This is a genomic window from Paenibacillus polysaccharolyticus (assembly GCF_023714295.1).
Lineage (GTDB): Bacteria > Bacillota > Bacilli > Paenibacillales > Paenibacillaceae > Paenibacillus > Paenibacillus polysaccharolyticus_A.
On sequence record NZ_JAMAUN010000014.1, the window covers coordinates 57672 to 173014 of the forward strand.

The following is a 115343-nucleotide window of genomic DNA, read 5'->3' on the forward strand; positions in this document are numbered from 1 at the left end:
AGTTGAGCAGATCCCCGAATCGTATATATGAACCCATTTGCCGGAAGTGTATAAGAACTCCGTTGTGCACCTGCCTCCATAACGATTCGGCGGATATCCAGAACCTTAACAGCGGCTTGATTCCAGCATTTCATCTGTTCGTCTAATTGCATCAAATACTCTCCAATCTTGTCTCACTCTATAGACCTTACAAGGGTTATCATTCTGCAAAAAATTGATAAAGCATATGCGTAGCAACGGTTCACTACAGTATACTAATTATAAGTGATAATAATTTTCATTATCAACCGAAATTTAGAGTGGAATTAATGCCTACCTAGAGGCGGAGACAAGGCTTGATTGAATCGTATTCAATAACGATACGGGAAATGATTTTGGAAAGTCCATGATGTTACAAAATGCTGAAACAACCGTATTTAAAATGAAACTGGAGATCGCCCATATTCATGCTAATATTAAAATAATCAATCAGATACTTAATCTTATCCGAATTTCATATCGTTTATTTTTTTTCCGAAATCTCTGTAAACCAATTAGCCAGCTCCTCTGTTTGATCTAATGTTGCGATCGGGTCAAAGTACCATGAACGATCCTGGCTCCAGATAAATACACGATCATTCTTAACTGCATTCAGAGAACTCCAGACTGCTTTGCTTTTTAACTCTTCCAGCGTTAGATTATCTGCCGTTAGAATAATGTAGTCTCCCGCAAATTCTGGGATCGCCTCTGATGAAACTTCTATCAGTTGCTCCTTCATTAAAATCTCTTATTTATCTGAAGGAGGATTCAAACCAAGTGCGCTATAAACGGCCTGACCTCCGCGACCAAAATTATCACCAAAAGCTAATGGAGCTTTTTCATTGAACTGCATCACCGACACCTCGGCAGATGCATCAATTGCTTCACTGACACGCTTCTTGGCATCTGCAATTCTAGCATCATAATCAGCTAACCAGGCTTCGGATTCTTCTTTTTTATTCAGCACTTCACCGAAATAGGTGATTTCTTCGTGAGTGTTTTTGAATTCCATAAGGAATAACAAGGGTAGGTGCTATTTTGCTAAACGAGTCATATAATTCAGGATTGCCTGTCACAATCAAATCGGGTTCAAGCTCTAACACTTTTTCAAGAGAAATCGTTTCATATTCCCCAATATTTTGAACACCTTCTAGTGAGTCAATAAAATAAGGATTCTTGAGGTTTAATTCGGGTGTACCCACTGGCTTGATTCCCAAAGCAATAAGGCTTCCCAAATATAGGTCGACCACAATGCGTTTAGGTTCATCCGGAATAGTGATGCTTCCCTTCACCGTTGAAATCGTTCGTACTTTAGATGGTTTGCTTTCGTTCCCCGCTGTTACTTTGGTCTGGGAACTATTGCTTCCTGATGCTTCTCCCCCGTTACTATTGGCACCGCTCGCAGAGCAGGCACTTACCAATAAAGTAAGAATCAGGAGCATACTAAGCAACATTCCGGTTCTTGTTTGTCTGTTCATATGAATTAATCCTCCACGTTTATATTGATAATGATTATCATCATCGCTATAAACATACCTCCTACATCCGCCTCTGGAAATATCACTTCGAGACACGTTTGATGTCATATCAGGCCAATGTAGAGGCATGGAGGATTTTTTCTTGAATTGCATAGGGGAAAGACCCGTATGTTTCTTGAATATACGTCCTAAATAATAGCCATCCGGATAACCAATCCCTGCCGCAATTTCATCCAGTGTGGCTTCGGTTTCCAGTAGCATCTCTTTGGCTTTGAATAAACGAAACTGGATAAGGTAATCGATGGGACTGGTACCGACCGATTGCTTAAACTTGCGTGACAAACTTCTTGGACTGGTGTTTACCATTTCTGCCAAAGTATGAAGCGTAAGAGGCTGTGCGTAAGAAGATTCTATAATTTTAATAATTTTGTTAACCTGTTCCTTAACACTCCGATTGTGTTTCGATCCGAGAGAAACTTGTGATAATATCTGCTCCACAAAGGAATAGAACAAGCTTTTGGCCAGAAAATGTTGATCCAATTTTTTGGAATCCCACAAAATATGCATCTGTTTCAAATGTTCATATACCATGGTTGGCTTGTCTGGTGAAAGGCCAAAATTCATCTGAAACGGATTGGTACGATCCATTATTTCTTTCAGATAATCTCTTCTCGCTCTAGGCAATTCGGCTCTATACATTAAGTAATACAATCGTAAGCCGGCTTCTCCTGCTTGAATAACCAACTCACTCCCCTTTCCCCCATGGAGAACATAAATCCGACTAACTTCATAATTCACATTATCAATTGTCACTCCAGCTTCACCCTGAAAAGTGAGAATAAAGGTGTGTGACGGAAATTTATATTTCATCTCTTCATACGCTCTGAATTCCACATAACGAATATCTGCTATATTCACTGCAGCATAATTCCAGAGTAAATAATATTCATCCCACATGAGACTAACCCTACTCCTTTTATATAGATTATATCTTTGCTTCCTTTTGTTGATAACCATTATCAATTATACGGATGAAGTTCGCAATACTTTACGTAAAGTATATTTGTTCTGAGCAGAAAGAAGCTTAATTTCTCGCCTATATCAACCGATATATGTATAAAAGACCCTGACCATACTAAAGAGGGAGAAGGTAAAATGAATCCAATCTCATCTGCAACCAAAAACAGCTTCACACCAGCCAACCCCACCTCAAACCGAGATAAAGAAATTCAAGGACTAATGCAGCAAAAAGTAAAATTGAATGAACAAATTCAGGTTGTTCAATCTAATGATGAGCTTGATATCAAAACAAAGGCAGAACGCATAAAATCTCTAACCAGTTCTATTGGGCAGGTTGATAGTCGTATTGCCCAGATCAAAGCAGAAGAAATGGAAGAGAAAAACAAAGTAAAACAGAATCAGCAAGCGTCGCAACAACAATCCAAGCCGGAAGAACAGCCACAAACGCCGTCGATGAATCATCTTATCAAGCATAGTCAGACGTACGATCAGTTGGGAAAGTTAGTTGGTTTACGAGAAAAAATGCAAAATTCTATACATACGATTGAGGGGGAAACCCGGTTTGACCGGATTGTGCTGGAGAACGATACACACAGCGATCTTGGCAAAACGCAAATGCTGGAAAACGCTGAACGTACCGTTTTTCAGAAAAAAAGAGAAGTGGTGCAGGATTTAGAGTCCCACATAAGTAAAACAAATCATAAGCTCGGAGAGTTGGCAGACGAAATTTATAAGCCTGGACGTCACAATGCTGGACAACTTCCCTCATCTATAGCTTCGTCCAAGGAAGATTCTCAAGAGATTGACCGTGGGAAATCGGCTGTATCTAAGCTGAAAGACGGTACGGCCGATAACGAAACTGCAGGACAGGGACGAGTAAGCAACTCTGTACCAAGCAACGCAAGTGCATCTGCTTCTTCGGCTTATTTTTCAGTAGACATTCGTATCTAAGGGAGAAAGAATACGTTTGGCCATATCCGGATGTAGAATGAATGCAATTATACATATTCTAAGCCAGTTTAATATTATCTTTTATATCACGAAACGATCCTTTATAACTTAACACCTGTGACTATGAATCATCTATAAAGTTCTAATTAGACAACCGCTGTTTTTTGGGACGTGTTCTCCCAAATCTCGGCGTTTTTTGTCATTCACCATTGAACGTGACTCAGGCTCTTTTGGTTTGCATGTATTTAAGCTTCAATTCAAGATAGTTAATTTTCCCCTAAACTAAACATTAGTTTATGTAATATCTAATTTTTGTCAAGCTAACTCCGCACAGCCTCCCCCTCCATGTCATTCGAACAAATGATGCTGCCATTGATGGATTTGCAGCTTTTTTTCACACGTGTAGCTTCATCAATAATCTGATTAATATTTTCATATCGTTGATATAGATTGGTTACAACAGCAATGGATACGGAGACCAACGGAATAGGTCGATTCAAGCCCGAGCGGCCTTCACCCATCACATACTGATTGTTCCAGTCCTGTTCATTGTAGAAATTTTTCTTCAACTCTTCAAACTGGGAAATGACTTCTTCACAGACCCGCTTATACTGATGGTGGTTCAGGATTGCGATAAAATCATCCCCGCCGATATGTCCAAGAAAAGCCTCTGCTACCCCAAAATGCTCACGGAGTAAAGTGGCCGTTGCTTGGATAAGCTCGTCCCCCATTTTGAAACCATAACTATCGTTATACGATTTGAACTGATCCAGATCAATATAAAGAACACTGAACTGATCCTGTTTAAGCACCTGAACTAATCGGTCATCTATAATTCGATTGCCGGGAAGCCCCGTTAACGGGTTCATAAAAATAGCCATTTCTGCTCGAACATCCGCAACCGCCAGCAACAACCGCCGAATACTCACTGCCCCATGGAATCGATCTCCTGATGTCACTAGAACCAGATCATACAGATCCGCATCTTCACGCTTCATCGCCGCCACGCTGACATCTGTAATTTGTTCCGAATAATCTACGACCAGTGCGTTTACGTTCATAAGCAGCTTCACAGGACGCCCCATGTAGAGATTGTAACCATATTGTGAGCCGATCTGTTGAAAAAAACGTGTTCGCATCATCAATGAAATTCCTTTTTTCCCTTCAACCGCTACACCCTCCAGATTTGGATTGGATTTAAACAGTTGATATAAGGCATCACACTTGGTTTCTGGCAGTACGACTGGAATCGGTTCAGCAATTTCACCTATCTGAGTAAACACATAAATCAACCCCTCGCCATATCGTCAACCATGTCACTTTTGATCTATCCGTGGTCACATCGTACCACTTTTTACCTAAAAAAGCGTTAACTTCAGGTAAATTTTTTCGAAAAGACACCCATCCTTGGCTCACAACTGCATTATTTTAGGTAAAAAGTCGCATGTCGACCTTTGCAAGCTGAGTAGATAACACAGCACATTCTGTTTCAAAATAAAACACACCCCTCCGACATTCGCTTGGAAGCGATTGTACGAAGAGGTGTACGTTATTTTTATTCCGAAGTTTTTCAGCTAACCTTATGCTCAATTCTCAGCTTGTCAGCAATCATCGCGATGAACTCGGAGTTCGTCGGTTTCGACTTGCTGATGCTCTCGTAATAAGGATGTAGCATTGTTAGTTTGTAATGTCTATTAAATCAAATATAGAAATACATTAAAAATTCGGATATTTATTGGGCTTTAGCAAAACATCCAGGTGGCTAATGCTGTCACTGATGCCCTCAGGTCCATGCCAGATCAATGGCGTGACGGATCGCAAGTTCAATTTGTACTGCATCATTTGAATTTTTTCGGCAATAGCTGGGTAGCAGTTTATACACTTCTATATAACTTAACGTTGGTCAATATATTCATGTGGAAAAAATCATTTTAATGAAAAATAATAGGTTGACTCTTATTACTTCCAAGAGATTAGTTATATTTACAAATATATGTTGAATATACTATTCCAATTGGATATTATTAGTACATAATATTAAAAGGAGGACTAAAAAATTGAAGCAGAAATTATCTCTGGTCCTCGCTTCTTCAGTCTTGGCTTTATCTGCTACTTTTTACAGTCTAGCCAGTGCTTCCGAAAAAGAGCTGATCCCCGTAAATTCTGGTGAAATTTCTGGCTATGTTTACCTAAATGGGGAACCAATTAAAGAAAACACCACTGTTTACGCTACAGAAAATAATCAGGAAGAACTTATTGAGAAATACGGACTTGAAAAGCCTTCCGAAAGCGCAAAGTTGGTTTCAATTCAAATAGTAAACAATGAATTTGATAACCCTCGAGATCCTGTAAAAGAGCAAGATGACTCTATTAGTCCACAGAACATTTGGGGTTTCAAACTTGTAAACAGTCCAACCCAAAGTGTTGATGGTTGGACTGAAATTGCGAGAGGCAAATACTTTTGCAATAAACCGAAAACTCAGTCATGCAATGGTGTAGAAATTTCGATAGCTGCAAACGAAAGTGTATCAGTAGAGGTACAAACTTCTCTCAGCATCGGAGTTAAAGAGTTTGTTGCGGCAGAGTTTGGTCGTACTCTTAATGAACAAATGGGCGTATCCACATCCGTAATGGTTCCTATGAATGTCCCCGGAGGTAAAACAGGTATAGGAGTTGGCTATCCAATTTATAAATCAACGTATGGTCAAGTTTATCAAAAAGGGCTCTTCGTTGATACGCTTTTGGGTGGAGCAACATACCTTGAACCAAAGCCATCATCCATTGCTGTTACATCATGGATACAAGGATAAAAAGAAAAGAACATCTCATTGAATTCTGATTTTAATATCTTAATTCAAAACATTGTAAAACATTATGTCTCGAACTGACGTCGTTAATCTTACGGTGTCAGTTTTATTTAATTTACGTTGAGAATTTCCTCTTTTTTTGAAATAAATATAGACTTGATTTGGCTTGACCTTCGCCAGATTTCGAAAATCATACACCAAACAAAGGAAGCCGAGGTCTTGCGGAAAAGATTTTTCGAACTGATACAAAGCATAAATTTGTCGATAAGAAATACCACTTGTTTATGTGATTGTAGAAATCCCATAAACAAGTGGTTTTTGTTGTATTATTTATTCGATATTATCGGCTCAAAACGTCCTTATTTTTTATAGCCGCAACTAAACTGTAATCCTTAATACCCTCAAAATCTTACAGCTCATCAGTTCAGCTAACCTTATGCTCGATTCTCAGCTTGTCAGCGACCATCGCGATGAATTCCGAGTTCGTCGGTTTCGACTTGCTGATGTTGATCGTGTAACCAAACAGGTGGCTAATGCTGTCGATGTTGCCGCGTGTCCACGCCACTTCGATGGCGTGACGGATCGCACGTTCGACGCGGGACGGCGTCGTTTTGAATTTTTCGGCAATCGCTGGGTACAATGTTTTGGTGATCGCACCCAAGATTTCGATATTGTTGTATACCATCGTGATGGCTTCCCGCAAATACTGATATCCTTTAATATGCGCAGGAACTCCGATTTCATGTATGATTGACGTAATGCTGGCATCCAGATTTTTGTGTTTGCCCATCGGTACTACATTAGATTTATTGATATACATGGAGGAAGAAGAAGAACCGCTGCTTGTAGGCATTGTCGTTTGTGTGCCCACTAGCTGACGCACCCGATTAGCCAGTACTTCCATGTCAAATGGCTTGAGAATGTAATAGGAAGCTCCGAGTTGCACAGCACGCTGTGTGATGTTTTCCTGGCCGAATGCAGTGAGCATGATTACTTTGGGCTGCGGAGACAGGTTCAAGCCGCGTAGACGTTCTAACACGCCGAGTCCATCCAGATGAGGCATGATAATATCCAGAATTAATACATCCGGTACATCCCGAGTTTGTTCCAGCAGTTGCAGTACTTCTTCACCGTTGTATGCAATACCAGTTACTTCCATATCTTCCTGTTCGGATATATATTCGGCGAGCAAATTCGTAAATTCACGGTTATCATCGGCCAGCAATACCTCAATTTTTTGCAAAACGGTATCCTCCTTTTATTTAAAACCTCGTATTTTACAATTTCGTACATTTCCTTACACGTTAAATTTTCGACACACCAAGTGAAATTCCTTCTGTCGAAAATTATTTTTCTTTATTTTTTTTTCTTGATCCTTTATAATAAATATTTTATTTCAGCATATGATATAATATGTTTACTTTCGACAAAAAAAACCTTAAAGCTGTTTAACCAGCCTTAAGGTTTTTCGCTTGATCTTTTTTCATCATCACGCCTGCATCTTGAAGCATCCATTCAATGAAGCACCCATAACCGGATTTCGGATCATTCACAAAGACATGAGTCACTGCGCCAATAAGCTTGCCATCTTGAACGATCGGGCTACCACTCATACCTTGAACGATGCCACCCGTCTTATCGATCAATTTAGGGTCTGTAATACGCAATACCAGCCCTTTTGTAGCTGGCTCAGATTGATCGGCCACATGCACAATATCGATACTGAATCGTTCAACCTGTTGACCATCCACAACAGTCAAAATTTCAGCCGGCCCCTCCTTCACTTCATGTGAAAAAGCGACAGGAATTCCTTGCGAATACAGACTATGTTCCGGATTCTGAGACATCTTACCGAAGATACCAAAAGCCGTATTTCGCTCAATGTTTCCTAAAATTTTGCTTTCTTTGAGAAAATGGGCTCTTTTCTCACCCGGATCACCGGTTTCACTTTTGGAGATGGACGTTACATTAGACTGCACAATTTGTCCACTGCCTACAACGATGGAGGTCTGAGTATTCATGTCCGTAATGACATGACCTAATGCCCCATAAACGCCTTGATCAGGTGCATAGAAGGTAAGCGTACCTACACCAGCTGCCGAGTCTCGAATGTACAATCCCAGCCTCCACGCTTTATCTTCTGCATCATACGCCGGGGTTAACTTGGTTTTAATGGTTTCATTACCCCGTTTTAATACAACATCAATACCTTGATTACGTTTACCAGCAAGCTCTACGGCCTCGGATACACCCGCTACACCATCCAGACGTTTGCCATCCATATGCGTAATCAAGTCACCTAATTTGATCCCTGCCGCTTCACCTGGTGATTTTTGTTCATCCTGATTAGAACGAACGAGATGATGCCCAACAACCAGAATCCCTGCAGATTTAACTTTGACGCCAATCGTTTGACCCCCTGGAACAACACGCAGATCAGGAATTACGTTTACATTAACCGTTTTGACGGGAATTTTCCCCCATAGCTTCAAGGTTAGTTTAGCATGTCCCGTCTGCTGGGGATGAAGATGTAAAGGTTCCTGACGAGTAACCTTGAGCGCAGACTGATGATCCAGTCCCACAATATCAGGCCGATCTACGACAGCGCTTGAAGTGGCCGGTACTGCCAGCCTGACGTCTGCTTGCCTGCCCGCGAAGACCTGCACTTCATCAGGGAGGGAAGCATAACTTTGCATCGGCTGTACAACCTGGCTAAGTACACATAGAAAGAAGGCAAATAAAAGACCTAGCAATTTTTTCCTGAGGGGGGAATTCAATGGCTGTCACACTCCCTTTGCTTCTTTCGCTTGACGAAAGGTGGTCGCCAATTGCGTACCTATAAGATAACCCTGCCCCCAGGCTTTTATTACTGTCAATCATTACGCCAGCCGTTCGTTTCACCCTTTTTTGGCTTCCGCCAAATTCAACATTTCTTGCGCATGATGCAATGTTTTTTCTGTAATTTCCACACCACCGAGCATACGCGCCAATTCCTTCACTCGGCCTTCCTCGGAGAGCGATTCCACTTGAGTCATCGTACGACCGTCGTAAACATGTTTCTCGATCAAATACTGATGATCCGCCATACATGCTACTTGTGGCAAGTGTGTAATGGAGAATACTTGACACGTCGAAGACAGACGATGAAGCTTCTCCGCGATGGATTGCGCCGCCCGGCCGCTGACTCCTGTATCCACCTCGTCAAAAATCAAAACCGGAATGCGGTCATGACGAGCAAAAATGCTCTTCATCGCCAGCATGATTCTGGATAATTCTCCGCCCGAAGCGATTTTACCTAATGGTCTAAGAGGCTCACCCGGGTTAGGAGAGATCAGGAATTCCGCATTGTCCGCACCTTGGCGACTCAACCGGATACGGCGTCCATTCCATTCGATGCCCTTCGGATCTTCAGCAGGCACGATCTGAACACGCAATGACGTTCGTTCCATCTGTAGATCCTTGAGCTCACTCTCTACCTGAGCGGCCAGTTCCTCTGCACATTGCTTGCGCACTTTGCTTAGTTCCTCAGCCGATTCCATAACGTGCACAAGCAATTTGTCACGCTCCGTCCGAAGCTTCTCCAAACGCTCATCCTTATTCTCAAGCTGGTCAGTCTCATGGCTGATCTGTTCATAATAATTTAAAATAAGTTCTACACTGTCTCCATATTTACGTCTTAGTCCCGAGATTAGATTTAATCGTTGCTCGACTTCTTCCAGTCTGCCAGGATTAAATTCAATTCGTTCCCGGTAATCTCGCAGTTGAAAGGTGACGTCTTCCAATTGATAAAAAGCAGACTGCAGTTGCTCCACAATTGGCTGCAATTTTTTGCTGTCATATCCAGAGATATCCTCAATTTGGGATAACGCTATGCTTATCGCTTCTAATCCGCGTTGTCCACTCAGTAAATCGTATGCACCTGAGACACTGTCCATCATTTTCTCGCTATGGGATAGTTTGACCCGTTCTTCGCCAAGTAATTCATCTTCTCCTTGGGTAAGGCTAGCCGCAGCGATCTCTTCCAGTTGAAAACGGTACATATCCAGAAGTTGGTAAGCCCGCTGGCTTGACTCCTGTAGTGCCCGCAATTCCTTCTCTGCCGCGATAAACTTGCCGTATCGTTCCTGATATTTAGCTTTGACGGGGCCGATTATATCGGAGCCATACGTATCCAGCAATCCGAGATGACTTTCTGCACGAAGCAGACTCTGATGCTCATGCTGACCATGAATGTTGATCAGCTTCTCGCCCACTTCGCGTAGCATCGTCAAATTCACAAGCTGTCCGTTAATCCGCGATGTACTTTTACCCTGCGTGTTCAATTCACGCCGAATCACCAGATGTTCCTCCGGCTCACAATGTATACCCAGCTGCTCAAGCGTATTCCACACCGGATGACTGGGTTCCATCTCAAACAGCGCTTCCATCTCTGCTTTGTCACATCCGTACCGAATTAGATCGGCGGAGCTCCGTCCTCCCGCGATCAAACCGAGAGCATCAATGATAATGGATTTACCTGCACCGGTTTCCCCAGACAACACATGAAATCCCGGATGAAAGACCACATCAACTTCTTCCACCACGGCGAGATTGCGAATCGATAATGTAACTAACATCTGCAAAAACACCTCCGGCTGATTTAAGCAATATATCCCATGATGCGCTCGATGACAGTGACACTGTTGTCTTCTGTACGACAGATAATAAGGATCGTGTCATCTCCACAGATCGTGCCCATTACTTCAGTCCACTCAATATTGTCGAGCAATGCTGCAATGGAGTTCGCTGTTCCCGGCAAACATTTCATCACCACAAGATTGTTGGTGTGATCAATGTGCAGGAAGTTATCCACGAGAGCACGCTTGAGCTTTTGAATTGGATTGTAGCGCTGATCGGTTGGCAGAGAATATTTATATCGTCCATCATCCATTGGAATTTTGATTAAAAGCAGCTCTTTAATATCCCGCGATACCGTTGCTTGTGTCACTTGAAAACCCGCTTGTCGCAATGCTTCAACCAGATCATCCTGGGTCTCTATTTCATTTTGGCTAATTATTTCACGAATCTTGATATGTCGTTGTCCTTTCATACATGCCTCCAATTAAAAATGTATTGCAAAGATGCGGCTTTGACCTCAGCCGTAATGCTTTATCATGCCGTATTTCAAACTTATTATATATTAATCCAGATCCTCTCCATCATACACGTCTTCTTGATAATCCATAAGTCTGATTACCATTATATCGGAATCCTCCAGATCTACATAAAGCAATCCTTCACATCCAGGGTACAATAATAAATAAGGAAGAAAACGATCCCTAATGGCAGGTCCGCTTCGTTCAAGCGGTTGCCTGCGACGGGAAGTTTTGACCAAATACCTTGCATCCTCCCGCTCCGCAACATAATCAATAAACAACCTGCTGTATAACACTGAATTATCTGCCTCGAAGGCTAGAGGTACTTTCATTTTCCCGCCAATCACGTCATATCCATTGGTCTCAAGTAAAGTCAGTGCAGGAGAATCTTGAATGTTTTCATTAAGTCTCAACTCCGCAAAGCTTACCGGAATCGGTCGATTCAGCCAGCTACGCAGTCCCAGGAACAACCATACGATTAAACAGACAGCAAACACACCAATAACGATTGTGTCATATTGACCATCCATTACCGCTCACCTCAAGTGATATATTCGAGATCGAACACCCGTTTTCCTTTATGCCAAAACATCTTTCCAGCGAAAAGAAACCCATCTTATGATGAGTTCCCCGTAAAAGTATGAGCGGCTTCTTTGGCTACCTGCTCTGCAAGTGCATCAAGTGAAACCTCGTCGTTCTCTGGTTGTGCGGCTTCTGGTGCTTCCAGACGCCAGTGTGCGAGAAATTCGATATTCCCTTCACCACCCGTAATCGGTGAGAAGGTCAGACCTTTCAGATGTAAGCCAAGCTGACTTGCAAAATGAAGCATGGTCTGCAATACATCTTTGTGCACTTTCGGGTCTCGGACAACGCCGGATTTCCCCACTTTATCCCGCCCCGCCTCAAACTGTGGTTTAATTAGAGCCACAATATCCGCAGGCCGCTGCAACAAAGCGAGGAGCGGTGGAAGTATAATCCGCAAGGAAATAAAGGATACGTCAATGCTTGCAAAGTTTGGCACAGGACCACTCAGATCCTCAGGTGTCACATAACGGAAATTCGTACGTTCCATTACAGTGACCCGCTCATCATTACGCAGTGACCAGTCCAGTTGATTATACCCTACATCAATGGCATATACGTGGGATGCACCATGTTGAAGAGCACAATCCGTAAAACCACCAGTGGATGAACCGATATCCAACATGACAAGATCATTCATATTCAGGTTGAAATGACGAATCGCTTTTTCAAGCTTTAGTCCGCCTCTGCCTACATAAGGATGCACTGAACCTTTTACCTTCAGCTGAGCATCCCTTGGAATTTTCATGCCTGCTTTTTCAATCGGTTCATTATTGGCATACACAAGTCCAGCCATAATCGCAGCTTTTGCCTTCTCACGGCTTTCGTAATAGCCCTGTTCCACCAGCAGCACATCGATTCGTTCTTTCGGGAGTGACATGTCTTTCTCCTATCCGCTAATCATTCTAATTTAGGAAGGGAAACGTGTTTTGGACATTCCGTATGAAGATTGAACGGCCATTTTGCGTAATTCGGCACTTACATTCTCCACCGTCAGGCCAACTTCTTCACGTTGTTCCTTGATGCTGCCATGTTCGATAAACCGATCAGGGATGCCCATCAGATGCACATGAACATCATGTATACCTTGTTCAGCATAGAACTCCAATACCGCACTTCCCATGCTGCCTGCCTGAGAGGTTTCTTCAAGCACAATTAGCTTTGTCCCCCGGACAGCCAAATCACGTAGCATCTGTTCGTCCAATGGTTTGAGGAAACGAGCATTGATGACTCCAGTATTTATTCCTTCCCGTTTCACCGTATCTGCAACTTCCTCAGCCAGCTGAACCATGGAACCCGAAGCGATAATCGCGTATCCTTCAGCTGGACGTAACTGTTCCCAGGATCCGATTGGAATCGGAACTAACACATCATCCAATGGTACGCCGACCACATTGTTACGCGGGTAACGATACGCGATTGGACCTTCATTATAATCCAGCGCCGTTTTCATCATATGGCGCAGTTCGTTCTCATCTTTTGGCATCATAAGTACGATATTCGGAATGTGACGCATAAACGCAACATCGTATACCCCCTGATGGGTCTCGCCGTCAGGTCCAACAAAACCTGCGCGGTCAATTGCAAATATAACATTTGCATTATGACGACAGATGTCATGAACGATCTGATCATATGCACGTTGCATGAACGTAGAGTATACCGCATAAACCGGTTTTAACCCTTCCATGGCCAGTGCCGCACACATCGTAGCAGCATGCTGTTCTGCGATCCCCACATCAATCATGCGATCCGGAAACTCTTTGCTGAAAGGAATTAGACCTGAACCTGTAGGCATTGCAGGGGTAACCGCAACGATACGTTTATCCTCTTTCGCTAGTTCAACGAGCGTCTGACCAAACACTTCGGTGTACATCGGTTTTCCAACGGCTTTGAGCACTTGACCTGATTCAATTTTATATGGCGAAATTCCGTGCCACTTATGCGAATCCGCCTCGGCAGGCTGATAACCTTTGCCTTTGGTTGTGAGCACATGGACCATTACAGGACCATCCACATTGTCAGCCTGTTTGAAAGCCTCAATCAGTTGCGGGATGTCATGCCCATCGATCGGGCCCAAATACGTGAAACCCAGTTCTTCAAAAAGAACACCAGGAACCATCATATATTTGACACTATCCTTAATCCAGCTCGCCGATTTCGCCAGACGATCACCAATGGCCGGAATTTTTTTGAGAATACCTTCCACATCATCTTTGGCTTTCAAGTAATGACGATCTGAACGAATTTTACTCAAGTATTTATGCATGGCTCCCACATTGGGTGCGATAGACATCTCATTATCATTGAGAATAACCATCAGCTTACGCTGTTCATGTCCGATATGGTTCAGTGCTTCAAACGCCATACCGCCTGTAAGCGCTCCGTCTCCAATGATGGCGATAACCTGATTATCCTCACCTTTCAGATCACGAGCCATAGCCATACCCATGGCAGCAGACAATGAAGTGCTACTGTGTCCGGCTTCCCATACATCATGTTCACTTTCATTCCGTTTGACAAATCCGCATAATCCGTTCTGTTGACGCAACGTATCAAAGCGATCCATCCGCCCCGTCAAAACTTTATGCACATAAGCCTGGTGTCCCACATCAAAAATCATTTTATCCGTTGGACTGTTGTAGCAGTAGTGCAGGGCCACGGTGAGCTCAACCACTCCTAAGTTCGGTGCAAGATGCCCGCCTGTAGCAGACAGCTTCTCAATCAGAAACTGGCGGATCTCTGCCGACAAAAGGACAAGATCATCCTGGGACATCACCTTTAGATCACTGGGTTGTTTAATTTGTGGAAGCAGCACGAGAATCTCCCCGCTTTCCTAGAATGTTGTTGTTTATTAGATATATATCATTTATTGAGTGTAATGGATGGAATAACATTGAATCATTATACCATAAATGAACAAGAATCATAATTTACAGCCCGCTTCAGCCAATCAGGAGTCGTTCGCTTCGATTCATATCCGAAGCTCTCTAATTATGTATTCTCCAATCATGGAAGAAGCTTTCGTTTATTGGCATAAAGAAGCCATTACTATCATTACACTGTTCATTTCACATTGAATCAGCTGCCTAAGTTAAATGTTAATGGTCACGGCTCATCAGATAATCGGCAATCTCCATTAACCTTGAAGCATCCGGCAATTGCGCTCGTTCAAGTGCATCTTTAGCGGATTGTGTGAGGGATTTCACTTCTGCAAGGGAAGCTTCCATTCCGATAAAGTACGGATAAGTTACCTTCTGCTGATTCACGTCACTTTGCGTTTTTTTTCCCATCTTTTGCTCGTCACCCGTCAGGTCTAAAATGTCATCCTGAATCTGGAATGCAAGTCCTAAATCCCGCCCAAATACACTTAGCGCCTCCAACTGTCCTTCTGTAGCCCCGCCGATGCGAGCACCTGCAAGGAGGGAGAAGACAATCAGATCACCTGTTTTATGCAGATGAATATATTGAAGCTGAGACAAATCGGTCAACCCTTGCTCGCCTTCCATATCAGCAACCTGGCCACCAACCATGCCTCTGGCTCCTGCAAGTTCAGCTAAATCCTGGACAATAGCTAACAGAGCATCAGCATTCACTCCGCTTTGACGTCCTGTCTGAACAATGCTGTAGAAAGCGTGGGTCAGCAGTGCATCTCCCGCAAGAATGGCTGTCGCTTCGCCATATACTTTGTGATTCGTTAATTTTCCCCTACGATAATCATCATTATCCATCGCAGGCAAGTCGTCGTGGATCAACGAATACGTATGAACCATCTCCACGGCGCAGGCTACCGGCATCGCAGCTGTACGCTCCGCGCCGAAGGCTTCCGCCGCAGCAACGACCAGAAGTGGACGAAGGCGTTTACCTCCAGCCATTAATGAATACTGCATCGATTCCGTGAGCGAACGAGGTACATCCCAATGCTCGGGAAGGTTGTGTTTCAGCGCTTCCGTAACATCTCCAGTTACTTCCTGAAGATACGCTTCGAATGAAAGACGGTTACTCATTGATCTCACCGCTCTCCTCGTCAGCCGTGCCAAAAGGCTTCTTGCGAAGCTCCCCATCTTCTTCTACGATCATCTCGATCTTACGTTCCACTTGTTCCAGCTTCAGGCCACATAACTGGGAAAGTTTCATTCCGCGCTGAAACAAATCAATCGCTTGCTCCAGAGGAACATCCCCATGCTCCAGCTGACCCACGATGTCTTCTAATGCCGCCATTGCCTCTTCAAAATTCAGTTCCGGTTCATTCGCCATGGATGTTGTTGTCCTCCTTCATTCCCCAGACCTGACAGTCCAGCTGTCCGTCCGCTAATTTGATCTTCACCGAGTCGCCCGGCTGTACATCATTTATGGATTTAATCAATTGCTGTTCCTGCTCATCGTAGACAAGACTATAACCACGTGACATTACCTTCAGCGGACTAAGTGCATCGAGATGCCTTACCAGTGACTTCCACTGTTGTTGCTTGCTACGTGTAATTGATCTCATCGCAAGTTCAAGTTGCTTACGAGCAGCTGCATTATCCCGGCGTGCTGTATTCACTTGTTCCCGAGGATTAAACCGCTGTAAAGCTGTCCGCAACCGTTCTTGTTTTTCTCCCGTCCATTTCATTCGTGTATCCACACTTCGATGCAAGCGTTGATGTAACATATCCAGACGTTCTGTATGCTGCATCAACGTTCTGCGCGGATGCACCAGCACCGGGGAGCGCTGAAGACGAGTTAGGCGTTCACGATGATATACAGCACGTTGCTTCAGACTGTTTTGTAACTGGCGCTGTCTTCGTGCAATTTGTTCCATCAGCTCTGCACGATTCGGCACAGCAAGTTCCGCTGCCGCTGTTGGTGTCGCAGCACGTAAATCGGAAGCAAAGTCTGCAATCGTAAAGTCCGTTTCATGCCCAACCGCAGATATTACTGGAATGGTTGAAGCTGCGATGGCTCGAGCTACAATTTCTTCATTAAAAGCCCACAGTTCTTCGAGTGATCCACCGCCCCGTCCTACAATAAGCACATCTGCTTCAGCCATATGATTAAAGTTGTTTATTGCCTTGACGATGGATGGTGCAGCCCCTTTGCCTTGAACAAGCACCGGGTACAATACAACTTTAGCCGATGGATACCTTCGTTGCAGTGTGATTATAATGTCACGAACTGCCGCTCCTGTAGGAGATGTTACAACACCAATCGTTTCTGGATAACTTGGGATAGGTCTTTTGCGAGCAGGAGAGAACAATCCTTCGTCTTCCAGTTTCTTTTTTAGCTGCTCATAGGCCAGATACAGACTGCCTATACCATCTGGTTGCATATGTGTCGCATAAAATTGATACTGCCCGTCACGTTCATATACCGAAACGTTGCCACGCGCAATAACCCTTGCCCCCTCCTTTGGTACAAAGGGCAAACGCTGGTTATGCGAAGCAAACATGATGGATTTGATCCGACTATCCTTGTCCTTTAACGTAAAATACATATGGCCGCTGGAGTGATGCGTGAAATTGGATATTTCTCCGCGCAGCCAGACGTCCGACAGAACCTGATCCGATTCCAGTTTCATCCGGATATATCGGTTCAGGTCTTTAATAGAATAGATTTTCTGTTCTGCCACAGACCGTTACCTAGGCCAATCCGTGAGCGCGTTTTGCCGCGATCAGAGTGTTCTGCATCAGCATGGTGATCGTCATTGGACCCACGCCGCCGGGAACAGGAGTAATTGGGCCAGAGACTTCTTTTACACTTTCAAAATCTACATCCCCTGCGAGTTTTCCGTTATCCAAACGATTCATGCCGACATCGATCACAACAGCGCCTGGTTTAACATAATCAGCATCCACAAAATTGGCACGACCGATCGCTACGACCAGAATATCCGCTTGACGTGTAATTTCTTTCATATTAGCCGTACGGGAATGACACATCGTTACGGTTGCATTTTCACGTTGCAATAACAAGGACACCGGTTTACCTACAATGTTACTACGACCGATAACGACAGCGTGTTTACCGGACATTTCCAGACCCGTGCGTTTAATTAATTCAATGACACCTGCAGGTGTACATGGGAGCAAGCTGTCATCACCGATAACCAGATTCCCCACATTCACTGGGTGGAATCCATCTACGTCTTTATCTACAGCAATCGCATCGATTACCGCTTTCTCTTCAATGTGGCTAGGCAGTGGAAGCTGCACAAGAATACCATTGATGGACTTCTGATTGTTCAGCTTGTCCACGAGCGCTAGCAAATCCGCTTGCGATGTACTTGCATCCAACCGATGTACTTCAGAGTAAAAGCCGAGGTCATGACATGCTTTTTCCTTATTACGCACATAAACTTGAGAAGCCGGATCTTCCCCCACGAGCACAACAGCCAAACCCGGTACGACTCCCTGTTCGCTTAGTTGTTTTACTTCTGCGGTCATGCTTGCGCGGAGCTCTTGGGATACTTCTTTACCGTTAATAATAGATGCTGTCATTGTAGTCTCTCTCCCTTATATGAACATATATTAGATAAAACGATCTAGATACATCCTTACAGAAAAGCTGGCTTGTCTACTTTACTCCAATCAAGATGTTCCTCAGGACATTTTTTGCTTGATGCTATCCACTTCCTGAATCATGCGTCCAAGAACACCATTAACGAACTTTCCTGATTCATCTGTACCAAAATACTTCGACAGTTCGATCGCTTCGTTGACCGAAACTTTAGCTGGAACATCATCACGGAATACCATCTCATAGGTGGACAAGCGCAAAATTTGGCGATCTACACGAGACAATCGGCTCAGCTGCCAGCCTTTCAAATAATCCACAAGCAAACCATCAATCGCTTCCTTATGAGACCACGCACCTTGCACCATTTCGGTAACATAGCTGCGCATTTTTTCTTCATCACGGATTTCGACTTCCGTTTCATTCTCCTCAGCCGCTTCATTAATCAGCATATTTACCGCTTCAGACGCGCTCACTTCATTCATTTCCATCTGATACAGACTCTGTACTGCAATTTCCCTTGCCAAACGTCTTTTCATGTCCTGCCTCCTGCAGCGCTCAATCCGAGCGTCATCATGCTTATTTTAAATTCAAGAAACCACTTCATTACCCTATACAGGATACCCATGGCTCCTCTCTGATATTGCGTTCTCTTTTCATAAAAAAACCTGCAACACGTTTCCTCCAAAAATCGGGCAACTCAAACTACAGTTCTATTTTCGGAAGAAACATATTGCAGGGTTCTGATAGGTTTATTTAAACGGACGCCAGCGATCCCCAAGCCATTGTCGTAACTCTCCCCAAGGAATGAACGAGCCTAGCTTCTCATCGCTTCGTCTGCCAAATGTATACCCGATGAACACCAAAAGTGCAAAGAACAACATATCCCAAAAACCGATCCAAACATAAAGAAACCCTAATAAGATTCCAAAGGCAACGCCAAGAATACGCCCCTTGTAGCTATCCCAAATCTCTTTCCACAACATCAGTGAAACTCACCTCATTCCACGCGACTCTTGTAGTTAGGCGACTGGGTCACATTAGCAATATATACGGTTACAAAAGAAACCGGAATCCCAGTAATCTCCTGCACATGATCATGTATCGCTTTTTGCAGATCGTTAGTCAGCGCCGGAATAGGTGTCTCCCCATCCACAACAGCCCGAATCTTGATCTCCAGTCCAGACTCCACCACGCGAATGCGTGCTTTGACGTCACGTACTCCGCGAAAACGGGAGGTAGCCTTCAAACAGAGATTTTCAATTGTCTCCATTGAAATCTGAACATCCCCGAACTCGGTACGTTGATCCACAGACGGCAACGAGCCACGCTCACGGCGAATCGAGATGTAGAAAAAACGTAAACTCAGGACAAACAAAACTGCTGCCGCGACAATTGACGCAACAATGACATTTTGTTCCTGCTGGTAATTCAATTCGTATGGCAGCACACCGCTAATCAGTAAGATGACTGCTGCCGATATTGCTCCCACGCTTATGCTGTATATAAACAACAGAAGCCGATCCAGTATTTTAGCCACGAACTGCACAGCCTCCCTTGCTCACTCACATTGCTTAACTGCTGAAAAGCTTACGTTGATCACCTTGTCCATCTCAAGTGCATAACGAAAGACCCGTCCAAGACGGGATAACCCCCGACAGAAGTGCCGGGGGAAATCTGTCTTTTTATTTTACACGTTGCGTGTTCAGGTCGATCTCTTCCACTTTTTCAGCACTCTTGAACTGAACATCATGAATGTGAACATTCACTTCATTCACGTTCAATCCTGTCATGTTTTCAATGGAGCGCTTCACGTTTTGTTGGATTTCAGTAGCAACCTGCGGCAAACGGTATCCATATTCAATAATAACGGAAACATCCACAGCTGCTTCGCGTTGACCTACTTCAACCTTAACTCCTTTTGAAAGGTTTTTGCGGCCGAGCAATTCCGCGAATCCACCTGCGAATCCACCGCTCATCCCAGCTACTCCTTTAACTTCCACAGTTGCAAGTCCAGCAATCACTTCGATAACTTCAGGTGCGATCTGGATTTCACCGATATCCGTGCGTTCAAATTCTGTCGGTAGTGTACTCATAAATGTTCAACACACCTTTCGCGAGATAAGTTTGCGGCCATCCGTCAGGGTGCCGGTTCATTTTCACAACACTCAGAACCCTTCCGGTCCGGCTTTACCGGAGCTCCTGCAACCATCCGCTAGAAGGCGGGCTTATCCGATGCAGGAGACATGCGCTCTTATTATTACATACTATATCATTTGGGCTAGATTATGACAAACAAGTCCAATATGACTGTTAAATCTCGTTTTCCTCGAGAAATTTAATATCAAAATCTCCGCGAATAAACGTTGGATGCTCCAGAAGTTTCTGATGGAAAGGAATCGTTGTTGAGATGCCTTCAATCGCAAATTCTGCCAAAGCACGCTTCATTTTGGCGATCGCTTCATCACGAGTTGCGCCCCAAACGATCAATTTTGCAATCATGGAGTCATAAAATGGTGAGATTGTGTAACCAGGGTACGCCGCACTGTCCACCCGAACTCCAGGGCCACCCGGTGCAAGGTAAAAACCAATCTTGCCTGGTGCAGGCATAAAGTTACGGTCAGGATCTTCAGCGTTGATCCGGCATTCAATGGACCATCCGTTAATAACCACATCTTCTTGACGGAATGATAACGGATTACCTTCGGCAACAGAGATCATTTCACGGATCAGATCGACACCCGTTACCATCTCGGTAACCGGATGTTCAACCTGAATACGAGTATTCATCTCCATAAAGTAGAACTCCCCGTTTGGACTAAGAAGGAATTCCAGTGTACCGGCTCCTGAGTAATTCACCGCAAGCGCAGCACGCACAGCTGCTTCTCCCATGAGCGTACGGACTTCCTCGTTGATCACAGGACACGGTGCTTCCTCAACAAGCTTCTGACGACGGCGCTGAACCGAACAATCACGCTCGCCAAGATGTACGGCATTGCCGTGTTTGTCAGCCATGATCTGAATTTCAACGTGCTTCATGCCTGTCAGGAATTTCTCCAGATACACACCGGCGTTCCCGAATGCTTTCTGAGCTTCCTGCTGTGCAGCCGTGATTTGTTTAACCAGCTGCTCTTCGTCTTCAGCGATCCGAATCCCTTTACCCCCACCGCCAGCGGTAGCTTTGATAATGACAGGATACCCGATATCACGTCCAATCATGATCGCTTCTTCGGTTGTTTCTACAAGGCCGTCTGATCCAGGAATAACAGGTACGCCCGCATCCTTCATCGTCTGCTTTGCCACAGCCTTGTCACCCATCTTAGTGATGGCTTCCGGTGAAGGGCCAATAAATGTAATGTTGCAGGAATCACAAATTTCCGCAAAATCAGCATTCTCGGCCAAAAAGCCGTATCCAGGGTGGATGGCGTCACATTCCGTCAAAGTGGCTACACTCATCAGGTTTGTAAAGTTAAGGTAACTGTCCTTAGACAGTGTTGGTCCGATACAGTAAGCCTCGTCTGCAAGACGGACATGTAATGAGTCCTTGTCCGCTTCTGAGTATACAGCCACTGTCGATATACCAAGTTCGCGGCAGGCGCGAATAATGCGCACAGCAATCTCACCACGATTGGCAATCAATATTTTTTGAAATTTCATTTCGTCATTGTCCTCCTTCGAAGCTCATGCGGCTGCAGTGGAACAGTTAACCGTTATTCCGGTTTTACCAGGAACAGGGGCTGTCCGTATTCGACAAGCTGTCCGTTTTCAACCAGCACTTCAACGATTTCTCCCTTGATGTCCGCGTCAAGCTCGTTCATCAGTTTCATGGCTTCGATGATGCATACCGTTGTTTTCTCAACGACTTTATCACCCACGCTCACAAAAGGACCCGCTTCCGGTGAGGAAGCTCTGTAAAATGTACCCACCATCGGAGATACAATTTTATGTAAATGACTTGTTGTATCGGCTTGCGGGGCAGCCTCGCTAACCACTGCGGTAGCAGCAGGTTGCACCTGAGGAGCAGCAATCACTTGCGGTTGTACGGCAGCAGCCTGTACAAACTCCGTTTTACCTGGTTTGCGAATCGACAAACGCGATCCTTCATTTTCAATTTCCAATTCCTGAACAGAACTTTCATCAACCAATTTGATCAGTTCTTTAATTTCGCTTAATTTAAACATTTCCATTATTCACTCCTTCGGCATCATGCCAGTCTCACGAGGACGGTCATATGGCTTTTAGTATTATATCATAATCATTAAAAATGGAAAGAGCCCGAGAGTCGAACAAGCTCCCGGGGCTTCCTTATCACATTTCTGATTACTGTTCTGTGACATATTGCACGCTGATTTTGTTCTGTGATACAGACAATTCTTTCATAACCAGATCAACAATAGAAACTGCCTGTTTAACGTCAAGTTTGTCACTCAAAACCACCACTTTATACTTGTCAGCCTCTTCTTGAACGACTGCATTCGCGAATTGTTGGGAAAGTGTCTCTTCAATTCCTGTAATTTTGGCTTCTTTATCTTCAAGTACCCGGAGCTGTTCTGTTGCTTTTGCATTTTCTTCCGGTGTTTTACTAAGATCTCCTGCAATAGTCATCAATTCCTCGTACTTGCGGTTGTTACTCTCTTCACGTTGCCACTGGTAATTTTGGAACTGACTGCTTGCCGAAACAGCCGTATTTTGCTGTTCCATCTCTTTTAGCACTTCTTCATCCGTTTTAGCAGCAGTCCCCTCTGTTTTTCCTTCCGTTTCCGGGGTAGCCGCCGCTCCTTTTTCCGCGCTACTTTCTGACTTTTGATCCGTTTCTCCTTCTTTGCTGCCCGGTTCAGTAGCTGGTGTTTTTTCTGTGCTTCCCGTTTCCTTACCTTCTGAGCCAGTAGTGTTTTCAGCCGGGGCCGCCGCACCGGAATCACCCTTAATCTCTCCGCTGTTCACGACCTCGTTGATCACCAGACCTTCTGTTGGATCAAGAATACCCGTGGTTTCCTTTGCCTCGCCTTGTTTCATCGCATCTACTTGCTGGCTGTCAGCTACAGGGGGATTAACGGGCCCGGAATCTTCAGTAAAGAGATAATAGGCGGACAAGATAACCATTAGACTCAGCATGGAAACGAGCCATATTGTTTGACGTTTGTTATTCATTTAGAAGTTCCTCCTCAAAAATAGGGTTGATTCTGACAACACATCTCTTCTACATCATCATTCAGAGCTTAATCCTGCTTGCGCGGAACAACCGAGATCCGGTAAGCTGCAACGTTCAAACCTTTTTCAACAGCATCTGTAATCAGATCTTTCACAACCTTGTTCTCTGCGCCTTTGGCCACAACGAGGACTCCGCGGATCTGCGGTTTCAGTTTTTTCGTGACAATGGGTGTCTGATCCCCCGATAATTCATACGTAATGATCTCACCGTCACGCGTATATTGCGTCATATGCCGTTTGCCACCATTGGCGTCCGTCTCTTCGGTGAGCTGCTGTGAGTCTTTGACATTCCGCTGTACCACCAGTTCTTCCGTAGAATCTACGGTAACCATCACATCGACGGTACCTACACCAACGATATTTTCCAGCACGCCTTTAATCTTGTCTTCAAATGCCATTTCGATGGCCTGGAAAGGGTTCTCTTCCAGCAAATCATTTTGGATCGCCGACATGGAGGTGGCGTGTTCTGGCGGTTCACGACCGATGTTCTCGGAATCAATTTTTTTGACGTTGACAAAGGAATTAAACAGCATAATGCCCACGCCGATCAGTCCCAAAATGATTAGCCAACGTAAGGTTTGACTGCGCTTCGCACCACCTTCACCGCCACCCATCCAGCTTTCCAGCTTTTTGAACCAGTGCTTCATCGGACCGCCTCCTTTTCAGAGCACTTCTGCATTTTCTCTCTCCGTCACTCGCACCTGGCTCGCATCAACTTCCCACTTCTCCTTGAGCAATGTGATAATTTGTACTGCGTGTTCAGACCGTGAAACACTGGTCTGCTGTGCGTTGGAATCCTTACCATCGCTGCGATTAACAGGGCTTTCAGATGCTTCATCAGAAGCGACTTGATCTCTCTTTGCTTGCTCAGATCGTTGGAGGTTTGACTCAATCTGTATATTTTTAATTTCAATTGAATCAATCTGAACAGATGGAATACCTGGGCTATTTTCATCAGGCTCAACCAAATCTTTGGTTTCTGTCATCGGGATGCTACTCACAGGTTCAGCCACATCCGAATCCTGTCTCGAATCAGCCTTTCCCCTTCTAAGTTGCACCTCTACATGCTGAATGACGGGTAGTTCAACAGAAGTGTCTGGCTGGGTATCCAAATTTGTTTTCTTCATCGCCAGTTGCACCTCAACCGACTGAACCTTTGCCCCCGTTGTCTCTTCGATCTGAACTTTCATAACGTTAGCAAGTTCCTTCGCCGTCCACTTTAGAGACTGCTGTTGTTCACTCACCTGCATTCGCTTCCCTTGAGCCAGAATCTGCTCCAGTGTGGCTTGCCCGTCAGGAGGGGCATCCATTGCGGTCATGGCGCGTTTTAGTTCCCCTACCGGATCACTTTTCAACAGTTTCGTGATGGGGGATAACAAGGTCAGTAGGATGAGAAGGCTCAGCACAAGCTTGACATACCGTTCCATGGAACGATTCGGGAGTAGCATATCTACAAACGTTGCCAGTAAAACGATCATGATCAGATCCTGCAGCCAGTTGCTCAGCCACCCCATCCTATCCAGCCCCTTTCCTGCAGACAGATATTTAACGCATCATCACTGTCAGATTCCCTGCGGTCAGCAGAATCGTAATTGCCAGGAAAAACATGAGTCCAACGGCGGCCAGTGCCGCGAACACATAAATCATGCTTTTACCAATCGCTTGCAAGCAATCTACGATCGGCGTCTCTCCCAAAGGTTGCATGATCGCTCCGGTCACGTTGTAGATCAAGGCCAGCGCCAGAATTTTAATGGCCGGAAATGCACAGAGGAACAAGATAATAATGACACCTGTCAGTCCGATCGCATTTTTGACAAGCAACGATGCCGTGATCACGGTATCCGTTGCATCTGCAAATGTCCTCCCTACAACGGGTACAAAGTTTCCTGCAATATATTTGGCTGCCTTCAAACTGACACCATCCGCAACCGATCCCGAAGCTCCCTGTACCGAAATAACCCCCAGAAACATCGTCAGCAGAATGCCCAGCAAGGCTACACTGATGTTTCGCAACAGGTCAGCCATTTGTGTCAATTTGTATTTATCCGAAAGCGAGCTCACCAGATGCAGCACAGCCGAGAAGAAGAGAAGTGGGAACACCAGCAGATGGATCAGCGTACTTACGAGATGAATCATGAAAATAATCAGTGGGTGCGTCACGGAAACCGTAACGACATTACCCATCGAAGCGAGCAGTGTGAACAGAAGTGGAACCATCGCCATCATAAAGTTGATCATGCTGGATATAGCCTCTTTTGCATAACCAATCGCTACGCTAAAGCTGTTGATTGCGATGATAATGATGACCAGATAACAGATGGCATATGCAATTTTACTAATATTGTTCTTCTCAAAAGCAGTCTGAAGTGTCTCCAAAATCATGCTCAGCACTGTCAACATCACGATCGTGACCAAAAGTTTGCCGTTGTATAAAATTTCATGCAACATAAACGTGCCAATTGCCGAAAATACCGATTTCAGACTGAATCCTTCATTCCCGGGAATTAACATATCCATGAACGATGGCGTTTTGCCTTCTGGAAAAAAACCACCGTATTGTTGCATCAGTTGATCCCAATATTTCTCCACCTGATCCTTCGGAAGCTGATCAGCCTGCTGCTCGATCCACTCGTTTGAAGGTGTAGTGGCTACAACCTGTCCAATTACACCGAACATGAAACATATCATCAGCACAATGATGAGGTGCCAGCGCGGCTTGTTATGCATCAATCTCATCAGTTATCCGCCCGCCTTTCTACACTGGCATCAGTTTCATCACGGTTTCGATAATGATGCTAATGATCGGAATCGCGAGTACAAGAATCAGCACTTTGCCAGCCAGTTCAATCTTGGATGCGATGCTCTCTTGCCCGGAATCTCTGACAATCTGTGCACCGAATTCGGCGATGTAAGCAATGCCGATAATCTTCAATACCGTTTTCAGATAGATGCTCTCCATACCGGAATTTTCAGCAAGTCGCTTCAGGACTTCGATAACTGAGCCAATTTTGCCAATCAACAGCATAAAGATCACTACACCAGTGGCTGCCGCAATCAGAAAGGCAAACATCGGCTTCTGTTCCTTAATGACTAAAATCAATACGGTTGCAATGAGTGCCAATCCAACAACTTGAATAATCTCCACGGGTCACCACCATCCGGCTTCATGACCGTTTTTCATTGAAAAAGAAATATGGATTTAATCTCTTGCAGCAGGCTGTCCAGCATTCGAACAACCATGAACAGTACAACGACAAATCCGATTACGGTCACCCAGTGAGCCATATCTTCCTTTCCCATTTGTTTCAGCACGGTATGAATCATCGCTATAATGATTCCAATGCCCGCAATTTGAAAGATTGCGTTCACTTCTAAATTCATGACCTTGGCACCTCGCTATCCCGGCTATTTCAGAAGATCAGTATGACGATTAACGCTCCGACAAGCATCCCCAGGCTGCGGCTCATTCGTTCGTACTTCAATTGATCGGCCTGTGCGCGGGATTCCTCATGCATAAGTTGCTGAATGGCTAACGAAATATGTTTGGTCTGATCTTGACGATCACTGGTGCCAAGGCTGAAACTCAACTGCAGCATAACTTCCCGTTCGTCTGACTTCATCGCAGATCTCCCCCACGCCTCTTCGACACCGGCTTGCAGGCTCTCCCTGGCTGTATGACCGTGTGGGGGTTCCATCTGTTTGGATGCATGTAAGAAAAGAGTTCTTACCGGCTCTTTGGTCTGAGCCCCCATCTTGCTCATCGCATCAGGCAGCGGCGTTAAACCGTAATTAATCTCTGTCATCAGCCGCTGTAGTGCTGCAATCAACTCACGTAGTTGCCTTGGCCGCAATGCATATTGCCTCGCCTTGTAAAAACCAGCGAGAGTACTTGCGAGCAGGATCAGCACCGCGCCAAGCATATTAAGCAAAGGCTTCACCTCCTGCCCCGGTCTGTTGCATCCCTCTCATCTTGCCATCGGACAGTTGAAAGCTCATGCCTCTGCCCGTTCGCTTTAGCTGCACATAACGCTGAAACATCTGCTCTGCAATCAGTGTTTTCAAGGCAGGTCTTGCAGCTAGTTCAGACAGATCCCTTGCGTGAGCCGTGGCAATAACAGAAACTCCTGCATGCAGAGCCTCCATAACTGCCTCCGCATCCTCTGGCCGACCAATCTCGTCCACAATTAGAACGTCCGGTGACATGGAACGAAGCATCATCATCATGCCTTCAGCCTTGGGGCATCCATCCATTACGTCTGTGCGCGGCCCTACATCGAAGCTAGGGACACCTTTGTAACTTCCTGCTATTTCAGAACGTTCATCTACAATGCCTACTTTTAATCGTGGACGTATCCCCTGCCGCAGTTCACCACCGGCTGTCAGTTTCGTGCCGTTGCTGATCTGCCTTGCCAAATCTCGCAGTAACGTTGTTTTGCCTTGCTGAGGTGGAGATAGAATTAGGGTATGCAGCACCTGTCCGTTTTTCATATCTAGCAGGTATGGAAGAACCGGGTCAGCCACGCCTTGCACTTCCCGGGCAACACGGACATTAAATCCGTTGATATCCCGTAAATATTCTACACGCCCTCCACTGAGCACCGTCCGGCCAGCAAGTCCGATTCGATGTCCTCCCGGGATGGTGATGAATCCTTTTCGCAATTCTTCTTCCAAGGTATAGAGCGAATGATTGCTTATGAGATCAAGCAGTCTGTGCGTTATTTCTTTCAGAGGAACATAAGCTTCCTCTGGTTTTCCCGTTGGTACACCTTCTGGAGTGAGGAAGTGATAATTGTTTCCAGCATTAATTTCCAGTGGCCTGCCTTCTCGAATACGAATTTCTTCTACTTGTTCCAATAAGGCGGGCGGCATTCTGCCCAAAATGGTTCGGATGGGTTCCGGAAAAAGATCCCTCCATTTCACTTTCATGAGTAGGCTCCTCCAACTTGATTAATTTCATCTCTGATGCTTGTTCATATCTCAAGTGTATGCCTGTACATTCATTTTATGACGCTGAAATCTATCAATTCTTTAAGGATGATGAATAAGTGCCAAACTCATAGACATCTCTTGATCTAGGCACCTGTCTAGACATTCATGCATATATTGCTTGCAGACAGAATGGACTGTTCCTCTGAGAAATCCATGCTCAATCCCGAGGAACAGAAAGGAGTTGTGGGGTGTGCGTGTCGACGTTGTAGGTAATGTTAATGAAGTACGTACAATAGACATTGAAGGGCGAAGTGTGGTCGTCATTGACGTTTTGCGAACAACAAGCACAATTGTGACCGCGCTTGCTCATCATGCTGCGGGGGTTATTGCTACGGAGACTGTTCCGCAAGCCAAACAGATGTTGGTAGGAAACAGTATTCGGGGTGGGGAACGTTTTGACAAACAAATAACCGGATTCGATGCGGGTAATTCTCCCTATGAATATATGAGTGGTGACATTGCGGAAAAAGTCATTATTCTCACCACAACAGATGGTACAAGAGCTCTGATTAAAGCATCCAGAGCCAGACATATACTTGCGGGAGCATTCTTAAATGTTAGAGCTGTTGCTTCCGTTCTACTGGAATTACAACGGGATATTTTGTTGTTATGTGCCGGAGAGCAGGATGAGTTTGCTCTGGAGGACGGTCTGTGTGCCGGATGTATTATTGAAGAGTTGTATCGTCAGACCCGTTCGCCACTGCAACTGAACGATCTTGGTATTATTCTGCATCAGGCTGCGTCTCAGTGTCATGACCAGATTACAGATCTGGTTCGCACATCATCCAGTGCACGCAGACTGGATAAACTAGGGAAAATGCATGATGTTGCCTATTGTTCACAATTGAATCTGCTGGATTGTGTACCAGAGATGAGGGAAGGGAACGAGCTAAAACCTTACCGTAAATTACGAGGAGGCAGCATGTGCAGATGACTATAGTCACAACTAAAAGAGGTGTACTTCTGCCTAGTGGCAACGGTACACCTCTTCCTAATTATACGTTTATTTTACGCATCATTTGCAATCTTATCTGCGAACTTGCGGTCCACCGATTACGGCTTGCTCAGCCGTATCCAGATCGTAAGCCGTGTGCAGAGCTTTAATCACGTCATGAAGCTTCTCTCCATCGATAACGCAGGAGACCTTGATCTCGGAAGTGCTGACCATCTTGATGCTTACGCCTTCACCTGAGATCACTTTGAACATTTTAGCAGCTACACCTGGATGGCTCACCATACCTGCACCAACAATCGAGATTTTAACCAGGTTCTCTTCGGAGGTAACTTCACGGTAAGGCAACCGGCTGTGCAGACCTTCAATGACACGAAGTGCTTTCTCACGATCAGACAGTGCAACCGAGAAGGAGAAGTCTGCTTTGCCGTCCTGTACCCCGCTCTGCACGATAATATCGACGTCCAGTTGCTCACTAGCCAGTTCGCCAAATACTTCGGCAAGGACGCCCGGGACATCCGGAACACCCAAAATGCTGATGCGAGCTACGTTTTTGTCATACGCGATTCCACTTACCACTACTCCTTGTTCCATTGCCGCTTCCTCCTTCACAACCGTTCCTTCATTATGGTTAAAGCTTGATCTTACAATCAAAGGTACACCGGAATGCTTCGCGTACTCAACAGCACGTGGATGCAATACCGCCGCTCCCAGATTCGCAAGCTCCAGCATTTCGTCGTAGGATATTTCTTTCAGTTTGCGCGCTACCTTGACGATCCTCGGATCTGTGGAATAAATTCCGTCCACATCCGTATAGATCTCGCAAGCGTCCGCTTGAATGGCTGCTGCGAGCGCAACAGCTGTTGTATCCGAACCGCCGCGGCCCAGTGTAGTGATCTCGCCGTCTTCCGTCATGCCTTGGAAACCAGCGACAATAACGATATTGCCTTCAGCAAGCGCAGATTTGACACGTTCAGGACGGATATCCTGAATCCGGGCTTTACCGTGAACCGGTTCTGTTCGGAAACCGGCTTGCCATCCTGTAAAGGATACGGCCTTGCGTCCAAGTGCCTGAATGGCCATGGATAATAAGGAGATCGAAATTTGTTCCCCTGTTGTCAACAACATATCCATTTCACGAGCAGGCAAATCACTGTTTAGCAGCTTCGCCTGATCAATCAAATCATCTGTAGTATCTCCCATGGCCGAAACCACGACGACACATTGATGTCCTTCATCCGCTTTTTCTACAACACGTCCGGCTACACGCTTCATGCGTTCTGTATCTCCGACCGAGCTGCCCCCAAATTTCATGACGTACAATGACAACGCAAATCCACTCCCTACCTTGTGCAGTATGCATCAATTGATATCTTTCGTCATTATTCTCTACGAGAAATGACTTTAACCCAGTATATTACGAAAGCGTCTGATAGGCTAATCTTTTTTCAAAAAAACCCTCTGCCATATTCATGGCAAAGGGTTTTCATTCTTGCATTAAAGCTTACAGCAAGTGAAAGTTACGCACGGGAAGAGTATTTACCTTCACGTGTATCAATCAGAAGCACGTCGCCTTCATTGATGAACAAAGGAACTTGTACATTCAGACCTGTTTCCACTTTTGCGTTCTTCGTAGCGCCTTGTGCTGTGTTACCTTTAACGCTTGGCTCTGTTTCAATAACTTTCAGCTCAACGCTTGTAGGCAAGTCGATACCCAGGATTTCACCTTGGTAACTAACGATCTTCACGTTCATGTTTTCTTTAAGGAAGTTCAGTTCCCACTCCAGTTGATCACTAGTCAGTGTGAATTGATCGTATGTTTCATTGTCCATAAACGTATGCTCAGAACCACTTGCATACAGGTAAGATACTCCACGGTTTTCGATAATTGCACGCCCAATCGTTTCACCTGCACGAAATGTTTTTTCAACCGTATTACCATTACGAAGGTTTTTTAACTTGGAACGTACAAAAGCTGCGCCTTTACCTGGTTTTACGTGTTGGAAATCAAGCACGGTATAGATATCGTTGTCTACTTGCACGGTCAAACCTGTTTTAAAATCGTTAACTGAAATCACAAAAGATCCCTCCTGATATAAGTAAAAAGTGTTTGGGTATGTTAGCCAATAACGGTGAACTTTTTGTCCGATTTCGTAAGAATATGAATACCTGACTCGGTAATCACAACGTCATCCTCAATTCGTACGCCGCCAAGTCCATCAATATAAATTCCCGGCTCAACTGTAACCACCATTCCCGGTTTCAACACATCATCGCTAAGCTTGGACAGACGCGGAGCTTCATGAACCTCCATACCCAGACCATGGCCCGTGCTGTGTCCAAACTGTTCTCCATATCCATAGCCTGCAATGATATCCCGAGCAAGTGCATCCGCTTCCCGTCCGGTCATACCTGGTTTCAGGTTCTCCAGCGTATGTAATTGTGCTTCCAGTACGATGTCGTAAATCTTGCGCAGTTCAGGTACAGGATTACCTGTTGCAATCGTACGTGTCAGATCTGAACAGTATCCGTCCAACAACGCACCAAAGTCAAACGTAATCAGTTCGTCCTGTCCAATTACTTTGCTACTTGCAACACCGTGAGGCATAGCAGAACGTTCGCCTGAAGCGACAATGGTGTCAAAGGAGGAGCTGGTCGCCCCATGCTTGCGCATGAAGAACTCCATTTCAAGATCCACTTCACGTTCAGTCATACCCGGTTTTGCAAATTGCAAAACGTGGCTGAATGTGGCATCTGCCAAATCTGCAGCACGCTGCATCACTGCAATTTCGTCAGCATCCTTGAACATCCGAAGCTGCTCAACAATGCCGGATACTGCTGTAAGTTTAACCGATTGCAACGATTCCGCATAAGAAGCGTGCGTACCAAATGTAACCGAATCCTGTTCGAAGCCAACTTCGTTGATGTTCGCTGCAACCAGCAAATCACGTACAGAATCCATCGGTTTTACACCGTGCTCCACCACGTTGAAGCCTTGCGCTTGCGTGGATGCCTGTGCCATATAACGGAAATCAGTAAGCAAATAAGCTTCCTGTTCAGTAATAAGCACATATCCTGCCGAACCCGTAAATCCCGTCATATAACGGCGGTTAATCGGATTCGTAATCAGCATTGCTTTGAGTTCACCCTCGGCCATGGCCTCACGTAACTTGTGTACTCGTTTGTTTTCCATCGGTAACCCTTCTTTCTCTCACATTCCCGGGTTCCCGGCTCAGGTTTGTTTGTCCAGATGACGCACGAGAGCCAGCAATCCCAGTTCATAGCTTACTTCGCCAAATCCGGCAATCTGCCCGATCGTTTCTGCTGCTAGCACTGAATGATGTCTGAACGCTTCGCGTGCATGAATGTTGGATAGATGAACCTCCACGGTAGGAACTTTCACGGCATTGATTGCATCACGTATCGCATAGCTGTAATGAGTAAAAGCTCCGGCATTCAGCATGATCCCGTCTGCCTCACCCATTGCGGCATGAATGCGGTCAATAATGTCCCCTTCATGGTTGGATTGATAAAAAGCGATGGAGACGCCCAATTGTTCAGCTTGTCTGCGAATTTTGTCTTCAATATCCTTCAGACTAAGCGTTCCATAAATACCTGGTTCACGAACACCAAGCATGTTTAGGTTCGGGCCATTGATTACAATAATTCGTTTCATCGCTGCTCCACCCTCTCTGCAAATAACCATCTGCTATTTTAACACAGCCGTTACCGGATTGAGAAGCTTTTTTGCGTCTAGGCTCCTGCGTGCTCTGGCTCCCGTTTCCTTTCGTCTGTATACTCCATCGCTACGGTATACCCGATAAACAGCCCCCAAAGAAGGAAGAAACAAATTTCTGTGAAAATTGAATCCCATGTTAAACGATTTAACGGTTTCATCATGCCGAGTTTAGGTCCAAGCAGGATAAAGAGGATCACCCACCAGACGATCCCATACACCATACCGGGAAACGGCCCTTTTAATTTGCGGATGGTAAAGGTATATAACAGTGACGCAAAGATGGAAAACACGATAAAACACAACCAACCTGTCAAGTGACCTGCCGGCGTATAAATATATTTATGCTTGAAAAAAGGCTCCGCCAGAAAACCCACGGGTACAACGGTAAAATGCAGAAAATGAAATAGCCAGTGGATTCCTCCCCAGATTAGCCCGGCAAAGAACCCCAACTCCAGTGCAAAAGAAAACGGATTTGTGAAATAGTGCGCATCTCCTTGCTTTGGCATGGAGCGCCTATTCATCACATTATCATCATGTTCTAGCGGACGTTGCCGCTTTGTCCGCTGATCCGTTTTTTCTTCCTGATTATGATTCACTAATACGTTCTCATGAGTATGATCTGTCATCATAAATGTCCCCTTCTTCGCAAGATGATCTCGCAAGCATGCTAGATATTTTCTCACAGTTCTAGGGCGTAGTATGTTCAAAACAGGACAATCTTAACAGCGGCACTTGCCTTTTCTCTCGTAAACTAGAAATTGCTCTCAAAATTCGATACAATAAGGATATTAAACTGCCTTTGATTGTAAAGGCTTAGAACAGAATAGGAAGGTGAATAATTTGCCTCAACAATCCAAGCCTGTCAGCTACGGGGGGCAAGCTGTCATCGAGGGTGTAATGTTTGGCGGTAAACACGTCAATGTTACGGCCGTTCGTAGAAAAGACGGCGAAATTACGTATCTGGAAGTTCCCAAGCAAGACAAGACCTGGGTCATGAAATTGCGGCGGATTCCTTTATTACGCGGAATTGTCAGCATTATAGATTCAAGTGTCAAAGGCAGTAAACATCTTAATTATTCTGCTGACGCTTATGCTGATGATGAACTCGAACCTGAAGAAAAAGCCAAACAACAAGAGAAACAAGGAACTGGCTGGAGCCTTAGCATGATAATCGGTGTTACTGCGGTAGCCATACTTTCCTTCCTTTTCGGCAAAATTGTACTGACGCTGCTTCCTGTCGTGATCGAGGACTTCTTATTTAAAAACGTATTCGACAACCAATTTCTGCATAATGTATTGGAAGGTGTCATCAAACTGATCCTTTTACTCGCTTATCTGTGGTTAATCTCACAGACACCGATGATTAAACGGCTGTTTCAATACCACGGAGCAGAGCATAAAGTCATAAGTGCATATGAAGCTGGCGAAGAACTTACACCGGAAAACGTTCAAAAGTACAGCAGACTGCACTATCGTTGTGGAAGTAGCTTTATTATGTTGACCGTTATCATCGGTATATTCCTGTATTCCGTGTTCACTTACGATAATTTATGGGAACGGATGGGTCAGCGCTTGCTCTTGTTGCCGGTTGTGCTAGGTATTTCGTTCGAGCTACTCAAGATTACGAATTCGCTTCGTGATATTCCTGTTCTGCGTTATCTCGGATACCCTGGCCTGTGGCTGCAATTGCTTACGACTAAAGAACCTACAAACGCTCAAGTGGAAGTATCCATTGCGTCTTTCAATCGCATGCTAGAACTGGACGCAAAACTTGCCAACGTTTCGACTGCAACGGAAGTTCCTGTAGCCACATTTGATCCTGTGAAAGGGTGAATGAAATGAATAAGCAGGCTATTGTATTTTGGGCATTCATTGTACTGGCTGCTCTCGGGGTTGTCAGTTTTATGACTAGAGCCTCATTGTCCAGTATTCTTATCCCTCTGATCGTGTTCGGAGTTGTGTTCCTGTTGTACAAATTTCCGCCTGCCCGTTGGTCACGAAAACCAAAGACACCAAAGATTAAACCTTCGGCTAAAACGATGGCTAAAGTGAATGCGCAGAATAATGTCAATGCCAGAAGAAGCAGTTCATCCAAGAAACGCAAGGACTATCCTTTCCAGGTCATTCAAGGCCAAAAAGGGAAAAACAACGACGAGGACATCCCCAAGTATCACTAAATTGTCATCGTGCCGGAGGGCTCTGTTCCAGTTATACGGTAAAAATAAAACCCGAAAAGCAATTCTCCATCATCCGGAGAATTGCTTTTTTTAGTCTTCATACCGGAATCAGCGGCGGTGCATCCGCCTGTTTCTTACGCATTTCTTTTCGCTGCTTTTCCAATTGCTCGTTGTACATCTTCGTATTCCATGTGGTGAAAAATTCCAGGCCGGAGGTCATGCCTGAGCGATATAAGTTCGTACTGTCCTGGACGGAGAGATTAAATTGGGTCGGTTTAATACCAAGCGTAGGAATTTTGACCGTACGGAATCGATTAATCTGCTCAATGTAACGCTCATCGTGAGCCGTTAACATGGTTTCGACAAGCGCCTGTAACATGGTCAAAGGTCCTTTAATGCGTGTAGGCTCCACTTCGGTCTTCCCTACCATTTTAAAACCGACTACTGGAATGATCTGTGCTCCTGATTCGGAGCGCTCTCCATCAAAGAGCCAAAGTGGAAAGTTACTAAGTAGCCCTCCGTCCACGACATACACAAACTGATCTTGGAAAGGTAGTCCTTTAGACATGATGGGTGATTTCCGGATTATAACCGGATCGAAAAAATAGGGAATGCTACAACTCATACGTACAGCTTTGGCAACCTCAAGTTTGGACGGTTCAATTCCAAAGCGCCGGATATCATCAGGCAAGACAAGAATGTTGCCGTTAGAAATATCCGATGCTGTGATAAGTAGCTTTCCAGGTGGCAAATCAGCGAAGGTTCGTATACCTTTTTGAGCAAGCATTTTTCGTATCCATGATTCCAGCGCTTCCCCTGAATATAATCCTTTTTTCAAAAACAACCTTGTTGCCGGACCAATCCAGCGTGTATTAAATATAGGTGACCGTTGCAGAAGCGAAGCAAACGGCGTATCTTCAATAATTACTTTCATCTCCTCGGCCCGGTAACCTGCAGCCAGTAAGGCAGCAACAATCGAACCGGATGATGTACCAGCAACTCGGTTGAATTGCACTCCGCAGTCCTGTGCTCCCTGTACAGCTCCTGCAAGGGAAATCCCTTTTACGCCTCCACCTTCAAAAACGCCATTAATTAACACAACAAAAACCCCCGTTCTCCAGGCAGCCATGCTTCTACTGCCACTGTATGAGAACAGGGGTTGGACATATAACTATGAGTTGATGAATCCGTGATCGTCAATCCAAAAAAATTCGCTTTGATCCTTACAAGCCATAGTAGGCTTTAAGTCGTTCAACCAAACCCAGCGGGTTCTTCGTAAGATACTGGGAACTGAAATAAATGTCTCCGCCAATGGATGGATATTTTTGATTATATGTCAATTGATCAATGATTTCTTGTGATGTCTGCCAACCAATCTCTGGCGTTCCGAGTTTATAAGGAGAATGGCCGATGTACAATTTTACATTGGTATTAGCTACCTCATTAACCCACCAATCGACGACCTTGTCGTATCTTGCAGCACTTAGCGTCATGCTCCAGTACACTTGTGGTGCAACATAATCGATCCAACCTTGTTTGACCCATGTCCGAACATCTGCGTTCATACTGTCATACGCAGTTACACCTGCTTTGGTGTCTGATCCCGTCAGGTCATTAGCTTTGTTACGCCATACACCAAATGGACTGATTCCATATTCTACATTAGCTTTCGCTTGATGAATACGTTGTCCAAGCTGTTGAACAAACTGATTAATGTTGTCACGGCGCCATGCTGCGCGGTCTGTTGTATTCAACGCGTTGTACATTTTGTAAGCAGCATCATCATTAAAGGTCACATTAGAAGGGTAGAAGTAATCGTCAAGATGAACTCCATCCACGTTATACTTATTCACCACTTCCATAATGGCATCCATAATATGCTGCCGTGCTTCCGGAACACCTGGGTTAATATATAGTTTACCCGATGCATTTACAATCCAGTCCGGGTGTAGCTTGGATACATGGTTAATCGCCAGATTGCTTGTTGTTGCTGAATTCGTTGCTCGAAACGGATTGAACCAGGCATGAAATTGAAGCCCGCGTTTATGCGCTTCCTCAATCATAAAAGCAAGTGGGTCATAACCTGGGTCTTTCCCCTGCGTTCCCGTCAGAACACTATTCCAAGGCACCATTGTAGAAGGATATATGGCGTCTGCATTTGCTCTAACTTGTACAAATACAGCATTGATCCCCATGTCTTTCAATTGATCCAGTTGACTTGTGTACTCTTGTTTCTGCTTCTCTGCGTTGCCTTTCGCGCCAGAAGATGGCCAGTCGCCATTAACTGTAGATATCCAGGCTCCGCGCATCTCATTCGTTGCTGGTGGGGTTGCACTTCCTCCAGGTTCTGCAGGTGTAGCTGGTGTTGGTTCCGGAGTTGGCGTTGGTTCTGCTCCGGTGTACAAATTAATAGTTTGAGCCGCCTGATTCCAGCTCACTTGAATCCCCAAATTTTCACTTACAAAACGAATCGGAACCATCACGCGACCTTGTTTTAGTTGCACGGAGGCATCCAGATCAACCACCGCATTGTCCACTGTCGCTTGCTGACGACCACTCGTCATCGTAATCGTTGAATCCGATTTCTGAATCGTCACCGTCCGGGTTGCCTGGGACCATAACACAGAAGCACCCAGTCCTTCACTGATGACCCGTAACGGTACCATCGTTACGTTCACCTTAGGCATGATATAGGGTGAAACATCTGATTCCAGACGCTGACCATCCAGAAAAATAGAAATCTGTTTCGAACTTGCTGCCTGAGCGGTCATACCTACTGACTGTAATCCAAGAACAAAAATGAGCAGTAGCAACAATCCTTTACGCAATTTCATCAATACAATCCTCCAACATCATTAAATTTGCGGTAAATTCTACTAGTTTAATAGACGCATGGCAGACGGGTTTAGTTGCGCATTTGACCAAATGTTGGTTGGAATGAATTGAAATATTGAAATTAAAAATGCTCCTTGCCATTCCATTGGCAAGAAGCATCCTTTATTTATCAACATATGAATTCAAGGCTCAAGAGTCCGTGTTACTCATGATTTCCTGAATGTTTTTTAGGTCTTGCAGACGACTCTCATCCTGACGGAAATATTCCACAAGAGACTCAATACATGTAATGGAGTCCCAGCTTAAGTGATGTTCAATACCTTCTACGTCGTTATATATGTTCTCTTCCTGAACACCGATCGTCGTTAGAAACTGCTCAAGCAGATGATGGCGCTCCATCAACCGTTTGCCCATTTTTTTCCCTTTTGGCGTCAGTACCAACCCGCGGTACTTCTCATAGATCAGGTACTCGTCTTTGTCCAGCTTTTGGATCATCTTCGTCACGGATGAAGGATGTACTTCCAGTCCTTCAGCTATATCAGACACACGAGCATAGCCCTTTTCATCAATCAATTTGTATATACGCTCCAAATAATCTTCCATACTGGGCGTTGGCATCTGCTTCCCTCTCTTCTCTCTGACCGGTTCTACGTACCTGGTCCCTATCTTCTAATGATACATGTTATCAATGCGCATTGGCAAGTCCTACCCGATTCCGAACCGCCTTACACAAGGATTGGCAGGCGTGACTTCTCTTCATTTGAGGCAAACTAAGTCCAGTTTCGTACTGAAAGGAGTGATTTTGTGAGCACAAGCGTGGCCCAGCCCCCTGTTCGAAAAACAAAGGGCACTAAACCCTTTATTCCCGATTTGGTGTATTTTGAACCCGGTGCGCTTGAATATGAAAAAGGAAAACGGATTATGGAATGGGTAACCTCCCAAAACATTCCTTATCAGATGACCACTTCCCACAATCGAATCACCAACCTCCCCGGTGAGACAGAGCAAGAAAAATACCGGATGGCTAAGCGAACTCTGGTTGTAGGGGTTCGTAAAACCCTGAAATTTGACCAGTCCAAACCATCAGCAGAGTATGCAATCCCTATCTCGACAGGTTGTATGGGGCATTGCCATTATTGTTATCTTCAAACCACATTAGGTGCAAAACCATACGTTCGCGTGTACGTAAATACGGAAGAAATCATTGAAGCTGCCAAAGGATATATCGAGGAACGCAAACCCGAAATTACCCGTTTCGAAGCAGCTTGTACTTCCGACCCTGTCGGCTTGGAACATATCACGGAAAACCTGAGCGACCTCATTCGTTTTATGGCTGACGAAGAATACGGGCGTTTACGCTTTGTAACGAAATATCACCACGTCGATCCGCTACTTAACATCAAGCATAATGGCCATACGCGTATCCGGTTCAGCGTCAACTCGGATTATGTTATCAAAAACTTTGAACCCGCAACTTCCCGCTTTGAAGAGCGAATTGAAGCAGCAGGCAAAATAGCCCACGCTGGTTATCCACTCGGTTTCATCATCGCTCCGATTATTTGGTACGATGGCTGGCAAGAAGGTTATGCTGAGCTACTGCAAAAGCTGGCAGATACCTTGCCTGAAGAGGCTACCAAAGACCTGACGTTTGAAATGATTCAGCACCGTTTCACCAAAACGGCTAAAGCGACCATTGAGAAACGATATCCAAAAACCAAGCTGGAGATGGATATTGAGAAACGGAAAATGAAATGGGGACGCTGGGGTCAATACAAATATGTGTATAAAGACGACCAGCAAGATGCCCTGCGCGAGTTCATTACAGAACGCATTTTCGAACATTTCCCGTTAGCCAGCATTGACTATTTTACCTAAATGAAAAACAACCTTCTTTTTATTTTTGTTAAAAATGATGCCAACAAAAACCCGATAATTTCACTTATCAATCATTTACATTGATACACTCTTATATCTTAAGATCAAAAAGCAGGCTGCATGTTCCAGAACAATTCTGGAACATGCAGCCTGCTTTCAATCTTTTACTCTGTTGAAGAAAAAGCTATCACGTTAAGTTGATCATCCAATCGGGTGTAATTTGTTGCAGCCAGATTGTTATTTGAGTCATCTGATCCGTGAATAACAAGATGCCCATTAAAAGCATTAAAGCTCCGCCAATCTTCATCATGAGGTTTGAATAGCGCAAAATCCAGCGTGTTGAACCGATAAAGAACGCCAGAACGAAAAAGGGTAACGCAAAGCCTAATGTATAACCTGTAATCAAGGTCAACCAAGTTGAAGGTTCGCTCGCCGCCATGGCGATAATCGCCGTCAGGATTGGTCCGATACAAGGCGACCACCCTGCCGAAAAACCAATCCCAAAAACGAAGGAACCTAAATATCCTGCCGGCTTCCATTTCATATCCAGTTTGCGTTCTTTCATTAGAAATTGCGGCTTGAAGATGCCCAACAGAAACAGTCCCATCAACATAATTAAAATTGCGGAGAGCTGCCGAATCAAATCTCGGTTATCATTGAAAAATTGTCCAAACAATCCCGCTCCCAGACCCAGCGAATAAAACACTGCAGAGAAACCCAGAATAAACGCCAGTGTATGCGTTAACGTCTTCAAGCGCACCTCTCGCTGATTCCGATCCTCTTTCAACTGTTGCACGGTCATTCCTGTGATATAGGAGAGATACGAAGGATATAGTGGAAGACAACACGGTGATATAAAAGAAGCGAGGCCAGCAACAAAAGCCAGCCATACATTAACATCAGGCATGAAGCAATGTCTCCCTTCCTTGGCTCACTTGCTCTTTACTGTTCTTTTTCATCGATAATACTGTAATTGTTAGAACTCAGGCTCGGAACCCTTTCTTGGCGATCATCGTTAGGATCAGCATACCAATGAGCAGCAATACAATGGTTGCTCCCGGTGCCAGATTCCATATTCCCGCAGTAACCAGTCCAATCACAACCGCAATCTCCCCAATCACAACCGACAGAATGATGGCTGATTTGAAACTACGAGCCATGAGCAGGCTCACGGCTACAGGGATAGTCAACAAAGCGGATACAAGCAAAGCACCCACGATCTTGATCGCTGTACTGATCACCAATGCTGTCATCACTGTAATTAACATATTCAGCATTCTGACTGGCAATCCGGTCACGGCGGCTGCATCCTCCTCAAAGCTGAGCAGGAAAAACTCTTTATGTAGGAAGCCCACTACAACAACCACGATTAGGGTCACGATGCCAACCAGCTTCAGATCCGTTGCGTCCAGCGTGTAGATGCTGCCAAACAAATAACTCATCACATCCGCGTTATAGCCTTTTCCCAGTGTGAAAAACAGCGAAGCCAGTGCTACGCCCCCAGACATAATAATCGCAATAGACAACTCCGCATAGCTCTTATATGCTTTACGCAGCTTTTCAATAGCAAACGAAGCGAGTACCGCAAAAATCAGCCCAACACCGATCGGGTATACCTCAATCAGAAAACCAAGTGCTACGCCTGCAATCGTTACGTGTGACAAGGTATCTCCAATCATCGAGAGTCTGCGCAGCACAAGAAAAAGTCCAATCAGCGGAGCAGTGATACCGATAAGCAAACCACCTGCAAGTGCACGCTGAAAAAAATCACTCCATAATATTTCCAAAACTAACACGACTCCTTCGGCCTATCATCTAATGGCCCACATACATAGCTAGCGTACCTGCGCGGTAGTATGCTGCAGGTTGGTTTCTGCACAATCCTCGATCTCATGCGAATGACGCACATGGAAATGAATCTTGCCATTCGTGAGCGCCGCTTCCGCGCCAAGATAACTCTCCATGCGATCCATATCATGTGACACCATGAGAAACGTCATCCGATGATGTTCATGCATATGGGTAATCAGTTCGAAAAAACTGGCTTGTGACTCTGCATCAATCCCCACGGTAGGTTCATCGAGAATCAATAGATCCGGGTGATTAATTAACGCACGGGCCAAAAAAACACGTTGCTGCTGACCGCCGGACAGTTGTCCAATACGTTTGTTTGCGATATCCTCGATTCTCATAACCTTCATTGCATCGATGCATTGTTGCTGACCTTGACGAGAGATGCGGCGGAACATGTTTTTGTTGTTATACAGCCCGGACATAACAACCTCACGAACGGTAGCCGGGAACAACGGATTAAATGCATTTTTTTGTGGCACGTACCCGATCCGGTTCCAATCCTTGAATTTACGAATCGACTCTCCAAACAACTTGATATCCCCCTGCGCAGGAGGAAGTAGTCCTACCAGCATACGAAGCAACGTTGTTTTCCCCGCTCCGTTCGAACCGATAATACCTACAAAGTCACGTTGTTGAACCATAAAATTGAGATCTTGAATCACGCGCTGATCCCCGTAGGAAAAAGACAAATTTTCAATCTCGATAATCGGATCATGACATAATGGCATGATTTGCTGCATGGCAAAGCCGCCCTTCATAATAAATAAAAACACGTAAATATCGTGCTTAACATTCCAAAAGTCTTCGCCGATAAAACAGCAAAGACTTCTGGATGTTTACCTTCATTCTTCTTATTTTAATGCGATCAGCAGATTTTGCAAATTTTTCTCCATCAGGGTGAAATAATCATCTTTGTTCTTCACCTGTTCCTGTGTCAGACCCTCAACCGGATTTAACACCATCGTTTCTACCCCTGCTTCGCTGGCAAGTGTTTTGGCTAATTTGTCGGATACAAGCTCTTCAAAGAAAATGTACTTGATACCTTCATCTTTAACCAGTTTAGCCAGTTTTACAATATCCTGTCCCGTTGGTTCTGCATCCGGGGACAGTCCCATGATGGCATGTTGCTTCAAACCGTAATCACGTGCAAGATAACCAAACGCTTGGTGTGACACGACAATTTCCTTGTTTGGTACGGACGCTAATTCATTTGTGAAACGCTGATCAAGGGCCTGAAGTTTAGTATGAAGCTCCTCATAACGTTGCTCGTAACCTGCTTTATGTTCAGGATCAACCTCTACTAAACTGTTCTTGATATTTTCCGCCATGATCATCGCTGATTTGGGACTAACCCATGTATGAGGATCGATATGATGGTCCGCTACCTGTTCCTCATTGCCACTCTCGTCTGCATGGTCATCGGCATGTTCATCCTCATGCTCTTCACCATGTCCGTGACCATCGTCCCCTTCTGCTGCTAACAACTTGACACCTTCGCTGACTGCAACGGATTTCACTTTTGTATCACTGTTCAGTGATTTCAAAAAGTTGGGCACCCATCCTTCCAGACCTGCTCCATTGTAAAGGAAAAGCTGTGCCTTGGACGTATTGACGATATCTTGGCTCTTCGGTGTCCAGTCGTGCGGCTCTACTCCTGTAGGCAGCAGGTTAATGACATTGGCATCTTCTCCGCCAATCGCTGCAGTAAACGCATATACCGGGTAAAAGGTGGTCACCACATTAACTTTACCTTCAACAATTTTGGCTGTATTCTCGCTGTTCTGCCCACATGCAGACAGTACAAGCAAACTAAGTAGGAGCAGGCCGCTCCAAAGTAGCTTCATTGTACTGCGTTTGCCGAGTTTGCTGGTTCGATCTAATCGTGCCTGTCTCTTCTTTTGAATAAAAGTCATATATGATTCACTCCACATCTCTTAATCGTAAACATTACTGAAAGAATTATAGGTAACATACCCCCAATTGTCAAGGCTCGTGTCCTATTCATTCTTTCCCGAAGTGCAGAGTTCATAACAATGTATGCTTGTTCTTCGGTTATCACCTCATTTTTTGAACATAAAAAAAGCGGTCCGAATCACTTCGGACCACCCTTGGTTCAAACTTGTGACAATCTCTTTACATTGATTAGCCTAGTTGAGTTGTCTTATTCTTAAAAACGACTTATTTCACTTGCGCGCCATTTGGCATGCCGTCCGGTACGGTAGCCAGGGTCAGTTGATCCCCGTGAGAAGCTGCAAGGATCATCCCTTGGGACAGTTCTCCACGGAGTTTTACTGGTTTAAGATTGGTCACACAGATGACTTTACGTCCCACCATCTCTTCTGGCGAATAAAACTTGGCGATACCAGATACGACCTGACGTTGCTCATAACCAAGATCCAGTTGCAGCTTAAGCAACTTATCTGCCTTTTTGACAGGCTCACAAGCGATGACTTGAGCCACACGCAGCTCAACTTTGGCAAAATCATCAATGCCGATCTCTTCCTTTCCTTCAGGTGCATTTACAGGTTCTGCAGACGCTGGAATAGCTGCTCCTGCATCCGCCTCACTCGCATCGGACTGCGCTGCTTTTTGTCCACCTGTCATCGCTTCGGAGATATAAGCAATTTCCTGTTCCGCATCCAAACGCGGGAAGATCGGCTCTCCTTTGTTCAATGCGTTGCCAGCAGGCACGATGCCCCATTGTTTCGCTGAATCCCAAGCTGTCAGTTCCCCTTCTTGGATACCTAGCTGTTCCCAGATTTTGCGCGGCGCACGAGTCAAGAACGGCTGTAGAAGAATGGAAGCAATACGCAAGCTTTCAATCAGATGGGACATCACCGATGCCAGCTCATCCCGTTTCGCTTCATCACGTGCCAGAGCCCATGGCTGTGTTTCGTCAATATATTTGTTACTACGGCTAACAAATTGACTAATTGCCGTAAGCGCCACAGAAAACTGCAAATTTTCCATCGCTTGCTCTACTTTTTCCACCGTTGCATGTCCTGCTTCTTCCAGCGAAGCATCAAATTCCGTTACATTGGAAGCAAACGCAGGAGCTTTGCCTTCAAAGTATTTGTCCACCATAGCTACGGTACGGTTCAGCAGGTTGCCCAGATCGTTCGCCAGATCGGAGTTTACACGCTCTACGAAGCTTTCCGGTGTAAATGTACCATCGGAACCAAACGGTACTTCACGCAGCAAATAGTAACGAAGCGAATCCAGGCCGTAACGATCGATCAGGGTTACCGGATCCACTACATTTCCTTTGGATTTGGACATTTTGCCATCTTTCATCAACAGCCAGCCATGTGCAAATACCTTTTTCGGTAATGGCAGATCCAGCGCCATGAGCATAATTGGCCAATAAATCGTATGGAAACGAACAATTTCTTTACCCACCAGATGAACATCCGCTGGCCAGAACTTGTCGTACAATGAAGCATCCGAAGAGCCGTAGCCCAGTGCTGTAATGTAGTTGGACAACGCGTCAATCCATACGTAAACGACGTGTTTCGGATCGCCTTTAACTTTGACACCCCACTCAAATGTGGTACGGGATACCGCCAAATCCTCAAGACCCGGCTTGATAAAGTTGTTGATCATCTCGTTTTTGCGGGATTCCGGTTGGATAAAACCAGGATTCTCTTCATAATATTTCAGCAAACGATCTGCGTATTTACTCATACGGAAGAAGTAAGATTCTTCTTTGACGAGTTCAACCGGATGTCCGCTATCCGGACTTTTAGCCGAGATAATCTCGCCTTGCTCATTCTTTTCTACATCCACCAGCTGCGTTTCGGTGTAATAGGTTTCATCCGGTATGCTGTACCAGCCTTCGTACTCACCCTTATAGATATCTCCCTGCTTCAGCAAACGATCAAAGATATCCTGAACGACGGTTTTGTGACGTTCCTCGGTTGTGCGAATGAAGTCATCATTAGAGATGTCCAGCTTGTTCCACAGTTCCTTGATGCCTACGACAATCTCATCGATAAAAGCCTGTGGAGACAGACCTTTCTCTTGGGCCTTGCGCTCAATCTTTTGGCCATGTTCATCGGTACCTGTCAGATAACGCACCTCGTATCCACGCAAACGTTTGTAACGAGACATTGCATCACCTGCTACCGTTGTGTACGCATGCCCGATATGCAGCTTGTCGCTTGGATAATAAATCGGTGTCGTCAAATAAAATGTTTTTTGATCTGTCATGAATGACTTCTCCTCCTTCAATTGTTCTAACGAGTACGTGCAATTGTTCGAATGGAACCCTGTTCTTGATCCAAAAATGAACACAAAAAAACTCCCGCCCTGTATGGGACGAGAGTATCTCTCACGTGTTACCACCCAAATTCCCCGCATTTTTCGCAAAACGCAGGCTCTTCCGGTCCTTCGACCGTCCATTAACGCTGGATCACGCCTCAGGCTTACGACAATAACGACAAGTCGCTGATTGCACGCTCGAAAGAGGTTCCTCCGGGACCATCTTCCATCCTCCTCCCAGACCGGTTCTCAGCTTCTCCGGCTCTCTGCACTGGGGGTGTGTCTGTACTTATCCCTTCACTGGAAAATCATATACAAAAAATATACTGAAATGCTGACCATGTTGTCAAGTATACCGCCAAATAGAGCCAACTTTCTAGGTTACAGTTACCTGCTCTATGACACATTAATCAGCAAAAATGAACATTAGGTTCTTCTGTACATTACGATTTGGATATTACTACATTTTTCTCCACTTTTGGCGGAACTAAATCTACGCCGCCCGGATGAAAAGGATGGCATTTGGCAATCCGTTTTGCCGCTAGAAGCGAACCTTTGAGTGCACCATGCACTTCAATAGCTTCCATCGCATACGCCGAACACGTAGGATAGAATCGGCATGTCGGCGGTTTTAAGGGAGAGATATAATTGCGGTACACCCGGATCGGGGCCTGCACGATTCTACGCGAAAGTTTCATCACTCAATTCTTCCCGTGGCTGTGTGCATGCTGATGTGCAGATGACTTCTTCGCTGGAGCATACTCAGCACAATCCTTACAGTATCCGAATACTTCAAACTTGTGATCCACGACCTGAAATTGCTCGGGAGCATCCGCAAGTTGCATCGGACAAAAAACGATCGGGTAGGTCTTCTGACACTTCAGGCAGATCATATGATGATGATGGTGGCCTTCGCTGCAATGTGCTCTGAATTTCACTCCATCTTCGAATATAACTTGCTCCAGCACACCCAGTTCCTGCATTACACGTAAGTTCCGGTACACCGTATCAAAGCTTAACCCGCTGTAAGTCTTACCCATATATTCGTAGACGTCCTTGGGTGTAAGATACCCCGGAGATTCGGCAAATAACCGTGCAAGTGTCTTGCGCTGATCGGTTATACGAAGCCCCTGCGAGGACATGGTCGTTATGATCTCTTCCGTCGACAGCATGATTTAAGCACCTCCTGTCATACATACCTTTTGCATTCTTCATCATGCGACAAAATCTTCGGGTCTAAAGCCGTTGGTTCTACTCTTACTGTATAACTCTAATAATGCATGAAATGAAGATCAGAGTCAACGAAGCTCTGCTACGCTTAGCCGTTTTTACTTAGACTACGGACTTAAACTAATAACAAAGGACCCCATAAATATGGAGTCCTTCGGTTGACGGTTCAGAATATAGGTCATGCAGGTGACTTTTGGGGTGAACGGGTATATATAATATAAGCTTTCACTCCAAACCGTACGGTTTGCTTTGCAGTAAATTACTTCTCAGCTGGAAGCGGTGTAAACAGAATATTTACCGGCAAGTTACTTCCTGGTGCAGCAGAGAAAACAATAGTTACACTCTCACCATAAGAACCTGTGCGATACAGCACATTTTGTTCATTCGGCGCACTTAGAGATTGACTGTTATTCGATAACTGTACCAACTGTCCGTTCACAAGTGCTGAACCATAATACTTGCCTCCGCGAGGATTAAACGAGATCAGAGTACGCGGAGCAACATTGTTCAGGGTGATTTTGTACAGTACACCAAAATTTCCAGCGTTAGAAGCGCTTGTGAAGGCCATCGGGTCTGTGCCGTCCAGATTCGGATCGCTTGCATTATCCCCGAGTGGCAGACGGGTAGGCTTCGTGCCAAGTTCCTGATCGTACGTAATAATTCGTGTTGCGTTTGGATAAGTCCCCCGGTTATGAACGCCGTCACGGTCCAGAACTGGCAATGAGGACAACACGGCCATCGGATCTTTGTTTTCTTCGATCATTACAATGTTGTAGTCGAGTGTATAGTCACTGAAAGTGTCAGAATAAAGGGAGATGACCTGCCCTTCTTTCATCGAAATGTTGTTCAGTTCCGTCAGAATCAATTTACTTTCTCCTGGCTGGATGTAAACTCTCTTCGAATCTGCTCCCGTTTGCATAGATTTGAACCATTTATCGATGGACAACTTACCCGCAACGGTAGCAAATGGCGTCGGTCCTGCAAAGCCCATGTTTTGCTGTTCGAATACAGCAGTGTATGGATTGTTATTGGTAGCAATCACGTACATTTTTACTCTTTTGCCCGTATTATTGACATGGTGAATCATGAAACGCGTCTGTCCAAAGGAAGATTCCTTGTAGACGATGCCTTCCTGGTTAACGGTTTCCGGACTGTTACTACGAATAAGCAAGCTTGGCTCATCCGTGTACGTAAATGGTACTTTTTCCATAGCAGGAACTTCCCCGCCATTGAATGTAAATTTGTCCCCTACCGGTACGAACAATTTGTTGAAATCAGACTGATTATAGAGCGTTTCGCTTGTGATCATAATCTCTTTCGTATAGGTGTTGCTTAGACCATGCTGATCTGTAACCGTAAGTGATACCGTCTTTGGTCCCGGAAGGAAAAATGCGAGTGCATTGTTGCTCCAGTCTCTTTTGACGATCGCATCCTCATCATCTGTACTTTGATCGGTATAGAAGATTTTTTCACCCATTTTGTATTCTTGCTTGTCCGTTGTAAACATCGCTACTGGAGGAAGATTCGGACGTTCTACCTTGATCGTGAGCGTAAACGGGTTACTCCACTGACCACTGGAATCTTGAACCGTATAAGTAACCGTGTAGACTCCTGGCTGATCAAAGGAATCTTGACGTCCAGTCCACTGCTCATTCACTATAGGCAGGCCGTTCGGCGAACTGTTTTTAGTCGTGTAGGTCACTTGATCCCCTGCAAAAATTTCCTTTTGTACTGTAAAGCTGGCTACTGGTTTAGTATTAAGCTTCAATACAACCGTCTTCGCAGGCTGATTCACGGTATATGTGATATTCAGCGCTTGTGTGATAGACGTCAATGGAATCATGAACGTATTTTTTTCTTGGTAAGCCGGGCCTTTCATCGTTCTGGATTCTCCGTTAACGGTATACACTTTGCTGTTTGTTTTAAAACGAAGTTCGTCCTCACCGCTGAGTATGATTGTCTCTTTGGTTGTGTTATCGTACTTCACATCGTAACCTACCCGATCAACCAATGCACGAATGGCTACGTAGGAGACACCATTTTTTACGGCCATTGGCTGTCCAGCCAGATATGTTTTTCCATCCTGAATCATCTTGTTGCTGTTCATATAAAGTGTCAGGTCTCCAGCAGATCGTACAGTTGCAGCTGTTCCGCCAGTTGTAGGCTGCTTCACTTCAGCAGGTGTGGGTGTGTTTGTTTCTTCGCCTGCTCCTTGTTCCCCGTCTCCTCCTGTTGTCGGATTTGCCGGTGTATCCTCTGTTCCAGAAGGATCTGTTGTTCCCTGATTCGGTTCTATGGCGCTTTCATTGTTGGCAGGTTGTGAGTTGTTTGATGGATTGTTAGCAGGATCAGTCGTAGCTCCTGATTTCACTTCGGACTCAGCAATTGGCTGTTCTTTCTTTACAACCTCAACGGATTTCACTTTTGCGGTATTCACTGGCGTAGCTTCGCTTGATTCTGCTGCTTGTGCATTCGCAGGAATAACTGCAAAGGCCTGAAAAACAGCAAAAGCGGTGAGTATGGACAACTTCTTCTTCAAATTCATTCTTTGTCTTTGGCTCCTTCTGCTCCCATTTTATTAATATCCCCTCTAAAAGTCATATGATTAGACGCTCAGAAACGGGAAAAGTTGCTAAAAATAACGAATAAGAATTGTAAACTTTTAATAGAAGTGAAAAACTATGAAAATAGTTATCTGTTAATATAAACAAGCTATATGAGTAGAACTTAAGATTTACAAAGCCCCAATGCAAGAAGCGTTCGTTATACCGTTCGAGTGGAAAAATAAAAAAACAACCTCTACGAAATAATATTCGTAAAGGTTGCTTGTCAATAAATGCCCGCTTACCACTTACTTCCCTGAACAAGTGACGCCTGCTGTTTCTGCACGCCCTTGCTCAATCAGGCGATATGCCCTTTCAACTTCTTCTTCGGTTGGAGAAGGTACCCCTTCCAGGGGATAAACTTTACCCAGTGCTTCCCATTTGTAAATCCCCATTTGATGATAAGGAAGAATTTCGAACTTCTCTACTCCATTTAGCGTGCCAATGAAACGCCCGAGATTCAACAAATCCTCCTCCTGATCATGAATGCCAGGCACGTATACATGTCTGATCCACATTTTTCGACCATGATCGGATAACCATCTTGCGGTTTTCAACGTACGTTCATTGGATTTACCTGTCAGTTTGATGTGTTTCTCGTCATCGATATGCTTTAGATCCAATAATACAAGGTCGGTATGGTCAAGCAGATCATGGATGCGGTCCGGTTCATTAAACCCGTTGCTATCCAGTGTCGTATGAAGCCCCCAGCGACGTTTCACTTCCTTGAATATTTCTGCGACAAAGTGAGCTTGCAGGGTAGGTTCTCCGCCAGATATAGTGAGTCCACCGCCTGAACTTCGGTAATAAGTCAGGTACGGCTGGATTTCAGCCAGTACCTCCTCTAATGTCATCTCTTTACCACCATCTAGAGCCCACGTGTCAGGGTTGTGACAATACTGACATTTGAGCAGGCATCCTTGCATAAAAAGCACGAAGCGGATGCCTGGGCCGTCAACCGTCCCGAAAGTTTCGAGTGAATGAATATGTCCGTTCATCATGTTGCCTCTTCCTTTCTTTTCGCATCCGCTATGCGCCTGCTTTTTATGTTGAATAACAATACCTGAGAAGGTTGAAAAGTGACTTACATCGATCCGTGGAACGTACGGTTAATAACATCCAGCTGCTGCTCACGCGTCAATTTAATAAAGTTAACTGCGTAACCCGACACCCGTACAGTCAATTGCGGATATTGTTCCGGGTGATCCATTGCGTCAATCAGTTGCTGACGATCAAATATGTTTACGTTCAAGTGATGCGCATTTTGACCGAAGTATCCATCCATCATCGCGGTCAGATTGGATTTGCGTGTCGCATCTTCTTTACCCAGTGCTTTTGGCACAATGGAGAAGGTATTGGAAATACCGTCAAGGCTGTGCTCGTAAGGCAGTTTCGCTACGGAGCCGAGGGATGCCAGTGCACCTTTTTTATCCCGACCATGCATTGGGTTTGCCCCTGGTGCGAATGGTTCGCCTGCTTTACGTCCATCTGGTGTTGTTCCTGTTTTCTTACCGTACACAACATTGGAAGTGATGGTCAGTACAGATTGCGTTGGCATTGCGTTACGATAGGCTTTGTGCTTGCGAATCATGCTCATGAAGCTCTCCACCAGCTCTACCGCAATGTTGTCTACACTGTCATCGTTGTTGCCGTAACAAGGGAATTCACCTTCGATTTCAAAGTCAACGGCAATGCCTTGTTCGTTACGGATCGGTTTGACTTTCGCATATTTAATGGCACTGAGTGAGTCAGCAGCTACCGAAAGTCCTGCGATACCACAAGCCATCGTACGTAGAATGTCACGGTCATGGAGCGCCATTTCGATCCGTTCGTAGCTATATTTGTCATGCATGTAGTGGATCACGTTAAGAGTGTTCATGTACAGTTTAGCCAGCCACTCCATCATTGGTTTGAAGCGTTTCATGACTTCATTATAATCCAGTACCTCACTTGTAATGGCAGGATACTCTGGGCCAACCTGTGCTCCCGATTTTTCGTCACGTCCACCGTTGATCGCATACAGCAATGCTTTCGCCAAGTTGGCACGTGCGCCGAAGAATTGCATTTGTTTACCGATCTTCATTGCAGATACACAGCAGGCAATACCGTAATCGTCGCCATAGATCGGACGCATCAGATCATCATTTTCATACTGGATGGAGCTGGTTTCAATAGATACTTTGCTGCAATAATCTTTGAAAGCTTCCGGCAGCTTCGTTGACCACAGGACAGTCAAGTTCGGCTCTGGAGCAGGTCCCAAGTTGTGCAGTGTGTGCAGGAAACGGAAGCTGTTTTTGGTTACGCGTGTTTCACCGTTCATCGACATTCCGCCGATGGACTCCGTTACCCACGTTGGGTCACCACTGAACAATTCGTTGTAATCCGGCGTGCGCAGGAATTTGACAATCCGCAGTTTCATGACAAAGTGGTCAACTAATTCTTGCGCTTGTTCTTCCGTCAGGATGCCCTCTTGCAAATCACGTTCAATGTAGATATCCAGGAAGGAAGATACACGTCCAAGGGACATGGCAGCACCGTTCTGTTCTTTGATCGCTGCGAGGTAACCGAAATACAGCCATTGGAAAGCTTCTTTAGCCGTTGTTGCTGGTAATGAAATATCGAAGCCATGCATCTCACCCAGTTGTTTTAGTTCTTGCAGTGCACGAATCTGTTCAGACAACTCTTCGCGCAAACGAATGACATCTTCATCAATCACATCGACTTCCAGCGCATTGAGTTCGCCTTTTTTGTTACGAATCAGGAAGTCTACCCCGTACAGAGCAACCCGGCGATAATCGCCAATGATCCGACCACGGCCGTAGGCATCTGGCAAACCTGTGATAATACCGGCTTTACGTGCTGCACGCATCTCTGCTGTATAAGCATCAAATACACCTTGGTTATGCGTTTTACGAATGTTTGTAAATATATCAATGACACCTTGAGGCATTTCGAAACCGTATGCTTCACAAGCATCAATCATCATACGAATTCCGCCGAATGGCTGAATGGAGCGTTTGAATGGAGCGTCTGTCTGAACCCCTACAATCTGCTCTTTGGACTGATCCAGATAACCCGGTTGGTGAGAAGTGATGGTAGAAGGTGTGTTTACATCTACATCAAGCACGCCGCCATTATCGCGTTCTTTCTTAGTCAGATCCGATACGATATCCCACAATTCTTTGGTATTCTGGGTAGCGCCTGCGAGGAAAGCTTCATCCCCGTAATATGGAGACAGATTGTGAATTAGAAAATCATTTACATCTACTGTTTTGGTCCATGTTCCTTTGGTAAAGTTTCTCCAGCCTGTTTGTTGTTTAACATCTTTTTCGATCACCGACATCGTAATCCCTCCGCTTATTTGGATTTCTGGACTACATCATATTCTTGCAATAAACATATCGCTGTGTGTCCAGAGCCGCGGTTTATGTGAATTGTTTCACATGTCCCGGAACACGATCTCTCTACTGGGGAACCGGAACCGCGGAATGATTGTTTTTCTTACATTTTCAGTATACGTCGAGCAAGTCACACCATCTGTGATTTTTATCACAAACTTTAGATGTTGTCTTATTGCACTGCGCCACGGTTGTTCCCACTTGACCACTTCGCGGGCAGAACAACTTCAGATCGCTGTTATCCCCGGATTTTTTCGATTCACTTTTCCAAAGTGAAAATCCGGTGATAAAGGCGAACGCTCCGCTTCTTCCGTCTGTCCTGCCCGCTCCGTTATCGTGTGAACCTCTCTGTGCAAACAGCCACCTCCCCTTTGTTCCTACCATTATGGGGAACCATTGCTCCGCTATGCTCGGAGCAACCAAGGTCTTGTAGGAGGTTCCTGAAAAACGGACGCTTCGCTTCTCCGTTTTTCTGCCCATCCTTTTTTTCTGCGTATGCGGGTACATTTTGCTACAACCCTACTGGTGCGTTCTCGTGTGACCTCGTTCATGCATGAGACTACAATGCTCCTGAAAAACGGACGCTTCGCTTCTCCGTTTTTCTGCCCATCCTTTTTTTCTGCGTATGCGGGTACATTTTGCTACAACCCTACTGGTGCGTTCTCGTGTGACCTCGTTCATGCATGAGACTACAATGCTCCTGAAAAACGGACGCTTCGCCTCTCCCTTTTTCTGCCCATCCTTTTTTTCTGCGTATGCGGGTATATTTTGCTACAACCCTACTGGTGCGTTCTCGTGTGACCTCGTTCATGCATGAGACTACAATGCTCCTGAAAAACGGACGCTCCGCCTCTCCGTTTTTCTGCCCATTTTGACTCTCTACGATAACTTAGTCTACACTGTGCCTGTGGACGGTCCGCTTCGACCTTGCACAAGACCTGTCTAGCGTTACTGATAAATAAGGGCTTCGTTTCTCGTTTCTCTGCCCTCTTTGCCTCACCTCCTTTCCTATCTCTCTGTTCTTTTCTTCGGCTATGCAACTATACGGCAATCGGGGCTCCCCAATGTGGAGAACCCCTGAATCACTTGCCTCAACCTGTAGTTGTTATTTATTTAATGTTGCTTGTTATTCAAACTTGCCGTAGAAAGCGTTGCGGTACACATCGGCAAGCTCAGTTACCAGCGGCAGTTTTGGATTCGCTGTTGTACATTGGTCTTCGAAGGCGCGATCTGCCAAGTAATCTACACGCGATTCGAAGTCTTTCGCGTCGAATCCGATTTCTTGGAATGATTCTTCGATGCCCAGTTTTTTGTTCAATTCACGGATCGCTTTAATCAAGCTGTTCACGCCTTCTTCGGTTGTGCGTGCTGGCAATCCGAGAATACGTGCGATTTCGGCGTACCGCTCATCGGCTACAAAGTGCGAATATTTCGGGAACGATGCAAATTTCGTCGGTTTTTTCGCATTGTAACGAATGACGTGTGGCAACAGAATGGCATTGGTGCGTCCGTGTGCGGTGTGATATTGACCGCCCCATTTATGCGCCAAGCTGTGGTTAATGCCCAGGAACGCGTTGGCAAACGCCATACCGGCAATCGTGGAAGCATTATGCATTTTCTCGCGTGCCAGTTTGTCACCTTGCAGTGACGATTGTTCCAGGTATTGGAACACCAGTTGAATCGCTTTGATTGCCAGTCCGTCTGTGTAGTCATTCGCCATGACGGATACATATGCTTCAATCGCATGAGTCAATACGTCCATACCGGTGTCAGCTACTGCCGTTTTTGGCAAACTGTATACGAACTCAGGGTCTACAATCGCTACGTCTGGTGTCAATTCATAGTCAGCCAGCGGATACTTGGTATTACCATGCTCTTTATCCGTAATAACTGCAAACGATGTGACTTCCGAACCTGTACCCGATGTTGTCGGGATGGCTACAAATTTCGCTTTCGATCCGAGTCTTGGGTATTTGTAAATCCGTTTACGGATATCCATGAATTTTTGTTTCAGGTTGTTGAACTCTGTGTCTGGATATTCATAGAACAACCACATCGCTTTGGCAGCATCCATTGGTGATCCGCCGCCAAGTGCGATAATGCAGTCGGGCTGGAAGCGTTCCATCATCGCTGTACCCCGGTCTACTGTTGTTGTTGATGGATCTGGCTCAACTTCTGAGAAGACTTCAATCGCTACCGGTGTCTGACGTTGACGCAGATAATGTTCTACTTTTTCCACATATCCGAGTTTGACCATCATGGCATCTGTGATAATCGCTACGCGAGTAATGTCCGGCATTTTGGCAAGGTATTGAGTTGCCCCTTTTTCGAAGTAGACTTTGTTCGGCACTTTGAACCATTGCATATTCACGGTACGGCGAGCCACCCTTTTCACATTGATTAGGTTCACAGCAGTTACGTTGGAAGATGTTGAGTTACGTCCGTACGATCCACAACCCAGTGTCAACGATGGCATGTTGGTGTTGTAGATATCTCCGATTGCGCCATGTGTTGAAGGGGAGTTCACGATAATCCGTCCGGTTTGCAAGCGATCCGCAAATTGGTTGATGACCTCTTCATTATTGGAGTGGATTACGGAAGAGTGACCCATTCCGCCAAAAGCAACGACTTCTGCCGCACGCTCAATGCCATCTTTTGCGGATTTAACTTTGTAACATGCCAGCACCGGACTCAGTTTCTCGGCGGACAATGGGAATTTGGTGCCTACACCTTCAATCTCGGCTACCAATATTTTAGTGCCTGCTGGTACTTCAATGCCGCACATTTTAGCAATGTTCACAGCGGACTGACCTACGATGGACGGGTTAACCGCGCATTTCTCTGCGTTGATTGCACCTGCTGTCAATTTGGCCGCTTCCTCTTTGTTTACAAAGTAACAGCCGTTCGTGATCATTTTCTTTTTCACTTGATCGAAGATGGGTTCTTCAATGATGACCGCTTGTTCGGACGCACAGATCATACCGTTATCGAAAGACTTCGACAGAATCAAATCCGTTACCGCCTGGTTGATATCTGCTGTTTTTTCAATAAAGCAAGGCACGTTACCCGGTCCTACGCCCAGTGCCGGTTTACCGCAGCTGTACGCTGCCCGTACCATCGCTGATCCGCCTGTCGCCAGGATGAGAGCAACATCATTGTGGTTCATCAGTGCGTTGGTACGATCCATGGACGGATCATCAATCCATTGGATACAGTCGGCTGGAGCACCGTTTCTCACAGCAGCTTCAAGCAAAATTTTCGCGGCCTCGCGGCTACAGTTCTGTGCGGAAGGGTGGAAACCAAAGATGATCGGGTTACGTGTTTTGATGGCAATCAGTGCCTTAAACATCGTTGTGGATGTCGGATTGGTTACCGGTGTGATCCCCATGATGATACCAACCGGCTCCGCAATTTTTTGGAAGCTGTCGTACTCATTATCTTCAATAACGCCTACGGTTTTTTCATATTTAATGCTGTTATAAACATACTCTGTGGCGAATATATTTTTAATAATTTTATCTTCATATACACCGCGACCCGTTTCTTCCACGGCCATTTTGGCGAGCATCATATGTTTATCCAGTCCCGCAAGCGCCATAGCCTGCACAATCCGGTCGATCTGCTCCTGATCCATGGACATGAATGCTGCATGTGCTTTGTTTGCTTTGTCGATTAACGTTTGAATATACTGACCTGCTGTCGGTTCTTTTGTTGGGGCGACTTCATTCTTTACAGCCATCTCCCTCATCCTCCTAAAGGTTCGTATTGGTTTGTCTCTCTTCTTTACATGCACATCGTATCATGGGGAAAAGATATATTATGTGATTTTTTTCACAAAGTATGACAAATTTAAATTAAGTTTTTAACATCCCCTTGCTGATGAGAATTCACCTTCTATTAAAAATAGTAGACCAACAGCCTCATCCTTCCCTTGAAAAAGTGAATTTAATCACAATGTTTGAAATTTCGCCATTTTTAAAGGCTTTCCATGCCCCTCAAACGGTAAGATTAGGTATATACTGAACTTAAAAATTGAACCACCGCAATTTGTACCGTACCTCCACACGGCCGAGATGCCCAGATCAGGATGGCACAGTTTGCGGCGACCTCGGTGGCAATATTCAGCTACACTCGCCTGACCGGGGAGATAAAGGGGAGATCAACGTATGGGAGAACTAACAAACGTACTGGAAAAACGCGGAAACACTAGCTGCTTCTCCGAAGTGAATTTTAATCATCTGCTCGTGACGATGAAAGACCGAACTTACCCGGAAGGAACACATCTGTACTGGGAAGGTGACGTCTCTGACAAACTTTATTATATGAAACGGGGACGTGCCCAGATCACCAAATCGACTGATGAGGGAAAGGAACTTATCATGTACATGTACCAGACGGGCGACATGATTGGTCAGGCCGATCCGTTCTTCGGTTCCAGACATAGCTTCTCGGCAGAAGTTCTGGAGGATAGCGAGATTGGCGTGCTGGAACACAAGGACCTGGAGATGCTGATCTGTCAGCATTGTGACTTTGCGATTGATTTCATGAAATGGATGGGCATTCACCATCGTTTGACACAAACGAAGTTCCGGGATCTAATGTTGTACGGCAAACCTGGGGCACTCTGTTCTACCTTAATCAGGCTGTCTAATTCGTATGGGGAAGTGCACGGAGATCATGTGATGATTTATAAAAAAATTACCCACACGGATCTATCCAATATGATTGGAGCTACCCGTGAAAGTGTAAACCGCATGCTCAGTGATCTTCGTAAAAAAGATGCCATTGGGTATGACAACGGTATGATTGTGATCAAAGACCTGAAAATGTTGCAGGGCATTTGCCACTGCGAATTGTGCCCAAGTGAAATCTGCCGCATTTGAATTTATGGCTCAACTAGGAGCTTGACCTCAGACAACGTGTCTTTCACTTGCGTTAAGATTGTTCGAAGATTAACCATATAGTAAAAAGCCCAAATGTGATTAACATCAGCATTGGGCTTTTCGCACTTCCTTGTATGGGCTCAGGATGCGTTAATAAGTTCAAGCTTTACCGCATCCCGTGGATTTAATTTCATATCCAATCCGTTCTCCATTAACTCCTTGTCATTAACCTTGATGACCCATCGCTGATTCATCCGAGGCATAACGTTCTCAACGGAAACAACAAATTTATTATTCTCCGACAGACGCACAACTCCACTGGATTTTAATACGTCACGAACGGTACACTCCTGGACGTAAATACCGGCATACTGCCGATTCAAATTTGGTTCAACACTGCCACCGCTCACCTTAAGCAGGGTTGTCTGATATGCGACGCCTTCTCCCCCGCTGTCAGCAGCTTTGACGTATATTACGACCTCATCCTTAGCATGAAGCTCGGTATCCCACTTTTCTGGAGCAATATCCTTACCGTTTAGCTTCACTGCCCAACTCAGGGATGAATCAAGAGAAACCTCACCAACAGATTGTATTCGTTTGCCATCTGCCGTAAAATCAACCAGCCCACTGTTCAGCAAAGCTTTTTTGAGCGTCAATCCCTCACTGAAATCTCGCTTGATGGACTTCGTCGCATCGGGTAAAAAAGTACTGCCATCAATAGCAACCGTAATCGTATTCGCTGAATCTTTCTCTGAGACAACCGGCTGTTCGGAAGGCTGTGTCTCTCTGGTACAGCCCGTCAAGATGACGAGTATAAGCATGCATAGACCTATGTAACCGGGAATTTTCTTCATCATGTAGGTAACACCACCCTGCGTAAAATCATTCACCCTGTTGTCCATACCCTTTATTATGTCACATTCTTTGATAAAAAACAGTGTCAAAGCCGTTACTTTTGTCCTTCCTGTTTAAGCACCTACTATAAAAAGGGAGAGTCTGCAAGCAGACCCTCCTATATTGCATTAGTCATACTGTCGACTAGGCCTCTATTGAACAAAAGCTTGCATATAGGTACGGCCTCCGTCACCATCCTTCACATAGGGATTAAGGCCAAACGTCTGGCTGTCTGAGACAAAGACACCCGTAAGCAAACGGCCTTCAAGTAATGCACCGTCTACCTGTACGCAACAGGACGGAGCATCTACGTATTCCTGATATAATGGAATATGACCATAGGGCTGATGGATTTTGAACACTTTGCCCTGCTCATGCAATGGGCGATCCGAGAAATACGTGGGCACAATATATCGTGCAATAACTTCCAATTCTTCCGCTGTGTAGAACGGCTCATCACCAAGCCAGGGTGCGAACATACGGATTTTTTCATATTGCGACCAGACAACGGCCTGAATGAGCATTTCAATCTGAACCAATTTCCCGTTTCCTGCCTTCAAACAAAGTCGGTCGTTGTAAGTTTGTTGTTTTGCATGAGACACACGCTCGGGTAACCGCAGTTCACAACCGATACATTTCCAGCCACTAGGCGCTTGAATCCATTTTTGCAGCACCGCCGGAGACGATCCTGAGCCAGCGCTGTTCATCCAATACCCATCTGCGTCGACAGGGTTATCGCTACCCTCACGTGAATCAACCGAGCGTTTGAACAGTTCTGCCGTTTTCTGATAAATCAGATGAACCTGAATGGATGCGCTCTCAAGTTCTGCAATATCTTGTTTGCCGTAGCGTATTTCACGGGATAAGCTTTCTTCTCTCATGACAAGTGGCCTCCTTCGCTCCGGCCGTCTGCGGCCATTTTCTATAGATTATACTACATCTGATGACAACATGTGCACCGGATAAGTGAAAAAGTCCCCTGTAAACTGTCACAGAAGGCCAAAAACTCCTGATTTCACTGGAAATCAAGAGTTTCTGTACTTTCAGCACACAGCATCTGGTGGATTATTCCACCCAATGCTCGGCCCAGTCTTGAATTTGATTCATAACAGGCTGTAACGCCTTGCCCTTCTCGGTCAGCTCATATTCAATTCGCACAGGCGTTTCCGGATACACGTGACGCACCAGAATGCCTTCACTCTCCAGGTCTTTCATCCGTTCAGATAACATCTTGTCACTCATGGACGGTATCAGATTGGAGATATCTTTGAATCGCTTTGAACCACTCATTAACGTTTGAATAATCAAACCGTTCCAGCGCTTGCCCAAAAAAGAAAACGCCGTCTCAAAGCGCGGACACATCCGCATATCTTGATCTTCCACTTTTATCACCTCTTTAGAGATCACTCAACTTACGTTTTGTTAGTATATTTCATAATAACACATTTGAGCTTTAAAGAAAACGTCTACCGTGAAAAACTTTACATTAAAGAAACAAAAATTGCTACTATGTTTATGACATATCTCCAGTATACAACACGTTATGGCAGGTAACCATGGGAAATATCGTTTAACAACGGATATCGTTATATTACCCAAAAAGAACCCTTCTGCCACGGTCAGGCGACCTGGAGAAGGGCTTGGTTATACCTTATCAACTTATTATGAATTGTCCATGAATTAGTTAAAGCTACTGCGGCTTAGACCAGCACGCCACCAATTGGTCTTACAGGTTCGCTCTTGCCGTATTGCGGCTTCGAGCTACGGGCAGGGTAGGCCCATTTTACAGCGTTGCTGATCACTTTCAGGATTTCCGGATTGTAATACGTCGGGTATGTCTCGTGCCCGGGCCGGAAATAAAAGATTTTACCTTCGCCGCGACGGAACGTGCATCCGCTGCGGAATACCTCTCCGCCTTGGAAGTTGCTCACGAACACCAGCTCATCCGGTACTGGAATATCGAAGAATTCACCGTACATCTCTTCTTTTTCCAATACGATCTTGGCGTCGATGCCTTCCGCAATCGGGTGAGACGGATTGACACACCAGACGATCTCTTGCTCATCTGCTACACGCCATTTGAGATCACAGCTTGTTCCCATCAGCGCCTTGAAAGGCTTGGAGAAATGACCGGAATGTAGCACAATCATGCCCATGCCGTTCAATACACGCTGCACTACCTTCTGTACGATCTCATCATTAACGCGATCATGTGCCATATGTCCCCACCATATTAGCACATCTGTGGAATCCAGCACTTCATCACTTAAACCGTGTTCAGGCTGATCCAATGTAGCTGTACGAATCGCAAATCCCTCGCCGCCAAGTCCGTCAGCAAGCGCACGGTGTAGACCGTCCGGATAAACTTCCCTGACTTCATCATGTATTTTCTCATGGACAAATTCATTCCAAATGGTGACGTTAATCATATTCAATTTCCCCCTAGTATAGCTCTAAACCCACCACATATCGCCCAGCGGTTCCTCGATCAATACTTGCTGGAGATTTTGTACGGCTTTAGAGAATCCTTCTTCAACCGACATCAGACCATCTTCATGTTCAATACTTACCACATAGTCATATCCTACCAAGCGCAGGGCACTCATAATGTCCGCCCACGTTTTGTTATCATGTCCATAACCCACCGAGCGGAACTGCCAAGCACGATCCAACATATTCGTGTAATCCTGCATATCCGTTACCCCGTGTTTATTCACGTTCACCGGATCAATCGTTGTATCTTTGGCATGGAAGTGATGGATTGCATTTTCACGGCCCAAAATGTGAATCGCCTGCACCGGATCAATGCCTTGCCACCACATGTGGCTTGGGTCAAGGTTTGCTCCAATGACTTCACCTGCGGCTTCACGCAGTCTTAGCAACGTTGCTGGTGTATGCACTGAAAATCCACCGTGCAGCTCCAAACCAACTTTTACGTTACGATCTGCAGCGAATTTGCCCCATTCCGTCCAGTAAGGAATCACTTTGTTTTCCCATTGCCATTTCAAAATTTCCTGAAAATCATTCGGCCATGGCGCCACAGGCCAGTTTGGATACTTCGCATCCTCGTGGTCTCCCGGACAGCCGGAGAATGTATTAACTACAGGCACTTCCAGCTTTTCAGCCAGTTCTACCGATTTTACGAAATCATCATGGAAGCCCTTTGCAATGTCTTTTTGCGGATGCAACGGGTTACCGTGGCAACTCAGAGCACTGATCGTCAGCCCGCGGGATTCCACTGCATTTTTGAAGTTTTTAAGTGCTGTAGGATCGCTTAACAACTCATCTGGCTTACAGTGAGCGTTCCCCGGGTGTCCACCTGTTCCAATCTCTACTGCTTTAAGTCCCTTGGAAGCTACATAATCAAGGGCATCCTCCAATTTACGTCCACCGAATAATACCAAAAATACGCCGAGTTTCAAGTGCAATTCCTCCCTGATTTAGATAGTGTATGATTGCTGTGTTTGCTCTCCTATATATGTTGAACCAAATCTTTACACGGCACTCCGATGACAGAATAACCTTCCAATCGCTGTTATCCCCAGATTTTTTTGATTCCCTTTGATTAAGGGAAAAATTCGGTGATAAAGGCGAAGTTTATGCTTCCGATGCAGCTTTCTTTCAGAAAGCTTTCAGCTTCGCTTTTCCAGGTTTTTTCCGTCCTCTCCGTTGCTGTGTAAATAAAATGTTCAAACGATATAGTTTATCAAACTGTCGCTGTTGCATTTTTGTTCCGTTCTCATGCTTGTTTAGTTATTGTGGAAAAACAAGCATGATTCTATCCCGAAAATTCAAAGCATCACTCATGGACCTCCAAACCTAAAGCTCCATTATCCATTAATGAGATTCAACTGTTTCATTTTCGGATGGAATATCATTGGTTGTTACAACGCTGTCGTAGGTGCTCTCCAGGTGAATGTGCTTGCCCTCAAGAGAAGACCGCTGAAATGCATGCATGGCCTCAAGCACATGATATGCCAGCTTACCACTTGCTTTGTGCTCGCGTCCGGCACGAATCGACTCCACCATCTCGGTCAGTCCAATGCCTCTCTCGTTGTGACCACTTTCGAAAGCTGGCTGGACCGTTTCCCATGTGTCTTGACCATAACGGCGAAGCTTGACTTCACCATTAAAAAAGTTAGGGTCGGGTACACTAAGCGTGCCTGCCGTACCATAGATTTCGATGCGTGGCAGATCAGAAGCACCGCGGATATCAAAACTTGTAATCAGCGTTACGATGGCACCATCCGCAAAATCAATCGTTCCAGCCAAGTGGGTTGGTGTTTCGACACGAAGCGTAGTTCCCTCTTTGGGACCTGAACCAACCTTGCGATCAGCAATCTGAATGCCTGCGGACGCGCTGATCCGGCGGATCGGGCCAAGGAGCGTAATGAGAGCCGTCAGATAATACGGCCCCATGTCAAACATCGGCCCGCCCCCTGCCATGTAAAAAAACTCAGGATCAGGGTGCCATGCTTCCGGCCCCCCGCCCATAAAAAAGGAAGTAGCCGCAATCGGCTTGCCAATCAAACCCTCTTCAATGGCTTTGCGAGCAGTCTGGATGCCTGATCCAAGGAACGTATCCGGCGCAGAGCCGACGTACAGTCCCTTTTCCTCGGCAAGCTCCACTACTTTGCGTCCATCTTCCAACGAAATGGCCAGCGGTTTCTCGGCATACACATGTTTGCCTGCTTCCAGAGCAGCTAAATCAGTCATCGCATGACTGCCTGGAATCGTCAGGTTCAGCACAAGCTCAATCTCATCATTTTGTAACAACTCATCTACATTGTAAACGTTTGCGATATTAAATTCATCTGCCCGTTCCTGAGCACGCTCACGAATCAGGTCAGCGACCGCCACAACCTCGATATAAGGATTGGTTTTTAGATTTTCTAAGTAAATCGCACTGATATTGCCACAGCCGATGATGCCTGCTTTCATTTTTTCCACGATGATGTTCATCTCCTTACGCGCTTGTAAGAGCTATGTCCAGCTGTTCAAAATGCTTGTTGAAATTATAATTCATTAATGTTGCTCAACTCTAAGTCTATGGTATTCTGTTTGCGCTTCAATTAAAATGAATAATATGATTGAAACATGAACTATCTGGTCATAATTTTGGATATCATACAAGGAGTATACCTATGCCGACAGACTTTTCCTGCCAAGTTCTTACAGCTGGCTTTTCATTCCACCGTAAACCCTATAGCATGGTTCAACTGGACGGGGTAAAAAATTACTTGATGCGGCTTCAAACGGATGGACGCTGCTGTGCTCGTATTGATGGCTCCATGTCCAGGGTTGACGCAGGAGACTTGCTTCTTTTTGACCCGGATGAGCCCTATGAACTGAGAATAGACAATGAGTATAATCCCATGGGAGAGCGGCTTGTGGAGAGTGGGGACTATCATATTTTCTTCAACGGTTCCTGGGTGGATGAGTGGTGGAAACACCATAAACGGCCGACTCGAATCAAGGTTGAATTGTCCGAGAGCCTGTTAACCCTGTTCAGACAGCTGATCCTGGAGCAACGTCGCCTTTCCAATCCTTACCCCGAGATTTCGAGTTATTACATGCGTATATTATGTCTGGAAGTGGATCGATTGTTATCCGAGCATCCAACCCATACAAAAACCAATTATGTTGCTTATGAAATTAAAAATTATATCGAGGAAAATGCTTCTTCTCTATTCAAACTGGAGGATGTCGCAACGCATCTGGGCATCAGCGTCTCACGAGGGGTGCATCTTTTTAAAGAAACGTTTGGCAAAAGCATTATGCAATATACGCTAGATGTGCGCCTTAATATGGCCAGAGAACGGATTATTTTTAGTCCGATGACCCTCGAACAAGTCTCTGAATCATCCGGTTTTAACAATTATACATATTTCCATCGTGTATTCCGTTCCCGGTTTGGCATGTCACCAAAAGAATTCCGCCTGATTCACCGGGAACAGATGTAACGATGTACACGTTAACAGTAGTATACGTCAGATAAGCTTATTTGCGCGCGGCGATGGCCTCGGATATAACCATAGCGAGGTCTTCGTTGCCAAACATGGAGAGCACACCAAGCACGGTATCGTCTGGAATATCTCCAGCCTCCTCCTTGGATACAATCAGCTTCTGTACCTGCTGCAAACGCCCATTGCTCTGCTGATCGGGATACGCTTGTCGGTACATTTCTTCCGGGTCAAGCTCATTATTTACACACCACTGAGCAAAGACCAGGATCATCATTTCTTCTTCTTGCTTATAAGACTCGATGACCGCTTCTTCAATTTGTTTATTTCGTTCCTTCTGATACTCATCCATGCTTTGTCAGCACTCCTTTACCCCATTCAGCTGTTTTTATTCCAATGATTCTGTATCACTTTAAGATCGGTATGGATCAATTCAATAATTTATCCCTTGATCAACTGCTCAGCCAGCTCATGACTATCCATAACATAACTCGCACTGATCTGGCAGTCATCGGGTATATCCAGACAGGCAAGGAAATGATCTACGGCTCCGGCAAAACCTCTGCGTGCCAGCACGGTATCCCAGCTTCCAAATGTCTCTTTTGTATCCAGTTCCCCTTGTTCTGCATAGTAAGCTGTATCCATATTCACGACTTCTACCGATCTTCCTCCGCCGTGCATCTCTACTTTCTCCAGATCAGCACCTGCGGAACGAATCATTTCGAACCGAGCGAGTGCCGTTTTACCTTGCTTGGCTGTTCCAGCCGCATGCAGCAACCGCCCTTGATCATCTTGGAGAAGCCACTGATGCACAAGTTGCGCATCATTATCTGCGTACCATAACATCAGATCGAGCATATGAATAAGATCATCATAGATGGTCTCGGCGGCTGGGCGATCTTGTAGACCTGTCCGATGTTTGGTCAAAGTGAGTGTTTCGTAACCCTTTCCGCCCTGCATCCATTCTTTTGCCTTTAGATACATCGGTGCGAATCTGCGGTTAAATCCAACAGCGAGTAGCAAGCCCTGGGCTTCTGCGAATGCAGTCATCTCTTCAGACTCGCGCAAGGTATAGGATAATGGCTTGTCTACATAAACGGCCAGTCCCTTCTCCAGACAGGCCATCACAATCTCAAAATGGGATTCCGTTGCCGTATGTACAAATACCGCATCTAAGTCCCAGGACAGCAGTTCCTTCAGATCGGTTGTTCCCAGCTCAATGCGATACGCCTGTCCAATCTCTTTTACCGGTTCTGGTGACCGATTCATAATGCCAACAACCTCTACTTGCGGATGGGCCGTGAGTAGTGGCAAATATACTTTACGTGCGATTCCCCCGAGTCCGATGATTGCAATTCGGGTACGCTTGATCGTTTCCATAATGAGCATTCCACCTTCAGCTATATTCATTCGTCAGCCTTCATTTGTCATCCGGCCTATGACTTTCTCCGTCCTATAGTGTAACCTCTCCGTCCCTAACTTGCCAGTGATCGGAAGTAATGGTTGTCTGTATTGTTCACAAGATGGCCTGTCGTGGTAAACTTATGAGGATAGCAGAACCGGATGAGGCTCTGAGTCTCCAAAGGATCTGAATTGAAAGGAGCGTTTGGCTTTTGCGAAAATGGTTATGGCTCCTCGTTTATGTTTTACTTGCCGGAGTCACGTTTATTTACAGATATGAACTGCTGGCATGGGCCGATGACCATCAGTCCATTCCGCTGTTACTTTCCATGGCAACGCTGTTTGCCCTCGTACCTGTCATTCCCTACAAAGTAGTTATTATTGCTTTTGGGTATAGCTACGGTATAACCATGGCAGCATGGATTTGTTGGCTTGGCACAACGCTTGCGGCAATCCTCGTCTATGCTGGAGCAAGAACTATTTTTCGGGAACAGGCTCGGGGTTATCTTGAACGGATCCGTGGATTGAATCGGTTCACGGCATGGATGGAGGAACATCCGTTCATGGGTGTGATGACGATGCGTTTACTGCCCGTGGTCCCCCAGATGGCTGTTAACATCTATGCTGGCATCACGTATACCCCTTTCTGGGTGTTCATGGCCGCGACAGCGATTGGCAAAATGCCTGCAATCTTTGTATTTGCCTACGCAGGGGCACAGGCCGGTTCATCGATTTGGCTTAGTTTGGGAATACTAACGGGATATATGATCCTTATGGCTATGGTTTTCATGTTGTTCCGCTATCGGTCACGGAAAAAGACTTGAGGCTGTAATGAACTTTTCCAGTGTGATTTTACGCCTACCCTGCGCGATCCCACTTGGTTGACTTGACCATTCGGGATATAATAGAAGAGTAAGCCAAATATTCATATTTAGAAATTTAAATATAGCGATGATTACTGGAGCCTCTCTTTGAACTGGTACGAATGTTTTTGGGGTAAACGCATGCCATGAAGCAGAGTGCCTGTTCGAATGTAAGCACCGGATTCTTTCATCAGAAATGGAGTGAATATAGCATGGAACAACAATCATTAGAAAAAGCAACATTTGCAGGCGGATGCTTCTGGTGTATGGTATCCCCTTTTGAAGAACTGCCTGGTATCCATAAGATCGTTTCAGGCTATACAGGTGGACATACCGAGAATCCTACGTATGAGGAAGTATGCTCAGAAACAACAGGTCATGTGGAGGCGGTGCAGATCACGTTTGATCCAGCCATCTTTCCCTATGAGAAGCTAGTTGAGCTCTTCTGGCAGCAGATTGATCCAACAGATGCCGGTGGACAGTTCCATGACCGCGGATCGTCTTATCAGACGGCTATCTTCTACCACAGTGAGGAGCAGCGCCAGATCGCTGAAGCTTCCAAAGCAGCACTGGAGCAGAGCGGACGTTTTGACAAACCAATCTTTACTCCAATCCTGCCTGCGAAACCGTTCTATGAAGCAGAAGAACATCATCAGAACTATCACCGCAAAAATCCCGCCCATTACAAACGGTATAGCAAAGGCTCAGGCCGACAGGACTTCATTGAGCGCAACTGGTCGGGTAATGTGGACAAAAGCGGATTGAAGGAACGTCTAACTCCGCTTCAATATGAAGTAACACAAAATAATGCCACGGAACCCGCGTTCCACAACGAATTCTGGGATCATCACGGGGACGGCATCTATGTGGATATTGTGTCGGGTGAGCCGCTGTTCAGTTCTACCGACAAATACGATTCGGGGTGCGGCTGGCCGAGTTTCACTCGTCCACTTCGAGACTACAACGTGAAGGAAAAAACAGATCTCAGCCATTTCATGATCCGTACCGAAGTTCGCAGCCGCGAAGGAGATTCCCACCTCGGGCACGTATTTCCGGATGGCCCAACGGAAGCAGGCGGATTGCGTTATTGTATCAACTCCGCGGCACTGCGTTTTGTACCTAAAGAGGATTTGCAAAAAGAAGGCTATGGCGAATACCACGTTTTATTCGAATAAGTCTGGGCAGAAGCAATAAATGTAGCAAAAGTACCCTCTTACTAAGCCAAAAGAGCAATGGGTTGATCCCTTTGCTCTTTTTTTTATTTGAATTAACATATCGGCTTCGAAACCTTCAAGCCACAGTGTGCGATCACCTTTTTAGTTCACCATTATTCAAATATTCTGATTATTAAACTGAACTCTTAAACCCGGAATCATACTCAGGAGCATAATGATGACCGAGATCACATACACGAAAATTAACGAAGTCTGATGCATGATCACGCCCGCCAGTGAGGAACCCATCAGCATCGTTCCCATAAATAAGGGCATAATGGTTCCATTCACCCTGCCAATGACGTGCTCATCAATCCGGCTAACCATGTAAGAAGAGATAATGATGTTGATGAAAGCAAGACTTATCGAACTTAAAAACGTCAGACCCATCGTTAACCAGAGCCAACTGGATAGCACCTCACCTAACATTGTAACAGCCAGACACAACAGCCCGATCATTAATGTTTTCGTTTGATTCAACTTGTTGCTGACAGCCGCAGCGATCCCCCCGCCAATGAGCAAACCAAGCCCGGATGCTCCCGACAGAAATTGTAGTGCGGTTTGTTCCAATCCCAATCGTTCCGTAACCAGGAAAATGGCTAGTGGATTGATCAGGCCTGCGGATAGGCCAACACAGCTAAAAACCAGACCCAACATGCGAAGTGAACGAGACTGAGTGACATAATTCCATCCTTCTTTAATATCAGCGAAGAGAGAAGTACCGGTTTCCCGCTTGGCTTGATCCTTGGGCAGAAACGTTAGCAAAATAGCAGAAGCGATAAATAAGATGAGCAACACCGTCATGGATGTCTGAATGCCCATAGCAGTATATATAAAAGTACCTACGATTGGCCCCAAAATGAGGAAAAGGGAGTTTGCACTTTGCGTTACGGCGATTGCTGACTGTACATTCTCCTTTTTGACATTCCGTCTAACTATTTTGACAGATGAGGGCTGAGAGAACTGGCTGACGATGGAGGAAACGAGAGTTGCTGCATAAAGAACCTGCCAGTATCCCGAGCTAAGAATACCCATGATGATGACAATCGATAAAGCACTTAGAATGTCTCCGATAATCATCGTTCGTTTGGGATTCCACCGATCTGCAAGCGCGCCGCCTATGATGGAAAATATAAAGATCGGAGCATATTCCAGAACAGTAATGAGGGAGATTGCCACCGGGTTTCCTTGCGTCTGATCCATAATGTAATAGAGGATTGCCATATTGCGTATCCATATCGCAAGGTTTTGCAACAGATCCGATCCGGTGATGATAAGAAAAGCTCTGTTTCTGAATAACGTATTCATATTCCATCTCCCTTTTTAAACCGACTGTCCGGTTTGTTATTGTTTAAAAAGAAAAACTGATATTTCATCAGTTTGTTCTCATTAACGTTGCTGGATGCCTGTCAGCAGACTGTTTATTCCGATATGGTACAGACGCCTGATTTCATGCATATCTTTCTCGAAATAAAGTGTACTTAATCCACTAAGCAAACCATAAATAATATGCATCATGTCCTGCGGGTTACCCTTTTTAAACTCTCCAGCTTCAATACCTTCCGACAAAATACGCTCGTAGGTCGCATACGGAATCCGAATCAGTGCAAGCATCTCATCCATCATCTCTTGGCTAACCACCTGACCAGAGACAAATTCATTAATCGCATGATTCAGCGGATTCGCCATGTCATCCACATAATGATCAGCGAGTCCGTACAACTTCTCTGTAGCGGTCTTATATTGAGGTTCCTTCTCAAGCCACTCGTCCATCCAGTCTTCGTTGTTAAGCTTGATCAGGTACATAAATAACTCTTCTTTGCTTTTGAAATGATAATAAATGCTGCCTTTGCTTCGATTATTAATCGTACATATGTCTTCCATCGAAGTGGCTCCATACCCCTTCTGGGCAAAAAGCTCTTTGGTATTACGTACAATATCTTTTTTAATCTGAGTAACGTCTTTTCTCCGTTTGACTTCGATAACTATACCCTCCTCACAAACAAACCGACTATTCGGTCTAATATTAGCACTCACCCTAATTTCTGTCAACGGATAGAAGTAAGGCATCCCTTCTTACTCATTCAAAAGCATGAGAGGATGCCAACATGGCAGGAATGAAACCCGCCGCTTCAGAATTACAACCATTCTGGATGAGAGTTTGACTTATAACGAACGCATTATAATCCTTATGCTCCTGGAAGTATAGAAAAACAACGAGAAATGGTTGGGCGTTTATCTGATTTACTTGGGGGTAATATACTACTAACCCATACTATTTCAGGAGGGATAACGTATGCCATGGAATAAAAACGACTATCCGGTATCCATGAAAAATCTGAAGCCACGCATTCGGCATAAAGCGATCGACATTGCCAACGCTCTGCTTGATGAAGGTTATGACGAAGGACGGGCAATTGCCATCGCGACAGCCAAAGCAGAGGAGTGGGATGAGAACCACCCTGATCATAAGGCGTCAGGCTCCGATTCGTCATCTCGTACATCATCAAAAAAACCTGACAAGTCTTCTTCTTCAGACTCTTTTTCTCGGAATCGGCGCCACTCCGAACCTGTCTCCTCGTCCAAGAGCCATCACAACATCCATGTTGTACCGACCGAATCGGGCTGGGCCATTAAGCAAGAAGGCACACCCGATTACCATTCTACCTACGATACCAAAGCGGAGGCTGTGGATGCCGCTAAAGCATGGAGCACCGAACATCATATTCGAGCCATTATTCACAATCAGGACGGTCAAATTGCTCGCTCTCTTAAATCCTAATGTGCATCTATCACACTAATGTTCAAGGACATTTAATTAAAAGCATTCCTAACGCATAACAAAAAATCCCTCTTGTTGCAGAGTCTGCAGACAAAAGGGATTCCTCTCTAAATCAGAGCTTGCTTCAAACCAGTCAAAGCTTAATGAAGCTCGAATACTTTTTATGCCATATAAGCTATGGGTTATTCTGAAATGCCTGCTCAATTCGTTACGCCTTGTGCCACGGAAGTCCGTGTTGTAGCTGCATTGACCGCTTTGGCGGCAACCGATGGAATCGGTAATTTTACAGCAGATGTTGTAACCACTGTACCGCGAGCCGGAATGCCGACCACATACGTAATCATTTTGCTGGCAATCCATACAGCCAGAATTGTATATAAAGTTTCTTTTACCGGAAGAAAGAAGAGTGACAATCCCAAAACGAACGCATCACTGACAAAGAAAACCGTTCCCAGTTTCCATCCCTTCCAGCGGCTGACGAGCACAGCGAGAATATCGTCTCCACCTGTCGCTCCACCAAAGCGAAGTACAATTCCCGCACCAACCCCGGTCAATACACCGGACAGTACTGCAGGAATCCACAGGTTTCCGTTAAAATTCATCACCAGTGTGGAGTAACGCTCAAAGCCGTCGTAGAATAGGGAAAATGCACCCACACCAAGCAGTGCTTGGATCATGAATTTCCAGCCCTTGATGAACCAGGCCAGGATCATGACAGGAATGTCGAGTAGCAACATGCCGATCGCCGGCGATAAACCCGTTGCATATTTTCCGAGCAGGGCCAGACCGACAAATCCGCCCTCCGATAAATGATTCTGAAAGTTAATGTGATAATAAGCAAATGCCAAAATAAATGTACCAAGTAACATAATTGCAAACTTGATCGCTTCTGTCTTAACGTGTTGTACGGTTAACGATGTTCTCTTCATACAGGTTCCCTCGCAGTTTGTAGTTGGTTTTTTAGACCGACCGTACCCTGCAAAAGGTAAGCCTGGAAGAAATCATCGTGTACGTCCTTCGAATATTCATCCCAATCCCCTCTTTCGCAGAGTCAGCCGTTTTGTTGAACCGGTTGGTTTACTCTACAAGGGGCGCTATGTGTATGAGAGATCGTAACGTTTCCAGATTGTCCTTGGGGAGATTGTCCTTCGGGGACTCATGGTATCCTGATCCTTTCTGTGTTTTGTGGTTAGCTGTGCTTGGTTAAATTGAAAAATAAATGATGCAGAAAGTTGAACAGGTCGCTTTACACTTACCACTTCGATAGCAGTACCCTCTTTCGATCGCTGTTATCCCCGGATTTTTTTGATTCCTTTTTTCAAAAGGAAAAATCCTGTGATAAACGCGAGCGCTTCGCTTCTACAGATGGGTTCGGCATTCTTCGTTAACGTGTAAAAGGGAGATTCAACTCACAGCATTTTATTTCATTCAATTTAAACACCAAAGCTAACTTGCTTGTACTTCTATTATATAACACCAATGTGACCGGGTCTAAACAAGCAACCCAGCAAAAACACGCATAAAACAGCCTCTGGGCTGCTCCAGCCGTCATACAGGCACACCCGTATCAGCAAAGCTAACGAATGGTGCTACCTGCTCCTTTATTCTATGACCGAAGCTTTCAAATATAACAGTGCAGTCACCCAACTGTGACAATTACGGGCTTTTTTTTATTTTCTAGTCGTTAGCAAAGGAATCCTTTTCCTTATGCACATACACTATAGCGAACGGTATCGCCAATACAATTCAAACGTTTCCAGACTTACTCTGCTGTTTATGGTATAATATAACAATTGAATCCCATTACCGTTTAAGCGAGGCGGAGTGATGAAAACGTTAAAGCCGAGAGTCTTTATTGGCTGCTCGCTGGAAGCGAAGCCGATTGCAGCCGCTGTACACGAAAACTTGCGCTTTTCAGCCGAAGTCACCCCGTGGTACTCGGGGGTATTTAATCCAAGCAGTTATACCATGGACGATCTGGAAGCCGAGGTACGCACAACGGACTTTGCCATTTTTATCTTCCATCCGGATGACATATCCAAAATTCGCGGGAAGTACTACGCATCGGTTCGGGATAATACAATGCTTGAAATGGGTCTATTTATGGGCCGTCTGGGACGAAAGCGTATTTTTTTCATTCTTCCTGAAGATATTACGGACATCAAGGATGCTGCCAAAGTCGAAGGATTGCGGATGCCCACCGATCTGCTGGGATTGAATCCGCTGGTATATGAGATTCGTTCTGACGGAAAATGGGCTCCCGCCGTATCTGTAGCCTGCTCCAAGATCGCAGACAGCATTGAAGAACAAGGGCGCTGGAGTGACCCCGAAGCTGAGCGTATCATCGAGAATCATAAGCGCTCCGAAGATCAGGCAAGACTGCAATTATTCAAACTGCTACGTTTCTTTAGGGAATTGCTGCGTACACGCAAAGCAGATGCCCAGATGCTCGAACGCATGAGTGACGCACTGCGAAGTGCCTTTGTTTCACATCCGCCATTCACTGTACGCGGCACTGCGATCTATCGTACAGATGGTAATGGTTACATTGAGCAATTATGTGGTAATGTTGGAGAACCCGGCAGAAAATACGACTTGTCCGCCAATGATGACAAACCGCCGGACGATCCCAAACGCATTCTTGTTGTCGATTCATATCAAGAAAACAAAATCAAAGTAAATCTGTACGACGATTACCTTGAGAAAGAGTATCTGCTGTGCTATCCTGTAGCCAAGAGGTATGTAATTACCGTTCACATTATTGGTCATATTGAAGCGGATGAGGCGGTGTTTCAGCACATTGACTTGCAAAATCGTCAACTGTTTAACGCCATCAACGATCTGTTAGGAGGCGAACCGGAATGAGACCGGAAATGAAAAAAATAAGCAAGCGCTGGGGCAGCGAGAAGAAAGTTCGCCTTAGTTCTGCGCCTGATTCATCACGACCGGTTCCGGAACCCAAGGAAGAGGATCGTTTCCACAAACCGGCCGTACCGCTCGTTACCATCGGCCCATCACTGAAGGGCAAGGAGCGGCCTTACAAAGTCATTTTAGAAAAAGAAGCATATTACGAGAAACCTCAATATCTTGCTTAAAATTGGGTAACAACCTGCTGCAGACTTTAGTTTTAGTTGTTTATTTACTGTTGAAGATGCTTCTATTTTATTCCATTACACATCTAACATTTAGACTGCCGCTGTATCGGCAGCATTTACTCAAGGCCCCGCCCCCAAGGCAGGGCTTTTTTGATGCTCTTTTGCAAATTCCTCAATGTGTTCTTTCTTTGTTATTTCTAATTACAATATTCGCATATAAGGAACGTTAGCTCTGAATATATGTTTGACCAAGTTGATGTTGCTTCTGACCTTAGGTTTCCTGCAAAACCCATAAATTATACCTAAATTTTGGAGTCAGCTTGTCCGTTCTTAGCAAGTATTCACCCATTTGAAAACCACAAACTTCTCAATTAACATATCATAGATGTTGTAGCGCAAATCATGTGCTCTTACTTGGCAATTAGACTTCATTGAGATGAATGATGCGTTCGCCTTACTACAACTTGGGTTTCTATATAAACGATTAAGAATGGAGAACAAACTCATTTCCATTATTTCTCGGTTGTATAACGGTTATCTTTTGCATATATTGATTATAATATAGGAACACATGTTCTGTAAACATTAAATTCCAATTATAGGCTAAGGAAGTGAATTGCCATGACATCCTCTTCTACTTCCGCCCCCACCCCTTCCGATGAAGATCACCGTCTGATCAAAGGTATGGTCGTACGCACCCTTTTGCTGGATGTACTGGAACGGGATATTCGAACACTGGATACGCTGCTTCTGAAAATGCCCGAGGTCTATATTCTGTCGCTGACCCGTATTCAGAATGAGGTACTTAAGGAGATGCTCGGACTGCGCAAACAAATGAGAACCCGTGGCGTGAAAGTTCTGGAGGAAACGCGGGGCAAGGATGGAATCGAAACCGTTTATTTGTGCAGGGGATACATGCAGCGTTTCTATATGCTCTGGACATTTGCACGTAATGAGGTCAAAAAAGAGCTAAGTCGCCATCTTCAGATGGATCTGACCCAAACCTGAGTACGATTGGTTTTCGGGGTATGGAGGCGCGATTGGTTCCCAAGCCAGCAGATGAAAGAAGCAAAGCTCTGCCGAGACTCCATATTCCAGACAAGTGACTGCTGAACAGGTTGACCATTGCGTGCTCTGTCATTAAGATGGAGAAGACATATCCAACCATTCCAATATGGGAAACGGATATAACTTAAACGTCTTTTCAATCAAGGAGCTGTACTTTATGGATACAAGTTCAAATTCGCATTCACCTTCATTTTTGAAAAATAATACAAATCCACATCCGCTCGTAGCCGCGGATGTGACCGAACTGATCGCCCAGACCCCTGCGGTTCGACTAAGCAGGCTCACAGGCAGTGACTCCGCTGACGTGTTCGTCAAGCTGGAGTATTTCAACCCAAGCGGCAGCGTCAAGGATCGTGCCGCCTACAACCTGATCGCTCAGGCTGAACGAGACGGATTGTTGCAACCTGGGGCAACCATTATCGAACCGACCAGCGGCAATACCGGAATTGGCCTTGCGATGAATGCAGCGGCCAAAGGATACAAAGCGATCCTCATCATGCCGGATAACATGTCCAAGGAACGCATCAACATTTTGAAGGCATATGGTGCTGAGGTTGTACTCACCCCTGCTGCGGAGCGGATGCCTGGAGCGATTCGCAAGGCGAAGGAACTTCACGCCGATCTGCCGGGCAGCTTCATTCCCCAGCAGTTTGAGAATCAGGCGAATCCGGATATTCACCGGATCACGACGGCGCCCGAAATTATAGAGCAGATGGATGGCAGGCTAGATGCCTTCATCGCTACAGCCGGAACCGGCGGCACAATCACCGGAACGGGCGAAGAGCTGCGCAAGCAGCTTCCCGCCCTCCGCATCTATGCGGTGGAGCCGCAAGGTTCCCCGGTGCTGTCCGGCGGCGAGCCCGGACCGCACAAGCTCGTCGGTACAAGTCCGGGCTTCATCCCGGACATCTTGAATACCGACGTATGGGACGCCATCATCCAGGTGTCCGATGAGGACGCACTGGATACGATGCGGCAGCTTGCTGCCCGGGAAGGGCTGTTGCTCGGCCCTTCCTCTGGCGCTTCGGTGTGGGCCGCCCTTCGCATCGCGAAGGAACTGGGGCCGGGGCACCGGGTGCTCTGCATTGCGCCGGATACCGGGGAACGGTATCTGAGCATGGGTATTTTTTAACAAGGCCGAAGGCAACGACCCTTAACTCGACCCTCTCTACACAACAAGCTCTACGTTCATAGGACATAACAAAATCGAGAACCAAACGAATAACCGAATAGATAATCAAAATAAATAAGCCCCTGCTCCCCTCGGATCATGTATCCAAGAGAACAGGAGCTTATTTTTATTTTGCAACACAAAAGTAATCACGCAGAGCGCAGGTATCAGACATGAGGCATGCAGCGGAAACATGAAATACAAGCATAAGTTACATACATAAATGACAAGCATCAGTCACAACATGAAATCCCTCGCCCCGTGCTACATCTATACTGCGACTACATGTTCGTTTAACGCTTAGAAACGGTGGTTACCGATTAATGGGCCAAGGTTGTCCATTTCACACCTTCCGGGAGCAGCGCCGCAATGCGGTCTTTGGCTTCCTTTTGGGTATAGATCGACTCATCCAGGATCGCGGCTGAACCGGAATCACTGCTTGTTCGAATGAGACGTCCAAGCCCCTGCTTCACACGCAGTAGCATATACGGCAGATCGATCTCTTCATATGGCGCTGCCGAGGCGCTACGTTTTGCATTGAAGACAGGGTCTTGCGGTGGATACGGAAGCGACCAGATCATCACGTTGGATAACGATGGTCCTGGAACGTCCAGACCTTCCCACAGATTGACAGAGCAAAGCACACTTTCCTCATCCTGCTGGAACGCTGCAATCAGATCACTGATCTCCCGATCCCCTTCATACATAAAACGTAATCCTTCTGCTTCAGGGACATGAACGATGTCCTGCTTGAACGCACGCAGTTCCTCCATCGTACGGAACAGAATCAATGCCCGACCGCCGCTCTCCTGGAGCAAAGCCGCCGCATCACGCAAACGGTTTTCGTTCTCTGCATGGCCTGGAACAGCTTGTTCGGCAATTTTCATCTGCATTTTGTCTGCGTAATCATAAGGAGAAGCGACAGAGAACGATACAAAATCGTCAATCCCCAGACTATCCGCCACATAACGGAATGAGTTGTCTACGGACAGCGTAGCGGATGAAAAGACAATCGGAATACCGGTATTGAACACACGCTCGTTCAGAATTTCTTTTACCGTACGCGGCATGATCGACAATGTCGTCTCATCCTCACTCTCTTCCGCCCAACAGATGTAACCATCCGCCTTGCGGAACAGGGCCAAGGCCGTCTGAATCATATCGAGATGTTCTTCGACGACGCGCATCTGATACCCGTCCAGCGAGAACAATCCACTCTCGAATACCAGCTCTTCGCCGATTGCATCCAGTACATTCGTCAAACGTTCAATCTCGCGCAGCAACGGTGCTTCCACCCGAACTTCTTTCCGTTCCGATCCGGGAATAGCCACCGTATACGTATCGAGCAAACGGAACAGTCGCTCACTACTTTCAATTGCCTCATCTACTCGCTCCGCAAGGGATTCACGAATCTCGCCCTCAAGCAAACGTGTGACCAGTTCCTCGAAAATGCGGTGTTTCAGCTTGTAACTCAGAGCGTTCAATGCCGCTTCTTCCAGCAAATGGCCTTCATCAAATACAACCGAGCTGTGGTCAGGCAACAATGGCAGTTGTCCCTCACGCTTGCGCGCATCATAGGTCCATACATGCTCCATGTAGTAATCATGGGAACAGATAATGATGTCTTTGGAACGACGGTAATGATCACGCGACAGCGTCAGGCCGCAGCGTTGTCTTTTCGGACACACGAAACAATCCTGAAACGGGTCCCAGTTAATCTTGTTCCACTGGTGGTCGTTCAGATGCGGATACTGTTTGCGGTCACCATACGGATGAAACGCCTGAAGTGTTCCCGGCGTGTTCACGAATTCGGGCAGGCTTTCGTATACCTCTTCAATCACTGGCGCATCCTCATCGGCGAATCGGACGGCACTCAGCTTGTTCAGACAGACGTATTGATCTGGCGACTTGCCCAGACGTGCATCCACTTGCAAATCCAGATGTTCAGCGAGCTTCGCAATATCTCCGCCCGGCTTCACCAATTGTTCAATCAAGGACTCATCGGCACAGGCGATCACCGCCGGTTTGCCCGTATAACGTGCATAACAAACCGCGTAGAGCAGATAAACGAGTGTTTTACCTGTTCCTACGCCGGCCTCGGCCATAATCGTCTTTTTATCTCCATAGGCCCGTTCGAGCTGGTACGCCATAAAAATCTGTTCGTCCCGTACCTCGAAGCCGGACTCTGGCAAAATATCATAAAACACATCGGCCACCCACTCTCCCAGACGGGATACAAAAGGTTCAGCCGGATCATATGCAAAAGGGTAACGTTGTGTAGACAATCCTGGGTCAGCCTCCATTCTTAGACGCGGTCCTCTTTCCTTTTCCGTTCAAAAAAGGCCGCAGGGCAAAAGTTAATTATCGCATGTGATGGATCAGGAGACAAGCTTTTTTTCACTTGGTTAACGGAGAAGCTTGGATAGAGCTATGTATAGATGTTGACCACAGGGAAAATATATACAGGAATCCAACTTCAGGAAAGGTGGTAAACCGCTCTATGGATAAACATTCTTCACCATCCGGGCATTCCTCAGACCCATCCAACGAAACGTTGACGGATCGGCAGGGCCATCCCATTACCGACAATCAGAACGTACGAACCGTGGGCAGCCGTGGACCAACTACGCTGGAGAACTATCATTTTCTCGAAAAAATTACACACTTCGACCGCGAACGTATCCCGGAACGGGTCGTACATGCCCGCGGGGCTGGCGCTCATGGCGTATTTGAAGCGTATGGAACGGCTGGGAATGAACCCGTATCGAAGTACACCAGAGCACGTCTTTTTCAGGAAAAAGGCAAACAAACGCCCGTGTTCGTACGCTTCTCGACCGTCATCCATGGCGGGCATTCCCCGGAGACGGTGCGGGACCCACGTGGATTTGCCGTTAAATTCTATACCGAAGACGGCAACTGGGATCTCGTCGGCAACAATCTGAAAATCTTTTTCATCCGCGACCCGCTCAAATTCCCGGATATGGTGCATGCCTTCAAACCCGACCCACTGACTAACGCACAGGATATGGAGCGGTTTTTCGATTTTGTCTCCCTCAGTCCCGAAGCGACACATATGGTGACCTTTCTCTTCTCACCGTGGGGCATTCCGGCGAATTATCGGCAAATGCAGGGGTCAGGCGTAAATACATACAAATGGGTGAACCAGGACGGCAAAGGTGTGCTCATCAAATACCACTGGGAGCCGTTGAAACAAGGCATTCGCAACCTGCTGCAGAAGGACGCTAGTGAAATTCAAGGCCAGAACTTCAACCACGCCACACTGGATCTGTATCATGCCATTGAACAGGGTGACTATCCCGAATGGGAGCTGTCCGTTCAGATCATGGAGGATGGTGAGCATCCGGAGCTGGACTTTGACCCGCTGGACCCGACCAAGCTGTGGCCGCAGGATCAGTTTCCGTTTCTGCCTGTAGGCAAAATGACGCTGAATCGCAATCCCGAGGATTATTTTAATGAAGTGGAACAAGCTGCATTCGGGACAGGTGTGCTGGTGGATGGGCTTGATTTCTCGGATGACAAGCTGCTGCAAGGACGTACCTTCTCCTACTCGGATACCCAGCGTCACCGCGTGGGTGCGAACTATCTGCAACTACCCGTGAATGCTCCGAAGAACCGGGTAGCCACCAATCAAAGCGGCGGGCAAATGCAGTATAAAGTGGACCGGGCACCGGGTCAAAATCCACATGTGAATTACGAGCCTTCTTCGCTCGGGGGATTAACGGAAGCTCAGCCGCGCGGCAAGGAGCATGAACCGCTGGTGGAAGGCCATCTGGTGCGGGAGAAAATTGAGCGTACGAATGATTTTGGGCAAGCCGGGAATACGTACCGGGCGTTCGAGGATTGGGAGCGGGATGAGTTAATCAGCAACATGGTCGGCGCATTGGCTCAATGTAAACCGGATATCCGGGAGCGCATGATTTCTTATTTTACCCAGGCGGATGCGGATTACGGGCGACGTGTGGCAGAGGGACTGGCTGCTGTATCCACAGACGATAGTGAAACAGTGCAGCCGAAGTATGATTCGAGCGTTGAGCAGGCTGCAAAACGTAGTCGCCAGACGGATGGATATTAATAGGCGCTAGATGAGCTGGACGAGTATTGTCCATAATTAGATGAGTATTATTGCATAAAAAGTTAGATGAATTATCGCCCCGTGAGTCTGGGTGCCAGTGTTGGCAGCCGCTTATGGGGCTTTTTGTTTGGTGGCAAGCTGATGATTTGGAGAAAAATGAAGTTCAAAGCGGTGGATTAGAGATAAGTCTCATGTGATCAGCTCAGGAAAAACAGGCATATTCACGTTCATTTCGGACGATGGTTCGTTAAAAAAAGGCGATCAGCCAATGATCGGATTACATTTCCATTGGTGATTGGATGGGATTCGGAGCGCTTATGCCTGTCCTGCCAGTCTTGAACGCAACCTGATCAAATGATTATTGATGATAACGTTTACAACATTTACCATGAAGCTGTGTCCGGGTGATACCTTTTAGCTAGCCGAACGGTAGGACGAAGCACATGATGTACCATATCGTGCTTTCATTGAAGGTACTCTCTGTTCTGTTCTGCTTTGTTCTGCTCTATTCTGCTTTGTTCAGTTCATACTCGGTTTCCGCCAGCTCGATATTTTATTCCAATTAACCAAGGAGGCTTGCATCATGAAATTATTCCCTTCCACATCCACTCATGCATCTGCGCGATCCCAGCGTTCCCTGAAATCCAAAATGACCAACATCTGTCTTAGTGCCGCATTCCCTCTATTACTATTAAGTGGTGGTTCGGTCGGTGCCGCAGAAATGTTGGAAGGCGGGTTACCTAATACCTCAGCGTCAGAGTCAGTGGTGAACAGTTCCAATCTTACGCTGGCTTCGGGTGATTTGTACGTGTCCCCTAACGGATCTGCCAGCAATCCGGGAACGATCAATAGTCCAACGTCACTCGCTAACGCTCTGACCCAGATCGCCCCAGGCAAAACAATCTATCTGCGCGGCGGAACCTACAGCTTCTCACAAACAATTACCATTGAACGCGGCAACAGCGGTACCTCTTCACAACGTAAAAATCTGGTCGCCTACGGATCAGAAAAGCCTGTCTTTGATTTCTCGGCTCAAGCCTTCGCTTCTACGAATCGAGGATTGCAAATGTTCGGAGATTACTGGTTCGTAAAAGGACTTGAGGTCAAAGGTGCTGGAGATAACGGTATCTTCATTGGTGGCAGCTACAACCGTCTGGAGCAGATCGAAGCTCACCATAACCGGGATACGGGGATTCAGATGGGACGTTATGCTTCTACCGCCGCCAAGAGTGAATGGCCTTCATATAACGAAGTCATTCGTTCCTACTCCCACAACAACTACGACCCGGATGACGGCGAGGATGCAGACGGATTTGCCGCCAAGCTGACGGTCGGTCCAGGGAACGTCTTTGACGGCTGTATTGCCGCCTATAACGTGGACGATGGCTGGGATCTATATAGCAAAACAGACACAGGCGCCATCGGTGCAGTGACGATCCGCAACAGTATCGCATACGGTAACGGCGCCACCGCTGATGGAACCTCCACTTCCAACAGTGATGGCAACGGCTTTAAGCTTGGTGGTGAGAAAATTGCCGTGAATCACATTGTAGAGAACAACATTGCGTTTAATAACAAAAAGCATGGCTTTACCTATAACAGCAATCCGGGTTCGATACAGATGACTAACAACACCTCCTGGAACAACGGACAAAGCAACTTTGCCTTTGACAAAGGTACACATATCTTCACCAACAACCTGTCCTTCCAAGGTGGCGCCAGCGACAAAACCAGCGGAACCGATGTCAGCAGCACCAACGTCTGGTGGAAAAACAAAAAAAGCGTTAACGACAAAGGCCTGCTCGCCAGCGCAGCCGACTTTGTCTCCCTCGTACCTTCGGTAACCCGTGCCGCAGACGGCACCCCTGTATTGGGTAACTTCCTGAAGCTTGCAGGTGGCAGTGATTTGATTGGGTCGGGAACGCCAGCGGGTAAGAATATTGGAGCGTGGTAGGTGTGGGTTGGTAAGATAAAAGAATAATTTACAAAGCAAAGTCCCCTCCCCATGCCAGCCTGATCGGTGGTAATGGAGAAGGGGATTTTTGAATTGCTGTGTATTGTCTACTGGATCGTAAGGTAAATAGTAGTCACGTCTTGGCTAAAACCTCAATCATCAGTCTGCCGCCTGTACGAAAATCTTGCTCAAACGCCGCTTCCACGTACATGGATGTGGACTGTCGGATCAAAGTCGATCAATTGCTCCAAGATATCGTATTCTGTATCTGGGAGCCTTGTTTTGTAGTTTTGCATGATGTCTGATATTTGGCTGTTAATTTCGTAATACTCGGCCTGTTCAGGATGAATCGACTCGTCCAATCTTAGGTTCCCGTGAAACAAATCTTCGATCAGGTTTGACATTTTATCCCCACCTAGTCTTTTTACCAACTATTCTCATTATACTTTAGCGGATTTTACGCTAAAAATCAATAGCGGATAGCGCGCTAAGATATGATATTAGTGAGGTGATGATCATGTATGCTCGTATACGCAATTTGCGTGAAGACAAAGACTTATCCCAAACACAAATGGCCGCCTATCTCGGCTGTAGTCAACGTGTCTATAGCAACTATGAACGTGGTGAATTAGACATTCCTACGGCTATATTGATAAAGCTGGCTGACTATCATCAGACCAGCACAGATTATCTTTTGAATAGGACAGATATAAGAAGACCATATTCTTAAACTGATTCTGCTTGATTCTATAAATCCATCATAATTAGCGAGGTATATTAATGAATGATGAGCATAGTAAACTAATTGAACAACAAGGTATCGGCATTATTACTTGGAGAACTGCAAATTATGGATTTCTGATGCGGAATATACTGCAACATGATAAAGGGATTGATGCCGATTTAGAACTAACAAGATCAATAGGAAACTTTCCACCAATTATTTCTATACAGATTAAGGCACGAACTAGATTTTATATAAACAAGAATAAAGAGCTATGTATAAATGTAACTCAACAAAACTTAGAGTACTGGAGAAAATATGGGCGTCCAGTAATTTTAATGGTTGTATGCATCACTCCAGATGATGAACCAAGCATTTGCTGGAAAAGAGTCGATAATGAGACTGATACAACAATTAGAGTTAATACTCTAAATCTATTTTCGAAAGACTCTATAGAAGAATTCACTAGAATTATCGAAGCTTATTATGTTAATTTTTCAATGGCTATAAAGGTGAATACCGTAAGTAAATTATTAAGTGATGTTCCATCAACCCTTGGTTCTATCCTAAATAATATCGAGAACCAATTAATCGAAGCTCAAAATCTTATTAAAAAGCACAAACTTAATCAAGCAAGGCTCATTTATCGCCAAATTGCACCAGTGTGTAACAGTTCTTGTTTAGTTTGGTATAACTACGGGTTACTTTCTATCAAAGATGAAAAAATTACTGAAATCATGCAACATATGTTGGATAATTTCCCTACACGATTCGAGACTTATGATCTTTTAGGTAATTACTTTGAGGCACATGGAAACTTCAAACAAGCAAAAGAACAGTATGAAAAGGCATTACAGATATCTCCACATTCTGCCACAGTACTTAATAGCCTTGGACTTATGTATTATCATCAAGGTCACTACGAAGATGCAATCGATATGTTCGTTGAATCGATTGCATCTAATGATAATGACCAATTAGAGAATTCATATTTTAATATTGCCTTATGCCTAACAGCAAAAAAGGAATATGAAATGACTTTAATATGCTATGACATATGTATTGGTCTTAATCCTTATATTTATGACGCTTACAACAATAAAGGTTTATTACTTAAGGATTGTTGGCATATTTGGGGAGCACTAGAATGTTTTGATAAAGCAATTAAACTTAACTTAAGCCATCCGTATGCTCTATTTAATTCAGCTTTTTTGTTAAAAGACTTGGGATATGATGAGAGAGCACTACAACGCTTCCATCAAATTATTGAATCTAACCCAGATTTTACTCATGCCTTTTACAATATTGCATTAATTTATTGTCGAATGAATAATTTTCACAAAGCTGCATTTTATTTCGGTAAAGCAATCCCCCTTCTGAGTACGATGAAAGATTTAAATGGGTTAATAGCAATTAATGATGTTGGCTATGAGGTTTTTTATTTTATAATTATAGAAGTAAACGCTTCTGATGTGAGAATAATATCCTGTGAAGCGAAGATGAACTTATCATTATTTGAAAGTTTCCCTTTTTATCGTGATTACATGAGATACGTTCAACTTAAAAAAGTATATGATCCAATAACATGAGTCTGTAAAATATATTCTGTAAACTCTCAAACCCATTGAAGAAAGAGAACAATTCGGAAAAAAATATGTGGCTTTGGAAACACAATAATTTCGGGAGTTTATTAAGGCTTTACACGAAACTTAGTGTTTGAAGTCAAAAATTATGTATGTATTAACCGGCTCACTCTAGAATTTAGTGGTTGACTGTTCCAGATCAATTTATGAAGACTCCAGAGATGCATTTGACAATCATTTGAAAGGCGATTAATGAACAGAACTTAGTCAACCACTAATTACTGATACAAAAACATTTGTATATTCCGCAATATGGATGTGTGACCAATCCCAACTTGATAGAATGACAGATGCATAGGTCTGTCAATAATTTAGTTTAAAATCTTTTAATTACAGCTTCCCCCGATGTAAAAGTCACGAATTTAGTGCGTCTACCATTCCTTAAAGCTCGAAAGAGCTAAACCGGTGTTTAACCTTCCCTTGTATAGAAAATTTATAAAATCTTTTAGGATGTTTCCCGTCTATCAAACCCTCTCCAGTCTTTCCTACCCACCTAATAGTGCGAAGAGCTTCTAATTATTCTATAACCCATTTATCTAACAACCTTTGAGTTTCTATTTTTTCTATTATCGGTTCCAAATTAGACACTATTGTTTGCACATCAAGTTGTATAAGATGTTTTCCATTATTTTCATTTAAAGCTTCTATAATACAACCAAATAAAATTTGTATTGAACGATTGCTTGTTTTATCGTCTATGTGTTCAATATTTTCAATGTACCGAATTAAATTTTCACGATCTTTTAAATTCAAGTTTCCAACTCCAGCTGCAATATACTCATAACTATACTCTTTTAAGGGAATTCTTTTCAAACAAATAATTATTGAATCAAATATTTGCTTTATCTCTGAGCTCATTAAATAAAACATGTTATTATTTGCAAGATAAGATTGTAGCTCGTTTAATTTCCTTTTTAGATGAATTTCTTCAGTTATGTTATAATCATTCGAATTTATAATTGAGGGATAAAATATTTCCTCTCTGTTTAACGATCTTTTATATTCTTCAAACGAAAGCTTTTTTAAGTTCAATCTTCTTCTTTTGACATATTTATAATTATAATATGCTATTGCATATGGAATAAATTCGTTTGCTAACCATTCAAAAACCGTCGTTGCATCCCAGTAACCATTACGATGTATTAGATCAGTTGTTATGTCAGCATATCCAATTTCCCATACAATCCACAAGTTATCATTAGTTTGATTATAATGAAATAAAATGTCTTCGTATTTTTCAGCAACAAGACGAAAATGCCAGCCGATATTTTTTTCAAGAGTTTGATTAGGAGCTTTCACCTGTATAAACATGCTGTTTTTGTCAAATACATTCCATTCCGTATTGCCATCTAAATAATCGAACTCCTGACTAAATTTTAATAAGGTATTCCAAACATTTCGATTGACTTTCATTAAGCGGAAACCGTTTGACCACTGCTTAGCTTTCCCAAAGTTCTGAATACCAAGTAACTTTTCTACCCTTTGTATGGCACTGATATATTCAGCGGTAAAGTCATCAATTAGGTCACAAAGTTGTTGAACCTCATTAACTGGTAAGAAGAAACGATTATTAGGAAATTGTATGCATACTAGCCCATCTTGAGTACCAATAATAAATTTCCTCATACCTGCAGAAATATCTGTGTTGTGACCTTGAAATAATATTTTTATCATCTGAGTTTGGCTAAATGTAATCATACAATCTCGAATTTTCAAGCTCTTAAATGTTATCAAGCATGATCCATCCCGATTTTTAAGTGTTGGCATAAAAGAATAGATGTGAATAGTGGGAGTAGCATTCTTGTATGTATAGGAGTCTTCTCCATATTTACTAACTTGTTTTCCTCCATCAAAATGACCATCTTCCTCAGTAATTAAATCAAAAATTTGTCTAGCGTATTGTTCACGATCATTGTGCTCATTGGCATGTGCAAGTAACTCTAATAAAGCCTTCTCTTCACTTTTTTTCTTATTAAATTTTTCTATCTCCTTTAAAATTTCAGGAATCTTACTTTCGGCTCTCTTTAGAAAAGACCAAGCCATCGCAGCTGGTAGTAAATCGTCTCTTTTTACTCTCGTGTTGAACAGACGCTCCGATGGAACTAAATTTTCAAGGCTGTTAACTTCAAATGGCTCTTTATAATCTAATTCTATTAGGTATTGTTCCAACAACTCGGGATACTTTTTATATTTCTCAGGAATGATGTGATCTAGTGTATAAAAATCCTCATCTATTGGTCTATCATAATGATAGAAACATTTCCCGCCATAAACTTTATAAATTGCATATCGTACTGCTGGATCCTCTGGCTTAACCTTGTGCATATTTGTAGCATCCCCTTATAATATATAAACTTCATACTTTTACTATAGTGCCTCCAGAAATAGCTACTAAGCATCACGTTAAGATCAATAAGCAAGGCACTAGTACAAAAGATTTTTTGAACATAGTCCATTAATGGATGGCTTCTTCAAACAATCCAAAACGGAAGGCTTGATCCTTATAATATCGCAAATATGGACTAGGCACAAAGACGAATTGAAGCCTATTTACTGTTGTACAACTTGTAATTGATAACACGAAGATAAATAAAGTTTTTTCCGTAGTAGAAATATCCCCATCCTTTGCTGAAGCACGATTTGTAAATCCAGGTTGCCAACCTTATCAACAAAGAGAAAAAGAGACACCAAGTGTCAATTATCCCTGGTCTCGTGCCGTTCGTATTCCATCGTAAAAATACATCTGAATACAAAAGTTAACTACTATATCGGGTATATGGAGTTTAAAAAGCTGCTAATTGCAAAAAAACTGACTGTAGCTTCAACAAGTTTACTAGTTTTTCTAAATGTCCTTTGCAAAGGGGACACTTTACAGTCTAGTTGTTTTCCTTTTATTTCCAATATCAAATGTTTCGAAAGTTCTTAGCATTCTATGCATATCGGTTAGACTCTTTTAAAAGCTTATTATTATGAATTTCTCTTGCAGATATTTTCCTATTTGTTTTTAAGTCGATCCTGTTCATACTTAAATCCGGAATTTTTTACTTTATTTATGCCTTCAAAAATACACCCTCCTTACATCGTATTATACTATTTATACTTAATTGCTTTATAATAATATAAAGATTCTCTATAAAGTTTTCCATTGGGAATTTTAAATATTTTCCACTATTAAGGATCAAGTCATATTTAAAATGTTTCAAATTGGCATTTTTTTTAAGTAAATAGAAGTTAGCACTGCCAATTTCCATGATATAAGTTCTACCTAATCAACTTATTGACTCTCTATTTCACAAACCTCAGTACATTTTTCGTTTATCCAGTCTAATGCTAATTTCGCATCTTTTTTCAAGATAACATCTCGCTGGCTTTTATATTTAAAGTTCTCTTTTGCCCATAACAATAGGATCTTTACATATTACATGTACTGTCCTCTTCATCTTCTTCAGCAAAGATATCTTCAAAAGTTGTAAAAGACTTGTCTGATCTTATTAAATTGACATTCCCTCCACCTTGGTATAACGTTATTTTCCCTTTCAGTAATTCAATTAGATTTCCGATTTCATCCTGGATCGTGGCGAAATCTCCAAATATATCCGATCCCAGAGAATTAGTAATCAGATAACCATTTTTTAAAGATGAATCTAAACTAAATCTATGTTAACCTCGTTGAAATCTTCTCTATATTCAATGATATACTTATATTTAATCATGATTATATATCCAATCACTTGATATGACAGATAGTTGATATGATTTTCGGCCTTAATTAGAGGCCAGGTGGCTAGCCTATAACATGACTTCCCGTTGGCAAATGCCCATTTAAGTTCTGTCAATATTAGTAGTTGTGGTATTCTGCAATAAAGTTGTGTCCAAGTCATTTCTTAAAATACGCAGAAGAACCGAGGTAACAAAAAACAGATCAAACATAGTGGTATCTAACCCTAACCATAATCGACCTGCTGTTATTCGTTGTATGATTGACTCATTACTTATTGAGTACTCCCAATAAATTTCCATAAAGATATTAAACAATCTTCACATACCTTATACAATGGCTTTGAAGGGAGCATGACCTGTTTCAGCATTTCTTAATAAAGTCGGTTTTCTAAAACGCAAACTGGTTTCCAGCTTGAAGATAGCGGTATCCCCTTCAATTTCTATAAAAGATACATTAATCCATATAGGAGCTTTCGGAAAAAGCCCTCCTAAAACCCCAACTACATCTTCTAAAAATAGTTTTTTACCACCAATATTCTCTTTAGACAACACAAGACGTTTCATCATTTCATCGCCACCATCTAACATTTTCCCCTGTTCCTCGACAGGCTCTATGATAAACTTAATAATATCGCTCGAAATGTTTTTAGCCTTTTTTATCTTATCAACCGCTTTAGATAAATTAGTCGAAAAAATTTCCTCATTCATTTGAGTAGTCAAAATATCTCCTCCTACTATTTCAGTTTAGCTGAATATACTTTCTTTAATTTCCCTATATCAACATAACCACTTCTCGTTACTTCCAGTTGAAATATCTCTAACCAAGCGTTTTCTGTCTTTATTCCAGCACTATTGAATATTTGCTCATATTTTTTAGCTTGCTCAGTTGTTGGTGTATAGTGTCCTGATTCATTTGTTATTCTTCTAACATTTCCGTTTGCATCGACTTTTAGTTTTCCAGCAGCTTGAACATCAGCTCCATTTGCTAAATGAGAATGTCCTCTCCCAACATTTAAATTACCATCTACATCTATGATAAAGTCAACCTCTCTAATTCCATCTCGAATCTTAACTTGACCATTCTTCAAAACATAGTCAAAACTCTTCCCTTGCTGAATCTCATTTGGATATCTGTTTTCAATGATTTGGGTAGGTCTAATATCACCGTTTCCCTTAATATTACTACCTTTCCTCGTTTCACCCGTTTCCAAATTCTTTTTAATCTTCGCCACTGCCGGATCAGAAGCAGGCAAATGGAATGGTCCTTTGCGACCCGGTATACTTCCGCGAACCATCTGAAAAGCCATAACGATCTGGCTGAACTTCAGGGAAGTCAGCATTATCTGAGCATACTTATCAGATACAGGCTCGCCCGTGAAGGGATGGATTCGATCTTCAAAAGCTTTAATCTGCAATGCATTAATATCTTCCCCCGGCTCTTCCACATGACCTGTTGCTTGCATCCGGTTGATATCCAAATGCCCCTGATCCTTTTCATAAGCCTGCAGAGATGCCTGATCGGGGACACCATTTTCGTTTACAGGCATCCACATCAGCCGACCATAGATATTGACTTGTGCCATCCGGTAGCCCTTATCACCCGAACTCGCATCACTTGCTGAACTCTTCATCATTGCTGCCGCACCAACAGCACCAATAATACCGCCCAGACTCCCTTTCTCCGCATCTGCATTCTCAAACCGTGTCGCAATATCCTCTAACTCTTTCGAAGTATACACCATACTCTCCAGTGCTTTCTGTAGTACGGGACGCGACCGCGCAAAATCATCATAAAAACGCTCCTGTGTCACACCCATCCACATGGTTTGAAGGAACATCATCTGCCTGGAGAGATTATCTTGAATATGCTCCAATTGTTGCCTCGCCTGATCCACCTGACTGGATACGTGATGTAACTGCTCAGGTGTTACTTTGATTGTACTCATCCGTTTTCACCGCTTATTTTGTGTATGATATATCTATGTTAGCAGAAGTTTAATGGCAATTTCATCCGGCTAACTTCCTGATTTATATGCATTTATCCACTATAAACATTATAATCGTCCTTACTAAGGTCCTGTGTTCCAGTGATCCAGTGGAATCAAAATTAAAAAGTTTGGATTAGTGGTGCTGTTCTTACATACGCTTCAGGACATATGACTTTTAAAACGCGTACTATTTCTGAAAAAGATTACTTACCACAAACAGCCCGTCCTTGATTTAGGACGGGCTGCCTTCTTGCTCTATTAGTTCTACCATTCGTTTATAAAGGCTTACTTTTCTTCCGAATAAACAAACACATAAGTACTCTCATCCGACAGCTCTTCCGAGAAAACAAACGCTAACCGATCAAATCCTTTGATATCTTCCACATCTGTTATTTTCCGCTCTGCCATATAACGTACCATCTCACCTCTGGCCATTTTCGCGCGGGTTGCCTTCTCCACAAGTTTCCCACCAACCATTTGTCCGAATACACAAGTGACAAAACGGGTTTCCTCCTTCAAAAAAGGCGTGATGTTCTTGCTGTACTCTTTGGAAGCCAGATTCAGAATGCAGTTGCTTTCGGATTGAAGCTGATCAGCCAGCTTGCTGCCCCAGAACTGATAAAGGGATTTGAATTCCGGCCCTTGCAACTTGCCCTGCATCTCCAACCGATACGGGGTAACCCCGTCCAAAGGACGCAGCATGCCATACAACCCGGATAATATGCGCAAATGTTGCTCCAGATACGCCAGCTCTTCCTGCTGAAAAACACCCGGCGCCATATATTGATACTGAATGCCTTCATACGAATAGATGGCTGGTGTAAGATTTTCTTTTACATTCATGCTCCGAATCCGCTCCATGTTCAGTTCCGCGATAGCGTCGTTGCACTTCCAGAGCGCTTTGAGCTCATCATAGGATAACGTCTGAAGCAGACTCAGGAGTTGTTCAGACTCATTAATAAATTGCGGCATTTGCGCGCTAGCCATCAGATCGGTGTCGACCTTCATCTTCTTGGCTGGTGATATAATAATCCTCATCGTTTCTAATCCATCCTTAATCTACCGTTGTTATGTCGTTATTCATTGTACAGGATTAGGCAGATGAATCCAATCGTGAGGCGTATTAAGCTTACGTCTTCACAAAAGTTTACGAATTCGGATCAGGCGTAAGCTGAATCCATTCATCTTCTCTATAGTAGTAGATATGCTCCTCCGGATTGTCCTTAAATTTAACAACAACAGGATACATCGGCATTTTGCTGCGGCGGGCTGTGATACTTGTGATCGTCTGCTCATCTATTCCTTTTTCAACCGTTAAATACGTCCTCAACTCATCTTCAAGCTTCTTCATATCACTTTTATAAGATCCGTACCATGCAAAAGAAGCAATAATTATTATAGCCACTACAGCCAATGAGGTCTTTAGTAACTTCATCTTTATTCACCCTGACTTTGATTACTTTCTCTTTATAATCGGATATGTCTATTCTACAGCAACGTTGTAATTTATTTTAGATCCGACTTTGTTGACTATTCGATTCACAATTCAAGATTAGCTACTATGAACTGCATCTGTTCTTGTCTTACCACACCTTTTCCTAATCCCCTTACAAATAACCCCGACGAAACAGTTCCAAAGAAAAGTTCAGCCGGGGTTTATTATTTATTAAAGTTCAGTATTTATCTGTCTGCTTTCCCTGCATTATCTCGTAAAATCATGCTGCCCAATCGTCAGCAGTGTCGGTCTGCTCTTGCTCCACTCAGACGTGGCAATCTTCGGATTGTAATAAAATAGCGCGCCATGCGTTGGGTCGGCACCATTAAGAGCTTGACGGGCAGCCTTGAACGAGGTTGCGGTAGGCTTCAGATTAAATTGACCATCGTCTACCGCTGTGAACTGACCTTTTTGGAAAATGACTTCGGAGATGGATGACGGAAACTCCCCTGATTGCACCCGGTTTAAGACAACTGCTCCTACAGCGACCTGTCCTTCAAAAGATTCCCCGCGTGCTTCCCCATGGATCAGCTTCGCCAGTTGACGCAGTGTTTCTCCTTCGGCTTTGACCTTTTGATTCAGCCTGTTCAGCGTCACCGGACCTGCTACACCATCGGCACTTAATCCCTGCGCTTGCTGGAAATCGCGAACTGCACTCTGGGTGATCGAACCGTAATAACCTGTTACTCCAGCGTCAAAATATCCGAGCTCACTTAATTGCTCTTGCAGTTGTACCACGTGTTCACTGCGAATGCCCTGTTCCAGCTTCTGTGCTCCAGCCGAAGGCGCGGCAACGGTAAGTCCAAGTGTCATTGCACAGGCGCCAAGAAGCATACTGACTCGGCCTACTCTTTTGTTCGTCTTCCTCCCCCTGCGATGGGTGACTTTACGACTCACGGTAATAGGCTCCATTTCGTACACGCTATTCTGTTCACTCGTCATATGCATTTCGCTCATTATATTCTTCTTATTCGTCATTTCCTTAACCCTCCATTTTTCTGAATCCAGTTATACGGCTTCCTCCTGAATCCTCTCGGATGGACATCCCGAGTGTCATTATAGGATATCAAAAATTGCCCGTCTATCGGACCGATGGAGCATGAAAAAATGAGTCCTGCACATATCAAAAAGAGGCATGAGCCCATGGTCGTATCAGGGTCACACCTCTTCTTATATCAACCTTGTACCGCTTGTCCATCCACCATTTTCGTAGGCAAACAGACCCGCACAAAAGTTGCGCTAAAATTTTCTGAACATTACTCGGCGAGTTCCTGCCCTTTCGTTTCCCGACCCCAGAACAGCACAGCCGCTGCTCCAACAAGGATAGTTACGAAGAAAATGGTGAAAATCAAGCTGATGGGAACTGCCTTCTGAACTAACATACCCACCATAAATGGTGCAAGTACGCCCCCGATCCGGCCTACCGATGTAGCTAGTCCAACGCCTGTGGAACGAACCGAAGTCGGATACAATTCAGGGCTGTATGCGTACAATCCGCCCCAAGCGCCCAGGTTGAAGAACGACAGACAGATTCCTGCGGCTAAAATGGTTGCTTCCGTCGTTGCCAATCCAAAGGCAATCGCACTGAACGCAGTCAAAGTAAGGTACACGACAAGTACAAACTTCCGACCAAACCGTTCAATGAAATACGCAGCAGTGAAGTAACCTGGCAACTGTGCGATCGTCATGATCAACACATACTGGAAACTTTTGACCAACGTAAAGCCTTTCGCCATCACAACCGAAGGCAACCACAAGAACATGCCATAATACGAGAAAATAACGGTAAACCACAAAATCCATAGCATTAATGTGGTGCGGCGATGCGGTGCGGACCACACCGTGGCAACCTTCTCGCGGAATGTAATTTTGTGCAATTTCGTGTGATTCTTGTACCGCGGAGGATCTTGGATGGCACGGCGTAAATACAGCGCGTAGAACGCCGGAAGAGCTCCAATGGCAAATGCAATTCTCCACCCATACTCAGGGATTACAAAATTGGCAATCAGCGCCGATACAATCCAGCCCCCTGCCCAGAAGCTTTCCAACAACACAACCGCACGTCCACGTTCCGCTGTAGGCATCGATTCCGATACCAGCGTAGATGCTACGGGCAGCTCACCGCCAAGACCGATTCCTGCAACGAGACGTAGTGCACACAAGACTGCAAAACCAGTAGCGAGTGCTGATAGACCGCTTGCAATCGTGAAAATTAACAGCGTCCACATCAGAATGGCTTTTCGTCCAAAACGATCTGCGAGTGCACCTGCGAGCAAGGCACCTAGTGCCATCCCGATAGAGTTGATACTTGTCAGCACCCCGACTTGTCCGGGACTAAGACTCCACTCCTTCGCGAGTGCAGCTACGATAAAGGAGATCATGCCGACCTCCATCGCATCAAACAGCCAGCTCATGCCGGCACTGAACAGCAGCTTGCGCTGCTTGGGATTCCGCAACACTTCCAATTTACTCATCAGATTAATAGCTCCCTTGATCTCTATGTAGTCATCCTGACACTAAACCATTATTATGCAGAATGAACCAGAAATCAATGCAAAATACGACGTGACGCCAATTTACAACGAATATAAAACGAACTCGATTTTGTAAAGGATCTCTCAGTCTTCTTCTCGACCCTCAGCCTTTAAGGGAACCAGCGGTCAGACCTGCGACGAAATAACGCTGAAGTAGCAAGAACAGCACAATCATCGGGATCGCTGTCACAAGAACGCCAGTCAGCATCATCGGATAATTCGTCACGTACTCCCCGCGGAATTGCATCAGGGCAAGTGGCAAGGTCAGTTTGGACTTGCTGGTAAGCATAAGCATCGGAATGAGCAAGTCATTCCAGACCATCACCAGCAGGAACGTTGCCGTTGCCGCCAGTGAAGGTGCTGCGAGTGGCAGAGCAATTCGGGTGAAGAGTCTCCACTCGTTTGCGCCATCCATACTACCTGCTTCCAAAATTTCCGAATTCAACATACGCATAAAACCCGTCAGCATGAACACAGAAACGGGCATCAGCATGGCCGCCGATACGATAATCAAACCCGTCAGACTATCCGACCATCCAAGCGTACGTGTGAGGGAATAGATCGGTAACATGCTGACCTGAGACGGCACGATCAAACCTGCAACAAAGAGTGCAAACACTATTTTGCCTACACTGCCGCCCCAGCGTACAATGGCGTACGCAATCATGCTACTCAGCAACAGTTCAATCGCAACTGTGCCGAGCGTCACAATCATACTGTTCCCAAAGTACTGCCACATCGGCTGATTACGGAACAAACCCGTCACATTATCCCACGTAAACGGCTCCGGCCAGCTGAATGGGCTGGTGAAGAAGTTACTGCTTGTTTTGAACGAAGATACAAATACAAAATACAACGGCACAAGGATCAGCAGTGCGTACACAAACAGAATCAGTCGATTGAACCATTTTAAAACCATATAAAAAATCCCTCCTTCCTCTCAACCTCACACCTAAAGTTAATCTCTACATCCAAAATCAACTGATTCGTATTGTTCGAACACAGTTCTCGATAACGCTCACGAAAAATAGTAATCACCTATCCGTTAATAGCTCACCCGGTCGGCACGGAGCGCCTTGAACTGTAATAACGTCAGTAGCGCGAGCAACACCAGGAAGATCATCGAACCGGCAGAAGCCAGACCAAAGGAATAACTGCCAAAAGCCGTATGATAAATATAGGTAGTCAAAATCTCAGTGGCGTAATTCGGACCTCCGTCCGTCATGGTGAAAATAAGATCAAAGGCCTTGAACGACTGGATGGTCGTATAGGCTACCACAATCGTTGCCGAAGGAGCCAGCAGCGGCCAGGTCACGGTGCGGAATACCTGCCATTTGCTCCCGCCGTCCATACGTGCCGCTTCGTACAGTTCTGCTGGAATGCCTTGCAGACCTGCGATGAACACAATCATCATCTGTCCTGCGTGAGCCCAAACCTGCACCGCAGCGATAGAGAAAATCGCAATCTTCGGATCACCGATCCAGTTACGAGCCATGCTGCTCATGCCCGCCTCGTTTAGTCCATAATTGATCAGTCCAATGGACGGGTCATACATGAACGCCCAGATCAGACCAACGGATACCGACGACAGAATCGCAGGTAGGAAATACAACGCCCGAAGTACCACTTTTGTCTTGGTATTGCGTACCAGAAGCAGGGCTAGAACGAGTGAAATAAAGGTTTGTGCGATGACAACGGTTAACATAAACTCCACGTTATTGCCGAAGGCTTTGCGAAATACGATGCTGCTGAGACTGTCCTTGTAATTATCCAGCCCTACAAATGCATACGACGGGGATACCCCGTCCCAATCCGTAAAGGAATAGAACAGCCCCGTCAATGTAGGAAATACGAACAATCCAACGTACAGCAGCAATCCGGGTAACAGAAACAGGGATAGCTGAATACGGTTTTTCATCGTTTATTTCCCGATATGCTGATCAATGATCGCTTGTGCCTGCTGTGCTGCTTCTTCCGGGGAAGTGCCGCTCAGCACAGCCTGAATGGAGTTGGTTACAGCCTTCTGGTTGTCTCCATTCAGAATGGTAAACCGTGGCTGGAACACGGTCTTTTTGTTCGCCCATTCTCCTGCAACTTGAAGCTCTGCTGTATCATACTTCACGTCATTCACTGTTACATTTTGTCCTGTCTGGTTGGCGTATGCCCCAGCTACATCCGGTTTGCTCAGGAATTCAAGGAATTTCTTCGCTTCTTCCGGGTGTTTCGATTTGCTGTTTACCGCAAGCATGAATGTGGTCGTATGCACTCCCTCATATTTCGCCTGGTCGGCACTTACCGTAATCGGTGCGAGCAATTTTTGCTCGAGATTCGGGTTTTGTTGTTTGTTCTGAGCAAGTTGATACGATCCACTTGCAAGCATCGCTGCTTTTTCCTGAATAAATAGTGCACCTGCTGCCGGGTCCTTCGTACCCAGTGCATCCTGCTGGAAGTATCCTTTATCATTCAGTTCCTTGATTTGCGTCAACGTTTTCACCCAGAACTCATCTGTCAGTTTGGCTTCGCCCGCTTCAACTTTGGTAAAAATGTCGTCACTCGGCGCATTGTTCATTACCATCGTATTCATGAATTGGCCCGGACCAATATCCGCTCCGGCAAAAGCAATCGGAATAATGCCATTGTCTTTCAGCTTCTGGCACAACGCCAGAAACCCTTCCCAGTCCTTCGGTGGTGTGAGGCCGTACTTTTCAAACAGTTTAACGTTATAGATTGGATCGTTATATACAAGTTGGTACGGAATCGCATATTGTTTGCCATCATGCTGTCCAGCTTCAATCAGTTTCGGATTGTAAGCCGACAAGAAGGATGATCCCGTCAGATCCGTAAACAGTCCGGCTTTGCTGAACGCTTGGAATTGAGCGCCCGGGAAAGATGCAAACACATCCCCTGTGGAGCCGTCGCTGATTTTGGATTGCACGGTGGATTGGTACTGATCCGATGGGAGTGTCTGCATCTCCACATGGATGTTCGGATTTTCTTTTTCAAACGCGTCGATCGTCTTGTTAAATGCTTCGGAATCCTCGCCGCGCCAGTGCATGAAGCTAATGGTCACTTTACCTGAATCTGAAGAGCCATTCTCGCCGGATGATGCGTTATCTCCACCGCCGCAAGCGGACAGCAGGATGGACATCACCAGCATACTGACAAGCGGCAGAATCATTTTTTTATTTTTTTTCATGAAAGAGGGCCTCCTTAGTTGGCAGTAATAGAATGCTGTTTCTGTCTTGTTTTCCATTTCTCACGAATGATAGGCATCACGGTCTTGCCGAAGATTTCGGCTTCTTCCAGATGCGGATAACCGGATAGAATAAATGTCGTCACGCCCAAGTCTCCGTATTCCATCAAACGTTCTGCAACCTGCTCCGCCGTACCCACGATGAGGATGGCTCCCCCGGAACGCACCACCGACAAACCAGTCCACAGGTTCGGCCCAACAACAAACTGTTGCTTCTCGGACAGTTCCCGGAGCTCATTCTGTCTGCGTTGGTTGGTGGCATCCGTTTCGGCGAATGCGGCTTTGGCCTTTTCAATCGCTTCCGGCGGTACTTTGCTGATGATCTCCCATGCCGCTGCCCATGCCTCTTCTTCCGTATCCCGAATGAGCACCTGAGCACGCATACCGTAACGGAGCTGACGATCTTGACCCGTCTCCTCTTTTACCTGCTCTCGAATGACTTCGATCTCTTCAATCTGTTCCTGAATCCAGTCATGCGGCTCGCCCCACATCAGGAAGGTATCCGCATGTTCAACGGCCACTCGCTTGGCAATCGGAGAACTTCCTCCAAGATAAAATGGAGGGTATGGCTTCTGTACCGTCTCCGGCATGCCTACCGGGCTTTTGAAGTTGTAATATTGACCGTTGAATTCAGGATTTGGTTCGCTGGATGCATCTGCACCTGATTGTGCGCCACTTCCGGCGAATTCCGTCAGATTCAAGCCTGTCGACTGCGTCCACGAACGCTTCATGACTTCCATATACTCGCTTGCGCGAACATACCGTTCATCATGCGCATGTGCCAGCGGATCACCGAGTTCTTCCAGATCTCGAACCGAACTGCCTGTAACCACGTTAATCATGGCGCGACCGCCAGAGAGCTGATCCAGTGCCGCACCCATGCGAGCCGCAAGTACGGGTGTCACCAAACCTGGGCGAATCGCGACAAGGGGACGCAGTGTCTTGGTGTGACTCATTACCGCCGAGCCGACCACCCATGCGTCCAGACAGGCTCCCCCTGTCGGAATGAGTACAAATTCGAATCCGGCCGTTTCCGCCGTCTGTGCCACTTGCACTAGATAATCCAGACTTGGCTCACGTTCCGGCTCTACACCTACATACTTCCCATCTCCGGCAGTTGGTAAAAACCATCCAAACTTCATCTCTTCCTGTTCACTCATTCACGTCAGTCCCTTCTATGGATAATTGCTTTATAAAGTTCCACTCAAACACTTCGGTTACAGAAAACCTTTCGAACACTCTTGTCCCCAGATTTCTTCTCATTCTCCTTTTATGGGGGAAATCCGGTGACAAAGGCGCACGCTTCGCTTCTTCAGGTCTTTTCTGCACCCTCCGTTGTCGTGTCATTTTGTAAATCAATTTAGCAACCATAATAATCACAAATACCGATTAATTAACTTGGTTTAATAGGTATGGACATCATATCAATTGATTTGTCTGTGATCAATGTCATTTCGCGGCAATTTATTTTTGTCATTTTGTGGTTGTTTTTCGTATTCGGGTTTACTCGATCTTGAATTTATATAAAACCCACCTGTATAATGGGTTATAAATAAATCTTTTAGATGATATCGACGATACTTATAAAATAAAGAGGTGTTCCTGGTGACCGAGCTTGAGCGCATGAAGGAGGACCACCACGAGTTTTTGGATATTCTATTTTTCACTCCGTCTGAATTTGAGAAGGCCAGCGGTGCATGGCCGTTACGCATTGGTCGTAACATTGCTAAAAGCAATTATCATATAGGTCCTCGGACTACGCCTTATCATTATTTGTTATTTGTGCTGGAGGGCGAAGGCTCATTCATTCAGAACGGACAGCAGTATTCCCTGCGAGCCAGAGATGCCTTCTGCCTGTTCCCACATGTGACGCATGAGTATTGGACTGATCCGGAGCAACCATTGCAAAAAATATTTATTGCCTTTGACGGAGCATTTGCGGCTGAACTGCTTTCTCGCATTGGATTAAGTCCTGATAACCCGTATCGTTCAAGTGTACTCACACCCGAGACAGCCAGCAGTATGCGGTCGTTTATGGACGATGTTCGCAAAACGCAGGACAGTGCCAGTGATTTGGGGCGACTGATCCGGTTTCTCAGCCTTTTCGACCGCATTGCGCATTCTCCGGCGACCAAAGACTTGCAACCGGATGTAGCCACCCCCTGGCTTCAAAAAGGGAAAGAGTACATTGAACTTCATTTTGCGGGCGGGATATCGGTGGAGGGTGTGTCAGCCCATGCAGGGGTGGATCGAACCCATTTTGCCAAACAGTTTCGCAAAGCCTACGGCTTGTCCCCAGTGCAATATATTCAGCAGCTCAAAATGAAGCAAGCCAAGCTCCTGCTTGTGCAGACCACGCTGAGTTTAACGGAAGTGGCTCATTCCGTGGGTTACCCGGACTTATTTTCGTTCTCCAAAGCCTTCAAAAAGCAAGTCGGTCTGCCTCCTAACCGTTACCGAACAACGACAACTGAACAATAGAGCGAGTTGATTAGATTAGTTGAGTTGGTTAAGAGAACCTTCGAGCTAAGGGGACACTTTCCTGTTCTCAAGCGCAAAAATAACCTGAATAAGGCAAGCCCCTTCACTATGCGAGTGATCGGGATTTGCCTTATTCAGTACGAAAAAATCTCATCTTCACTTCCTAAAAACTTACTCCCAACATATGTAACTTATGTACCGGTTGTTGCGTTAATTCTAATGAATATACCAAAGGAATATATCAAGGGAGTGGTTGATCATGCGTATTTCCAAATTTTTAGTGGTGACTGTGCTAACTCTTGCTATGGCTGGCTTCAGTTCATCCGTAAATGCGGCTTCTCTCTCCGCTTCCGGCTCAATGGTAAACATCAAATCCAATGTGCTGGGCGAAAAATCATTTACAGGTCTGATTATTAAAGGGCACACCTACGTCGATCTCGACGGATTCGTGAACTGCCTTCCGTTCCAAATTAATTCCAAAGCGTTATCCTTTCAATCCGAAACCAAAACGTTTAAGGTCCTCAATGAAGACTTTGCAATTCCTACCCCAAAATTACAGTTCAAAGTTGGAAGTGATACGTTCCAGCACAATGATGAGTCATTTCGATTGAGTGATCCCGTTCTTTTGATTCAAAACCGCATTTATTTTCCTCTAAAAGATATCGTCTCAATCTACGACATTAACGTTTCTTATGACTCGCAGACAAAAACAGTACAAGTGAGTAAAGAGTAACTTACGCTACACCTGGTTCACAAAGGTAGAATGTTACCCAAACGGGGAACAAGCGCACCAGTTGGGACGCTTTATCTAATCGAAGACTCCAGATGTATAGGATTATCGCTCGTGTAACTGTACTGCTCAATGTGCCCGTCCTTGAAAAGACCGTAATGATACTTATCATTAGGCTCATCCGCGAATGTTACGGAAACACCATATGGAGCCTCTGAGCTTGTAAAAGAATAGTTACCCGTTATATCTATCATTTCCTCAGGGGAATATCCCTTTTGTTGAATTAAATAGGCTCTTACTTTCTCTTCAGCATCTTTCTTTTGAATTGGATTACCGAATAAACTGAAGTACACCCAACCTGATATCACCACAACTAACGCTAAAGTAGCAATCCAACTGATTTTCACTCTTTTCGACATAGAGAAACCTCCATTTCTACACTTTCACATTCTCTAAATAATATTAAAATCCCTTCTGAGCTACACACAGCAGGAACGAATACCTGCTGCTTTGCCCAGAAGGGATTATCAATTAAACGTTAAAGCTTGTGTTATTGTTTCTGATGTTGTGATTCTTCTTTCGATTTCTCGGTCTTTCGCGCCAGCGGAATGCCGTTTTGCTTCGCATACCACGCCTCATAATGATGAACTGCCACACCTGCAAACGATGAGTGTGAGGCACCGAGTTCAAACACCTTCTGCATCTCTTCGTCCATATTGCTGATGGGCTTGCGGAAAAAGGTCAAGTGATCTCCCTCGTGTGTATCCGCGAGTTCTGCTCCAATCCAGACCTTCTTGCCCAGATCATCCGCTTCAGCCAGCTCTTCCTTGGACAGATCATACATCTGCTGCCCGCTGTCCCGATAAGCCATAATAGCTACCGCATCGAAACGGGAGATGACCCAGCGACTGAGTGTCTCCTTGCCTCCAGCAGACTGCCGGGCATCCAGCCAGAATGGAATCGCTGCACTCATATATAGTCCTGCTGCCTTTCCGGCTTCCGTCCAGACCTCCATATTGTTCTGCCACTCGGCAATGACACTGCTCTGCTCGTTCTCCCAGCGTTTTAACTGGTAAGGCTCGACATCGAGCTGAATGCCTTCAAAGCGTTCATTCTTCGCAGAAGAAGAATTGTATGCCCGCACGCGTTCAATAAAAGCAAGTCCTTCTGCGCGCTTTTCGCGATAAGCCCAGTCGGCATGACCATTCAGCGCGTGCACTTCAATCTCGGCATTGGTCGCAGCCGCAATGAACTTGCGATAAGCCGCATCGGGCACCTCATCCTGAACTTGCAGGAAAATGGTATCCACGCCCTGTTCCTTGGAGAATGCGATAATCTCAGGTGTCTGCTTGATAATGATCGACGTATCCCACAGCCAGGTTGCCTTGTGTTCCTCATGCGAAAACCATTTGAACAGCCAGGACAGGAGCAGCAGGCAGAACACCACAGCCACAATAGCCCATTTCGCCTTACCTGCCAACTTGCCCTGTATTCTCATCGGTCGCCTCAGACGAGAACCGCTTCACTTGGTGCAAACACAGGATGTTGTACCGAGTGACCGATCTTGTAAATATGGGAGTGATTGTACGTGCGGAATGCATTACGCGTATCCAGAATTGGTACACCCAGTTCCGCAATGTCATAATAAGGCAAGTCGCTGTGGTTGGTGATCAGCACGATGCAATCATACGTTTTGAACTGCTCCAGGTTAAAGGCTTGGCTGTGCACGGTTTCGCCATGTTTGTCTTTGAATGATTCTGCATGCGGGTCGTAATAGTTAACGTTTGCGCCGCTTTCCTTGAACAGCTCGTATACTTCCAGTCCTGGTGATTCACGCAGATCGGCAATATTCGGTTTGTACGACATGCCGAGCAGGAGAATGTTCGATTTGCGAACAGACTTCGCGTATTCATTCAGGATCGTTGACGTTTTATTCAGTACATAGTATGGCATATTGTCATTGGTGGATTGCGCCAGTTCAATAAATTTGCTATAAAAACGGAATCCTTTGGCCTTCCACGACAGATACATCGGGTCGAGCGGGATGCAGTGTCCGCCAATACCCGGACCTGGATAGAAAGGCATAAAGCCAAACGGTTTTGTCGCAGCCGCGTCAATAACCTCCCAAATATCGATGCCCATGCGATCACACATCATGGCCATTTCATTGACAAAGGCAATGTTGACACTGCGGAATGTGTTTTCCAGTAGTTTGGACATTTCCGCTACTTTAGGTGAAGATACCGGAACTACAGTCTCTACATATTTGCTGTACAGCGCTGTGCCTAGTTTCAGGCAAGCTTCGGTTGTACCGCCGATGACCTTCGGTGTATTAAATGTAGTGAAACGACCGTTGGATGGGTCCACTCGTTCAGGTGAGAAGCACAGGAAATAGTCTTTGCCCGCCTCATGTCCGATTTTGTCCAGCTCCTGCTGGATCAACTCTTCCGTTGTACCTGGATACGTCGTACTTTCCAATGTGATCAGCATACCTGGTTTCATATGCAGTTTAATCTGATCCACAACCGTCTCGATATAAGAGGTATCCGGATCCTGATTTTCGCTGAGCGGCGTTGGTACGCAAATACTCAGTGCATCAATGACACGTAGCATGCTGTAGTCTGTTGTTGGCTGGAAACGGCCGCTTTGCATCACTTTTTTCAATTCGTCGGACGAAATATCGTGAATATAGGAATCCCCATTGTAGATGCTGTCGACTTTGGAAGCATCCAGGTCGATGCCAATGACGGTGAATCCCTGGTTGACCATCTCCACCGCAAGGGGAAGGCCGACGTAACCGAGGCCGACAACGCCCAGTACTGCTTCTTTATTTTCGATCGCGTTCAGTAAAGTGTGAAATTGTTGATTCTCCATGATATTCCCTCCGCGCAATATATTTGATGTTGTTTATATGATCTGAACTAAGGAGATTTACACGGACACTCCGATGACAGAATAACCTTCCAATCGCTGTTATCCTCAGATTTTTTTGATTTCCTTTTGTTAAAGAGAAAATCCGGTGATAAAGGCGAAGCTTATGCTTCCGATGCAGCTTTCTTTTAGAAAACTTTTAGCTTCGCTTTTTCAGGTTTTTTCTGTCCTCTCCGTTAAAGTGTAAATAACTAGTCCAGATCATATAGATGTGGTTGTAATTAAGCGTCTTGACTCTAACTCTACTTATTTGTTAGTGCAGGCAACGTCTGATCCGGGCGTCCAGCTCCACAGGAGAGAACGGCTTGGTCATATAATCGTCTACTCCGCTGCTGAAACATTGGCTGATCGTTTGCTCCACCCGCTGTTCGGTCAACACGACGATTTTCGGTGGTTGCTCCATCTCCAGCTTCTGGATATGGTGAATGAATGGAAGCCCATCGATGCCGTACAGATTCAGCTCGGTCAGCACGAGGTCAGGTGTCACTTTCTCGATCAGGTCAAGGGCAGCGAGTCCATCCACCGCCTCGTAGGTTTCGTATCCTTGCATTTTTAAACGCAGCTGCAAAAATTCTCGAACCGTCGGATCATTATCCACGATCAAAATCCGTTCGGGGTCATCCGACGTATGTTCCAGCGTATAAATATGAATTTCCGATGAATCCACAAGCTTCGAAGATTCGGCCATATGCTGAATCGTTGCCTTCGAAGGGCGCTCCCCTGGCGGGAAACTGGCCAGTGTAATCTGCGGATCAGCGCCGGGAGCACGTTCTTGCAACTCATGCTTGATACGAAGTCCTTCATAGTGAACCTCATCCAGCGTAAGCCCTGGAAGCAGCACAGCAATCGCCTTTGTATGACTATCCTGCCATACCTGGAACGACGTATATCCCGCCTGCTCCAGATGTGTCCTGACCTGCTGCTCCGGCTGAACCTGACCTGCACAGTGAATGAACATTAAACCACAAGCTTCGGCACCCGTTTCCTTCAATCCCTGTTCTACATTGCGGTACACATTAACGGCAGCCTCACGCTGCAATGTCGCCGTATTTGGCATGTTCTTTTCCACCCTTCTATAATGTTGTTACTGTATTACTTAAGCCGCTTTGCTCGCGTCCTTGGATTCCTCAGACCAGCTTTGACGTGTCATCGTGCCCCAGGAATTGTTGTTTTGCAAAAACTGAATGTGTCCCTGCAATCTCCACAGCACGCCGAGTTGATGATATCCCACAAATTTCAGGGCGGAGTAGACCAGCATTTTGACCAGATCGGACAGCTTGTTATACCGTTTAAACGCAATCTCCTCCAGAATCAATGCCCCTACACTCAGCAGATATCCACTCACAAAGTTCAGCAAGCCAAACAAAACGAGGATCGGCCACTGGGTCATGTCCAGAAGCACGTATCCAGCCAGAGCAATCAGTCCGGTAATGCGGAAGTACGGATTCAGCGCTTCAAAAATAACGTTATATGGCATGGTGATTAACCCCATAACCTTATATTTCGGGTTGAACAGCATGCCGCGATTTTCCAGCATGTTTTTCAGATTCCCGCGGCCCCAGCGTTTGCGTTGACTAGACAAAATGCGGTACGAATCCGGCGCTTGTGTCCAGCACACCGCTTCAGGACAGAAAGCGACGCGGTATTTGAGTTTATTTTCCAGCATATAGCGGTGAAGCTTGATAATAATGTTCATGTCCTCACCTGGGTAACCGTCGCGGTATCCACCTACGGCAATCACTGCATCCTTACGGAACATGCCGAATGCGCCAGAGACGATGATCAGACCGTTCATGTGACTCCAGCCAATGCGTCCGCCAAGAAATGCTTTCAAATATTCGATAGATTGGAACATCGGCCAAATCTTACGCGGCAAGGATACGTCCTGTACCGCACCGTTTTCGATTTTACAGCCGTTGGCAATGCGGACATCCCCACCAATCGCAACAGTCTCTTCCGGATTCTCCATATACATGCGTGCCATGCGGATCAAAGCGTCTTTCTCCAGAAGTGAATCGGCATCGATGGAAGAGATCAGCGGATAATGGGACAAATTAATCCCTGCGTTGAGGGAATCGGCCTTACCGCCATTCTCCTTGTCGATAACATACAGATCCGGGAAGTCCGGGTTATGATAGATGCCGCGAATTTTTTGACACTGAATTTTTCCGCGAATTTGCGTATTCGGCACCGGCTTCAGCCGGTATTCTTCCAACAACACCTTCAAGGTGGAGTCGTTCGAACCATCATTAATGACAATGACTTCATACGTTGGATAGTTCAGTGTCATGAGGCAGTTTACATTTTCAATAATCGTCAGTTCCTCGTTGTACGCTGGCACCAGCAGGGATACCGAAGGAACCAGTTCCGAGCCGGATAACGTGTTGTACTTGGAGTAATGTGACCTCCGGAAGATCGTCCAGATGTTACGAAATGATAAGGCCAGTATGGAAAAATAAAGCGTATTAACAAACACCACATAATAGATGGCGACCATACCGTAGATTAGCAATAAATCTCTAAGCAGTGTAATCCCCTCCTACTGTTGCAACGCCTGTGCGTTTCTTGGCTGTACGGTTTTCGCCGCGCACCGGGCCAAAATAACGTTCGTACAGCAGTCTTTTTTTGTTATGTGCAATCATCTGCTCTACCGCCTTGTGGTCGGTTCCCGAATGCTGCATCGTGCTCTCGATCTGCTGCATGGCAATCTCGCGCTCTGCACCCGTTCCTTGCACTGCTGCCTGACACAAAGCTTCGAATCCCGGTTCGCCCAGCTTACTCAAACTTTCCGCGCTGTTATAGCGAACTCTCCAGTCTTCATCGCGAAGTGCCTTGCGCAGTAGCGGAATGCTGCCTGATGCATGCTTCAAACCAAGTGCCTGTACCACTTCCGCCCGAACTTCCGGATCGGTGTCCTGGATCAGCTTCAGAATCGTCTCATCCTTAAGTGCTGGACTTGCACTGAGATACAGCTTCACTGCTTCGGCACGAACATCCTCATGCTCTGCTCCGACGAGTCTGTGGAGTGCAGGCATTACTTCCGGCACCGCTTGTCCCCACATCGCCACAAGTCCTACTTTGACAAAATCAGGGTTGCGATCCTCAAGCAATTCGATCAACACACGACTCGTATCCAGGTTTGCTTCCAATAAGATGTCCGCAGCCAGATGATGAATCGATTTTCCTTTCGTTAAAAGCAGTGTAAGCATGTCTTTCAACTCGCCATGCCGGGTTGTACATCTCGCAATCGAACGTCCAATCATGATCGCCATCGGACCCGGCTTCTCATCCTTGAGAAGCTCCATTAAACCTGGAACTGCTTCGGGACAGCGCATGCCTCCGAGACGATATGCTGCATCAATCTGACGTCCGTAACGCAGACGGGCTAGCTCTTTCAGATCGTGTTCGACGAATCCGGCCTCCCGGCACAGTTCGATCAGCTTGTCACGATACTCTCCCTTGAACTGGTCAATCCATTCAATCAGCTTGTCCTGAATAACCCGTCGTTCTAGCGGAGCAAGCTTGCCTGGCGGCAGCTTGAGTGGGCTGTTCTCCGTCAATGCGGTCTGCAGATACGTGAAATAGTCTCGTTGCTTCATTTCATACAAAGCGGTTTTGCGTCGTTTGCCGTTGTGGGACATTTTCATGGCAAACAGAACGATGACGCCTACAATCACAAGTGCAATGCAGGCGATCAAAAACCAATAGGCCAAAGCTAAACTCTGGAACATGTGAAAAAGTCCTCCTTTTATACTCGCTTATGATGTTCTATGCTGATTTATTCGATCTGAAAACTAGGCATTTTTTCGTAGCTCTGCCGCATTTTCTCATAGCTTAACTTAAGTCTTTCGCTATATTCGACCTGCTCCCAAGGTTTCCAGCTGTAAACGGGTAAAGTTTTCAAATCCAGCGTTGATTGCTCGCCCCCAGGCCAGGATATCTGTTTTGTGGAACGATCCGTCAACCACGGAACCAGCGTGATACCTTCAACGGTAGTTGTAGAAAACTCCCGACCGTTTTTCAGCGGTCCGTATTCGATGGCCTGCAAGGAGCTCGGATCACCGAAACCAAGCAGCATCCAAGGAATTCGCATCTCCACCTGATTGCCGTTATACTGCCAAGCTGTTAACGAATCGCTGTCTGCCTGTCCTGGAACTGTCGTACCTCTCTTTAACGTTCCCACGTTCTCCGCCATGAATGGATGCGCTGAACGTGTATCTGGCGGGGTCATCTTCAGACTGACAGCCAGTTCCCACGGATGGAACGGATCGGCTGACTTCAACTCCTCGTCTGGGATCATGTTATACCCGTCCTTGCCATACAGACGCTGATTGAAATCATAGTCCTTCGCAATCTGTACCTGGGACTCGTTATCTTTACCCAATGTGATGACCGTTTCCAGTCCATCACTTAGCGTTTTGCCTGGCAACATGTTGCTTGGTTGACTGCCGCCGGTAAGAGTATCTGTCCCAATGCGAAGTACAGTTTTCTCCGGGTCAAATGGCTGATCCAGCGTCAAGCCCACATACAGGTAAGCTTCATCATGGGTCATTTTCATCTCCTGAATACCATTCACTTGCCCTTGCCAGACGGTGACATCTTCTTTCTTCAGCTTATCCCAGTCATCCAGCTTGCCATCAATGGTCAGCTGTTCCTGTTTCCCTGGGTCCATGGCCAGCAAACCAAACATCTTTTCGTTGGTTAACACGTTTAGCCAGTACGCCCGGCGATCTGCCGGAATTTCCAGCGGCATCGTGTTCCAGGTCTTTTTGAACCACTCATCCTGCCACATGAACAGAATCGCTCCTGCATAGCCTTCATCATAGATATCCTGCGTAAGCGAAGCATCGATGTCTCCCTGCTGTACCTCGTTATGCCCGCCTTGATTTCGACCACCCATGCCCAGATGAGAAATACCAAGTGAGGACGGCACACCATACTCTGTAATCATTACAGGCATATCGGAAAACTCGGCTTTTAGCTTTTGCAGATAGCTTTTGTACGTGTTGTACTCGCCCTTTTCATCCTTGATGGTTTGCAGTGTCTTATCAATGTGGAACAGATCCGGGTAATACGGGTACACGTGATAGGCAGCAAAATAACCTCCATCCCATGCTTCCGGCTTAATATGCCGTGCATCCACACTGACGAGATCCTCTTCATAGAGCGGCTCGCCTGGATGATCCAGCACATCGGTTGTGACCCAGTTGGTAAACGTCATTGGATGTTCCCATCCATACTTTTTCTCCTGAACCGCCGTGTAGTCCAGCAGCTCTGCTAACCAATTTTCAAACGGTGATGCTTCTGCACTGCCGGAAAAGTGAACCCCTTTGTACTGCGGCACATCCGCATGCACCTTATTGGTGTTGTCCACCATCCCCGGGTCCCACTCGGTACCTACATGCCAAGCCATCAAGTATTTTCCGGCATTGGTTCTGTACTTGCCGCTGGACTCTCCGTTCTTAGTAGGAATGTCTGCATCACCGTACACGGCAGATACGGCCTTTTCTATTTCCTGCTTGAACCTCTGTTCAATATGATCGGCATAGGCATCCTGCTCCTCAATCAATTCCTCTTCAGGTGACCATATGCCTTGTATAAAATATAACGGTTGCTCCCGGCCACGATTATAATCGACCAGTGCGGAGTAAAAAATCGGCTGGTGGACGGTATAGACTCGAATCACATTCGCGCCCAAATCCTGAATCTGCTCGAACCAGCGTAGGTAATCCTCCTCGGTGAGCGGAAACTCTCCCGGGTAATGTCCCGGCGAAGTCGCCCCCAGGTTCACACCTTTAACGAACATTTCCTTCCACGTTCCATCCGGCCCGTATTGCATGAACCGGTCTCCATCGGTCTTGAATTTCATTTCCGTGCCGTTCTCCGCTGTATACGTAACCAGCTTTGGTTGCATGTAATGCCATCCGGCAAGTATTCCGCCAGTCACCACCAATGCGCCTGTCAAAGCTGTCAGTAACCAGCGTCTTCGTCGTTGTCTGCTCATGACTTCTGATTGCTCACCTCTCTAGTATGCATCCTGCTTCCCCATAGATCAGGTTCATGCATTGCACAAACCCATGCAGGAAACATACGATCATTCCGCTTCGGATGTCCGCTTGGTAGAGATGTCAGCGGTGTAGTTCTCACTATAGCGCTAAGCCTCTGCATTGTAACTAGGCTGATGGAAGCAAACATGATATGGAACGTTCTGCCCATACTCAGCCCGTTGAGCCACCCTCTAGCACTCCAAGGCAACAATCCCGTTTGCGGTCTTTTTACATTCGTGATCTGCCGAAAAGCACAGATGAATGCCCTGCTTATCCTGCACATCTTCACGTAATATTGTTATGTGCAACGCGGATGCAGGCACTCTTCCCCCGAAAAACATATACCCCATTAAACGCGAGTAACATTTTAAAGTTTCGCGTTTTTTACAGTATTAACCATAAAGATTACAAAATTGATACTATAGTCCGATAACGCATCACTGAAAATCCGCGTCCTATCAAGGTTTTCTGAAAAGTACTGAAAACGAAAAAAGGACATCAGTCCCCCTATCTAGGACTCTATCCATGAACGACACTTTTACAAAAATCAAAATGAACTATCAGTCATCGCCCAGAGGTCACAGATATCTCACATTAAATGTAAAAAGACGCATCTTATTTCCTATTTCATGTCCCTAGTCTGCCCAGCGTATAATTGTGTCCAATTTGCAAAATAATTCCGGTTGCCGCATTTTGAATTGTCCTTTATGCTTATAAAACAGGAACACTTGTTCCATACTGTAAATAAACTGTAAATGAACAGCTCTCTGCAAGGATCAGACGACCAGGAGCAGCATCAAGAATTGCAGATAAGGAGAGGAAACATCATGCCCCGCCAAGACAGACGTGTCATCATGCTGGCAGACTGCCAGTCATTTTACGCCAGTGTGGAGAAGTCTGCACATCCTGAGTACAGGGATCGCCCCCTTGTTGTAGCTGGTGACCCCGCGAGGCGTTCAGGTATCATTCTGGCGGCGTGTCCTCTCGCCAAGTCCTACGGTATTACAACCGCAGAACGACTGGGAGAAGCCCTTGCCAAATGTCCAGATGTTGTCGTTATTCGCCCAAGAATGGCCGAATACATCCGCGTATCCCTTCATATTACACGTATTCTTCAGTCCTACACTGATCTGGTAGAACCCTACAGCATCGACGAGCAGTTCCTCGATGTCACCGGAAGTCTGGATCTGTTCGGCAGTCCCGAAACAATTGCACGCAGCATTCAGTCCAAAGTGATGGATGAAACTGGCGTTTACATTCGAATCGGCATCAGCGATACCAAAGTCGTCAGCAAAATGGCCTGTGACCTGTATGCCAAAAAAGTCCCAGGAGGCATCTATACGCTGCCAAGGAAGGATATGCCCTCCACGATCTGGGAAAAACCTGTACGCGATATGTTCATGGTTGGTTCACGCATGGCACAGCATCTCTACAAAATGGGCGTTCATACGATTGGTGATTTGGCGAATACACCGCTATCCCGGCTCAAGGAGCGGTGGGGTGTAAATGGTGAAGTGTTATGGCGTATCGCCCGTGGTATAGATGATTCTCCGGTAAAACCCGGAACATACACACACCAGCAGCAGGGGATCGGACATCAGATGACGCTACCACGAGATTACGAGACTTGGGAAGAGATTAAGGTTGTGTTGCTGGAGCTCGCGGAACTAGTCAGCCGACGTTCCCGGGACAAATCACTCATGGGGCATGTCGTTTCGGTCGGGTGTCGCGGACAGGATTACGACCGGCCAACCGGTTTTTCCCGTCAGATGAAGGTGAATGAACCGACCAACATCACAGATGAAGTATATGATGCGGCGGCAGCTCTGTTTCTGCGCCATTGGGACGGATTACCCATAAGACGCATCCATGTGTCGCTGAGCGGACTTGTACCCGATTCAGAAGTACAACTGTCCTGGTTTGACGACCGCGAACGCAAGAGAGAACTGGAGCGAGCCACGGATGATATCAAGCGCAAGTTCGGAGATACCGCCATCATGCGTGCTTCATCTCTGTGCTCGTCCGCTCAGGCGCAGGATCGTTCTCATAAAATTGGAGGTCACTATAGATGAGTAAAAAATTGCAACAAAACGGACTTTTTGAATCCTCACGCATGATGCTTCCCGAACATCGGGAAGCCTATATTCTTCATCAGGAGCAGCTTGCCCCCCGCACTCGTCCCTCCCTGGATGCCCAGGCCGCAGATGAAATGTCCCGTTTGCTGAGCAACTCCATGGTACTTGGCGACCGCGTTACGATCACGCTGTTCCATGAGCATGATGACATTTCTTATACTGGACGTGTGCTCCGATTGGATCGCCCCGCCCGTACACTCAGACTGCTAACCGATGACGGGAATCGGGATCTTCAGATGAATCTCATTACAGGTGTAACTCCAGCAGGTGAATGGATGGATGAATAAACATGTGAGTGATGTAGCAAAATGAGCAATTCTTCACATATAGATATAGTGGGAACCCATTGATAGATGTAGCAGCTTCACGTTGTGCAGGACCGTATCCCTACTATACTTTAAGAACATAAAAGAGCAGTCGATAAAACCGATGTCCGTGCATTCTGCCTCGTTCAAAAGAAGCAAAATAACTGGAATCTGATTCATCCACTGCCTTAGAAGGGTAGCTATTACGTTGCTTTTTTAATATTAGAAGAAACTCCAGTCGAACTCCTTGGACAGACGCTCGAGCAGATGAACGCCAGCGAGGCTGTTGCCTTTGCGATTAAGTGCCGGGCCAACCACACCGATGCCGAATTGTCCCGGAACAAGCGTCAGTATTCCACCAGAAACACCGCTTTTGGCGGGCAAACCAACCTCGATGGCAAATTCACCAGAAGCATTGTACATCCCGCAGGTGGTCATAAAGGTTTTGGCGATCTGCACATAACGACGGGGAATGAGTTCTTCGGCGGTAATCGGATCGGTTCCATCATGAGCGAGAACAAGCGCCATGCGAGCTAGATCAGCACAGGTAACTTCAATAGAACAATGACGGAAATAAACTGCCAGCACATCTTCCACATCATCTTTGATGACACCGTTATGTTTGAGGAAATAGGCGAGGGAGCGATTCAAATGACCACTTTCCGATTCGGAACGAAAAACGTCTTCGTTATAACCCAATCGTTCATTATTCGCTAACTTGCGGAAAAATTCAAGAATACGGCGTGACTTCTCTTCCTTGCAGTCCCCACCAACGAGAGAAGATACGGTGATCGCCCCCGCATTGATAAGAGGATTAAACGGAATGCCTGGTTCAACCAGTTCCAGCTTGATCATGGAGTCATAATCATCGCCGGTGGGTTCTTTTCCTACATTAAAGAAGACCGCCTCTTCCCCGTGATCCATCAGGGCCAGAATGAGGGTGAACACTTTGGAGATACTTTGCATCGTAAAAGAAACTCCGCAATCGCCGGCAGACACATGGTTACCTTCCGCGTCCATGATATGTATTCCCAGATCATCCTGAGATGCTTTGACCAGTTCCGGAATATAGGAAGCTACTTTCCCCTGTCCCGTATGCAGACGGCTGGTCTCCAGCCACTCCGGCAACAGGGCATTCAGTCGTTCCATCGTTGAATCACTCATATGTCATCTCCTCCACGTTTATCTATAGAAGTATCTTACACGAGATACTAGCCCTGCAATACAACGGAGCGCTGTACTGAGGCAAGACACCTTATACTCCTTATTCTATCCTATGCATTACCCTGTGGTACGTGAAGTTACACGAATTTCTACCGGGAAAACAAAAAAGCTGCTAGCGTAACAGCTTTTATGGGGACTTTGTTCTATTCTCTGAATCAGGTCGTTCATGGATTACGATGGGGACTGTTCCTTCATTTTTTCAAATTCCATGAATCATATTTCAGTATTGTTTCCTCGCTGATTAACAAAATCTTTCGCTCTTTCAGCCATAAGCTCCGAATCAATATTGCTAATGCCAATTCTGGCAAGTTTGTGCACAACCTGACTCGCGGATTGTGCATTTTCAATAATGATGTTTACGGCTTCATCAGCATCATCGACAACGCGAATATAACGTTTGAATTCCTCTTCTGTCATATTTTTCGTACCGACAAAAAGTTGATAAAGCAAACCCATCACTGGCATGTGCAGCCTTTTATCAGGGGTCTCTGAATTGGTCCAGAACTGGCTGTCAAGAAACAGCATTGAAGTAATTGGAGCCTTATTATACGCGTCATTCTCACGGTAATAGACTTGAGCGGCGTCCTGGAACACTTCCTGGATTGTGCCTCCCCGCCCCTCCGAAAAAATGATACCGCATGAAGCCAGTGTAAGAAGCACATCTTCCCGTATGCTATTGAGAAAGTATTTCGCAACGTGGGTAGCAAACGGAGTAAACGGCTCGTGGCCATAATGCCAGGTCGGCAGTGCCAAACTGCAATTGAGTGGGCTGAGCTGATCCTTGAGTTCATTTGCTATTTCCCATGCGGGAAGCATCCATTTATGGAGCTTACTTAACAATTCTTCATTAAAGGTCTGCCCATCTTTACCGATAATATCGCTCATGTTTTGCGGGAATTCAGCAAACGGTTCCTTCTCCAAACGTTTCATTGCAGATTCAAGGCAGCCTGCAGACCGTCCAGCGTGAAGAGCACCAAGATGTGTTGCTTCCATACAACCAGGTCCGCCACCGCTAACGACAATAAAACCAGATTCTGATAGCTTCTGGGCAATTCGTGCTACTTTACGATAGGTTTCGCTTCCGCGTCTCTCCCGATGTCCTCCCATAATTGCAACAGGACGACGGCCTGCCTGTAACTCCGT

Annotated in this window: 103 protein-coding genes and 4 pseudogenes (2 of these 107 cut by a window edge); 23 read left to right on the forward strand and 84 right to left on the reverse strand. The window is 45.4% G+C overall.

The window, feature by feature from the left end; all coding sequences use genetic code 11:
- From M3629_RS24880 to M3629_RS24895, 3 genes and pseudogenes are all read right to left on the reverse strand, one after another.
- A protein-coding gene (locus tag M3629_RS24880; RefSeq protein WP_251511117.1) for an AraC family transcriptional regulator crosses the window boundary here: on the reverse strand, positions 1–152 show its start. Its footprint begins 1822 nt before the window's first position; 152 of the gene's 1974 nt are visible here — the first part of the coding sequence; its start codon is at positions 150–152; the stop codon falls past the left edge of the window.
- Between the two features lie 350 nt (positions 153–502).
- Positions 503–1030, reverse strand: a pseudogene (locus M3629_RS28865) (ABC transporter substrate-binding protein).
- On the reverse strand, positions 987–2453 hold the full coding sequence (locus M3629_RS24895; RefSeq protein ID WP_251511120.1) for an AraC family transcriptional regulator: 1467 nt from the start codon (positions 2451–2453) through the stop codon (positions 987–989). The pseudogene M3629_RS28865 and the gene M3629_RS24895 overlap by 44 nt, the downstream one beginning before the upstream one ends.
- Before the next feature lie 198 nt (positions 2454–2651).
- Between M3629_RS24895 and M3629_RS24900 the strand changes: the two genes are divergently transcribed.
- Positions 2652–3467: a hypothetical protein gene (locus M3629_RS24900; RefSeq protein WP_251511121.1), complete on the forward strand. Its 816-nt coding sequence runs from the start codon at positions 2652–2654 to the stop codon at positions 3465–3467.
- Positions 3468–3787: 320 nt separating this feature from the next.
- Here the strand turns inward: M3629_RS24900 and M3629_RS24905 are convergent, their stop codons facing one another.
- Positions 3788–4750 (reverse strand): GGDEF domain-containing protein, encoded by a 963-nt coding sequence (locus M3629_RS24905; protein ID WP_251511122.1) that lies wholly within the window; start codon positions 4748–4750, stop codon positions 3788–3790.
- A 287-nt stretch (positions 4751–5037) separates the two neighbouring features.
- A pseudogene (locus M3629_RS28870) lies at positions 5038–5124 on the reverse strand (sporulation transcription factor Spo0A); the annotation flags it as partial.
- Between the two features lie 400 nt (positions 5125–5524).
- Between M3629_RS28870 and M3629_RS24915 the strand changes: the two are divergent.
- A complete protein-coding gene (locus M3629_RS24915; protein ID WP_251511124.1) occupies positions 5525–6277 on the forward strand; it encodes a hypothetical protein in 753 nt (250 codons plus the stop codon).
- Positions 6278–6698: 421 nt separating this feature from the next.
- Here M3629_RS24915 and spo0A read toward each other — a convergent pair whose 3' ends face one another.
- From spo0A to spoIIIAA, 25 genes are all read right to left on the reverse strand, one after another.
- Complete coding sequence (gene spo0A, locus M3629_RS24920) at positions 6699–7517, reverse strand: sporulation transcription factor Spo0A (protein ID WP_251511125.1); 819 nt, start codon at positions 7515–7517, stop codon at positions 6699–6701.
- A 205-nt stretch (positions 7518–7722) separates the two neighbouring features.
- On the reverse strand, positions 7723–9051 hold the full coding sequence (spoIVB, locus tag M3629_RS24925; protein WP_251511126.1) for a SpoIVB peptidase: 1329 nt from the start codon (positions 9049–9051) through the stop codon (positions 7723–7725).
- Positions 9052–9171: 120 nt separating this feature from the next.
- Positions 9172–10890 (reverse strand): DNA repair protein RecN, encoded by a 1719-nt coding sequence (gene recN / locus M3629_RS24930; RefSeq protein ID WP_251511127.1) that lies wholly within the window; start codon positions 10888–10890, stop codon positions 9172–9174.
- Between the two features lie 23 nt (positions 10891–10913).
- Entirely contained in the window at positions 10914–11363 is a 450-nt protein-coding gene (ahrC, locus tag M3629_RS24935; RefSeq protein ID WP_090922497.1) for a transcriptional regulator AhrC/ArgR, read from the reverse strand.
- A 90-nt stretch (positions 11364–11453) separates the two neighbouring features.
- The gene (locus tag M3629_RS24940; protein WP_251511128.1) at positions 11454–11939 is read right to left on the reverse strand and encodes a hypothetical protein; all 486 of its coding nucleotides are present in this window, start codon (positions 11937–11939) and stop codon (positions 11454–11456) included.
- A gap of 86 nt (positions 11940–12025) precedes the next feature.
- Entirely contained in the window at positions 12026–12871 is an 846-nt protein-coding gene (locus M3629_RS24945; RefSeq protein ID WP_251511129.1) for a TlyA family RNA methyltransferase, read from the reverse strand.
- A gap of 30 nt (positions 12872–12901) precedes the next feature.
- Positions 12902–14809 carry a 1-deoxy-D-xylulose-5-phosphate synthase gene (gene dxs / locus M3629_RS24950; RefSeq protein ID WP_123062251.1) on the reverse strand — a complete coding sequence of 636 codons (1908 nt, stop codon included), beginning with the start codon at positions 14807–14809 and terminating at the stop codon, positions 12902–12904.
- Between the two features lie 283 nt (positions 14810–15092).
- On the reverse strand, positions 15093–15998 hold the full coding sequence (locus tag M3629_RS24955) for a polyprenyl synthetase family protein (protein WP_251511130.1): 906 nt from the start codon (positions 15996–15998) through the stop codon (positions 15093–15095).
- Positions 15991–16248, reverse strand: a complete 258-nt coding sequence (gene xseB / locus M3629_RS24960) for an exodeoxyribonuclease VII small subunit (RefSeq protein ID WP_090922507.1) — start codon at positions 16246–16248, stop codon at positions 15991–15993. The genes M3629_RS24955 and xseB overlap by 8 nt, the downstream gene beginning before the upstream one ends.
- Positions 16238–17551: an exodeoxyribonuclease VII large subunit gene (gene xseA / locus M3629_RS24965; protein WP_251511281.1), complete on the reverse strand. Its 1314-nt coding sequence runs from the start codon at positions 17549–17551 to the stop codon at positions 16238–16240. The genes xseB and xseA overlap by 11 nt, the downstream gene beginning before the upstream one ends.
- Before the next feature lie 61 nt (positions 17552–17612).
- Positions 17613–18470, reverse strand: a complete 858-nt coding sequence (gene folD, locus M3629_RS24970; RefSeq protein ID WP_090922511.1) for a bifunctional methylenetetrahydrofolate dehydrogenase/methenyltetrahydrofolate cyclohydrolase FolD — start codon at positions 18468–18470, stop codon at positions 17613–17615.
- 102 nt (positions 18471–18572) lie between these two features.
- Positions 18573–19025, reverse strand: a complete 453-nt coding sequence (gene nusB / locus M3629_RS24975) for a transcription antitermination factor NusB (RefSeq protein WP_251511131.1) — start codon at positions 19023–19025, stop codon at positions 18573–18575.
- 213 nt (positions 19026–19238) lie between these two features.
- The gene (locus M3629_RS24980) at positions 19239–19472 is read right to left on the reverse strand and encodes a DUF2273 domain-containing protein (protein ID WP_251511132.1); all 234 of its coding nucleotides are present in this window, start codon (positions 19470–19472) and stop codon (positions 19239–19241) included.
- Between the two features lie 14 nt (positions 19473–19486).
- A complete protein-coding gene (amaP, locus tag M3629_RS24985) occupies positions 19487–20026 on the reverse strand; it encodes an alkaline shock response membrane anchor protein AmaP (protein ID WP_251511133.1) in 540 nt (179 codons plus the stop codon).
- 145 nt (positions 20027–20171) lie between these two features.
- On the reverse strand, positions 20172–20582 hold the full coding sequence (locus M3629_RS24990; RefSeq protein ID WP_090922519.1) for an Asp23/Gls24 family envelope stress response protein: 411 nt from the start codon (positions 20580–20582) through the stop codon (positions 20172–20174).
- A 217-nt stretch (positions 20583–20799) separates the two neighbouring features.
- Positions 20800–22143 carry an acetyl-CoA carboxylase biotin carboxylase subunit gene (gene accC / locus M3629_RS24995; protein WP_251511135.1) on the reverse strand — a complete coding sequence of 448 codons (1344 nt, stop codon included), beginning with the start codon at positions 22141–22143 and terminating at the stop codon, positions 20800–20802.
- A 53-nt stretch (positions 22144–22196) separates the two neighbouring features.
- Complete coding sequence (gene accB, locus M3629_RS25000) at positions 22197–22667, reverse strand: acetyl-CoA carboxylase biotin carboxyl carrier protein (protein WP_251511136.1); 471 nt, start codon at positions 22665–22667, stop codon at positions 22197–22199.
- Between the two features lie 139 nt (positions 22668–22806).
- Entirely contained in the window at positions 22807–23637 is an 831-nt protein-coding gene (locus tag M3629_RS25005) for a SpoIIIAH-like family protein (RefSeq protein WP_251511146.1), read from the reverse strand.
- Between the two features lie 68 nt (positions 23638–23705).
- The gene (spoIIIAG, locus tag M3629_RS25010) at positions 23706–24344 is read right to left on the reverse strand and encodes a stage III sporulation protein AG (RefSeq protein WP_251511159.1); all 639 of its coding nucleotides are present in this window, start codon (positions 24342–24344) and stop codon (positions 23706–23708) included.
- A 15-nt stretch (positions 24345–24359) separates the two neighbouring features.
- A complete protein-coding gene (gene spoIIIAF, locus M3629_RS25015) occupies positions 24360–25211 on the reverse strand; it encodes a stage III sporulation protein AF (protein WP_251511161.1) in 852 nt (283 codons plus the stop codon).
- A 31-nt stretch (positions 25212–25242) separates the two neighbouring features.
- Positions 25243–26433, reverse strand: coding sequence for a stage III sporulation protein AE (gene spoIIIAE, locus M3629_RS25020; RefSeq protein ID WP_251511162.1), 1191 nt, complete (start codon positions 26431–26433; stop codon positions 25243–25245).
- A gap of 19 nt (positions 26434–26452) precedes the next feature.
- Positions 26453–26842 carry a stage III sporulation protein AD gene (gene spoIIIAD, locus M3629_RS25025; RefSeq protein WP_251511164.1) on the reverse strand — a complete coding sequence of 130 codons (390 nt, stop codon included), beginning with the start codon at positions 26840–26842 and terminating at the stop codon, positions 26453–26455.
- A 32-nt stretch (positions 26843–26874) separates the two neighbouring features.
- Positions 26875–27078, reverse strand: a complete 204-nt coding sequence (gene spoIIIAC / locus M3629_RS25030; protein WP_017687585.1) for a stage III sporulation protein AC — start codon at positions 27076–27078, stop codon at positions 26875–26877.
- Positions 27079–27107: 29 nt separating this feature from the next.
- Positions 27108–27626, reverse strand: a complete 519-nt coding sequence (gene spoIIIAB / locus M3629_RS25035) for a stage III sporulation protein SpoIIIAB (protein ID WP_251511166.1) — start codon at positions 27624–27626, stop codon at positions 27108–27110.
- Positions 27619–28623 carry a stage III sporulation protein AA gene (gene spoIIIAA / locus M3629_RS25040; RefSeq protein ID WP_251511168.1) on the reverse strand — a complete coding sequence of 335 codons (1005 nt, stop codon included), beginning with the start codon at positions 28621–28623 and terminating at the stop codon, positions 27619–27621. The genes spoIIIAB and spoIIIAA overlap by 8 nt, the downstream gene beginning before the upstream one ends.
- 253 nt (positions 28624–28876) lie before the next feature.
- Between spoIIIAA and M3629_RS25045 the strand changes: the two genes are divergently transcribed.
- A complete protein-coding gene (locus M3629_RS25045; protein ID WP_251511169.1) occupies positions 28877–29620 on the forward strand; it encodes a 2-phosphosulfolactate phosphatase in 744 nt (247 codons plus the stop codon).
- A gap of 93 nt (positions 29621–29713) precedes the next feature.
- Here the strand turns inward: M3629_RS25045 and M3629_RS25050 are convergent, their stop codons facing one another.
- The 5 genes from M3629_RS25050 to M3629_RS25070 all read right to left on the reverse strand — a co-directional run bounded on the left by M3629_RS25050 (position 29714) and on the right by M3629_RS25070 (position 34003).
- The gene (locus tag M3629_RS25050) at positions 29714–30967 is read right to left on the reverse strand and encodes an aspartate kinase (RefSeq protein WP_090922538.1); all 1254 of its coding nucleotides are present in this window, start codon (positions 30965–30967) and stop codon (positions 29714–29716) included.
- A gap of 191 nt (positions 30968–31158) precedes the next feature.
- Complete coding sequence (efp, locus tag M3629_RS25055; protein ID WP_090922540.1) at positions 31159–31716, reverse strand: elongation factor P; 558 nt, start codon at positions 31714–31716, stop codon at positions 31159–31161.
- A 41-nt stretch (positions 31717–31757) separates the two neighbouring features.
- Positions 31758–32831, reverse strand: a complete 1074-nt coding sequence (locus M3629_RS25060; protein WP_251511171.1) for a M24 family metallopeptidase — start codon at positions 32829–32831, stop codon at positions 31758–31760.
- A gap of 39 nt (positions 32832–32870) precedes the next feature.
- Entirely contained in the window at positions 32871–33314 is a 444-nt protein-coding gene (aroQ, locus tag M3629_RS25065) for a type II 3-dehydroquinate dehydratase (RefSeq protein WP_123062268.1), read from the reverse strand.
- A 77-nt stretch (positions 33315–33391) separates the two neighbouring features.
- Positions 33392–34003 (reverse strand): YqhR family membrane protein, encoded by a 612-nt coding sequence (locus tag M3629_RS25070; RefSeq protein ID WP_435368274.1) that lies wholly within the window; start codon positions 34001–34003, stop codon positions 33392–33394.
- Between the two features lie 214 nt (positions 34004–34217).
- Here M3629_RS25070 and M3629_RS25075 point away from each other — a divergent pair, with 214 nt between their 5' ends.
- The gene (locus M3629_RS25075) at positions 34218–35210 is read left to right on the forward strand and encodes a DUF1385 domain-containing protein (RefSeq protein WP_251511173.1); all 993 of its coding nucleotides are present in this window, start codon (positions 34218–34220) and stop codon (positions 35208–35210) included.
- 5 nt (positions 35211–35215) lie between these two features.
- Entirely contained in the window at positions 35216–35554 is a 339-nt protein-coding gene (locus M3629_RS25080; RefSeq protein ID WP_251511175.1) for a hypothetical protein, read from the forward strand.
- Between the two features lie 97 nt (positions 35555–35651).
- Here the strand turns inward: M3629_RS25080 and M3629_RS25085 are convergent, their stop codons facing one another.
- The 3 genes from M3629_RS25085 to mntR form a co-directional block, all read right to left on the reverse strand.
- Entirely contained in the window at positions 35652–36653 is a 1002-nt protein-coding gene (locus M3629_RS25085) for a patatin-like phospholipase family protein (RefSeq protein ID WP_251511176.1), read from the reverse strand.
- 124 nt (positions 36654–36777) lie between these two features.
- Positions 36778–38388: a family 10 glycosylhydrolase gene (locus M3629_RS25090; RefSeq protein WP_251511178.1), complete on the reverse strand. Its 1611-nt coding sequence runs from the start codon at positions 38386–38388 to the stop codon at positions 36778–36780.
- A 190-nt stretch (positions 38389–38578) separates the two neighbouring features.
- On the reverse strand, positions 38579–39007 hold the full coding sequence (gene mntR / locus M3629_RS25095; RefSeq protein ID WP_090922556.1) for a transcriptional regulator MntR: 429 nt from the start codon (positions 39005–39007) through the stop codon (positions 38579–38581).
- A 186-nt stretch (positions 39008–39193) separates the two neighbouring features.
- Between mntR and splB the strand changes: the two genes are divergently transcribed.
- A complete protein-coding gene (gene splB, locus M3629_RS25100; protein WP_251511180.1) occupies positions 39194–40264 on the forward strand; it encodes a spore photoproduct lyase in 1071 nt (356 codons plus the stop codon).
- Between the two features lie 187 nt (positions 40265–40451).
- Here the strand turns inward: splB and M3629_RS25105 are convergent, their stop codons facing one another.
- The 12 genes from M3629_RS25105 to adhE form a co-directional block, all read right to left on the reverse strand.
- Positions 40452–41171, reverse strand: a complete 720-nt coding sequence (locus tag M3629_RS25105) for a cytochrome c biogenesis CcdA family protein (RefSeq protein ID WP_251511182.1) — start codon at positions 41169–41171, stop codon at positions 40452–40454.
- Positions 41172–41247: 76 nt separating this feature from the next.
- Positions 41248–42051, reverse strand: a complete 804-nt coding sequence (locus M3629_RS25110) for a metal ABC transporter permease (protein ID WP_251511184.1) — start codon at positions 42049–42051, stop codon at positions 41248–41250.
- Between the two features lie 48 nt (positions 42052–42099).
- A complete protein-coding gene (locus M3629_RS25115; RefSeq protein WP_123062274.1) occupies positions 42100–42858 on the reverse strand; it encodes a metal ABC transporter ATP-binding protein in 759 nt (252 codons plus the stop codon).
- Between the two features lie 111 nt (positions 42859–42969).
- Positions 42970–43962: a metal ABC transporter solute-binding protein, Zn/Mn family gene (locus tag M3629_RS25120; protein ID WP_251511285.1), complete on the reverse strand. Its 993-nt coding sequence runs from the start codon at positions 43960–43962 to the stop codon at positions 42970–42972.
- A 334-nt stretch (positions 43963–44296) separates the two neighbouring features.
- Positions 44297–46327: a methionine--tRNA ligase gene (metG, locus tag M3629_RS25125; protein WP_251511185.1), complete on the reverse strand. Its 2031-nt coding sequence runs from the start codon at positions 46325–46327 to the stop codon at positions 44297–44299.
- 494 nt (positions 46328–46821) lie between these two features.
- Positions 46822–47076 carry a membrane protein insertion efficiency factor YidD gene (yidD, locus tag M3629_RS25130; protein WP_251511186.1) on the reverse strand — a complete coding sequence of 85 codons (255 nt, stop codon included), beginning with the start codon at positions 47074–47076 and terminating at the stop codon, positions 46822–46824.
- A 3-nt stretch (positions 47077–47079) separates the two neighbouring features.
- Positions 47080–47550, reverse strand: coding sequence for a Fur family transcriptional regulator (locus tag M3629_RS25135; RefSeq protein WP_251511187.1), 471 nt, complete (start codon positions 47548–47550; stop codon positions 47080–47082).
- A gap of 317 nt (positions 47551–47867) precedes the next feature.
- Positions 47868–50153, reverse strand: a complete 2286-nt coding sequence (locus M3629_RS25140; RefSeq protein ID WP_251511188.1) for a stalk domain-containing protein — start codon at positions 50151–50153, stop codon at positions 47868–47870.
- 306 nt (positions 50154–50459) lie between these two features.
- Positions 50460–51212 (reverse strand): pyruvate formate-lyase-activating protein, encoded by a 753-nt coding sequence (gene pflA, locus M3629_RS25145; RefSeq protein WP_251511193.1) that lies wholly within the window; start codon positions 51210–51212, stop codon positions 50460–50462.
- 83 nt (positions 51213–51295) lie between these two features.
- Entirely contained in the window at positions 51296–53554 is a 2259-nt protein-coding gene (gene pflB, locus M3629_RS25150) for a formate C-acetyltransferase (RefSeq protein WP_251511197.1), read from the reverse strand.
- Positions 53555–53836: 282 nt separating this feature from the next.
- A complete protein-coding gene (locus M3629_RS28530; protein WP_276326751.1) occupies positions 53837–53965 on the reverse strand; it encodes a hypothetical protein in 129 nt (42 codons plus the stop codon).
- Between the two features lie 770 nt (positions 53966–54735).
- Complete coding sequence (gene adhE / locus M3629_RS25155; protein ID WP_251511199.1) at positions 54736–57348, reverse strand: bifunctional acetaldehyde-CoA/alcohol dehydrogenase; 2613 nt, start codon at positions 57346–57348, stop codon at positions 54736–54738.
- A gap of 427 nt (positions 57349–57775) precedes the next feature.
- On the opposite strand from adhE, the gene M3629_RS25160 reads away from it, so the two are divergent.
- Positions 57776–58492 (forward strand): Crp/Fnr family transcriptional regulator, encoded by a 717-nt coding sequence (locus tag M3629_RS25160; RefSeq protein ID WP_251511201.1) that lies wholly within the window; start codon positions 57776–57778, stop codon positions 58490–58492.
- A gap of 140 nt (positions 58493–58632) precedes the next feature.
- On the opposite strand, the gene M3629_RS25165 is transcribed toward M3629_RS25160, so the two are convergent.
- The 6 genes from M3629_RS25165 to M3629_RS25190 form a co-directional block, all read right to left on the reverse strand.
- A complete protein-coding gene (locus tag M3629_RS25165; protein ID WP_251511203.1) occupies positions 58633–59349 on the reverse strand; it encodes a hypothetical protein in 717 nt (238 codons plus the stop codon).
- A 189-nt stretch (positions 59350–59538) separates the two neighbouring features.
- A complete protein-coding gene (locus tag M3629_RS25170; RefSeq protein WP_251511205.1) occupies positions 59539–60267 on the reverse strand; it encodes a hypothetical protein in 729 nt (242 codons plus the stop codon).
- 184 nt (positions 60268–60451) lie between these two features.
- The gene (locus M3629_RS25175; RefSeq protein WP_192895048.1) at positions 60452–60754 is read right to left on the reverse strand and encodes a winged helix-turn-helix transcriptional regulator; all 303 of its coding nucleotides are present in this window, start codon (positions 60752–60754) and stop codon (positions 60452–60454) included.
- Positions 60755–61086: 332 nt separating this feature from the next.
- Positions 61087–61815, reverse strand: a complete 729-nt coding sequence (locus M3629_RS25180; RefSeq protein WP_251511208.1) for a ThuA domain-containing protein — start codon at positions 61813–61815, stop codon at positions 61087–61089.
- Between the two features lie 24 nt (positions 61816–61839).
- Complete coding sequence (locus M3629_RS25185; RefSeq protein WP_251511210.1) at positions 61840–62808, reverse strand: sugar phosphate isomerase/epimerase family protein; 969 nt, start codon at positions 62806–62808, stop codon at positions 61840–61842.
- A 415-nt stretch (positions 62809–63223) separates the two neighbouring features.
- On the reverse strand, positions 63224–64336 hold the full coding sequence (locus M3629_RS25190; RefSeq protein ID WP_251511212.1) for a Gfo/Idh/MocA family protein: 1113 nt from the start codon (positions 64334–64336) through the stop codon (positions 63224–63226).
- 194 nt (positions 64337–64530) lie between these two features.
- On the opposite strand from M3629_RS25190, the gene M3629_RS25195 reads away from it, so the two are divergent.
- Positions 64531–65349, forward strand: a complete 819-nt coding sequence (locus tag M3629_RS25195; protein WP_251511214.1) for an AraC family transcriptional regulator — start codon at positions 64531–64533, stop codon at positions 65347–65349.
- Between the two features lie 37 nt (positions 65350–65386).
- Here the strand turns inward: M3629_RS25195 and M3629_RS25200 are convergent, their stop codons facing one another.
- Positions 65387–65701 (reverse strand): hypothetical protein, encoded by a 315-nt coding sequence (locus M3629_RS25200; RefSeq protein ID WP_251511215.1) that lies wholly within the window; start codon positions 65699–65701, stop codon positions 65387–65389.
- Between the two features lie 89 nt (positions 65702–65790).
- Positions 65791–66729 (reverse strand): Gfo/Idh/MocA family protein, encoded by a 939-nt coding sequence (locus M3629_RS25205; RefSeq protein ID WP_251511286.1) that lies wholly within the window; start codon positions 66727–66729, stop codon positions 65791–65793.
- A gap of 233 nt (positions 66730–66962) precedes the next feature.
- On the opposite strand from M3629_RS25205, the gene M3629_RS25210 reads away from it, so the two are divergent.
- Together M3629_RS25210 and msrA are read left to right on the forward strand one after the other, a co-directional pair.
- Positions 66963–67574 carry a TVP38/TMEM64 family protein gene (locus M3629_RS25210; RefSeq protein ID WP_251511217.1) on the forward strand — a complete coding sequence of 204 codons (612 nt, stop codon included), beginning with the start codon at positions 66963–66965 and terminating at the stop codon, positions 67572–67574.
- Positions 67575–67825: 251 nt separating this feature from the next.
- Complete coding sequence (gene msrA / locus M3629_RS25215; protein ID WP_251511219.1) at positions 67826–68788, forward strand: peptide-methionine (S)-S-oxide reductase MsrA; 963 nt, start codon at positions 67826–67828, stop codon at positions 68786–68788.
- A gap of 156 nt (positions 68789–68944) precedes the next feature.
- Here the strand turns inward: msrA and M3629_RS25220 are convergent, their stop codons facing one another.
- Together M3629_RS25220 and M3629_RS25225 are read right to left on the reverse strand one after the other, a co-directional pair.
- Positions 68945–70135: an MFS transporter gene (locus tag M3629_RS25220; protein ID WP_251511222.1), complete on the reverse strand. Its 1191-nt coding sequence runs from the start codon at positions 70133–70135 to the stop codon at positions 68945–68947.
- Positions 70136–70216: 81 nt separating this feature from the next.
- Positions 70217–70897, reverse strand: a complete 681-nt coding sequence (locus M3629_RS25225) for a TetR/AcrR family transcriptional regulator (RefSeq protein WP_251511224.1) — start codon at positions 70895–70897, stop codon at positions 70217–70219.
- Positions 70898–71123: 226 nt separating this feature from the next.
- On the opposite strand from M3629_RS25225, the gene M3629_RS25230 reads away from it, so the two are divergent.
- On the forward strand, positions 71124–71609 hold the full coding sequence (locus M3629_RS25230; protein WP_251511226.1) for a DUF2188 domain-containing protein: 486 nt from the start codon (positions 71124–71126) through the stop codon (positions 71607–71609).
- 200 nt (positions 71610–71809) lie between these two features.
- On the opposite strand, the gene M3629_RS25235 is transcribed toward M3629_RS25230, so the two are convergent.
- Complete coding sequence (locus M3629_RS25235; RefSeq protein WP_154888393.1) at positions 71810–72538, reverse strand: YitT family protein; 729 nt, start codon at positions 72536–72538, stop codon at positions 71810–71812.
- Between the two features lie 898 nt (positions 72539–73436).
- On the opposite strand from M3629_RS25235, the gene M3629_RS25240 reads away from it, so the two are divergent.
- From M3629_RS25240 to cysK, 4 genes are all read left to right on the forward strand, one after another.
- Entirely contained in the window at positions 73437–74474 is a 1038-nt protein-coding gene (locus M3629_RS25240; protein ID WP_090922612.1) for a nucleotide-binding protein, read from the forward strand.
- Positions 74471–74704 (forward strand): hypothetical protein, encoded by a 234-nt coding sequence (locus tag M3629_RS25245; RefSeq protein WP_090922613.1) that lies wholly within the window; start codon positions 74471–74473, stop codon positions 74702–74704. Before M3629_RS25240 ends, M3629_RS25245 begins: the two co-directional genes overlap by 4 nt.
- A gap of 621 nt (positions 74705–75325) precedes the next feature.
- On the forward strand, positions 75326–75712 hold the full coding sequence (locus tag M3629_RS25250) for a hypothetical protein (RefSeq protein ID WP_145331861.1): 387 nt from the start codon (positions 75326–75328) through the stop codon (positions 75710–75712).
- Positions 75713–75929: 217 nt separating this feature from the next.
- Positions 75930–76904 carry a cysteine synthase A gene (gene cysK, locus M3629_RS25255; RefSeq protein ID WP_251511228.1) on the forward strand — a complete coding sequence of 325 codons (975 nt, stop codon included), beginning with the start codon at positions 75930–75932 and terminating at the stop codon, positions 76902–76904.
- A gap of 359 nt (positions 76905–77263) precedes the next feature.
- On the opposite strand, the gene M3629_RS25260 is transcribed toward cysK, so the two are convergent.
- Positions 77264–79246 (reverse strand): ATP-dependent DNA helicase, encoded by a 1983-nt coding sequence (locus M3629_RS25260; protein WP_251511230.1) that lies wholly within the window; start codon positions 79244–79246, stop codon positions 77264–77266.
- Positions 79247–79443: 197 nt separating this feature from the next.
- Between M3629_RS25260 and M3629_RS25265 the strand changes: the two genes are divergently transcribed.
- Together M3629_RS25265 and M3629_RS25270 are read left to right on the forward strand one after the other, a co-directional pair.
- The gene (locus M3629_RS25265) at positions 79444–81036 is read left to right on the forward strand and encodes a catalase (protein WP_251511232.1); all 1593 of its coding nucleotides are present in this window, start codon (positions 79444–79446) and stop codon (positions 81034–81036) included.
- Between the two features lie 721 nt (positions 81037–81757).
- Entirely contained in the window at positions 81758–82990 is a 1233-nt protein-coding gene (locus M3629_RS25270) for a right-handed parallel beta-helix repeat-containing protein (RefSeq protein WP_251511288.1), read from the forward strand.
- Between the two features lie 188 nt (positions 82991–83178).
- Here M3629_RS25270 and M3629_RS25275 read toward each other — a convergent pair whose 3' ends face one another.
- Positions 83179–83394, reverse strand: a complete 216-nt coding sequence (locus M3629_RS25275) for a DUF6809 family protein (RefSeq protein ID WP_251511234.1) — start codon at positions 83392–83394, stop codon at positions 83179–83181.
- 113 nt (positions 83395–83507) lie between these two features.
- Between M3629_RS25275 and M3629_RS25280 the strand changes: the two genes are divergently transcribed.
- Both M3629_RS25280 and M3629_RS25285 read left to right on the forward strand, forming a co-directional pair.
- Entirely contained in the window at positions 83508–83720 is a 213-nt protein-coding gene (locus M3629_RS25280) for a helix-turn-helix domain-containing protein (protein WP_251511236.1), read from the forward strand.
- Positions 83721–83770: 50 nt separating this feature from the next.
- Positions 83771–85303: a tetratricopeptide repeat protein gene (locus tag M3629_RS25285; protein ID WP_251511244.1), complete on the forward strand. Its 1533-nt coding sequence runs from the start codon at positions 83771–83773 to the stop codon at positions 85301–85303.
- Between the two features lie 570 nt (positions 85304–85873).
- Here M3629_RS25285 and M3629_RS25290 read toward each other — a convergent pair.
- From M3629_RS25290 to M3629_RS25345, 12 genes and pseudogenes are all read right to left on the reverse strand, one after another.
- A complete protein-coding gene (locus M3629_RS25290; RefSeq protein ID WP_251511246.1) occupies positions 85874–87682 on the reverse strand; it encodes a hypothetical protein in 1809 nt (602 codons plus the stop codon).
- Positions 87683–89404: 1722 nt separating this feature from the next.
- Entirely contained in the window at positions 89405–89785 is a 381-nt protein-coding gene (locus tag M3629_RS25295; protein WP_251511290.1) for a hypothetical protein, read from the reverse strand.
- A gap of 26 nt (positions 89786–89811) precedes the next feature.
- Positions 89812–90225 (reverse strand): annotated as a pseudogene (locus M3629_RS25300) (hypothetical protein); the annotation flags it as partial.
- A 540-nt stretch (positions 90226–90765) separates the two neighbouring features.
- A pseudogene (locus M3629_RS25305) lies at positions 90766–91023 on the reverse strand (WXG100 family type VII secretion target); the annotation flags it as partial.
- A 327-nt stretch (positions 91024–91350) separates the two neighbouring features.
- Positions 91351–92103: a peroxide stress protein YaaA gene (gene yaaA, locus M3629_RS25310; protein ID WP_154888350.1), complete on the reverse strand. Its 753-nt coding sequence runs from the start codon at positions 92101–92103 to the stop codon at positions 91351–91353.
- Positions 92104–92212: 109 nt separating this feature from the next.
- Positions 92213–92500 (reverse strand): DUF3139 domain-containing protein, encoded by a 288-nt coding sequence (locus M3629_RS25315; RefSeq protein WP_251511247.1) that lies wholly within the window; start codon positions 92498–92500, stop codon positions 92213–92215.
- 267 nt (positions 92501–92767) lie between these two features.
- Positions 92768–93394 (reverse strand): cell wall hydrolase, encoded by a 627-nt coding sequence (locus tag M3629_RS25320; protein WP_154888672.1) that lies wholly within the window; start codon positions 93392–93394, stop codon positions 92768–92770.
- A 422-nt stretch (positions 93395–93816) separates the two neighbouring features.
- On the reverse strand, positions 93817–95034 hold the full coding sequence (locus M3629_RS25325) for an MFS transporter (protein WP_251511251.1): 1218 nt from the start codon (positions 95032–95034) through the stop codon (positions 93817–93819).
- A 163-nt stretch (positions 95035–95197) separates the two neighbouring features.
- Positions 95198–96013 (reverse strand): carbohydrate ABC transporter permease, encoded by an 816-nt coding sequence (locus M3629_RS25330; protein ID WP_090922663.1) that lies wholly within the window; start codon positions 96011–96013, stop codon positions 95198–95200.
- A 126-nt stretch (positions 96014–96139) separates the two neighbouring features.
- The gene (locus M3629_RS25335) at positions 96140–97012 is read right to left on the reverse strand and encodes a carbohydrate ABC transporter permease (protein ID WP_186811624.1); all 873 of its coding nucleotides are present in this window, start codon (positions 97010–97012) and stop codon (positions 96140–96142) included.
- A gap of 3 nt (positions 97013–97015) precedes the next feature.
- Positions 97016–98290, reverse strand: a complete 1275-nt coding sequence (locus M3629_RS25340; protein ID WP_251511253.1) for an ABC transporter substrate-binding protein — start codon at positions 98288–98290, stop codon at positions 97016–97018.
- A gap of 14 nt (positions 98291–98304) precedes the next feature.
- On the reverse strand, positions 98305–99507 hold the full coding sequence (locus tag M3629_RS25345) for an LLM class flavin-dependent oxidoreductase (protein ID WP_251511255.1): 1203 nt from the start codon (positions 99505–99507) through the stop codon (positions 98305–98307).
- Between the two features lie 445 nt (positions 99508–99952).
- Between M3629_RS25345 and M3629_RS25350 the strand changes: the two genes are divergently transcribed.
- Both M3629_RS25350 and M3629_RS25355 read left to right on the forward strand, forming a co-directional pair.
- Positions 99953–100828, forward strand: a complete 876-nt coding sequence (locus M3629_RS25350; protein WP_251511257.1) for a helix-turn-helix transcriptional regulator — start codon at positions 99953–99955, stop codon at positions 100826–100828.
- 259 nt (positions 100829–101087) lie between these two features.
- Positions 101088–101561, forward strand: a complete 474-nt coding sequence (locus M3629_RS25355) for a stalk domain-containing protein (RefSeq protein WP_251511258.1) — start codon at positions 101088–101090, stop codon at positions 101559–101561.
- A 71-nt stretch (positions 101562–101632) separates the two neighbouring features.
- Here the strand turns inward: M3629_RS25355 and M3629_RS25360 are convergent, their stop codons facing one another.
- The 7 genes from M3629_RS25360 to M3629_RS25390 all read right to left on the reverse strand — a co-directional run bounded on the left by M3629_RS25360 (position 101633) and on the right by M3629_RS25390 (position 110493).
- Positions 101633–101977, reverse strand: a complete 345-nt coding sequence (locus tag M3629_RS25360) for a DUF3139 domain-containing protein (protein ID WP_251511260.1) — start codon at positions 101975–101977, stop codon at positions 101633–101635.
- A 131-nt stretch (positions 101978–102108) separates the two neighbouring features.
- On the reverse strand, positions 102109–103056 hold the full coding sequence (locus tag M3629_RS25365; RefSeq protein ID WP_251511262.1) for a hypothetical protein: 948 nt from the start codon (positions 103054–103056) through the stop codon (positions 102109–102111).
- A gap of 8 nt (positions 103057–103064) precedes the next feature.
- The gene (locus tag M3629_RS25370) at positions 103065–104432 is read right to left on the reverse strand and encodes a nucleotide sugar dehydrogenase (protein WP_090922673.1); all 1368 of its coding nucleotides are present in this window, start codon (positions 104430–104432) and stop codon (positions 103065–103067) included.
- 310 nt (positions 104433–104742) lie between these two features.
- The gene (locus tag M3629_RS25375) at positions 104743–105546 is read right to left on the reverse strand and encodes a response regulator transcription factor (RefSeq protein WP_251511264.1); all 804 of its coding nucleotides are present in this window, start codon (positions 105544–105546) and stop codon (positions 104743–104745) included.
- Positions 105547–105585: 39 nt separating this feature from the next.
- Positions 105586–106986: a glycosyltransferase family 2 protein gene (locus M3629_RS25380; protein ID WP_186811643.1), complete on the reverse strand. Its 1401-nt coding sequence runs from the start codon at positions 106984–106986 to the stop codon at positions 105586–105588.
- 22 nt (positions 106987–107008) lie between these two features.
- Positions 107009–108220, reverse strand: coding sequence for a HEAT repeat domain-containing protein (locus tag M3629_RS25385; RefSeq protein WP_251511266.1), 1212 nt, complete (start codon positions 108218–108220; stop codon positions 107009–107011).
- A gap of 47 nt (positions 108221–108267) precedes the next feature.
- Complete coding sequence (locus M3629_RS25390) at positions 108268–110493, reverse strand: hypothetical protein (protein WP_251511268.1); 2226 nt, start codon at positions 110491–110493, stop codon at positions 108268–108270.
- Positions 110494–111363: 870 nt separating this feature from the next.
- Between M3629_RS25390 and M3629_RS25395 the strand changes: the two genes are divergently transcribed.
- Entirely contained in the window at positions 111364–112608 is a 1245-nt protein-coding gene (locus tag M3629_RS25395) for a DNA polymerase IV (RefSeq protein ID WP_145415534.1), read from the forward strand.
- On the forward strand, positions 112605–112958 hold the full coding sequence (locus M3629_RS25400) for a YolD-like family protein (protein WP_090922683.1): 354 nt from the start codon (positions 112605–112607) through the stop codon (positions 112956–112958). The genes M3629_RS25395 and M3629_RS25400 overlap by 4 nt, the downstream gene beginning before the upstream one ends.
- A 240-nt stretch (positions 112959–113198) precedes the next feature.
- Here the strand turns inward: M3629_RS25400 and glsA are convergent, their stop codons facing one another.
- Entirely contained in the window at positions 113199–114140 is a 942-nt protein-coding gene (glsA, locus tag M3629_RS25405) for a glutaminase A (protein ID WP_251511271.1), read from the reverse strand.
- Between the two features lie 273 nt (positions 114141–114413).
- A protein-coding gene (locus M3629_RS25410) for an LOG family protein (RefSeq protein WP_251511273.1) crosses the window boundary here: on the reverse strand, positions 114414–115343 show its 3' portion. 249 nt of this gene lie beyond the right edge of the window; 930 of the gene's 1179 nt are visible here — the last part of the coding sequence; its start codon lies off the right edge, out of view; the stop codon is at positions 114414–114416.

Coding starts and splice junctions, on each gene's coding strand:
- M3629_RS24895 (WP_251511120.1), bottom strand. CDS start 2,453: ATGTGGGATGAATATTATTTACTCTGGAATTATGCTGCAGTGAATATA.
- M3629_RS24900 (WP_251511121.1), top strand. CDS start 2,652: ATGAATCCAATCTCATCTGCAACCAAAAACAGCTTCACACCAGCCAAC.
- recN (WP_251511127.1), bottom strand. CDS start 10,890: ATGTTAGTTACATTATCGATTCGCAATCTCGCCGTGGTGGAAGAAGTT.
- ahrC (WP_090922497.1), bottom strand. CDS start 11,363: ATGAAAGGACAACGACATATCAAGATTCGTGAAATAATTAGCCAAAAT.
- M3629_RS24940 (WP_251511128.1), bottom strand. CDS start 11,939: ATGGATGGTCAATATGACACAATCGTTATTGGTGTGTTTGCTGTCTGT.
- M3629_RS24945 (WP_251511129.1), bottom strand. CDS start 12,871: ATGTCACTCCCGAAAGAACGAATCGATGTGCTGCTGGTGGAACAGGGC.
- M3629_RS24955 (WP_251511130.1), bottom strand. CDS start 15,998: ATGAGTAACCGTCTTTCATTCGAAGCGTATCTTCAGGAAGTAACTGGA.
- xseB (WP_090922507.1), bottom strand. CDS start 16,248: ATGGCGAATGAACCGGAACTGAATTTTGAAGAGGCAATGGCGGCATTA.
- xseA (WP_251511281.1), bottom strand. CDS start 17,551: ATGAAACTGGAATCGGATCAGGTTCTGTCGGACGTCTGGCTGCGCGGA.
- folD (WP_090922511.1), bottom strand. CDS start 18,470: ATGACAGCATCTATTATTAACGGTAAAGAAGTATCCCAAGAGCTCCGC.
- nusB (WP_251511131.1), bottom strand. CDS start 19,025: ATGAAAAGACGTTTGGCAAGGGAAATTGCAGTACAGAGTCTGTATCAG.
- M3629_RS24980 (WP_251511132.1), bottom strand. CDS start 19,472: ATGTTGTGGAAAGAGATTTGGGATAGCTACAAGGGGCGTATTCTTGGC.
- M3629_RS24990 (WP_090922519.1), bottom strand. CDS start 20,582: ATGAGTACACTACCGACAGAATTTGAACGCACGGATATCGGTGAAATC.
- accC (WP_251511135.1), bottom strand. CDS start 22,143: ATGAAATTTCAAAAAATATTGATTGCCAATCGTGGTGAGATTGCTGTG.
- accB (WP_251511136.1), bottom strand. CDS start 22,667: ATGTTTAAATTAAGCGAAATTAAAGAACTGATCAAATTGGTTGATGAA.
- M3629_RS25005 (WP_251511146.1), bottom strand. CDS start 23,637: ATGAATAACAAACGTCAAACAATATGGCTCGTTTCCATGCTGAGTCTA.
- spoIIIAG (WP_251511159.1), bottom strand. CDS start 24,344: ATGAAGCACTGGTTCAAAAAGCTGGAAAGCTGGATGGGTGGCGGTGAA.
- spoIIIAF (WP_251511161.1), bottom strand. CDS start 25,211: ATGGGGTGGCTGAGCAACTGGCTGCAGGATCTGATCATGATCGTTTTA.
- spoIIIAE (WP_251511162.1), bottom strand. CDS start 26,433: ATGAGATTGATGCATAACAAGCCGCGCTGGCACCTCATCATTGTGCTG.
- spoIIIAC (WP_017687585.1), bottom strand. CDS start 27,078: ATGAATTTAGAAGTGAACGCAATCTTTCAAATTGCGGGCATTGGAATC.
- spoIIIAA (WP_251511168.1), bottom strand. CDS start 28,623: ATGAAAGTGAAATGGAGGGATCTTTTTCCGGAACCCATCCGAACCATT.
- M3629_RS25060 (WP_251511171.1), bottom strand. CDS start 32,831: ATGGAAAACAAACGAGTACACAAGTTACGTGAGGCCATGGCCGAGGGT.
- aroQ (WP_123062268.1), bottom strand. CDS start 33,314: ATGAAACGAATTATTGTAATCAATGGCCCGAACCTAAACATGCTTGGT.
- M3629_RS25070 (WP_435368274.1), bottom strand. CDS start 34,003: ATGACAGATCATACTCATGAGAACGTATTAGTGAATCATAATCAGGAA.
- M3629_RS25080 (WP_251511175.1), top strand. CDS start 35,216: ATGAATAAGCAGGCTATTGTATTTTGGGCATTCATTGTACTGGCTGCT.
- M3629_RS25090 (WP_251511178.1), bottom strand. CDS start 38,388: ATGAAATTGCGTAAAGGATTGTTGCTACTGCTCATTTTTGTTCTTGGA.
- mntR (WP_090922556.1), bottom strand. CDS start 39,007: ATGCCAACGCCCAGTATGGAAGATTATTTGGAGCGTATATACAAATTG.
- M3629_RS25105 (WP_251511182.1), bottom strand. CDS start 41,171: ATGCCTGATGTTAATGTATGGCTGGCTTTTGTTGCTGGCCTCGCTTCT.
- M3629_RS25115 (WP_123062274.1), bottom strand. CDS start 42,858: ATGCAGCAAATCATGCCATTATGTCATGATCCGATTATCGAGATTGAA.
- M3629_RS25120 (WP_251511285.1), bottom strand. CDS start 43,962: ATGAAGCTACTTTGGAGCGGCCTGCTCCTACTTAGTTTGCTTGTACTG.
- metG (WP_251511185.1), bottom strand. CDS start 46,327: ATGACAGATCAAAAAACATTTTATTTGACGACACCGATTTATTATCCA.
- yidD (WP_251511186.1), bottom strand. CDS start 47,076: ATGAAACTTTCGCGTAGAATCGTGCAGGCCCCGATCCGGGTGTACCGC.
- M3629_RS25135 (WP_251511187.1), bottom strand. CDS start 47,550: ATGCTGTCGACGGAAGAGATCATAACGACCATGTCCTCGCAGGGGCTT.
- M3629_RS25140 (WP_251511188.1), bottom strand. CDS start 50,153: ATGAATTTGAAGAAGAAGTTGTCCATACTCACCGCTTTTGCTGTTTTT.
- pflA (WP_251511193.1), bottom strand. CDS start 51,212: ATGATGAACGGACATATTCATTCACTCGAAACTTTCGGGACGGTTGAC.
- pflB (WP_251511197.1), bottom strand. CDS start 53,554: ATGTCGGTGATCGAAAAAGATGTTAAACAACAAACAGGCTGGAGAAAC.
- adhE (WP_251511199.1), bottom strand. CDS start 57,348: ATGGCTGTAAAGAATGAAGTCGCCCCAACAAAAGAACCGACAGCAGGT.
- M3629_RS25160 (WP_251511201.1), top strand. CDS start 57,776: ATGGGAGAACTAACAAACGTACTGGAAAAACGCGGAAACACTAGCTGC.
- M3629_RS25165 (WP_251511203.1), bottom strand. CDS start 59,349: ATGATGAAGAAAATTCCCGGTTACATAGGTCTATGCATGCTTATACTC.
- M3629_RS25170 (WP_251511205.1), bottom strand. CDS start 60,267: ATGAGAGAAGAAAGCTTATCCCGTGAAATACGCTACGGCAAACAAGAT.
- M3629_RS25175 (WP_192895048.1), bottom strand. CDS start 60,754: ATGCGGATGTGTCCGCGCTTTGAGACGGCGTTTTCTTTTTTGGGCAAG.
- M3629_RS25180 (WP_251511208.1), bottom strand. CDS start 61,815: ATGATTAACGTCACCATTTGGAATGAATTTGTCCATGAGAAAATACAT.
- M3629_RS25195 (WP_251511214.1), top strand. CDS start 64,531: ATGCCGACAGACTTTTCCTGCCAAGTTCTTACAGCTGGCTTTTCATTC.
- M3629_RS25200 (WP_251511215.1), bottom strand. CDS start 65,701: ATGGATGAGTATCAGAAGGAACGAAATAAACAAATTGAAGAAGCGGTC.
- M3629_RS25205 (WP_251511286.1), bottom strand. CDS start 66,729: ATGGAAACGATCAAGCGTACCCGAATTGCAATCATCGGACTCGGGGGA.
- msrA (WP_251511219.1), top strand. CDS start 67,826: ATGGAACAACAATCATTAGAAAAAGCAACATTTGCAGGCGGATGCTTC.
- M3629_RS25220 (WP_251511222.1), bottom strand. CDS start 70,135: ATGAATACGTTATTCAGAAACAGAGCTTTTCTTATCATCACCGGATCG.
- M3629_RS25225 (WP_251511224.1), bottom strand. CDS start 70,897: ATGCCTTACTTCTATCCGTTGACAGAAATTAGGGTGAGTGCTAATATT.
- M3629_RS25230 (WP_251511226.1), top strand. CDS start 71,124: ATGCCATGGAATAAAAACGACTATCCGGTATCCATGAAAAATCTGAAG.
- M3629_RS25235 (WP_154888393.1), bottom strand. CDS start 72,538: ATGAAGAGAACATCGTTAACCGTACAACACGTTAAGACAGAAGCGATC.
- M3629_RS25240 (WP_090922612.1), top strand. CDS start 73,437: ATGAAAACGTTAAAGCCGAGAGTCTTTATTGGCTGCTCGCTGGAAGCG.
- M3629_RS25245 (WP_090922613.1), top strand. CDS start 74,471: ATGAGACCGGAAATGAAAAAAATAAGCAAGCGCTGGGGCAGCGAGAAG.
- M3629_RS25250 (WP_145331861.1), top strand. CDS start 75,326: ATGACATCCTCTTCTACTTCCGCCCCCACCCCTTCCGATGAAGATCAC.
- cysK (WP_251511228.1), top strand. CDS start 75,930: ATGGATACAAGTTCAAATTCGCATTCACCTTCATTTTTGAAAAATAAT.
- M3629_RS25260 (WP_251511230.1), bottom strand. CDS start 79,246: ATGGAGGCTGACCCAGGATTGTCTACACAACGTTACCCTTTTGCATAT.
- M3629_RS25265 (WP_251511232.1), top strand. CDS start 79,444: ATGGATAAACATTCTTCACCATCCGGGCATTCCTCAGACCCATCCAAC.
- M3629_RS25270 (WP_251511288.1), top strand. CDS start 81,758: ATGTTGGAAGGCGGGTTACCTAATACCTCAGCGTCAGAGTCAGTGGTG.
- M3629_RS25275 (WP_251511234.1), bottom strand. CDS start 83,394: ATGTCAAACCTGATCGAAGATTTGTTTCACGGGAACCTAAGATTGGAC.
- M3629_RS25280 (WP_251511236.1), top strand. CDS start 83,508: ATGTATGCTCGTATACGCAATTTGCGTGAAGACAAAGACTTATCCCAA.
- M3629_RS25285 (WP_251511244.1), top strand. CDS start 83,771: ATGAATGATGAGCATAGTAAACTAATTGAACAACAAGGTATCGGCATT.
- M3629_RS25290 (WP_251511246.1), bottom strand. CDS start 87,682: ATGCACAAGGTTAAGCCAGAGGATCCAGCAGTACGATATGCAATTTAT.
- M3629_RS25295 (WP_251511290.1), bottom strand. CDS start 89,785: ATGAATGAGGAAATTTTTTCGACTAATTTATCTAAAGCGGTTGATAAG.
- yaaA (WP_154888350.1), bottom strand. CDS start 92,103: ATGAGGATTATTATATCACCAGCCAAGAAGATGAAGGTCGACACCGAT.
- M3629_RS25315 (WP_251511247.1), bottom strand. CDS start 92,500: ATGAAGTTACTAAAGACCTCATTGGCTGTAGTGGCTATAATAATTATT.
- M3629_RS25320 (WP_154888672.1), bottom strand. CDS start 93,394: ATGCTTCTTGGCGCCTGTGCAATGACACTTGGACTTACCGTTGCCGCG.
- M3629_RS25325 (WP_251511251.1), bottom strand. CDS start 95,034: ATGAGTAAATTGGAAGTGTTGCGGAATCCCAAGCAGCGCAAGCTGCTG.
- M3629_RS25330 (WP_090922663.1), bottom strand. CDS start 96,013: ATGGTTTTAAAATGGTTCAATCGACTGATTCTGTTTGTGTACGCACTG.
- M3629_RS25335 (WP_186811624.1), bottom strand. CDS start 97,012: ATGAAAAACCGTATTCAGCTATCCCTGTTTCTGTTACCCGGATTGCTG.
- M3629_RS25340 (WP_251511253.1), bottom strand. CDS start 98,290: ATGAAAAAAAATAAAAAAATGATTCTGCCGCTTGTCAGTATGCTGGTG.
- M3629_RS25345 (WP_251511255.1), bottom strand. CDS start 99,507: ATGAGTGAACAGGAAGAGATGAAGTTTGGATGGTTTTTACCAACTGCC.
- M3629_RS25355 (WP_251511258.1), top strand. CDS start 101,088: ATGCGTATTTCCAAATTTTTAGTGGTGACTGTGCTAACTCTTGCTATG.
- M3629_RS25360 (WP_251511260.1), bottom strand. CDS start 101,977: ATGTCGAAAAGAGTGAAAATCAGTTGGATTGCTACTTTAGCGTTAGTT.
- M3629_RS25365 (WP_251511262.1), bottom strand. CDS start 103,056: ATGAGAATACAGGGCAAGTTGGCAGGTAAGGCGAAATGGGCTATTGTG.
- M3629_RS25370 (WP_090922673.1), bottom strand. CDS start 104,432: ATGGAGAATCAACAATTTCACACTTTACTGAACGCGATCGAAAATAAA.
- M3629_RS25375 (WP_251511264.1), bottom strand. CDS start 105,546: ATGCCAAATACGGCGACATTGCAGCGTGAGGCTGCCGTTAATGTGTAC.
- M3629_RS25380 (WP_186811643.1), bottom strand. CDS start 106,986: ATGGTCGCCATCTATTATGTGGTGTTTGTTAATACGCTTTATTTTTCC.
- M3629_RS25385 (WP_251511266.1), bottom strand. CDS start 108,220: ATGTTCCAGAGTTTAGCTTTGGCCTATTGGTTTTTGATCGCCTGCATT.
- M3629_RS25390 (WP_251511268.1), bottom strand. CDS start 110,493: ATGAGCAGACAACGACGAAGACGCTGGTTACTGACAGCTTTGACAGGC.
- M3629_RS25395 (WP_145415534.1), top strand. CDS start 111,364: ATGCCCCGCCAAGACAGACGTGTCATCATGCTGGCAGACTGCCAGTCA.
- M3629_RS25400 (WP_090922683.1), top strand. CDS start 112,605: ATGAGTAAAAAATTGCAACAAAACGGACTTTTTGAATCCTCACGCATG.
- glsA (WP_251511271.1), bottom strand. CDS start 114,140: ATGAGTGATTCAACGATGGAACGACTGAATGCCCTGTTGCCGGAGTGG.